Source organism: Candidatus Pantoea multigeneris, from assembly GCF_011752615.1.
In the GTDB taxonomy this organism is placed as follows: domain Bacteria; phylum Pseudomonadota; class Gammaproteobacteria; order Enterobacterales; family Enterobacteriaceae; genus Pantoea; species Pantoea multigeneris.
Genome location: NZ_VWXF01000016.1, coordinates 1 through 98,833, shown reverse-complemented (window position 1 = coordinate 98,833; position 98,833 = coordinate 1). Strand labels below are relative to the sequence as shown.

Below are 98,833 nucleotides of genomic sequence, written 5' to 3'. Positions count from 1 at the left end.
ATGGGCAGGGTGGTGACGGTGCCGCCGCCGATAATCACGTTGGGCGAGCCGGAGAGGATGGTGGCCCCGCAGTTGGTTTTGTCGCCGCTGCGCGCCAGCGGAAAGCCGTTGACGAAGACGTTCGAGGAGCCCTGGGCCACCTGCATGCAGGGGCCGTCCTGGCTGCAGGCGGCGCGGCTGAAGGTGGCAAGGGCGGCGGGTTTGCCGTTGATAAAGACGTTGTGGGAGCCGGTGAGCAGGGTGCCGCACTGGGTGAAGCTGCTTTCCCCGACCCCGGCGAGGGCATCGCGGGCGGTGGTCGCCAGCCAGCCGCTGAGGAAGCCTACGGCCACGCTAATCCCGATTAGCGCGATGCCCACGCCGAGGCAGGAGGTGGCGAGGCCTGCGACAAATAGGGCTTTGGCGGCATACGAGCCGGCGGCGGCCAGCAGGCCGCCCACTACGGTGCCGGCTATCATCCCGGCGAGGGCGTGAGAATGTCCTATCGGGTCGCCAACGCGCGCCGCTTCTCCCATGTGAATCTCCTTATTCAGCCGCTATTACGTGCTTCTGCGGGCGGTCCCGGAAGCAAAACGCGGCAAACCTTCACAAAATCCGGCCTGGCTGTCAACCGCACCAAAAGTGAGAATTATCTTAAAATCCAGTGGGATTGATGGCCGCTGTAATCAGGCCACAGCGATTAATCCCGGAAAGGGAAAAATAGCGACGGGATATGTCGCAAACCCGAGGAAGGGGGAGGGATATGGCAGAAAATAAAGACGTCAGGCGCTGTGTGGGGGTTTTGTGTTACTAGCGATGATTTGTGATCAGTGTCACTAAATAAACCCGCCGCTGGGTTTCCTGTCGCGCGGATATATCAGCCGGAAAGCTTAATTCTCAACGCGGAATGTCACAGCCGCAATCACCTCCCTGGCATAACAGAACGGCTGCTGATGTATTCCAGCATAAAGAGAAAGGTAATACCGGCGGAGAATTGATAAGAGTAATTTCTGACTATATTGCCGAACGCGAAAATATCGCCAAAATCCGGCTTAATTTGAATCCTAATGATAAAACTGTTTTATGGAAATCGTTGAATTTATACCCAGAATTTTCTTACTTAGTGGGATCGATATGCTATATTCCACGAAAATTCCTACTCCTGTTACTGGGCCTGGGTTATGAACAACTATGACGATTTGCAGCGTTTTAAGGAGAAAACGCAAACTCTGGATATCGCCTTCAAGGATATGTCTGGGCAATCGCAGGAAGCAGAACAGGGCCAGTGGTCTTTGCTGCGGCAATTGACGCCAGCGGAACAGCAGGTTCCGTTTGCCGGACAACGCATTGATGTGCCGCAACCACAGCCAATCAATATTGAAGCCTTCACGGTGGCCGCACAGCAGACCAGCTCAGTGCCGGTCTCTTCTGCCCGAGGTAATCTGCTGGAGAGCCTGGCGGCGACACTGCCGTCAGAGAGCGCGCAGCAACCCCCCGCAGCCGCTCGTTCACTGTTTCCACCACCGCAATCTGCCACACCGGCTCCAGTGGCTGCGCCTGTGCTCAGCGCCATGCCTTTAGCCGCTCCGTCCCAGCCGGTGCCTGTGGAAGCTCCGATTGCGGTGAGTGCGCCGCAACCCGCCATGACAACACCTAACACTGCGCGCGGTGCCTTGTTCCGTTCACGCGTCAGCGAGCCTGTAAGTCTGTCCAAAGAGACATTATTAAAACCGTTACTGGAGAAGATAGCGCTATGCCATTAGTTTGTGTGTGCTCGCCAAAAGGTGGGGTAGGGAAGACCACAGTGGCGGCCAATCTGGCCTGGAGCCTGGCCCGCGCGGGCAGCAAAGTACTGGCGATAGACTTCGACGTGCAGAACGCATTGCGTCTGCATTTCGGCGTGCCGCTCAGTGACGGGCGCGGTTTCGTCGCGCGTTCAGAAGAGCACAGTGACTGGAGCCAGTCGATCCTGACCACCGGCGGCAACATCTTTGTGCTGCCGTATGGTGATGTGACGGAAGAGCAGCGCGAGCGTTTTGAAGATCGCCTGGCGCGTGACCCACACTTCTTGCAGCGTGGCCTGGATACCGTATTACGCTATCCGGGACTGGTGATTATTGCTGACTTCCCGCCAGGCCCAGGTCCGGCCATTAAAGCCATTAGCGCGCTGGCGGATATGCATCTGGTGGTGATGCTAGCGGATACCGCTTCCGTCTCACTGCTGCCGCAAATTGAAAATAACCGCATGATCGGTCAGCCGCTGAATAATAAACACGGTCACTATTTTGTCCTGAACCAAAGTGATAACCGTCGCAATATTAATCGTGACGTGACCGCCTTTATGCAGCAGCGCCTGGGCGAGCAATTAGTGGGTGTTATTAATCGCGATGAAAGCGTCGGCGAAGCCAATGCGTCGCAGCAGTCCGTTTATGATTTTAGCCCGGCCTCCGCTGCCGCGTTTGATATTGAGCTGATCAGTAAGCGCATTGCCAGTTTATTAAACGTCACCGTAGGCAATGGCGAAGTTCAGGCACCTATTCGCACCAATCACTATTAACTAACCAAGAATCCGTCGGCTTTATATCGAAGCACGACATATAAAACGTTACGCCTGCGTGACGAACAGCAGCCAGATTGATTCTGGCTGATCGGTTAACCGCGTTTTTTCAGGGTGAACTATGAATAAAATCGGGTTTTACTTGCTCCTGCTGGTGTTAGCACCGGTAGCGGCGGTAATCGTTATTACGCCGATGGATAGCCAGAAACAATATATTTTTGGCCTGATTAGCATTGCGATGATGTTTGCGATGAATTTCAGCAAAAGCCGCCAAATATCCGTGGTGATGGTGATGCTTTCGGCGCTGATGTCAACGCGCTACATCTGGTGGCGTACCACGGAAACGCTGCACTTTAATTCAGAAATTGAAGCCATTCTGGGTATTGCACTCTATATAGCCGAACTGTATGTCTGGGTGATCCTCATCCTCGGCTTCTTGCAAACCACCTGGCCTTTGAAGCGCACCATCGAACCGCTGCCGGATGATGTCAGCCTGTGGCCCACGGTCGATGTGTATGTGCCCAGCTATAATGAAAGCCTGGATGTGGTACGTGATACCGTGCTGGCGGCGCAATGTATTGACTACCCGCGCGACAAGCTAAAAATCTATCTGCTGGATGATGGCAAACGCAGCGAGTTTGCGGTGTTCGCGGCGGATGTGGGCGTAGGCTACATCACGCGAGATGATAACCGCCACGCGAAAGCCGGTAATCTTAACCACGCCATGAGCATCACCAAGGGTGAGCTGATCTGCGTGTTTGACTGCGACCACGTTGCCACCCGCACCTTCCTGCAAGCCACCGTCGGGCCGTTCCTGAAAGATCCGAAACTGGCGCTGATGCAGACGCCGCACTACTTCTACTCTCCCGATCCGTTTGAACGTAACCTGCGCGCTGCGCGCAGCATTCCCAATGAAGGTGCCCTGTTCTATGGCCCGGTGCAGCAGGGGAATGATAACTGGAATGCCACCTTCTTCTGCGGCTCCTGTGCGGTGATTCGCCGTACGGCGCTGGAAGAAGTGGGCGGCTTTGCCACCGAAACCGTGACCGAAGATGCGCATACTGCGCTGAAAATGCAGCGCCGGGGCTGGGGTTCGGCGTTTCTCGCGATTCCACTGGCGGCCGGTCTGGCGACTGAGCGTCTGGGGCTGCACGTGATCCAGCGTACCCGCTGGGCGCGAGGCATGACGCAGATTTTCCGCGTTGATAACCCGCTGCTAGGCCGCGGATTGACCTGGCAGCAGCGCCTTTGTTACCTCAACGCCATGCTGCACTTCCAGTTTGGCCTGCCGCGCGTCATCTTCCTGGTGGCCCCGCTGGCTTACTTGCTGTTTAACCTCAACATTATTCACTCCTCGGCCTCGTTGATCTTCGCCTATGTGCTGCCGCACCTGGTGATGTCGGTGGGGGTTAACTCGCGGATGAATGGCCGTTTCCGTTACACCTTCTGTGGTGAAATCTACGAAACGGTGATGTGCTTCCACCTGGTGATCCCCACTTTCCTTACCATGCTGTCGCCGAAGCACGGCAAATTCAACGTGACCGATAAGGGCGGATTGCTCGATCAGGGCTTCTTTGATTTCCACATCGTGCGTCCACATGTGATTGTGGCGGTGTTGCTCACCATCGGCATCGTTGCCGGGGTAGTGCGTGCGGTGGCCCATGACTATTTTGGCGTCGACCCCTACGTTATTGCACTCAACGTCGGCTGGGCCTTGTTCAGCCTGATCATTCTGATGGCGGCGATTGCCGTTGCGCGTGAAACCAAACAGGTGCGTAAAACCATCCGTATTGATGTGCAGATTCCGGCGATTATTCACTACGCCAGCGGCATCAGTTCACGCACGCAAACCTGCAACCTCTCCATGGGCGGCGCGCAGTTGGATGCGCCAGACAGCCGTCATTTGCAGGATGAAATCGAAGAGATCGATCTGTTGCTGCACTCTGGCACCATCACCATTCCGGTGAGTAAAATCTCCGCCGATGAGCAGACCATTCGTCTGAGCTTTAAAGCGATTCCCCTGGCGCGCCGCCGTGAGCTGGTGCGTGTGGTGCTGGCCCGTGCGGATGCCTGGATCCAGCCGCAATACAAACAGGATAACCCGCTGGTTTCCTTAGGAACGCTGGTCCGTACCGTGTTCGAGCTGTTCTGGTTGACCTGGAAAGATCGCCGTACCAAACGCAAAAATGTGACCAAAGAGGATGGCGTGGCATGAAGAAAATGACCCGAACGCTGCTGGTCACTTCGCTGTCCGCAGCGCTGTTCCTCTCACCGGCGTGGGCGGATAGCCCGCCCGATCAGCAACTTGAGCAAGCCGCCGCATCGCTGCCGTGGCAGCCGGGCGCACAACCGGAAGCGGATGTGCCGCCCCCGGTCACGCTAAATCAGCCGATCAGCAGTGAAATTACCGTGGGCCAGATGGGGCAGACCCAGGGCATTACGCTGGCCGGTAGCCAACTGCAATCCGGTATTGTTTTTACCCTGCCGGGTGATGAGGTGATCACCAATGCGCACCTGAGCCTGACGCTTCGCGTCTCGCCTGCATTGGCGGCGCACAACACCTCGCTGCAACTGATGCTGAATGGTCAACCCTTAGGCACCTTGCCGCTGGGTTCCAGTGACAGCGATACCAACAGCTATCAGCTGGATATTCCTGCGGCGATGGTGGTGGCCAGTAATAACCTCAGCTTCAAAGTGAACGATGCCGACAAGCTGGTGTGTGAAAAAGACAGTGCGCAGTACCAGGTCACTATCCTGCCTTCCAGTGCGTTGAGCATGGAAGGGCAGCAGTTGAATATTGGCACCGATCTGCGCAATTTCCCGCGTCCATTCCTTGACCCGCAGCGAATGACAGCCGCCAGCGTCACCATCGGTTTTGGCGATAAGCTGTCGCCGGATGCGGTAAGCGCTGCCGCGCTGGTGGCCTCCTGGCTGGGCATTCAGAGTGATTACCGGGGCATTCGTTTCCCGGTGGTGCAGGGACAGTTGCCCGAGAAAAACGGCATTCTGTTTGGGCATCCGGGGGAGAAAATTGGCAACCTGACCTTCCCGCAGCAGGAAGGGCCGGTGTTGCAGTTGGTGGATAACCCCAACAACCCGGTCTACAAACTGCTGCTGGTCAGTGGCCGTGATGATAGCCAGTTACGTCAGGCCGCCTGGCGCCTGACCAGCCGTCCAATTAGCAGCGAAGGCAGCCAGTTGGCCGTGCAGCCACAGCCCATCGCTTTCCGTAAACCTTATGATGCGCCGCGTTGGATTAACACCAACCGTCCGGTGCGTCTGAGCGAACTGCTGCGTAAAGATCAAAGCCTGACCAGTAACGGCATCTGGCATGAACCGCTGCGCGTTAACTTCCGCGCCGCACCGGATCTGTTCCTGTGGGATGGCGACGCCGTGCCGGTGAATCTGCACTATCGCTTCCCGACGGAAAACTGGATCGACGAAGACCACTCCTATCTCAACGTGATGCTCAACGGCACTTTCCTGCGCAACCTGACGGTGAATAAAGTCGGTCTGCTCGAGAGCGCATGGCATCGGCTGGGGGGTGATGCTCGCCAGGAGCGTTATGAGCTGAAGCTCGATCCGTACCTGATCTATGGCGACAACCAGCTAGGGCTCTATTTCAACATCAAACCGCGTGCGGATGCGCCGTGCGGTGTGTTGATGAACAACAACATTAAAAGCCGGATTGAGGATGACTCATGGATTGACCTGAGCCATACCCGTCACTTCAGCATGTTGCCAAACCTCTCCTATTTTGTCGGTGCGTCTTTCCCGTTCACGCGGCTGGCGGACTTCGGTCAGACCGTGCTGCTGCTGCCGGAAAAACCGACGCTGGCGGAGATCGGCACCGTGCTTGATCTGGCTGCGCGTGCCGGTAACTCCACCGGTGCCGCGTTGACGCAAAATCAGGTGCTGTTTGGCCTACCGAAGGGGGGAACGAACCTCGCTCGCCTGCAACGCAGCGATGTGCTGGCAGTGAGCACCACCAGTAACAGCGCCTTTAACCAGGCGATGCTGCAATCGTCGCCGTTTGAAACCAGTGGCACCACGCTGGGGGTAAAAGAGCCGGGCACGCTGGATCGCCTGCGCAGTTGGCTAACCGGTGACTGGTCGCGTCAGCAATTAGATGCCGATCGCTACTTCTCCTCCAATGAGGCGTGGCGCGGGTTTATCAGCTATCGCTCCCCGTGGAACCCGGATCGCCTGGTGGTGATGACGGTGGCAACCAGTGACGAGCAGCTAGAGCGGTTGCACAACGACTTAAGCTCTGCACGCATTAATGCCGGTATTCGTGGCGATGCCGCAGTGATCACCGATGAAAATGGCATTCGCAGCTTCCGCGTGGGGCCACAGTTCCCGAGCGGTGAACTGCCGTGGTACATGCTGGTGGTGTGGTATGCCAACCAGCATTCCGTGCTGTTGGCGCTGGCGGCATTGATCGTCTCCGCACTGGTCGGTGGCAGTACTTTCGCCCTGTTACGTCGCCATGCACGGCGTCGTTTGCACGGCAATGATGATAGCAACAGCGGCAGGAAGTAAGGGTAACACCATGAAAAAAAGACAATTAAGTGCCGGCATTCGTCATGCTCTGCTGCTGGGAGGAGCGCTGGCGTTTACCCAACCGCTATGGGCAGCGGAGAGCAACAATCCTGCGTTGCAGGCGCTGTTCGATCAGGCGGCGTACTGGCACCAGAAAGCCCATGACGATCTGGCGAAAGCCGCACTGCAAAAAGTGTTGATGGTGGATGCCAATAACGTCCAGGCGCTCTACCTGCTGGCGCTCTACTCGGCGCAGGGCGGAGATAACGTCGCCGCGACGCAGTGGCGCACGCGTTTAAGCGAGGTTTCACCTGGTGACCCGCGTTTAACCGATCTGGATAACGCGCGTCAGCTACAAACCATTCCCCAGGCGCAGTTGGCGCTGGCGCGCCAGCAGGCCCGCAGCGGGAATACCGCCGCTGCACTGCAAAGCTGGCGCAATACCTTTAGCGGCAATACGCCTCCGCCGAGTGTGGCGGCTGAATATTATCTGACGATGGCGGGCGATCGCACCCTGCTACCGCAGGCGGTGGAAGCCCTGCGTCAGTTCTCGGCGCAAAATCCGCAGGATAGCAATGCACGTCTGGCGCTGGGCAAAGCTCTGACCTACCAGGAGTCGACCCGCCGTGAAGGCATTGAGCTACTGGCGGGGATGGCGGATGGCAGCCCGGATGCTGACCGTTCGCTGCGCCAGGCGCTGCTGTGGTTGGGGCCGCAATCTTCAGACGCGGCGCTGTATCAAAACTTCCAGCAGCGTCACCCGGAAGACAGCGCGGTGATGGACTATTACCGTAAAAACGTGGGCGGGGCGGAAAAAGGGGCGGGCTTTAACGCGCTGAACAGCGGCAACACTCGCGCGGCGGAAAGCAACTTTGAGAACGTGCTCCAGGCGAACCCGCAGGATGCTGATGCGTTGGCCGGTCTGGGCTATGTCGCTCAGCGCGATGGCCGCTATGCGGAAGCCGCAGACTACCTGCAACGTGCCGCGCAGTTGGGCGGCGCTTCCGGGCCAGAAAGACAAAAACAGGCGGATGATGCGCGCTTCTATGGCCAGCTTGCCAGCGCGCAGCAGGCGCTAAAAAGCGGGAACACCGCTCAGGCACTGGCGCTGAGTGAGCCACTGACTAAGGCGGAAGGCGAGCAGGGCGTGGCGGCACAGCTGTTCCGCGCCGATGCGCTGCGTCGTAGCAATCAGCTCGATCAGGCCGAGCAAACCTATCGCACGCTGCTGCAAAATAATCCGGATAACCGCAGCGCTAAAGAGGGGCTGTTCTACGTGCTGCGCCAGCAAAATCGTGGCGCGGAAGCGAATGCTTTACTCTCCTCGCTGCCGGAAAGCGTGCGTCAAAGCATGGCCCCGCGTGGCGATAGCAGCGACCCGATTCGCGCTAATGCGAAGCGCCAACTGGCGGCAGGCAATAGCGCTGCCGCAATCGCCACCTTGCAACAGGGGCTACAGCGCTACCCGAATGATGGCTGGATGCGCCTCGATCTAGCGCGTATCTACCGCGCCCAGGGCAATACCGATCTCGCCGCCAACGTAATGGCGCCAGCGATGCGTCAGGGTGCCAGTAGCAATGAGCTGTATGCAGGCGCGCTGAACGCCAGCGAGAGCGGCGCATGGCAGCAGGCCAGCATGTTGTTGTCGCGCATCCCACCACGCGCGCGCAGTAACGATATGCGTCAGTTAGCGCAACGGGTTAACTTCAACCTGCAAATGGCGACCGCCGATCAGTATCTGGCCCAGGGTTCCAACGCGGCAGCAGCCAACACCTTGCGCGCACTGGCACAAACGCCGCCAACCAATCCGGCAGATGCCGGGAACCTGGCACAAAAACTGGCTCAGGCAGGGGATCTCACCAGCGCCGTGGCCGTGGTACGCGGCAATATGCAGCGTGGCGTGCAGGGCAACGCCGGGGATTATGCCGCGCAGGTGGCGGTGCTTAATCAGGCGGGTTTGACCAGCGAAGCGCAGAATTTCCTCAGCAATCCTGAGTTGCAGGCACGCAGCACCTCGACGCAGCTGGCCGGGATTCGTAATGGTTACCTGATCAATGAAGTTGATACGCTGCGTGAACAGAAACAGTACGCCGCCGCCTATGACAAGCTGATTGGCGCACTGCAACACGATCCGCAAAACCGCGATCTGATGTTTGCGATGGCGCGGCTGTATCAGTCCGGCAAGATGAACAAGGAAGCCGGGGTGGTTTACAACTACCTGATGACGCAGGACACACCCACTCAGGATGCACGCGTGGGCGCAATCAACGTTGCGCTGGCGGGCGGCAATGTTGAGGGGGCCAATAGCCTGGCGCGTGACCTGCACAATGACAACTCGCCGGATCGCCTGTTGCTTCTGGCGCGCGTTGCCGAGGCCAATGGCGAACATGCGCAGGCTATGGGCTATCTGCGCACGGCACGCGGCCGTTTAATTGGCCTACAAGGTGCGCAGACCGGTTCGGTGCCTACCGTAGGTGGCATGACGCTGGCGGATAATCCGTTTATTAACCGCAGCACCTCACCCGTGGGGCGTACGCCATCGGCTTATGGTGCAGTGATGCCGTGGCAGCAGTCGCCTTCTGGTCAAGACACTCCCGATGCTGTAGCCAGCAATACACCAGTTTCACAGCAGAGTCAGACCCTGCATCAGATCGACACCATGATGGACGATCTGCGTGATAAAACCGGCACCTGGGTGCAGGGCGAAATGCAGATTCGTGGGCGTGATGGTGAGTCCGGTTTGAGCAAGCTGACGGAAGCCAAAGCCCCGCTCACCTTCTCTACCGTGCCGTTTAAAGATGCGCGCTTCTCCTTCACCATGACGCCGGTTTCGCTTACCGCAGGCAGTGCCGCAGGCGATGCATGGCGTCGTTTTGGCACCAACGCGCTGGAACAGGGCAAGGTGGTGGCCGCGGGTGATGCGACCCTTGATGATGTGCCCAGCTCTTCAACCGATTCGCAGTCCGCTTCTGGCGTAGAGCTGAATCTTGCGTTGCAGGGCGACAGCTACAAAATCGACCTCGGCAGCACCCCACTGGGCCAGGATCTCTCTACGCTGGTGGGCGGAATTCAGTGGTCGCCGAAGCTGACTGACTTCCTGACGCTGATCCTCACCGGCGAGCGCCGTGCGGTGACCGACAGCCTGCTCTCCTATGTCGGTACCGAAGATAAAACCACCGGTAAGAAGTGGGGGCGCGTCACTAAAAACGGCGGCAATGCGCTGCTGAGCTATGACAACGGGGATGCCGGTTTCTATGTTGGCGGGGGCGCTTATAGCTACATCGGTGAGAACGTCGCCAGCAACAACGAGATTCAGGGGCTGGCGGGCGCTTACGTGCGTCCGTTCCATGACGACGATCGTGAGCTGAAGGTGGGGATGAGCCTCTCCTGGATGGACTACTCGAAAAACCTCAGCTATTTCAGCTACGGTCAGGGCGGCTACTTCAGCCCGCAAAACTATGCTTCCGTCTCCTTCCCGGTGGATTTCACGCGCAAATTTGACGACTTGCAGGTGAACATTGGCGGCTCGGTGGGCTATCAGTCTTACAGCCAGGATCGCAGTGCCTACTTCCCGAACGATCCTTCGTTGCAGTCGCAGATGGCGACACTGGCGGCGGCGGGTGACGTGAAAAGTGCCTACTACACTGGCGACAGTAAAAGCGGCATTGGCTACAACCTGCACGCCGGGGCAGATTATAAAATTAACCGCGATTTAAGCATCGGGGGTCAGTTAGGTTACGACACCTTCGGTGATTACAACGAGAGCACAGCACATCTGTGGTTCCGCTATATGTTCGGAGACAATTAATGAGTGAACAACCGGGCTGGTTTGACCTGGTCAGCGTGATGATTGATGGCATGATTGCCAATGCTGGCGAGCAGGAAGCGGGTGATTTCCTGCATGAAATGGGCGTAACCCTGGCCGCGCGCTATCCTTTGCCGGAGGCGCGCACGGTGCAGGATCTCGAACGTGAGATTAACCTGCTGCTGGCGCGTTTTGGCTGGGGCTTTGCCCAGCTACAGCCGCAAAGCAATGCGTTGCTGCTGCAACATCACGCGCTGCCTGCGGGTGGAACAGAGCAGTGGCGTAATGCCATGGCCGCTGTGCTTGCTGGCCTGTACGCGGGCTGGTTACAGGCGCAGGGAGGAAGCGAGGCAGTCCCGCTGATGCTGGAACTGAATGACGGCAGTACGCTGCATTTTCGTTATCAATAGGATGTCTGAATGAGACTAAAGCCGTGGTGGCTCCGCGTGGTGTTATGTTGCGTGGTGTGGGTAGTGAGTGCGCAAGCGATGGCCGATGGCTGGAGCAGTTACAAAAGCCGTTTTCTTACCCCGGACGGGCGGATTATCGATACCGCTAACAACAACGTCAGCCACACGGAAGGGCAGGGTTACGGGATGCTGCTGGCGGTTGCGTACAACGATCGCGCCACTTTTCAGCAGCTCTGGACGTGGACCCGCACTCATCTGCGTAATCCACAGAATGACCTGTTCTACTGGCGCTACACCCCCAACGTCACCAATCCGGTGGCGGATAAGAATGATGCCAGCGATGGCGATGTGTTGATCGCCTGGGCATTGCAGCGGGCGGCGCAAAAGTGGCAGGTTAGCGACTATCAGCAGGCTTCCGATCAGATCCAAAAGGCGATTGTGAAGCAGACGGTGATTGAGTTTGCTGGGCGCACGGTGATGCTGCCAGCGGCGCAAGGGTTTAATAAAACCAGCTATATTGTGCTCAATCCGTCCTATTTCCTGTTTGCGGCCTGGGAAGATTTTGCCCGGCACAGCCATTTGCAGGTGTGGACCCGGCTGATTGATGACGGGATGAGCCTGCTGGATGCGATGCATTTCGGCAACACCGCACTTCCGCTGGACTGGGTAGCCTTGAATGCCGATGGTTCAGTGGCCCCGGCGCTGGGCTATCCACCGCGCTTTAGCTACGATGCGATTCGTATTCCGCTCAATGTCTGGTGGTACGATCCGCAAAGCCTGCGACTGGTGCCGTTCCAGCAGGTGTGGCAGCGTTATGGCCGCCTCAGCACGCCCGCCTGGTTTGATGTGTTAGCCAATACGTCAGCCCCGTACAATATGGATGGCGGTTTGCTGGCAATACGCGACCTGACGCTGAATGCCAGCGATAACCTCGGTGATACCTTGTCCGCAAACCAAAACTACTTTTCTGCCAGCCTGCAACTGTTGGTTTATCTGGCCCGACAGGCACATGCGTCTGATTCTTAATCTGCACTGCCCGGCATTTTGGCCGGGCAAAGTCGGTAAAAAAAACGGTTTCAGGGATATACTTAGCAAGACTTTTCCTGTCTGATAGCTGACCCGGAAGCTGGAGAATATTTTGCGTGTAAATCGCTCCTTAACGATAAAGCAGATGGCGGTGGTTTCTGCTATTGCGCTGATCACCATCTCAATTTTTATCGTCGTACAGCTCTTTCATTTTGTGCAGCAGCGCAGGATTGATTACGCCCAGCAGATGGAAAATATCGCCCATACGGTACGTCAGCCACTGTCTGAAGCAGTCTTGAAGGCGGATATTCCCCAGGCCGAACATATTCTTAACTCCCTTAAGCCCGCAGGCATTCTTTCGCGCGCTGATGTGGTGCTACCCACGGCTTTCCAGGCGCTGCACGCTGATTTTTCACCGGAAAAACCGGTGCCACAGCTGGTCTCTCGCCTGTTTGAACTGCCGGTGCAAATTACGCTGCCGCTTTACTCTGTAGAACACACCGGCCTGCCGAAACCGCTGGCCTATCTGGTGCTACAGGCGGATTCCACCCGGGTCTATCAGTTTATCCTGAGCACGCTCTCCACCATGATCACCACCTATCTGCTCCTGGCACTGGTGCTGTCGGTGGCGATCAGCTGGTGCATCAATCGGCTGATGGTGCATCCGCTGCGGGACATCGCCAGAGAGTTGCAGGAGCTGCCTCCGCAGGCGATTCTGGCGCACAAGCTGACGCTGCCGCCGGGGCACCGTGACGATGAGCTGGGCATGTTGATTCGCAGCTATAACCGCAATCAGCAGGTGGTGGAATCGGTCCATGACGAGATGAGCCGCCTGACCACCCACTACCCGGTGACCGACTTGCCTAACCGGGCGCTGTTCCTGGCGCTGCTCGATCAGTATCACCAGCAAAGCCGTCGTGACTTTGGCTTGATGGTGATTCGCATTGAAACGCTGCTGGAAGCCAATGGCGTGGTGAGCAACGACCAACGCGAAACACTGACGTTGACACTGGCGGAAAAAATTCGTTCGCAGCTTGATGGACACACGCTGTTGGCGCAGACCAGCCCCAGTGATTTCGTTCTGCTGATGAAACGCGCGAATACCCCGTTCCGCGCCATGCGTCTGGCAAGAAGCCTGATGATTCGCCTGAATCAGCCCGTGGCGTTGCAGCAATTGCAGCTGCGGCCAAACGTCAGTATCGGCTTAGGGTTGAACAATGGGCCTGATGTGGCCGCCAGCGAACTCTTACGGCGTGCCACTTCCGCCATGATGTCTGCCCGTCATCAGGGGAAAAATCAGGTGCTGTTCTTCGATCCGGCATTAACGGAGAAAGCCCAGAAGCGGCTGACCCAGGAGCACGACATTTTACAGGGTCTGCATGACGACCACTTCCGGCTCTACCTTCAGCCACAGATTGATATGCGCACGGGCGAGCTGGTAGGCGCTGAAGCCTTACTGCGCATGCGCCAGCCCGATGGCAGCTATGGCCTGTCAGAAGAGTTTATTGCCAGCGCCGAAGAGATCGGGGTGATCTCCGCCATTGGGCGCTGGGTGTTTGAAGAGTCCTGCCGGATTCTGGCGGGGTGGCAGAAGCAGGGCATTACGCTGCCACTCAGCGTCAACATTTCGGCGGTGCAGCTACGTGACAACAGCATGGTGGCGCATCTACAAGGATTATTACAACAGCACCGTATTCAGCCGGGCAGTTTTGTGCTGGAAGTGACAGAAACCGCCAAAATTGGAGATACCGCTCAGGCGCTCTCGCTGCTGCGCAGCCTGCAACAGTCAGGTGTGATGGTCGCGTTGGACGATTTTGGTATCGGCTATTCAAACCTTAATTATCTGCAACACTTTAAGTCTCTGCCGGTCGACAAACTTAAGATGGATCGAAGTTTCGTTGCCGAGCTTCCCGAGGATGACACCATGCTGAGGGTGGTGGTCGCGATTGCTGAAATCCTTCAGCTTGAGATCATTGCCGAAGGTGTGGAGACCCACGAACAGCGTGACTGGCTTCTGGCGCGCGGGGTGCGCGTGGCGCAGGGGTATCTCTATTCTGAGGCATTACCGCTGGATCGCTTCAATCCCGAATGGCTGGATAACCGTTTCCGCCCTAAAAAGTCACCTTAGTTACTGATTAGCTTAGATAAATTTGTAAATAATGCTTGTGCTGAAGCGAGTCAGCTCATACTCTGGTCTTTCCCTCTCACTAAGTGGGTGTAACCAGGTATTAATTTTATCTGATAAGTGTTATGACTTGGTTACCAATAATATCCTGGATATTCGGTGCCACCTGATATGCGTGCCCGATGTTCATCTTTTTTCTGACGTGGGCGTCGTGATATGAAAAGTTCGTTGTTTAAAAGTCTCTATTTTCAGGTGATCGTCGCCATCCTTATCGGTGTACTGCTCGGCCATTATTACCCCGATCTCGCTACTCAAATGAAACCGCTGGGCGATGGCTTCGTCAAACTGATTAAAATGATCATTGCCCCGGTGATTTTCTGTACGGTGGTGACCGGTATTGCTGGCATGGAGAGCATGAAGGCGGTAGGCCGCACCGGAGCGGTGGCGCTGCTCTACTTTGAAGTGGTCAGTACTATTGCGCTGATCATTGGTCTGGTGGTGGTAAACGTTCTGCAGCCAGGTGCAGGCATGAACGTAGACCCGGCAACGCTGGATGCCAAAGCGGTCGCTATGTACGCTCAGCAGGCCGAACAGCAGGGTGTGGTTGCCTTCCTGTTGGATGTGATCCCGAACAGCGTCATCGGTGCTTTTGCCAGCGGTAACATCCTGCAAGTGCTGTTGTTTGCTGTGCTGTTTGGTTTCTCACTGCACCGTATTGGCAATGCTGGCACCATCATGTTTAACGTGATTGAGAGTTTTTCTCGCGTTATTTTCGGCATCATCAACATGGTTATGCGCCTTGCGCCACTGGGTGCATTCGGTGCGATGGCGTTCACCATTGGTAAGTATGGCGTAGGTTCTCTGGTCCAGCTCGGCCAGCTGATCGTCTGCTTCTATATTACCTGTGTGCTGTTTGTGGTGGTGGTGTTGGGGCTGATTGCCCGTGCTGCGGGCTTCAATATCTTCCGCTTTATTGCCTACATTAAAGAAGAGTTATTGATTGTATTAGGCACCTCCTCTTCGGAGTCTGCGTTGCCACGTATGCTGGATAAGATGGAACGTCTGGGTTGTAAGAAATCGGTGGTGGGGTTAGTTATCCCAACCGGTTACTCCTTTAACCTGGATGGCACCTCTATCTACCTGACGATGGCGGCGGTGTTTATTGCACAGGCGACCAACGCCCACATGGACATCATGCATCAGATTACTCTGCTGGTGGTGTTGCTGCTCTCCTCAAAAGGCGCAGCCGGGGTAACCGGAAGTGGCTTTATCGTGCTGGCAGCCACGCTTTCTGCGGTGGGGCATTTGCCGGTCGCGGGCCTGGCGCTGATTCTGGGTATCGATCGCTTTATGTCTGAAGCGCGTGCTCTGACCAACCTGGTGGGTAACGGCGTTGCGACCGTTGTGGTAGCTAAATGGGTCGGTCAGTTGGATGAAAAGCAGCTGAACGACACGCTGACCCATAAAAATAAGCAAAATTCTTTGTCATAAACGAAAAATTAATCGATAAAACCCATTAATTGCCGTGAAATGCCCGCTGTCACTTGCCCTGACAGCGGGCATTTGCATAATAAACCCCTCGATTTTTTTTGATGTTTTTTCACTTTGTTGCGTGACATCCTGGCTGCGCTGTGGTCAAAGACTCTGTGACTAGCTGCGTTTATGGCTGGCAGCGGAGGATACGTGCCAGTGATGACAACTTTTTATTGCTTTGAGTAGGGGTTCACATGCAGGGCACCAGAATGCGGCTTTTGGTTGGTGGGGTAGTGCTGGCTGTAACCAGCTTTGGTCTTCAGGCAGAAACGCTCCAACCCGATCCCGCGTGGCAGCAAGGGAAACTGGAAAACGGCCTCAACTGGCAGTTACTGACAACGCCGCAACGTCCTAGCGATCGTGTCGAAGTGCGCATGGTGGTGAATACCGGCTCGCTGATGGAAAGCTCCCAGCAAACCGGCTTTAGCCATCTGTTAAGCCGCATGGCGATGGTGCATAACGGCGCGCTCGATCCCAATGAGCAGCGCGCACTCTGGCAGCAGGCGATGAATCCGGTGCGGGCACTGCCCCCGGTCATCACCTCTTATGATTACACGCAGTACAACCTCAGCCTGCCCAATAACCGCCCAGAGTTACTCAAGGAAGCCTTGAAGTGGCTGGCTGCGACCGCAGGTGGCATGACCATCAATGAGCAGGTGGTCAATACGGCCCTCAGCGCTTCAGACGCTACCGTGACTTCGCCTGCCAATACCCAGGATATCTGGTGGCGCTATCGCCTGAAAGGCTCGGCGCTATTAGCACATGACCCGGCTACGGCACCGCGCGCGCCGGTCGATTTAACCCAACTGACGCAGTTCTACCAGCAGTGGTACACCCCAGACGCGATCACGCTTTACGTGGTGGGAAATGTGGATAACCGCAGCCTGGCGGAGCAAATCACCAAGGTGTTCTCTCCGCTCCAGGGCAAACGGACGACACCATCGCCGATGCCGACGCTGTCACCGCTGCCACAACAGCCGGTGAACCTGGTGGCTGATACCCGCGCACAGGATCGTCTGGCCATTGTGTGGGATGCCGCCTGGCAGCCGATTCGCGATTCGCAAAACCTGCAACACTACTGGCAGGGTGATTTAGCGCGTGAAGCGCTGTTCTGGCACCTGCAACGTGCCCTGGGCGATAGCAAAGCGCAGGGAGCACAGCTTGGGTTTGACTGCCGAGTGTTATACCAGCGTGCGCAGTGTGCGATTAATCTCGACAGCCGCAATGATGCGCTGGAACACAACCTGAAGCTGGTGGCAGATGAGCTGGCGCATGTGCGTGACAATGGTCTGCCACAGGATGAGTTTGATGCGCTGATGGCGCAAAAACTGCTGGAACTGAACAAGCTGTTTGCCACCTACGCCCGCACGGATACCGATGTTCTGGTCGGTCAACGCTTACGCTCGCAGCAAAATGGCGTGGTGGATATTGCGCCTGAGCAGTATCAAAAGCTGCGCCAGGCGTTCCTGGCTAGCCTGACGCGTGACCAACTGAATCAGGAACTGCATCAGCAATTGACCCAACCCTTGACGCTGATCCTGACTCAGCCACAGGGTGAAGCTGAAATCAACGTGCAGCTGCTTCAGGCCGACTGGAACAAGGTTATGGCGCCCCCTGTCGTAGCAGAAAGCAGCAGCGATGCACCAACGGCTGCACCCGCCGCCGCCGTTAACTGATCTCCCCTTGCGCGATGCACTCTGTATCGCGCTTTCTCTCCTGCTATCACTGACCCGGTTCTGTCTTGCTGACAAAACCGGTCATAAAGTTATCTGTAAAAACGCCGATACCTTCCGCTGGACCGCCGATTCAGGCTCTCGCCACTAACCAGGAAAAGACCATGGTGATGAAGGATTTTAGTCTCCGGCAACCCTCGTCAAATGACGATATACCACCGCAGGGCAGCGCGCGTTACTGGCAGCAATGCCAGCGGCTCTATACTTTCCAGCCGATATATCAGGTATCTGGCAAGCTGTTAGCCATTGAGCTATTAACGGCAGTCACCCATCCTGCCGCACCGGAGCAGCGTCTCTCTCCTGAGCACTATTTTGGCGCTTTAGAGATTGGCCAGCGGCTCGATGTCGTGTTTGATCAGCTGTCACAACTGGCGCAGTGGGGCGCTTTCTTCCGGGGCGGCGAGGTGGTGGCATCGGTCAACATTGACGGGCCAACCCTGATGGCGATTCAGGGGCATATGGCTATTCGCCGTTTGATTGCCCGGCTGCCGTGGGTACGTTTCGAATTGACCGAGCACCATGTGTTGCCACAGGAAGAGATGGTGGCGCAGATGCCGGAACTCGGCCCGCTGTGGCTGGATGACTTTGGCTCAGGCATGGCTAACTTCTCCGCCCTGACGGAGCTGAAATATGACTACATCAAGCTGTCGCGTGAGCTTTTCATCCTGCTGCGCAAGACTGAAGAGGGACGTAACCTGTTTTCTATGCTCCTGGCGCTGATCAACCGTTATTGCAATGGCGTGATTGTTGAAGGGGTCGAAACGGAAGAAGAGTGGCAGATGGTACGTGCTTCACCCGCGATGGCGGCACAGGGTTATTTCTTCTCACGACCGGTTCCGTTCTCGGAGTTAACCCGGCTAGCGATGCAGCTCCCCTGACCATTGCCGCTCTCTCGTCTATCTTTAAACAGACAGAACAAGGCGAGGAGAGGTGCAATGTCGCGGACGAGGAAGATTTTCAGCTGGATCATCGGGATTTTTTTGTTGCTGGTTGTGGTGATTGTGGTTTTCATCGCCACATTTGACTGGAATCGCCTGAAGCCAACCATCAACCAAAAAGTCTCCGCTGAGCTAAATCGCCAGTTTGCCATTCGCGGCGATCTCGGCGTTGCCTGGGAACGTCACCGTGATGAACCTGGCTGGCGTCAGTGGGTGCCGTGGCCGCATGTTCATGCGGAAGATATTGTGCTCGGTAATCCACCGGAGATTGGCGAGGTGACGATGGTGCATCTGGAACGTGTCGATGCCACGCTTGCGCCACTGGCACTGCTGCATAAGCAGGTCTATTTACCCTGGATCAAGCTGCAACAGCCGGATGCGCGTCTGATTCAAACCGCAGATAAAAAAAATAACTGGACCTTCACCCTTGCCAGCAGCGGCGATGCTAAGGCGTCTGCACCTTCTGCATGGAGTTTCCGTCTGGATAATATTCTGTTCGACCAGGGTGTTATTCGCTATCGCGATGCAATCAACAAAGCGGATGTGACGGTAAAAGTAAATCCGCTTGGGAAACCCGTGCCTTATGCCCAGGTTGCCGGAGGGGACGATCAGCAAAAGGGCGCGGGTGATTTCGTGTTTGGCTGGCAGGCTCAGGGGCGCTACAACAACCAGCCGCTGAGCGGCAGCGGTAAAATTGGCGGAATGCTGTCGTTACGCAGCCAGACTACGCCATTCCCGGTGCAGGCCGATGTGCGCAATGGCACCACCCGTGTGCAGTTGAGCGGTGGGGTGCAAGACCCGTTGAATCTCGGCGGTTTGAATGTCCGCCTCCGTTTCTCCGGTGATACGCTGGCAAACCTGTATGGCTTAACCGGCGTATTGCTGCCTGATACTCCGCCTTACGAAACCGATGGGCACCTGATCGCCAAATTTACCGGCAAAAATGGCCCGGTATTCCAGTACCAGAAATTTAACGGCCATATTGGTGACAGCGATATTCACGGCTCATTGACCTACAGCCAGGTAAAACCGCGCCCCACGCTCACCGGTGAACTGAGTTCGCAACAGTTACGTATGGCTGACCTTGGTCCACTGATCGGGGTTAACTCCGGCAAAGGGAGCGAAAAAACCGAGCAGGCCAAGGCGCAGCGTGGCGAGAGAAGTACTCAACCCGCAGACCGCGTCTTGCCGCATGATAAGTTTGATACCAAAAGCTGGCAGGTGATGGATGCGGATGTGAAGTTCAGCGGCAAGCGCATTGAACACAGCAATTCGCTGCCGTTAAGCGATCTTTATACCCATTTACAGCTAAAAAATGGCGATTTACGCCTCGACCCGCTGCGCTTTGGTATGGCAGGTGGGACGTTAAACAGCACGATTCATCTGGAGGGTGATCGTAGCCCAATGCGTGGACAGGCGGAATTGCACGTGCGCAAACTGCAACTGCGTCAGCTATTCCCTGATGTGCAGGCAATGCAAAAAAGCCTTGGGCAGATCAACGGAGATGCCAGCCTGAGCGGCAACGGTAACTCCGTTGCTGACCTGCTTGGCACCAGTAACGGCAGCATGAAACTGCTGATGAACGACGGCCTGATCAGCCGCAGCCTGATGGAAATTGCCGGGCTAAATGTCGGTAACTATCTGGTGGGGAAACTGTTTGGGGATGATGAGGTACGGATTAACTGCGCAGCCACCGATGTGAAACTGCAAAACGGGCTGGCAACGCCAAACCTGTTTGTGTTCGACACGGAAAATGCCGTGATTAACATCAGCGGCACTGCCAACTTCGCCAGCGAACGGCTCGATCTCTCCATCGATCCAGAGAGCAAAGGCATTCGTATTGTCACCCTGCGTTCGCCACTCTATGTGCGTGGCACGTTTAAAAATCCGGATGCGGGGGTGAAAGCTGGGCCACTGATTGCCCGTGGTGCGGCGGCTGTGGCGTTGGGTGCGGTAGTCGCACCGGCTGCCGCCCTGCTCGCGCTGATCTCTCCTAGCGACAGTGACGACAACCAGTGCAGCAAGATACTGCAACAGATGAAAAGCCAGCGCTAATCAGTTGCGGTACAGCACCTTGATGATGTGATAACCAAAGGCGGTTTTCACCGGTCCAAATGGCGTGATTAACGGACAGGTGAAGACCGCTTTATCAAACGCTGGCACCATTTGTCCCTGACGGAACTCACCCAGATCGCCGCCGTTGCGGCCTGAAGGGCAGGTAGAGTGCTTTTTGGCTAATTCCTGGAAGTTAGCCCCTTTTGCCAACTGTGCTAACAGGTCGTTAGCCTGTGCTTCCTCTTTCACCAGGATGTGTAAAGCCGCTGCGGTTTTCGCCATGATAAATCTCTCTCGTGTATACTGAGCCGCTATTATCCCACTCCTTTCCCCGATTATTGAGCGATTTCTGTTATGCGTTTAAACCCAGGCCAACAGCGTGCCGTTGAATTTGTTACCGGGCCATGTCTGGTGCTGGCTGGAGCCGGTTCCGGCAAGACACGCGTAATCACCAATAAAATCGCCCATCTGATCCGGGAGTGCGGCTATCAGGCGCGTCATATTGCGGCCGTGACCTTTACCAACAAAGCGTCGCGCGAGATGAAAGAGCGTGTGGCGCAGACGCTGGGACGTAAAGAGGCGCGTGGCCTGCTGATCTCCACCTTCCACACCCTGGGTCTGGAGATCATCAAGCGTGAAACCGCCGCGCTGGGGATGAAATCTAACTTTTCCCTGTTTGACGATCAGGACCAGCTTGGCCTGCTCAAAGAGCTGACCAAAACCTGGCTGGAAGAAGATAAGACGCTGCTACAGCAGCTGATTTCCACCATCTCCAACTGGAAAAATGACCTGATCGATCCGCCGGGCGCTGCGGCGCTGGCACGTTCCGAACGGGATAATATTTTTGCGCACTGCTACGCGCTGTACGACCAGCATCTGAAAGCCTGTAACGTGCTGGATTTCGACGATCTGATCCTGCTGCCCACGCTGCTGCTGCAACGTAATGAAGCGGTGCGTGAACGCTGGCAACAGCGTATTCGCTACCTGTTAGTGGATGAATATCAGGACACCAACACCAGCCAGTATGAGTTAGTAAAGCTCCTGGTGGGCAGCCGCGCGCGTTTTACCGTGGTAGGCGATGATGACCAGTCGATCTACTCATGGCGCGGTGCGCGACCGCAAAACCTGGTGTTATTGCAGCAGGATTTTCCCGCGCTGGAAGTGGTGAAACTGGAACAGAATTACCGCTCTTCCCAGCGTATTCTGAAAGCGGCCAATATCCTTATTGCCAATAATCCGCACGTGTTTGAGAAACGGCTGTTCTCCGAGCTGGGCCTGGGGAACGAGCTGAAAGTGATCACCGCGAACAATGAAGATCATGAAGCGGAGCGCGTCACCGGCGAGCTGATTGCCCACCACTTCATGAACAAAACCCAGTACAAGGATTACGCGATTCTCTATCGCGGCAACCACCAGTCGCGGGTGTTCGAAAAGCTGCTGATGCAGAACCGCATTCCTTATCGTATCTCTGGCGGGACGTCGTTCTTCTCCCGCCCGGAGATTAAAGATCTGCTGGCCTATCTGCGCGTTCTGACTAACCCCGATGATGACAGTGCCTTTTTGCGTATTGTGAATACGCCACGGCGTGAAATCGGCCCGGCAACGCTGCAAAAGCTGGGAGAGTGGGCCAACCTGCGCAACAAAAGTTTGTTTAACAGCAGCTTTGATGTGGGACTGGGACAAACCCTGACCGGACGTGGACTGGAACACCTGCAGCGTTTCACGCACTGGATGCAGGAAGTGATGCAACTGGCGGAACGCGAGCCGGTGAGCGCGGTGCGCGATCTGATTCGCGGGATTGATTACGAAAGCTGGCTGTATGAAACCTCAACCAGCACCAAAGCGGCCGAAATGCGCATGAAAAACGTCAATCTGCTGTTCCAGTGGATGACGGAGATGCTGGAAGGCAGCGATCTGGAAGAGCCGATGACGCTGACTCAGGTGGTCACGCGCTTTACGCTGCGCGACATGATGGAACGTGGCGAGAGTGACGAAGATATGGATCAGGTCCAGCTGATGACGCTGCATGCCTCCAAGGGGCTGGAGTTCCCTTACGTCTATCTGGTGGGGATGGAAGAGGGGCTGCTGCCACACCAAAGCAGTATTGATGAGAACAATATTGAAGAAGAGCGGCGTCTGGCTTATGTGGGCATTACCCGCGCGCAGAAAGAGCTGACGTTTACGCTGTGCCGCGAGCGTCGACAATATGGCGAGCTGATTCGCCCTGAGCCAAGCCGCTTCCTGATGGAGCTGCCACAGGATGATGTGAGCTGGGAAACGGAACGCAAAGTGGTGAGCGCTGAGGAGCGCATGAAAACCGGCCAGAGCCGGGTTGCCGGCCTCCGTGCGATGCTGGATAAAGCCAAAAAAAGCTGATCTGTCAGCGCGCCTGATTAACCGTGGCCTTTTCCTGAAATAAACCGTAATGCAAATTTACGCCAGGCTGATATTTGTAATTACGGGCAGGGAAAGGCGCGGCATCCTGATGATTTAATTCACTAAAATTTATGTCTTTTTCTCACGCCGCCAGTGAAAAAACAGCGGTGCGCCAAGTTGTCGAAAAAAGCCGCATTGTAATTAATAATCATTCGCAATAGAGTGCATCTCCTCTGTTTTAGCACTTTCACCACGGAAGGCGATTCCAATGATTAGGCAGATGTTCAAGCTCTCACTGTTGAGTTCTCTGGTTGCGGGCAGCCTCGCAATACCCGCTGTTCAGGCGGCGGATTCCAGCCAGAAACCCACGACGAAGCAGCCAGAAAAGCCGCAAACCCAGCAGCCCATGGCGCTGTCAGATAAGAAGAGCAGCAGTGATAACACGCTGTTAGTCACCGCTCGTGAGCAAACCTTACAGGCTCCCGGCGTTTCCATCATCGACAGCGAAGCGATAAAAAAGCATCCGATTCAGCGCGATGTGGCGGAGATTATTCGCACCATGCCCGGCGTGAACCTGACCGGCAACTCCAGCAGCGGGCAGCGTGGCAATAATCGTCAGATTGATATTCGCGGCATGGGACCGGAAAACACCTTGATTCTGGTGGATGGCATGCCTGTTAGCAGCCGTAACTCCGTGCGATATGGCTGGCGTGGCGAGCGTGATACCCGTGGTGACAGCAACTGGGTGCCGCCAGAAATGATTGACCGCATTGAAGTGATCCGTGGACCGGCAGCGGCGCTGTACGGTAACGGAGCGATGGGCGGCGTCGTGAATATCATCACCAAGCCCACCACCCAGGCGTGGCACGGTAATTTTAACAGCTACTACAATGTGCCGGAGCATAAGCAGGAAGGGGCAACCAAGCGCTATAACGCCAGTATTGGTGGTGCCTTAACCGATAATCTCACTATGCGGATTTACGGCAACTGGAGTAAAACCCAGGCCGACGGACAAAATATTAATGACGGCCATTCAGCTGAGCGCACCGGTAAATATGCCGGTATGGTGCCAGCCGGACGAGAGGGCGTGATTAATAAAAATATTAACAGCGTGCTGCGCTGGGAATTTCTGCCGCGCCAGGCGCTGGAGCTGGATGCCGGATATAGCCGCCAGGGCAACCTGTATGCCGGAGATACGCAAAATACCAACAGCAGCACGTTAGTCAAAGAGAACTACGGTAAAGAAACCAATATTATTTATCGCCAGACGCTGTCGTTGAAATATACCGGTGCATGGGATAACGGCGTTACCACCAATAATTACATCCAGTTTGAAAAAACCCGCAACACGCGCCTGAACGAAGGCTTGTCTGGCGGCCTGGAGGGCTTATTCAGCAGCACGGATGAAGGGTTCTCCACCATCGTGCTGAATGACACCAACCTGCATTCAGACGTGAATATTCCGCTGGATTTTGGTGTTAATCAGACGCTGACCTTCGGGGCGGAGATGAATCATCAGTCGATGAAGGATCCCGCCTCCAATACGGTGACCACCACCTCTGATGTGCCAGGCGCGGCCAGTAGCGATCGCAGTAAATACAGTTCAGCAGACATCTACGGCTTCTATACCGAAGATAATATGGATCTGACCGATACCACGCGTCTGACGCCGGGGCTGCGCTTCAACTATCAGACCCTGTCCGGCAGCAACTGGAGCCCGGCGCTGAATCTTTCTCAGGATCTGGGCAGTGACTTCACGCTGAAGCTCGGAATTGCTCGAGCGTGGAAAGCGCCTAACCTCTATCAGACTAACCCCAATTACCTGCTCTACAGCAGCGGTAACGGCTGCTATGACACCGGCAGCAGCTGCTATCTGCAAGGGAATAAGGATCTGAAAGCGGAGACCAGCGTTAACAAAGAGATCGGTATTGAGTACAACCATGCAGGCGTACAGGCTGGCCTGACCTGGTATCGCAATGACTACCGCAACAAGATTTCGGCGGGTACCTCCTCTGTGTACGACAACGGCACCTCCAACGTGTATCAGTGGACCAATGTGCCAAAAGCGGTGATTCAGGGGCTGGAAGGGACGTTTAATTTCCCTCTCAGCGACAGCCTGACGATGAACAACAACTTTACCTACATCATTGATGATGAGAACAAAAGCACCGGGGATTACCTGACGCTGATCCCGAAATTTACCATCAATTCAACGCTCGACTGGCAGGCGACAGAGGCGCTGGCGGTGCAGGGCACCATGACCTGGTATGGTAAGCAGAGGGCTAATCGCTATGAGGCCAGCGGCGCGAAAACCTCCGGCAGTGAAACCTGGGCAGTGCAGCCTTATGCGGTGTTTGGCGTCAGTGCGGTGTACAGCATTAACAAGGATGTGGATCTGACCGCAGGGATTGATAACCTGTTAGACGAGCGCCACTTCCGTGAAGGCAACTCGTTGACCTCCGGCTCCAGCGGGACTTATGCCTACGGCGCTGGTGCGCGTACCTATAATGAGTCGGGCCGCACGTATTATATGGAACTGGGTCTGCATTTCTGATTGATCGAAAGCAGGCAACAGGCTGTAGGGAGACGCTCTCCCCGCAGCCTGTTTTGCGTTCTGAACCGCAGCACTATCAGGGAGAATAAGGCAGTGAGAGAGAGGTTATTCCGCAGTAAGACCCTGCGCCTGGCGCTACAGCTGAGTGTATTTACCGCTTCACTTTTCGCGACGGGTAGCAGTTTTGCCCGGCCGGATATGACCCCGCTGGGGCCCAATATCGCAGACAAAGGCTCTGCGTTTTACCATTTCACTGTGAACACCTTTGACTCCGTAGACGGTCAGCGCCACTACAAAGTCTGGACCGCGATCCCGGACAAACCCGCGCCAGCGGCAGGCTATCCCCTGTTGTATATGCTGGATGGCAATGCCGTGATGGATCGCCTTTCCGATAGTCTCCTGCAAAAGCTGTCCCAACAAAATCCGCCGGTATTGGTGGTGGTGGGGTATCAGACCGATGAGCCTTTTGCCCTGAGCGCGCGTGCCTATGATGATACGCCGCCCGTCAATATGGCTGGCAGCCTGTGCCAACAGCAGGCGACGCGTGGAAGGCCCTGCGGTGGCGGTCTGATTTTCCGTCAGCTGTTAGAGCAGACCATTGCGCCGCAGGCGGAAAAAGGGCTGAAGATTGACAGCCATCAGCGCGGGATCTGGGGACATTCGCTGGGTGGCCTGTATGTGCTGGATAGCTGGCGCAGCTCCAGTCTGTTTAATCGCTACTATGCGACGAGCCCGTCCCTGAACCGTGATTACATCGGGATGCTGGATGAGATGACGCAAATTGATCCGCATAAAGTGTGCCATAAGCAGCTGATCTTTATGGAAGGTAGCCCGATTCCAGGCAAGAACAAAGCGGGTGCGGTGGCGGATGCCGTCAGCCGGGTACATGCCACCCTACCGGCGTTGCGCAGCCGTGGCCTGGCCGTGGCAGACTGGTCGTTCCCTGAGTTGAACCATGGCGAGATGTTTAACGCCGGTTTCCAGCGTGCGCTGTTTGATATGGCAGCACCGGACAAAACGTTGCCTGCGGCAAACTGCCCGCCTTAAGGGATAAAAGGCGTGGCACCGGTTGCGCCACGCCTTTTCCATCAGATTATACCGCTAGCGTTGCGGCATCTTTATCAGCACCTGCGCCGTTGCTGTCCCGCCATAACCTGGCATACAGGCCGTTGGCTTGCAGCAATTCATCATGCGTACCGTATTCACTGATCTGGCCACGATCCAGCACCGCAATCGCATCGCAGCGGCAGGCGGTGGTGAGTCGGTGTGCCACGACCAGCGCAGTACGCCCGTGCTGATGGGCTCCGGTAATCAATGAATTCAGCACCGTCTCTTCGGAGGCGCGATCCAGCCGCGAGGTGGCTTCGTCGAGCAGCATCACGTGTGCGTTTGCCAACTGCGCCCGCGCCAGAGCCAGTAACTGACGCTTACCGGCAGGTAAGTCGGCACCGCCATTGTTGACCGGCGTCGAGAAACCTTGCGGCAAGGCGCGCACCGTATCCAGTAACCCCGCCTGACGTGCGGCATTCTCTACCTCCGCGTTGCTGCTTTCTGGCCGCGCATAGCGAATGTTGCCGGCGATATCACCGCTGAACAACGCGACTTCCTGCTCTACCAGCCCAATTTGGGCCCGGTAATCTGCCAGCGGCAGATCGCTAATGGCACGCTCGCCAATGCGAATCTTGCCCTCGGTCAGGGGATAGAGACCAGAAAGGAGCTTGATCAGGGTGGATTTCCCCGCGCCGCTGCGCCCGACAATCGCCACGACCGAACCGGCAGGTATCGACAGATTCAGCTGATTCAGTGCGGGCTCGTTGCTGCCGGGATAGTGATAGCTAATCTGCTCCAGTGTCAGCCCGCCTTGCAGAACGTGACTGCGAGCCTGCGGCGCAGGATCAAGGTTCTCTGTGCCTGGCGTTGCCAACAGCTCATCAATATGACGGGCACTGGCTGAGGCCTGCTGGTAGGAGTCCACAATACCCGAGAGCGTTTGCACCGGACCGTAAAACTGCCCCAACAGCAGGAAGAAGGCGGCCAGCACACCTGCGGTCATCTGCCCTTCGGCAACACGAGAGGCGCCAACCAGCAGCACCACTGCGTAAGCGGCTTCGGTACAGAAGGTGAGGAAGGGGAAGTAAACCGCGAGATACTTCTGTGCTTTCACCCGCGTAGCGCGGAAACGATCGGACAGGGTGCGCAGTTTTGCTGCTTCTGCCCCTTGTTGTCCGTGCGACTGCACCACGCGCAGACCAGAGACTTTTTCCTGTAGTGTGCTGTTAACTTTGCCGATTTCTACTCGTGCCTGTGCATACGCCGGTGAACTAAGGCGACGGTAGATCAGCGTCGCGATGATCACTACCGGGATGCCACCCAGCGCCACCAGCGCCAGCACCGGGTCGAGCCAGAACATCGCGACGGCAATCGCCACCATGGTGATCAGGCTGGTGGCAGTACCGGCAAGGCCATTCTGTAAAAAACGCGCCAGCGCGTCGACATCCACCGTCATGCGGGTCAGGCGGCTATCGACATTTTTCTCATGGTAAGGCAAACCAAGGCGCAGTAACTGGCCGAAGCTGCGCAAACGAACCGTGTGTTGCACGCTTTCGGCGGCGCGGGTTGACACCACGGTTTGCAGCGAATAGCAGCACCAACTGACAACCATCAGACCCAGTGCCAGCGCGGCACAGCTGATGATAGTGGTGAGATCGCCCGCAGAGACGCCACTGTCGATGCCCCGTTTCAGCAGCAGCAGAACGCCAACGCTGGAAGCGGAATCCAGGGCGATGAGCAGCGCAGCGACGATGAACATCCAGCTCACCGGCCGGAGCAGTGACGCAACGCGGCGGCCTTTACCTGCCAGCGCAGCCTGCACTGCCGGTTCAGGCACTTCGCTCATGCGATCGCGGAAGCCCGCTGCTGCGGGTGCCGTCTTCTCCTGCGCGGGTTGGGTTGACGCCGTCGGCCACAGGTCGATAACGCTCTCCTGCGGCTTTTCGAGGAATTCGCCGCTGCCTGACATCAGGGCGCGGAATGTCGGACAGCGCTGTTCCAGCTCCGCCTGGCTGCCGATATCCACAATGCGCCCCTGTTCCAGTACCACAATTTTACTGGCCAGTTGCAGGGTTGAACGGCGGCGGGCAATCACCAGTAGCATGTGCTGCTCATCGGCATAGCGCCCCAGTGCCGCGTTGATTTCGGACTCGGTGCCAGCATCGACGGCGGAAGTGGTGTCATCCAGAATCAGCAGGTTAGGGGCAGTTAACAGCGCTCGCGCCAGGGCGATACGCTGACGCTGCCCGCCGGAAAGATTACTGGCGCGCTCTGTCAGTGGCGTTTTAAACCCTTTCGGCAAGGCCGAGATAAACCCCGTTGCGCCCGCGGCATCTGCCGCGGCCTGAATACTCTGTTCGGTGGCTTCGGGATGGCCATAGGCGATATTCTCTGCCACGGTCCCTGCAAACAGGAAGGTATCCTCAAAGACCACACCCACGCGACGGCGCAGGGCATCTAAACGCAGATCGGCCAGATTTTGCTGGCCCTGGTTGGTATCCAACAGCAAGCGTCCGCTGGTGGGATCATAGAAACGTGCCAGCAGCATCAACAGGGTAGATTTACCCGAACCAGAGGCACCCACCACGGCGAGCGTTTCGCCCGCCTGGATGGAGAACGAGATATCCTGCAAGACCTCTTTTTTTCCGCCGCTGTAGTGGAAGCCTACCTGCTCCAGCGTCAGGCCGGTGACCTGACCGGCGACAGTTTGCGTGCCATCCTGCATTTGCGGTTGGGTATCGATCAGGGTGAAAACCCGTTCCACCGAAGCGCGGGTGCGTTGCACAATCACCAGATAGGAAGCCAGTACGCGGGTTGGGCCGGTCAGCATGGCGAGGAAGCTGGCAAAGGCCACAAAGGTGCCGAGATCGATGCGCCCGTTCATGACGGACCAGCCGCCAAAGCTTAACAGGACGATCTGGCCCAGTATCGGCAGTGCCAGCATGGTTGCACCTGGCATCGCTTGCGAAATTGCGGCACCGATGCGCACGCGCACAATGCGACGTGACTGGCGATCGAGCCATTTCAACTCGCGCAGTTCCGCCACGCAGGATTTCACAATGGAGATCTGTTGCAGTACCTCGCGCATGTGTTCGGTCATCTGCGCCAGATTGTCTGAGGCCTGGCCCATCTGGGCAAAGACCCGGCGGCGGGCATGCAGCGCGGTATAGGCCAGTGCGGCGAGCACGGCAATCACGATCACCGTCATAGAAGGTGACATCCACAGCATGACACCGAGGCCAACAACATAATAGGTCAGTACCGCCAGCGGGACCGGGCTCATCTGCATCATGATATGCATCTGTTGCAGATCGCTGTTGGTCCGTGAGATCACCTGGCCGGTGCGCAGGGCATCCTGGCCGGCACCGTCGAGGTTTTGAATACTGTCAAAGGCGCGGCCACGCAGGGTGTGCTGCACCCAGAGCGACAGCTCTCCGGCATAGCCGCGACGCACATAGTTGCCGATAAAATCGAACAGGGCGATGAGCAACAAGCCCGCCGCCAGCCACGGGAGTTGAGCCGGATTACCGGCCATTGCATCGTTAACTGCCTGGCGTGTCAGGAGCGGTGTTAAGGCGGCGAAAAGAATCGTCGAGACGGAAGCCAGCACCACAATCAGGCTTAACTTCTTTCGTTCCCAGCAAACGCCAGCCAGGCGAACCATCCAGGAGCGCGTAGGCGGTTGAGATTGAGCAGTGGGCATTAAGCCTCCTTTTCTGCAAGCAAACGATGCCTGCTAAGTCGCAGGCATCAAGTTAAAAAGGTGAGGCGCAGGCGGGCGGTGAGTTCCTTTCCCGCTACAGCGCTGCGCAATCACGGGTCTTACTTCACCAGGGCAACCAACTGTTCGGCGACTTTGGCGGGCGTAGCCTGTGCCGCCATTTCTGCTGCTACCTGCTGTGAGGAGATGCGCAGCGCGTCGCTACTCAGGAAGCTGTTGATCAAATCACTGGTTAATCCCTGCTCTCCCGGCACGATACCGCAGCCGCGATCAACCACCGCCTGAGCATTCACCGGGCGGTCTGCACCCTGGCCAAAGACGATCTGAGGAATGCCAGCATGCAGCGCCGTTAGCGTATTGCCCGCCCCGCCGTGATGGATAAAGCCATCTGCGCCGTTCAGGAAGGCACCCATAGGGATCCAATCCACCAGCCGCACATTGGTGGGCAGGTTTCTCAGTTCCGCTCGTGCATTGGCATTAAGGTGCAGGATGATTTCGGCATCCACTTCGTGCGCCGAATCCATGACCCAGGAGATCAGGTCCAGCCCGTCTACCATGGGTTTGACGGTACCGAGGCTTACCAGCAGGCGCTTTTGTCCCGGCGTCCGGTCCCACCATTTTTCCCATACGGCACCGCCGTTGTAGGGCACGTACTGCATCGGGATAATCGGCTCGCCGTCATTTTCCGTGATGCTCATGCTGGGGGGCGTTACATCAATCCACGCCAGATCGCGCGGTGTTTCCGTCACGCCATGGCGTGCATAGGCCTCGGAGAGGGATTTGGTTACCCCTTTCACGTGCCAGGGTTTATGGGCAAAACCCACGGTTTGCATCACGACGGGAATGTTGTATTTCGCCGCAATCAGGGGACCAACCACACCCAATGGCGGATAGACGATGAGATCGGGCTTCCACTCACCGGCAAAATCCATCAGCCGGTCAGCCATCTCCTCACTAAAAAAGGAGAAATTGCCCATTTTAGTCCCGACGTTTTTTTCCTTACGAAGGTTTTCGCGACGGCGATAGTCCGCTTCTGAGTCGAAGCCGGGTGCCGCATCAAACGTGACCAGGCCCGCTTCAGCCGCTTTTTGGGCGAACTTTCCGGCGCTGGCAATAACCACTTCATGCCCGTTGGCGCGAAAGCCTTGGGCGAGGGAGAGCACAGGGTACAACAGACCATAAAGGGGTGGGCCTACAAACAGAATACGCATGAGAAAATCCCTCTCCTGCCATAAGTGATGAAACCCCCTGTTCCAGACGAATAAGGGATCCCCTGTCGGGCGACCATATGGAGCTTATCGGTGCTGTATCCTCTGTAAGGTGCTGGGATATTGTATTCAGAACCTGATCGCCGTTATTAACGTAAGCTATTTATTCCATTGTCAGATGTGCGCAACAAATATAAAAGACAGTACTTCCCTGTGAATGATGTGTGCTACACATCCGCCAGGAAATAACGGTACAAATTATATTGTTATATATTTTAGGAATTTCCTCAGGTTATACGCTGTAGAGAGTGAATATCTACATGCCACCCTTTTTGCATGAATAATCCTGTGATATAGCGCATCCCTTCTGTTACAGGAACAGAAGTTTACGATGGATATAGTTACGGTAAAGAATAACTCACACTCTTAGTATTTCAGCACGCAGCAGTGCTGCGATTAACCTGAAAGGAAATCGAATGAGAGTTATATGCCTGAAGCCCGGCATTGAGCTTCGATAAATACGCTAGCACAGGAAATGATGAGGTGTAAAATATATATTAATAGTTGTAATGTAACATTTGTAAATTAACCCATGTAATTACTCTGGTTACTCAGTAGTGCTATTTTTTTTGTGGTTTTTATCATTTCTGGAATTATTTGAATTTCTGATATAGGTTATTATCCATTGATTAAATCATTGCAGAAATAACCCTGTTTATATTATGGATTGCCAGAAATGAGAAACGCGCCACTTTTATCTTCCCACGATGCCACCGCACGCATTTGTCAGCAACTGGCCGCGCGAAGCGTAAACGACGTTGCTCAGTTTTGGCAGGATGTCGCGCGGGTGGACGTGCCGTTAATCGCCCCTAACGGCCCCTCAGAGGAGGTACGTGAAGTCACATTTCTCTGGCGATCCGCAGCGTCGCTACAAGGGGTTTATGTTTTTTTAAATCGCATCACCGACAAACAGCAAGTGGCCAAGGGCATGATGTCGCAGATCCCCGGCAGCGATATCTGGACGCTGACGCTGCATCTCCCGGCAACCTATCGTGGCACTTATACCCTGACAGAGATCCCGCTCGACACGCCATCAGACGTGATTGCCCAGTTGGGTGGGCGGCATACGCCGTTTGTCGGTCAGTTTGATCCCCTGAATAAACGGGCGCATATCAACGTACGGGGTCAGGCGCAGGAGTCTATTCTGGCGCTGGATCGCGCACCGGAGCAGGCTGAATGGCACGATGCACCGAATGCCCATCGCGGCATGTTGGTGACCTCCTGGCAGCAGGTGGCTGGAAAACAGCGGCGCGTGCGCCTGTATCTACCGGATGTCGCCAGTTCAACCCCGTTGGGGTTGCTGGTGCTGACCGACAGTGAAAAATGGATTGACCACGTGGGCGTGCTGGGGGCGCTGGATAGCGCGTACGACAGTGGCCGTATCGGCGCTACAGCCGTGCTGGGGATTGATAATCTGGATGATAGCGATCGTGCCACCTTACTCGGTGGCGATCCTGCTTTGGTACGGGAGCTTGCGCAGCGTCTGATACCCCAGGTGTGGGCCGATCATCCCGATCGACTCTGGGCAGGGCGCAGTAAAACGATCCTTGCGGGACAGAGCCTCGGTGGTGTCACTGCGCTGTTGGCCGCCCTGTATGCGCCAGAGGTGTTTGGTTGTGTGCTCAGCCACTCTCCTTCACTGTGGTGGACGCCAGACAAGGGGCGGCGACCGCTGATGTTCAGCGAGAAAGACGCGTCATGGGTGAGCGAACATGTGCTGGCGAGGGTGCCACAGACGGTGCGAGTCCAGCTGTGCGTAGGATCACTGGAAGGCGTGATGGTGCCACATGTTGAGCAACTCTATCAACGGCTGCAAGCGGCAGGCGTAGAGAGTGATTTGACGATTTACACCGGCGGGCATGATTTTGCCTGGTGGCGCGGCGCACTGTTGGACGGGCTGGCAGCGTTAGAAAAGCCGCTTTAAGCCCGACCACAGTTCACTTTACTGCGACGGTTCAGGAAATGGTCAGTAACCAGTGTACATAGGACTGGTAGTGGCTCTCCTGATCCAGCAGCTCTGCCCGCAGCGGATGTGCTTCCAGCCAGCCAGCCGGTAATGTGACGTGTAGCGTTTCATCATCGGCGTTGAGGCGAACGGCGGGTAGCGTATCGTCGCGACGGCGGCTGGAGAAAATAATCGCCAGTCGAAGTAGACGGCACAAACGTTCTGCCTGACGTGGCGGCAACGCATTTTGCTGAGTGAGTAGCGCCAGGTCGATATTGCCGCTTTGGTTTTGCAGCAGACAGGCGAGCAGTTTTTTCTGTGCGGGAGTAAAACCAGGCAAATCGAGATAGCGAATCAGATAGGCAGCGTGCTGAGGGGCTTGACGGAAATCAACGCTCAGGCCAATTTCGTGCAACATACAGGCGCTGAGGAGCAGATCCCGACATCGACGATCCAGCTTCCACGGCGTGCTCACCTGGCGGAAAAAGCTCTCTGCCAATTGGTGAACGCGTGAAGCTTGCTCGCTATCAATGCTGAAACGGCGCTGGACGTTGGCTAACGTACGGCTACGGATATCGCGATCGATAGGGAGATGCAACATGCCGTAAACCAGCCCTTCCCGCAGGGCTCCACCGGCGAGCGTCATGCTTTCGATGTTCAGCTCCTGGAAAATAGCGATCAGAATCGACAGCCCGCTCGGGAACACCAGCGCACGCTCTAATGTCAGCCCTTCAATTTCCAGCTCTTCCAGTTTGCCGCATTGAATCGCCCGTTGCTTCAGCTGTTGCAGCTTACTCAACGTAATGCGTTCGTCCATGCCCTGTGCAACCATGATCTCTTGCAGTGCCTGGACGGTGCCGGATGCACCCACGCACACATCCCAGTGCTGCTCACGCAAGCGCGAGACGACCGGGGCAATCATTGCCCGTGCGGCCTCTTCAGCCTGAGCAAAATTCTCTTTTGCCAGATGGCGATCGCTAAAGTAGCGCTCCAGCCAGGTGACACAGCCCATGGAAAGGCTAAACAGCACCGAGGCGTGGGCACCATCTCCCGTTGCCAGTTCTGTACTGCCTCCGCCGATATCCACCACCAGGCGTTTATCGGAACCGCCGGTTGTGTGGGCTACGCCCTGATAAATCAGGCGAGCTTCTTCCTCACCGCTGATGACGTTAATGTCACAGCCAAGAATTTCTCGTGCGGCACTGAGGAAGGTTTCGGCGTTGGTTGCCAGCCGCAGTGTGGCGGTTGCCACCACGCGAATCTGTTCGGGGGGAATATCTTGTAACTGCTCAGAAAACAGCCGTAAACATTGCCAGCCGCGCGCCATTGCTTCCGCAGAGAGCTGACTACTCTTATCCAGACCGGCCGCCAGGCGAACTTTACGTTTAATTCGCGCGACAGTCTGGATACTTCCGGACACTTCGCGCACCACCAACATATGAAAGCTGTTTGAGCCTAAATCAATCGCAGCATAAAGTGACGATGCGCTTAGCATAGTAGAGTTAACTCGGGCGTTTACGGTTATTGTTGCGCGGAGCTCCGCGACGGTTCGCGTTATTACCACTACGGCGTGGGCCGTTAGAGCGGTTACGCGTCAGGCGTTTCGGTGGCGGCAGATCGCTCATCAGGGCATCACTGTTGTACTTGCTCACCGGAATGCTGTGCCCGATATACTCTTCAATGGCTGGCAGATTCAGCGCGTACTCTTCACACGCAAGGCTGATTGAGTGACCACTTGCCCCGGCGCGGCCGGTACGTCCGATACGGTGAACGTAATCTTCACGGTCATCCGGCAGGTCGTAGTTGAAGACGTGTGTTACCGCAGGAATATGCAGACCACGTGCCGCGACATCGGTTGCGACCAGAATATCGACATCACCTTTGGTGAAGTCATCAAGAATGCGCAGACGTTTCTTCTGAGCGACGTCCCCGGTCAGTAACCCGACGCGGTGACCATCAGCGGCCAAGTGGCCCCAGATATCTTCACAGCGGTGTTTGGTGTTAGCGAACACGATTGCGCGATCGGGCCACTCTTCTTCCAACAGGGTCTGTAACAGACGCATTTTCTCTTCATTGGAAGGGTAGAACAGCTCTTCTTTGATGCGGTGGCCGGTTTTTTGCTCAGGTTCCACTTCCACATACTCGGCGTTGTTCATGTGCTCGAACGCCAGTTCGCGTACACGCCAGGAGAGGGTGGCAGAGAACAACATGCTGAGACGCTGCGTTGCCGGAGGCATGCGGCGGAACAACCAACGGATATCTTTAATAAAGCCGAGATCGAACATGCGATCGGCTTCATCTAATACGATGACCTGAATGGCACCGAGGTTGATGTGATTCTGTTTGGCGTAATCAATCAGACGTCCGGTGGTGCCCACCAGAATATCTACGCCACTTTCGAGCACTTTAAGCTGTTTGTCATAGCCATCGCCACCATAAGCGAGGCCGAGTTTCAGTCCGGTAGCTTGCGCCAGCGGTTCTGCATCAGCATGGATCTGCACCGCCAGTTCGCGGGTTGGAGCCATAATTAAAGCGCGTGGCTGATTCACCTGACGCCCTTCAGGCGCAGGATGAGAGAGAAGATGATGAAACGTTGACGTCAAAAACGCCATCGTTTTCCCGGTACCGGTTTGCGCCTGACCCGCAACGTCACGCGCAGCAAGCGTGATTGGCAGTGCTAACGCCTGAATAGGCGTACAGTTATGAAATCCTTTTTTATCAAGGGCTTCCACTACTTTTGCGTGCAGGGCGAAGTCGGAAAACTTCTGTTCGGTTAAGTGTGTTTTGCTCATAGTGTGGTAGAATATCAGCTTAGTATCGCTTTACGAAAGCGTATCCAATGAAATAAAGTCAAGCAACGTTGGTAAAATTTACGCCAATTCGCCAGGCATAATCTTGTGGAGTTAAACATGAGCAGCGATAAAATTGTTCACCTGTCCGATGACCGCTTCGAAGCCGAAGTTCTGAAAGCTGAAGGTGTAACACTGGTCGACTTCTGGGCTGAGTGGTGTGGTCCTTGCAAAATGATCGCCCCTATCCTTGATGAAGTTGCTGAAGAGTACGAAGGTAAGCTTTCTGTTACTAAGCTGAACATCGATGAGAACCCGGCAACTGCACCTAAGTACGGCATCCGTGGTATTCCTACCCTGCTGCTGTTCAAAGGCGGTGAAGTCATCGCAACTAAAGTTGGCGCCCTGTCTAAAGGCCAGCTGAAAGATTTCCTGAACGCCAACCTGGCTTAATCTGCCGGGCTAACGTCTGGTGATAGCGATTTTTTTCGCCATCACTAGACGTTCCTACTATAGCGTGCTAAGTTACTTTTACTGCCATACGCACTTACCTGTAGTTAGCATCTAAAGCATTCCTTTGTTAAACCGGACAACGCGAAAGATACGTGACGTGTTTGACAATCTGACGGTTAGCATCTTTATAGGCACACCGTTTCTATCGTCTCTTCGGTTCCAGTCGCTTACGTCTGACGATGTTCGTCGAGAAGACCAGAAACAGCGCCATTAACAGGCATGGATTTCGCGCCATACCATTCCACGAAAAACATTTCGAGAATTACCCCGAGTTTAAGAACCCATCACTATGAATCTTACCGAATTAAAGAACACGCCGGTTTCTGAGCTGATTACCCTCGGCGAAAATATGGGGCTGGAAAACCAGGCGCGTATGCGCAAGCAGGATATTATTTTCTCAATCCTGAAGCAGCATGCGAAAAGTGGCGAAGACATCTTCGGTGATGGTGTGCTGGAGATACTACAGGACGGTTTTGGCTTCCTCCGTTCTGGAGACAGCTCTTACCTCGCCGGTCCTGATGATATCTACGTTTCTCCTAGCCAAATCCGCCGTTTTAACCTCCGCACTGGTGACACCATCTCTGGTAAAATCCGCCCGCCAAAAGAAGGTGAGCGTTATTTTGCCCTGCTGAAGGTTAATGAAGTCAACTACGACAAGCCGGAAAACTCGCGCAATAAAATTCTGTTTGAAAACCTGACGCCACTGCATGCAAATAATCGTATGCGTATGGAGCGCGGGAACGGTTCAACAGAAGATCTGACCGCTCGCGTACTGGATCTGGCAGCGCCAATTGGTCGTGGTCAGCGTGGTCTGATCGTGGCCCCGCCAAAAGCGGGTAAAACCATGCTGCTGCAAAACATTGCGCAGAGCATTGCCTATAACTACCCAGACTGCGTACTGATGGTACTGCTGATTGACGAACGTCCGGAAGAAGTGACCGAGATGCAGCGTCTGGTGAAAGGCGAAGTTATCGCATCTACTTTCGATGAGCCTGCGTCTCGCCACGTTCAGGTTGCAGAAATGGTGATTGAGAAGGCTAAGCGCCTGGTTGAGCATAAGAAAGACGTTATCATCCTGCTCGACTCCATCACCCGTCTGGCGCGTGCCTACAACACCGTAGTGCCTGCCTCTGGTAAGGTTCTGACCGGTGGTGTTGATGCTAACGCCCTGCACCGTCCAAAACGCTTCTTCGGTGCTGCACGTAACGTAGAAGAGGGTGGCAGCCTGACCATTATCGCCACCGCGCTGGTTGATACGGGTTCGAAAATGGATGAAGTGATTTACGAAGAATTTAAAGGTACAGGTAACATGGAACTGCACCTGTCTCGTAAAATCGCCGAAAAACGTGTCTTCCCGGCTATCGACTACAACCGCTCTGGTACCCGTAAAGAAGAGCTGTTGACCTCCCAGGAAGAGCTGCAGAAGATGTGGATCCTGCGCAAAATCATCCATCCAATGGGTGAAATCGACGCGATGGAGTTCCTCATCAATAAGTTGGCGATGACCAAAACCAACGACGACTTCTTCGATATGATGAAGCGTTCCTGATTCGGAATTAACTCAGCACATGCTCTGAGTGTAAATCTGACAGTAAATTGACTTAACGCCACGTCTTAACGTGGCGTTTTTCATTGGTGGACTATAGGATTAACGCTGACAGGAGAATTTATAAAGACTGTAACAGAATAGGGTGAAAAATAAGCAATTGATCCCCTCTGGCGCAGAATTCGGACTCTGGATAAGCGGCAAGCTGCCGGACTTTGCCTATTATTATCCATAATCAGAGCTGAGAGCGTTTAATGTGAATTTACTCACGATGAGTACTGAATTGGGCTTAACGTTCCTTTTTTCGTTAGTGTTTCTGTTTTTTGCCCGCAAAGCTGCCAAAAAAATTGGGCTTGTTGATACCCCCAACTCGCGTAAGCGACATAATGGGGCTATTCCGCTTGTCGGCGGCATCTCGGTCTATGCCGGGATCTGTTTCACATTTGCGTTTACCAACTACTACATTCCCCACGTCACGCTCTACCTGATTTGCTCCGGGCTGCTGGTGCTGGTGGGTGCGCTGGACGACCGCTTTGATATCAGCGTAAAAATTCGCGCTGTGGCGCAGGCGGTGGTAGCCATTGCGATGATGGTCGGGGCGAAACTCTATCTGCTAAGCCTCGGCTTTATCATCGGCCCGGTGGAATTGATCGTCGGGCCTTTTGGCTACGCCTTGACGCTGTTTGCCGTTTGGGCGGCGATCAACGCCTTCAATATGGTGGATGGGATTGATGGCCTGCTGGGTGGACTCTCTTCCGTTACTTTTGCGGCCATGGGCATTATTCTCTACTTCGATGGGCAGTACAGCCTGGCAATGTGGTGCTTTGCCATGATCGCCGCCACAATTCCCTACATTTTGCTTAATCTTGGTTTCCTGGGACGTCGCTATAAAGTGTTTATGGGCGATGCAGGCAGCACCATGATTGGCTTCACCATTATCTGGATCTTGCTGGAGACAACACAGGGGCTAAGCCACCCGATTACACCAGTGACGGCGTTGTGGTTGATTGCCATTCCGTTAATGGACATGGTCGCCATCATGTATCGCCGCTTGCGTAAGGGCATGAGTCCGTTTTCCGCCGATCGGCAGCATATTCACCACCTTATTATGCGCGCGGGCTTTACCTCTCGTCAGGCGTTTGTCCTGATCACCGTAGCAGCAGCGCTGTTGGCGGGGATCGGTGTGCTGGGTGAGTACCTCGCGTTTATTCCGGAATGGGTGATGCTGGTGCTGTTTTTGGGTGCCTTCATGCTGTACGGCTATTGCATCAAGCACGCATGGCGCGTTGCTCGTCTCATCCGTCGTCTTAAACGACGCCTGAATCATGCCAATGGTATGAAGAAAAAATTACCCTAAAAATTCCTGAAAAGGATGAAGTGATGACCTCTGTGGATGTAGAAAACGAACTGGATATTCGTGGCTTGTGCTGTGCACTGTGGCGCGGAAAATTATGGATTGTGGCGTTGGCAGTGCTGTTTGCTTTTGTCGCCTGGAGTGCGACGCTGTTTATGAAACAGGCATGGAGTACGACGGCGACAACCGATCGTCCCACGGTAAATATGTTAGGTAATTACTATGGGCAGCAGCAGTTCCTGAATAATCTGGATGCACGCAGCAATACGTTAAGCCTGAGCACACCTGCTCCGACTATCATGGATGAGGTGTATCAGGAGTTCATTACCCAGCTTGCTTCGTGGGATACACGGCGTGATTTCTGGTTGCAGACCGACTACTACAAAAGCCGTAAGTCGGGCAATAACCACAAAGATGCGGCACTGCTGAATGAGTTAATCAGCAACATTATCTACACGCCAGCCGATGCGGCACATAACACGCGGGATAACATCAAGCTGGTGGCGGAGTCTGCAACCGACGCGAATAACCTGCTGCGACAGTATATTGCCTGGTCCAGCGAGCGGGCGGCTCGTCATCTGAATGATGAGCTAAACGGTGCGTGGCAAGCCAGAAGTGCGCTGTTGCAGTCGCAGGTGGAACGCCAGGATCGCGTAGCCCAGGCGGTATTTCAGCGGCGGGAACATCTGCTTGAACAGGCCGTAAAAATTGCCAGTCAGCAGGGGATCCGCGAAAACCGTAGCGGAACAGCACAGCTGAGTGATGATGACCTGTTCATGCTGGGTGAACCGGCTCTGCGGGCACAGCTTGAAGCGTTGCAGGCCAGTGGGCCTGATTACGATATCTCTTATGATCAGAACCGGGCGATGCTGGCTTCACTTCAGGCCGGTTCAGGACTGGATAAACTGTTCCAGACCTATCGCTACTTGCGCACCCCCGAAGAGCCGGTGACCAGAGACAGTCCTCGCACCCTGTTTATGGCTATTTTATGGGGCGTTGTGGGTGCTCTGATCGGGTCTGGCGTTGCGCTGGCGCGCCGCGCGCGTTTTGTTTCCACCCCTCGTCGTTAAGAGAGCGCATGTGAAAGTTCTGACCGTTTTTGGAACCCGACCAGAAGCCATCAAAATGGCCCCTCTGGTGAAAGCGCTGGCGCAGGATGCTGCGTTCGAATCGCGTTTATGTGTCACTGCGCAGCATCGCGAAATGCTCGATCAGGTATTACGCCTTTTCGAGCTTCAGCCAGACTACGACCTGAATATTATGCGTCCCGAACAGGGGCTGACAGAAATTACCTGTCGCATCCTGCAGGGGATGAAAACCGTGTTTGCCGAATTTCGCCCTGACGTGGTGTTAGTTCATGGCGACACCACGACCACACTGGCCGCGAGCCTGGCCGCATTTTATCACCAGATCCCGGTGGGACACGTCGAGGCCGGACTGCGCACGGGTGATTTGGCTTCACCGTGGCCGGAAGAGGGCAACCGTCGGCTGACGGGAAATCTTGCCCGATTCCATTTTGCACCTACCACTCGCTCGCGCCAGAATCTGCTTAATGAAAACATTCCCGCCAGCCAGATCGAGGTAACGGGCAATACGGTGATTGACGCGCTGCTATGGGTGCGTGACCGGGTATTAAATGACAGCGAGCTGAATAACCAACTCAGCGCACGCTACCCGTTCCTCGATGCGCAGAAAAAATTGATTCTGGTGACGGGCCATCGTCGCGAAAGCTTTGGCGGTGGCTTTGAGCGTATCTGCACGGCGCTGGCGCAGATTGCGCGGCAGCATCCGCAGGCGCAAATCGTCTATCCGGTGCATCTTAACCCCAACGTTAGCGAGCCCGTGAACCGCATTCTGAGCGGCATCGACAATATCATCCTGATCGAACCCCAGGAGTATCTGCCGTTTGTCTGGTTAATGAACCGCGCCTGGATCATCCTGACCGATTCTGGCGGTATTCAGGAAGAGGCGCCTTCGCTGGGTAAACCGGTGTTGGTGATGCGCGATACCACGGAACGGCCTGAAGCCGTCGATGCCGGAACGGTGCGCCTTGTAGGTACGGATATTGAAAAAATCGTAAATGAAGTCAGTACATTACTGACGGATGAAGCGATGTGGCAGGCCATGAGCCATGCCCACAATCCTTATGGCGACGGCAGCGCCTGCGCAAAGATTTTACATGCACTGAAAACGTCTGGATTACAACATGACCTTTAACACCATCTCCGTTATCGGACTGGGTTACATTGGGCTGCCTACCGCAGCCATTTTTGCCTCTCAAGGGAAACGCGTTGTTGGCGTTGATGTTAATGCCCACGCAGTAGAAACCATTAATCGCGGCGACATTCATATCGTCGAACCGGAACTGGATGCGGTAGTGAAAACCGCAGTGCAGCAAGGTTTGCTGCGAGCCACCTTAACGCCGGAAGCGGCAGACGCGTTTTTGATCGCGGTGCCGACGCCATTTATGGCCGACCACCAGCCCGATTTGCGCTACGTTAAAGCCGCCGCCGAGTCGATTGCGCCAGTGCTCAAAGCCGGTGATTTAGTGATCCTGGAATCCACTTCTCCAGTGGGTTCGACTGAGCAGATGGTGACGTGGCTGGCTGCTGCGCGCCCGGATCTGCGTTTTCCACAGCAGGGTGAGCAGCCCGATATCTTTATCGCCTACTGCCCTGAACGGGTATTGCCTGGGCAGATCATGCTCGAGCTGGTGAAAAACGATCGGGTGATTGGCGGCATGACGCCAGAGTGCTCGGCACGTGCCAGTGCGCTGTACCGTATTTTCCTGCAAGGTGAGTGCGTGGAAACCAATGCGCGCACCGCTGAAATGTGCAAACTGACCGAAAACAGCTTCCGCGACGTCAACATCGCTTTTGCCAACGAACTGTCACTGATTTGCGCAGAGCAAGACATTAACGTGTGGGAGCTGATTGCGCTGGCCAATCGCCATCCGCGCGTTAACATTCTCCAACCGGGTCCCGGCGTGGGCGGTCACTGCATTGCGGTTGATCCGTGGTTTATCGTGGCACAAAACCCACAACAGGCACGCCTCATCCGCACCGCGCGTGAAGTCAACGATGCCAAACCCCACTGGGTGCTGGACCAGGTGAAAAAAACCGTGGCGGATTGCCTGGCGCAGAGCAACAAACGCGCCAGTGAAGTCACTATTGCCTGCTTCGGTTTAGCTTTTAAGCCCAATATTGACGACCTCCGTGAAAGCCCGGCGATGGAAGTGGCGCAACTGATTGCCGAGTGGCATCAGGGCAGCAACTGGGTAGTAGAACCGCACATTAGCCAGCTCCCCGCTGCACTGACTACCAGCCAACTGGTGGGTACGCAGCAGGCGCTGGAACAGGCCGATATCCTGGTAATGTTGGTAGATCATCAGGCGTTTCGCGCCATTGATGGCGGCCAGCTAGTGCAACAATGGATTGTTGACACTAAAGGAGTCTGGCGATGAAGCAATTTTTAATCACGGGTGGCGCGGGGTTCATTGGCTCCGCATTGGTACGCTATCTGATTAACCACACGGAACATCGCGTGGTGGTGGTAGATAAACTCACCTATGCTGGCAATCTCAGTTCGCTGAGCAGCGTCAGTGCGAATCCACGCTTTGCCTTTGAGCAGGTGGATATCTGCGATCGCGCTGAGTTAGATCGCGTGCTCCAGCACTATCAGCCCGATTGTTTGATGCACCTGGCGGCAGAGAGCCATGTCGATCGCTCGATTGACGGGCCCGTGGCGTTTATTGAAACCAATATTCTCGGTACTTTTCATCTGCTCGAAGCCACGCGCCATTACTGGAGCCAGCTCGCAGAAGCACGTAAAAGTGCATTTATTTTCCACCATATTTCCACCGATGAAGTGTTTGGCGATCTGCATGACGAGCAGAGTTTCTTCACCGAAACCACCCCTTATGCCCCCAGCAGCCCCTATTCGGCATCGAAAGCCGGCAGCGATCACCTGGTGCGAGCCTGGCTGCGTACTTACGGCTTACCCACCATCATCACCAACTGTTCAAACAACTACGGACCGTACCATTTCCCGGAAAAGTTGATCCCTCTGACCATTATTAATGCGTTGGCGGGTAAGCCATTGCCGGTGTATGGCAACGGACAGCAAATCCGTGACTGGCTGTTTGTGGAAGACCACGCCCGGGCGCTGTACTGCGTGGTGAGCAGCGGAAAAGTGGGGGAGACCTATAATATTGGTGGGCACAATGAACGACGCAATCTGGACGTCGTTGAAACGCTGTGCGACTTGCTGGACGAACTGGCTGAAGATCGTCGCCCTGTTGGCATCGCCAGCTACCGTGAGTTGATCACCTTTGTGACTGACCGACCCGGCCACGATCAGCGCTATGCCATTGATGCCAGCAAAATTGAGCGTGAGCTTGGCTGGACGCCCGCAGAGACCTTCGAAAGCGGTATGCGCAGCACGGTGAGCTGGTTCCTCAACCATGAAAGCTGGTGGCGTAATATTCTGGATGGCAGCTATCGCGCTGAGCGCCTCGGCCTCGCTGCCCGTCAGTAAGGAGTTTTCATGAAAGGTATTATCCTTGCAGGCGGCAGTGGCACGCGACTGCATCCGATCACCCGTGCCATCTCCAAGCAGCTGTTGCCGGTGTACGACAAGCCGATGATCTATTATCCGCTGTCGGTGCTGATGCTGGCCGGCATTCGCGATATTTTGCTGATCACCACGCCGCAGGATCGCAGTGACTTTGAGCGTCTGCTGGGCGACGGTAGCGAATTTGGTGTGCGCCTGAGCTATGCCGAACAACCCAGCCCAGACGGGCTGGCGCAGGCATTTATCATTGGTGAATCTTTTATTGGCGACGATAGCTGCTGCCTGGTGCTGGGCGATAACCTCTATTTTGGCCAGGGGTTTAGTCCAAAACTCAAAAAAGTAGCGGCCCGCACCCAGGGGGCTACCGTATTTGGCTATCAGGTGATGGACCCCGAACGATTTGGCGTGGTGGAGTTTGATGATGACTTCAATGCGATCTCAATAGAAGAGAAACCCACTAAGCCTCGTTCACGCTGGGCCGTAACCGGGCTCTATTTCTATGATAATCGGGTGGTGGAGTTCGCTAAACAGGTCAAACCTTCGGAGCGGGGCGAGCTGGAGATCACTGCGATTAACCAGATGTATCTTGAGCGCGGCGAACTGGCGGTGGAACTGCTGGGGCGCGGCTTTGCCTGGCTTGACACTGGCACCCATGACAGCCTGATAGAGGCGAGCATGTTTGTGCAGACGGTAGAGAATCGCCAGGGGTTCAAAATTGCCTGTCTGGAAGAGATTGCCTGGCGCAATGGCTGGTTGAGTGACGATCAGCTACGTGCGGCGGGAGAAGCGCTAATCAAAACTGGCTACGGTCAGTATCTGTTGGATCTGTTGCATGTCCGTCCACGTCAATATTAATCCCCTTCACTGGGAACAGGACTTTTTTGGCCTGAGCAGTGCCCGTCTGGATCTGGATGGCGAGATGCCGCTGGCCGAAGCGCTGGCAGCGCCCTATGCGCTATTGCAGGTTAAAGTCCCTGCCGATCGCAGCACAACCCTTGATGTACTCAGTCAACATGGCTTTCAACTGGTGGAAGGGGAAGCGGATTTTTGCCTGACCATCGCGGCGACAGAACGGCAGAGTGGCATTCGTATCGCGCGTGAAAGCCAGATTCCGCTGCTGCGTAGCGCGGCGGCAGAGGTCTTCAGCCAGAGCCGTTTTCGTGCGCCGTGGTTCAGCGCCGATGCCAGCAGCCGTTTTTATGCCCAGTGGGTGGAAAATGCCGTGCGTGGCACCTTTGATCATCAATGTCTGCTGGCGAGTGATGAGCAGGGCAATCTGCTGGGATTTGCCTCGCTCCGTGAACAGTCCGGTGAGGGTCGAATCGGTTTACTGGCCGTGATGCCTGATGCACGCGGTAATGGTTTGGGTGAACGCTTACTGTTGGCTGCGGCGGACTGGTGCCGGGTCAGACGATTATCGCACTTGCGTGTTGCGACACAGCTCAGCAACCTCGCGGCAATGCGCCTTTATTCACGCAGTGGGGCGAGGCTGGAAAGCACCGCCTACTGGCTCTACAGGAAAAATCATGATTCCATTTAATGCGCCACCCGTTGTCGGTAGCGAAAGCGAATATATGCAGTCAGCCATGGCGAGCGGCAAGCTGTGTGGTGACGGTGGCTTTACTCGTCGCTGTCAGCAGTGGCTTGAACATCGCTGTGGCAGCAAGAAAGTATTGCTGACGCCATCCTGCACCGCGTCGTTAGAGATGGCCGCAATCCTGATCAATATTCAGCCCGGCGATGAAGTGATCATGCCGAGCTACACCTTTGTTTCCACCGCCAATGCGTTTGTTCTAAGGGGTGCGACCATCGTCTTTGTGGACGTTCGTCCGGATACGCTCAATATTGATGAAACCCTGATTGAAGCCGCGATTACCGAAAAAACGCGCGCGATTGTCCCTGTTCACTATGCGGGCGTGGCCTGTGAAATGGACACCATCCTGGCATTGGCGGACAAGTACAACCTGTTTGTGATTGAAGATGCCGCTCAGGGGGTGATGTCGCGCTATAAAGGCCGTCCTCTTGGCACCCTGGGCCATATTGGCTGCTTTAGCTTCCATGAAACCAAAAACTACACGGCTGGAGGGGAAGGCGGCGCAACCTTGATTAATGACGCTAGCCTGATTGAACGCGCAGAGATCATCCGCGAGAAAGGGACCAACCGCAGCCAGTTCTTCCGTGGTCAGGTGGATAAATATACCTGGCGTGATATTGGCTCCAGCTACCTGATGGCCGATTTACAAGCGGCCTACCTCTGGGCACAGCTGGAAGTGGCGGACCGTATCAATCAGCAGCGACTGCGTTTGTGGCAGCGTTACTATGATGCGCTGCAACCGCTGGCGGCCGAGGGGCGGATCACGCTGCCGGTGGTGCCAGACGGGTGCGACCATAATGCGCATATGTTCTACATTAAGCTGCGCGACCAGGCAGACCGTCAGGCGTTAATCAACTGGATGAAAGAGGCGGAGATCCTCGCGGTGTTCCACTATATTCCGCTGCATTCGTCACCCGCAGGGCTGGAGTTTGGCCGCCTGCACGGCGAAGACCGCTTCACGACCGTAGAGAGCGAGCGTCTGCTGCGGTTGCCGCTGTTTTATAACCTGTCAGACAATAATCAGACCACGGTGATTAACTCGTTGCTGAGTTTCTTTTCCTGATGTCGCTGGCGAAAGCCTCGGTGTGGACGGCGGCCTCCACACTGGTAAAGATTGTTGCAGGCCTGGTGGTCGTCAAGCTGTTGGCCGTCAGTTTTGGCCCGGAAGGGGTAGGGCAGGCGGGTAACTTTCGCCAGCTCGTGACCGTGTTGGGCGTGCTGGCCGGCGCGGGTATCTTTAATGGCGTTACCGCGAGCGTAGCGCAGTACCAACAGCAACCGGAGCAGCTGCGTACGTTAACGGGAACGGCATCGGCGATGGTGTTGGGTTTCTCGACGCTGCTGGCGCTGGTGTTTATTCTCGCCGCAGGCCCGATAAGCCAGGCGTTGTTTGGTCATGATGGCTACCAACAGGTGATTCGCATTCTGGCGTTTCTGCAACTGGGCATTGCCTGGGCCAACCTGACGTTAGCGTTAATTAAAGGCTTCCGCGATGCTCGCGGTAACGCTCTGGCGCTGATTGTCGGCAGCCTTATCGGCGTATTGGGGTATCTGCTCTGCTGGTGGCTGGGCGGCTACGCTGGCGCTCTGGTAGGGCTGGCACTGGTGCCTGCGCTACTGGCGATCCCTGCCATGCTGCTGCTTAAACGTCGTGTTCCGTTGCCACTGTCCTGGTTGAAACCCTGCTGGCACAGCGGCATGGCACGTAGCCTGGCAAAATATACGCTGATGGCGTTAATCACCTCCGCGACAATACCGCTGGCATGGATGATGATGCGAAACTTGCTGGCGGCTCACGCTGGCTGGGCGCAGGTGGGCTTGTGGCAAGCGGTGACCAGCATCTCGGATGCCTATCTGCAATTTATCACGGCGACCTTTAGCGTCTGGCTTCTGCCTACGCTGGCACGGCTACAACATAAACGGGATATCGCGGTAGAGATTGGCCGGGCACTGCGCTTTGTTATTCCTGCGGTAGCGGCAGCCAGCCTTTTAGTCTGGCTCCTGCGTGATGTGGCTATCTGGCTGCTATTTTCAGACCGTTTTACCGCCATGCGTGACCTGTTCGTCTGGCAGTTAAGCGGTGATGTGTTTAAAGTAGCAGCCTATGTTTTCGGTTATCTGGTGATTGCAAAAGCCTCTTTGCGCTTTTATTTGCTCACTGAGATCAGCCAGTTTGCGCTGTTGACCGGTTTTTCACGCTGGTTGATTCCATTGCATGGCGCTACGGGGGCTGCTCAGGCCTACATGGCGACCTATATCTGCTACTTTGCCCTTTGTTGCGGCACTTTTGCCCTCTATTGCCGAAAAAAATGACTGTAATTCATGTTTTAGGGGCTGATATTCCCCACCATAACCAGACTGTATTGCGCTTCTTTAATGATGTGCTTAGTGAAGCTCAGCCGAGTGCTGCGCCACGCCGCTTTATGGTGGTGAGCCGCGAGCCGCAGAGCCTGTTAAGCTTCCCAGCGCTGGATATCGAAATTTTCGCCAGTAAAAAAGACCTGGCACAGACGTTGGTTGCGCGTGCCCGCGATCGCCAACAGCGTTTCTTCTGCCACGGTCAGTTTAATCCCTGGATTTGGCTGGCGCTGCTGAGTGGCAAGATTCAGCGTGGGCAGCTGTTGTGGCACGTTTGGGGAGCCGATCTGTATGAAGATTCGCGCAGCCTGAAGTTCCGCCTGTTTTATCTGCTACGTCGCCGCGCTCAGGGCCGTGTTGCGCATGTTTTTGCCACCCAAGGCGATCGGCTCTATTACCAACAGCGACATCCAAAGGTGGCGACGTCACTGCTCTATTTCCCGACGAAAATGCCTGCGGTCGCCCCACAGACGCAGGCCCCACAGGGGCCGCTGACCATTCTGTTAGGGAACTCTGGCGATGCCAGTAACCGACATATTGCCGGGCTGGAGGCCATTCATGCCCAGTTTGGCAGTGAGGTAAAGGTTGAAGTCCCGCTTGGCTACCCGCCAAATAATCACGCGTATGTTGAGGAAGTTGCGGCGGCTGCACAGCGCCTGTTCCCACAGGGTCAGGTTAACCTGCTGCGTGACAAGCTGGCCTTTGATGACTATCTGCAGCTGCTGGCGCGCTGTCAGTTGGGTTATTTCATGTTTGAACGCCAGCAGGGTATTGGCACGCTATGCCTGCTGATTCAGGCGCATATTCCGTTCGTACTCCAGCGCAAAAACCCCTTCTGGCATGACCTTGCGGCGCAGAATCTGCCGCTGCTGTTCAGTGATGAAGCCTTAACACCCGCGCGTATTGCCGAAGCTCAGCAACAGTTGGCGTTGTGCGATCAGCAGCAGATTGCGTTTTTTGCCCCAGGCTATCTTGCGGGTTGGCGTCATGTTTTAGCGTTGTGTGAAGGAGAATCATCATGAGCCTGATGCAGTTTAGTGGCCTGTTGGTGGTTTACCTGCTCTCGCTGGGGTTCATTCTGACCCTGACCTGGCGTGAATTTAAACGGGTACGTTTTAACTTCCACCTGTTTTTCACCCTGTTGTTTCTGTTGACCTTTTACTTTGGCTTCCCGCTTACCAGCGTGCTGGTGTTCCGTTTCAACGTCAACGTTGTCCCTGCGGTGAATCTGCTTGAGGCGTTACTGGGTGCAACGGCGTTCTATGCCATCTATTACGTCAGCTATAAAGTCCGGCTCCGGCCTGCGGTGGCGGCCCCCCCTCGTCCGTGGTTGCAGATGAATCGCGTAGAGACTCACCTGACCTGTGTGCTGCTGGCATTAGTGGCTATTGGCACGGTAACGGTCTTCTTTATGCATAACGGACTTCTGCTGTTCCGCCTCACGGCATACAACCAAATCTTCTCCAGCGAAGTCTCTGGTGTGGCGCTGAAACGCTTTTTCTACTTCTTTATCCCCGCCATGCTGGTGGTTTACTTCCTGAAGCCAACCTGGAAGAACTGGCTGATGTTCCTGGCGGTCACTGTTGCCTTCGGCCTGCTAACGTATGCACTGGTGGGCGGTACGCGTGCCAATATCATCATCGCTTTTGCGCTGTTTTTGTTTATTGGGATTACCCGAGGCTGGATCACGCTGTGGATGCTGCTGTTTGCAGGCGTGATGGCGGTAGGCGGCATGTTCTGGCTGGCGCTACGGCGCTACAACCTGGACGTGATGGGGGAAGAGGCGGTTTATACTTTCCTCTATCTGACGCGTGACACCTTCTCGCCGTGGGAGAATCTTGGCCTTCTGCTGGAGAATTATCATAAAATTCACTTCCAGGGCATCGCCCCGATGTGGCGGGATTTTTACGTCTTCATTCCCAGCTGGCTATGGCATGACCGGCCTTCAACGGTGTTGAACACGGCGAACTATTTCACCTGGGATGTGCTGGATAATCACTCTGGCCTGGCCATCTCACCGACCTTATTAGGTTCACTGGTGGTGATGGGCGGCGTGTTTGCGATTCCACTGGGTGCCGTTTTTGTCGGGATGATAATGAAAGGCTTTGATGCGCTGTATCAGCGCGGTCGTGAAGAGAGCAACCGCTACAGCGGGGCCATTCTGCAAAGTTTTTGCTTTGGTGCGGTGTTTAATATGATCGTGCTGGCGCGTGAGGGACTGGATGCCTTTGGCTCGCGAGTGGTGTTTTTTGCCGTGATCTTCGGGGCTTGTGTGTTGGTGGCTAAGCTACTTTACTGGCTGCTGGACTATGCGGGTGTCATTCGTGTGCGAGCAACGGCGATAACTCTGCCCGTCGCCAGCGCGGCAACTCATGAAAAAAATGGATAACCATGACGACCTCTTTTGAAAAGCCACGCTTTAGCATTCGTGGCGTGGCGTTGTACGGCTTTAAAAGTACCGCGGCTTTTCTGGATTTTCTGCTGCCTGGGGAGCAGGTACGCAGTGGCACTCTGGTGGCGATTAACGCTGAAAAGGTGCTGACCGCTGAGCGAGACAGTGAAGTGAAAGAGCTGCTGGATCACGCGGAGTTTAAGTATCCCGATGGCATCAGCATTGTGCGCTCTATTCGCAAAAAGTATCCCGAGGCGCAAATTGCCCGCATAGCCGGCGCGGATTTATGGGAAGCGCTGATGGCAAGGGCAGGAGAGCGCGGTATTCCGGTGTTTCTGATTGGCGGCAAGCCTGTGGTGCTGGATGCCACATGCGACAAACTCCGTCAGCAGTGGGGCGTTAATATTGTCGGCACGCAGGATGGCTACTTTGCCGCTGAAGAGCGCGAAGCCCTGTTTGCTCGCATTGCTGCCAGTGGCGCGCAGATTGTTACGGTTGCGCTGGGCTCACCGCGTCAGGAGCTGCTGATGCGTGATTGCCGGCAGTATGCACCCGATGCGCTGTATATGGGCGTGGGCGGTACGTACGATGCTTTTACTGGCCATGTGAAGCGCGCACCGAAAATCTGGCAGAAAATGGGGCTGGAGTGGCTCTACCGTCTGATTCAGCAACCCAGTCGCTGGCGCAGGCAGATAAAGTTGCTGAAATATCTTGGCTACCATTTGCGTGGCGAACTGTGATTTTGCCGCTTATTTCAGCAATCACGGCCGCTAACGGTGGGTTTGTGTACGGTTTCGCGACGAAGTGCGCAAACTCTGAGCATACGCGATTTTTTTATAAAAAAGCACTGGACAGGATCGCCCCGAGTCCTTAGTATGCACATCCGCAACGGCGCTACGCGCCCGTAGCTCAGCTGGATAGAGCGCTGCCCTCCGGAGGCAGAGGTCTCAGGTTCGAATCCTGTCGGGCGCGCCATTAACTTGGGCGCATGAGCTTCGGTGGTAAGATTTACCGCGTTAGGCAGTGATTAGTAAGCAGTAATGTTTACGCACCAGAATTATGGTGGCTATAGCTCAGTTGGTAGAGCCCTGGATTGTGATTCCAGTTGTCGTGGGTTCGAGTCCCATTAGCCACCCCAAATTTTGCTGGACATGCGATGGTGGCGGAATTGGTAGACGCGCTAGCTTCAGGTGTTAGTGTTCTTACGGACGTGAGGGTTCAAGTCCCTCCCTTCGCACCAGGCAAAATTAAGTAGTACAGGGTAAAAAATCGGCGAGTAGCGCAGCTTGGTAGCGCAACTGGTTTGGGACCAGTGGGTCGGAGGTTCGAATCCTCTCTCGCCGACCAATTCGAAGAACCTGCTTGAAAAAGCAGGTTTTTTTTCGTCTGTCATAAACCCACCGCCGACAGTGTCGCTTTATTCTTTTGTGGATGTCGCTATCTGGTGACGTTTAACGCATTGATAAATAACATCCTTACCTTTCTTTGCACCGTTTGTCGTTAACCGGCGACACCTGAGCCTGTGCGTTGCAAACACAGTGCCAAACATCTTTTCTTTATATACTTGATAAGTAAGTAAAAAATTCATTTTCTGCCATTCTGGCACGGCTTGTGCAATACTTAGCGTGTAGATGCTCATTCTATTTTTTATGTCAGCTTCGGCGACATAAGCCCAGGAATGATGCAGAGCCCTATTGGGTGCCTGTTGTCCGGTTTGTCTGTATCGCTTCGGCCTTACAGCAGTAAGGGACAATACGTTGAGTCGGGCACCTTTCGGTTGTCAAACCGACCTGATCCTTACACCTGCCTCGGCAGGTGTTTTTTTTATCCTGAATTCCGCTGTAATGCTGTAAATCAAGCCGTGTCCTGCTGCGATAATAGTCTGTGGTCTATATCTTTCCGATAGTCTAAAATCTATCAGGATAATGCGACGTGTGGACGATTGAAGTAACGGATAACTTCTCCAACTGGTTTGATCAGCAGGATAATGAGATACAGCTAGATGTGATTGCCGCGTTGACGCTACTTGAGCAGGATGGGCCAAACCTGTCTCGGCCTCATGTATATACGCTCTATGGTTCTGCACTGACCAATTTGAAAGAACTGAGAGTACAGAGCAAAGGTAGGCCAGTGCGTTGCTTTTTTGTGTTTGATCCCCGTCGATGTGCAATCGTGCTGTGTGCAGGGAATAAGACGGGTAAGCAAGAAAAAATTTTCTACCGGAGAATGATCAAAACGGCAGAGCAGGGGTATTTCCGACATCTTCAATCTTTGAGTAGGGGGAAAAAATGAAAACATTAAACGATCTTCGTGCAACGCTTACCCCTGATGAACAGCGGCAGGTGAGTGATAAAGTCGCTCAAATGCGGCTAGACACCCAGCTGTTTAAGCTGCGTGAAGCGATGGAAAAGACCCAGCGTGAGCAGGCAACAGCAATGGGTATTGCCCAGCCCTCCGTAGCCGCGATTGAAGCCCGAGGGGAAGATTTAAAAATTGCCACTCTGAAACGATATGTAGAGGCGCTGGGAGGAGAATTGACGCTGGCAGTGAATATGCCCGGAGGGCGGCGGATTGATTTTACTTTATGATGTAAAAAAGCCGGGCTGTAGACCCGGCTTTCACGTTTCTGAAGCTTCATAGCTTTCCAAACCTGCTTCGGCAGGTGTTTTTTTGCCTGTGCAAAGATCGTTTTTTATCCAGAATGACAATGGGCATAATTTGCACTACTCTATGTGAGACAAAGTCACACACAGGAGCATTTATGCCATTATCCAGACTCCGACAACAGGGTGGTGCTGTTGTACTAACCATACCCGGTGAAATCATTGCCAGCATGGGCTGGCGTATCGGAACGGAACTTGATGTTTCCGCTTCAGGTGAAGGTGTAAGCATCACACCTCTTCACAGGACCGCCAGAGGCCGCAAAACGGTTAGTGAGCTGCTGGCAGGCATCGATAGTGAAGAGATTATACTTCTGAATCAGGAGTTAAGTGATGAGCTATCTTCGGAGCCGACAGGTAGAGAGGATATTTGATGGTTTCAAGGAGGATTCCTCAAAAGGGCGAAATCTGGCACGTTAATGGCGATCCGGTATCAGGAAAAGAATTTAAAGGCCCTCATTACTATTTGGTGATTTCTGTACGAGAACTGGTGGCTGCATTGGGTACGGCTGTTTGTATTCCGGTCACGAGTGGAGGCCAGGCTGCACGCTCGGCGGCTGTTACCGTTTATATAGATGGAAGCAGCACAGATACAGGAAAGGTCACAGGTGTTGCCCTGTGTTATCAGCTCAGCTCTCTGGATTTGCCTGCCAGAAATGCCAGTTTCAGCGCAAAAGTAGAACCCCATGTCATGGATGAAATATTGGCAAAAATTGTGGATTTAATCGATCCACAATAAAAAAGCCGGGCCGACCTGAATGATCGACCCGGCTTTTAACTGTCTTGAGATTTACTGCCCTGGATTATTCTTCAGCGTCAGCAACAATCCTTCACGACGCATGGTTGCCGCGTCTTCCGGGCGGCGCAGATGATCGTAAACATCGGCCAGCCAGGCGTAGTCAAACGCATCAGGACGCTGTGCCAGCGCCTGCTTAAACGCTTCTGCCGCCGGTTCCCATTCACCGTGACGCATCAGTAACTGGCCCAGGGTGCTGTGCAGCAATGGCGTGGCACCGTGTTGTTTAATCTGCTGACGCAGGGCTTTTTCCAGCGCCGCAGTATTGCCGCTTTGAATGCGGGGCATCAGTAACACCAGACGGTCGTCGTAATGTTTTTTCAGCCCTTCCAGCAGAATGCTTTGTGCAGTATCTGCATCATCGCACTCAATCAGATGTTCAGCCATTGCGACCTGGAGTGTCGTTTCCTGGCGCGTTTTGCGGCTCTGATTCTGCCACCAACGCTTCAGGCCTTCGCTACCCTGATCGGCCATTGCCTGGCTCATTAAGCCCAGCCATGCCTGCTGTTGCAGTGCCAGACGATGATCTTCTGTGGCGACCTGCACTTTTTCCATCGCCGGAAGAATATCGATCAACGCACTCCAGGCACCGGTTCTGACATAGGCTTGTTCTGCCAGGCGCAGGACTTCAGGATGGCGCGGAGCGACTTCCAGCAGGCGATCGATGGTATGGCGCGCCGCATGATCTTCATTACGTGCCAACTGGATACGTGCGCGAGTGATCGCGACCGGGATAGTGTCATTGTCAGACAGCTCGGCGGCACGCGCCAGATGCTGATTCGCCCGTGTTTCATCACCACGCTGTTGTGCCGCTTCGGCCGCCAACAGGTAATTAGCCACTGGCACATCAGCATGATCAGCATCGCGTGATAGCAGCTTTTCTACCTGTTTGTAGTCACCTTCCGCCAGCTTCATCAACGCACTTTGCGTTTGACGCTGGGCACGACGGCGCTTACGTCCGCTGAACCAGCCGCGCGTGCGCTTTCCGGTCATAAACAGGCGGCGAAGTAGCCATTCAACGCCAAGGATGATCAACAGTGCCACAATCAGGATGATCGACAGGCCGGTGACGGTGGTTTCAATGTTCCAGTTGTCGGTCTGGATCAGCACGTAGCCCTGGTGACCGGCAATCATCGGTCCCACCACGATACCGGCGATGAGTAACACAAACAGGATTAGCACTTTTAACATGCTTAACCTCCCTGCTGATGTGGCGCGACAGAGGGCTGTGCCATCAGGCTACGCACGCGTGTCTGCATCAGTTTATCGAGCAGTGGCTGGCTGGTCAGACTCTCTGGCAGATCCATATTGATGCTCTGCTGGCTAAGATCGTCCAACTGGTTCAGGAAGGCTTTGGTGGCCGCATCGTTAGTATCGTACCAGGCGCGAACCCAGGTAGAAACCGCATCGATCGACTGCTTATAAACTTCATTCTGGTGGCGTGGTACCGCTTGTGCGGCAATCAGCAGACGCGAGCGGATATTTTCCCGCAAATAGATGTCCTGGTTAGGGGCCAGCAGTGGTTGCGCGGTGGTATCGCGGCGACGGATGGTAATGAAGTCATCCATAAAGTTGTGCCAGCTTTTAACCAGGTTTTGTCGCCATTCACGCAGGGAGCTGGAGAGTTCCCCGCTGTCGTTGTCCATCGGCGAATCATCACTGTCGTTGTCAGCGAGACGCAGGTTATCCACGCCATTGGACAGCTGATTCAGACGCAAAATAATGCCGTCATAGTCGACCTGACTGATGGCAGAAAGCGTGCTGATATCTTCCGTCAGTGCGCGACGTACGTTCATCACGCTAGGGTCGTTCATATCTGCGAGGCTGTCATCCGCACTTTTTAGCAGGGCGGCGGCGGTAGTGACATCCTGATCGCTCCACAGCTTGCGTCCGGCCAGTTTCACCAGGTAGTCAGCCTGAGAAATAAGCCAGGTGTTCACATCATTACCGGAAATCATCGCAACCCGCTGGCGTAAATCATCCAGGGCTTTCGCGGTGGCTTCCTGTTGGCTACGAGCCTGCTGTAGCGCAGTGTTAGCGCTATTGAGCTGCTGTGCCAGCTGCTGATTTTCACGGTTATTTTGTTGCTGCAACGCGCTGAGTTGATCGCTCAGCTGTTGATTAACCTGTGCCTGCAAATCGGCCTGCTGTTTCCCATGCAGATATAAACCGGTTCCCAGCGCCAGTGCGATAACAATCGCAACTGCGCCCAGCACCAGACCACCATTTTTCTTCTGGTGGGTCTGCGGGTTCTGAGCAGATGAGAGGCTTTTTTCCGCTGGGGTGGTCTCTTCAACCATGGCGGAGGAGTCTTTGTGTTCCGTCATTGTGGCACATCCCATTGTTAAGTTCAGCGTAACGCGCGCAGCAGCGCATCGTTATCGGCACCATCGGCTACCGTAATATTCTGCCAGCCCAAACCGGCTGCCAGCGTAGCCAAACGTTCACTGACGACCAGTAGCCGACAGTGTAATAACCATTCCTCACGGTCAACGGTGGGGAACAGTGAATACAGCTGTTGTAACATTTCGCCGCTGCTCACGACCAGAGTATCAATACCCCGGTTACGCCAGCGGTGGCCTTCAAATGCACCGTCATACTGCTTTGCCCGACGTTGGTAACACTCAATAAAGCTGACATTAGCCCCCCGTTCGCGCAGGGTATCTGCAATCAGGGTTCTGCCACCGTTGCCCCGTAGCAGTAAAGCCCGCTTACCGGCTACGTTGTGCAAGCGGCCAAGTCGCACCAGCTCTTCACTGGTCTCTTCTGCCTGAGGGTATTCAACCGGTAAATTACTGACGGTGTGGAATGCCAGAGCGGTGCTGCGCCCAATGGCATAATAGTCGGGAATGGTCGGCCATGCCGCCCCGGCGTGCTGCATTGCGGGGTGGGCATGAAAGATAACCTGCTGTGAAAGCAAGAAAACCAGATCGCCTGGCTTTAGCGCTTGTAGCTGTTGTGCTAAATGGGGGAGATCGCCGCCCGGTGCGAATTCAATCAGCGGCAGTGACCACGCCAGTTTACCCGCCGCTTGCAGACGGGTAACCAGTTGGCTGGCAGCCGGCTCTGGGCGGGTCACCAGAATGGTCATGCAGGCGGTTGCCCTTGATAGACCTCGCGCAGGATCTCGCGTGCACCATTATTTAGCAGCTCTTCCGCCAGTGAGATGCCCATCTGCTCAGCCTGCTGGCGTGTGCCGCGACGTTCACCACTGATCATCTTGCTACCATCCGGAGAGCCAACCAGCCCGCGCAGCCACAGTTCTTCACCATGCAATTCTGCGAAGCTGCCAATCGGCACCTGACATCCGCCTTCGAGACGGGTATTCATGGCACGTTCCGCACGGACGCAGACCGCGGTGTCTTCATGATTCAGCGCCTGAAGCAGATTAATCAGCTCGGCATCATCCAGACGGCACTCAATGCCGACGGCACCCTGGCCCACAGCGGGCAAAGAGATATCACTTGGAAGTGCCTGACGAATGCGTGCTTCTAAGCCGAGGCGGATCAATCCGGCAGAGGCCAGAATAATGGCATCATATTCGCCCGCATCGAGTTTCCCCAGACGCGTTCCTACGTTACCACGCAGCGAACGAATAATAAGGTCCGGGCGACGTGCGCTCAACTGGCACTGACGACGCAGGCTGGAGGTACCCACCACTGCGCCTTGCGGCAGCTCGTCAATGGAAGCGTACTGATTAGAAACAAAGGCATCACGTGGATCTTCACGCTGGCAGATCGTGACTAAGCCCAGTCCTTCCGGGAATTCGACGGGAACGTCTTTCATGGAGTGCACGGCTAAATCGGCACGTCCTTCCAGCATTGCCACCTCAAGCTCTTTGACAAACAGGCCTTTGCCACCGACTTTAGCCAGTGGTGTATCCAGGATCACATCCCCTTTGGTGACCATTGGCACCAGTTCAACGCGCAGCCCCGGCCAGGCGGCCATCAGGCGCTGTTGGACATATTGTGCTTGCCACAGCGCAAGAGGACTTTGCCTTGTAGCAATTCTGAAAATTTTGTCTAACATTCTGTTAACCATTTTGATCGTTCATCGATTATCCTATCATCGATAGGGGAATGCTGTCAGTTTCAAAGGACTGAAATGGGTCTGACCCTCGATTCCTTTTGGTAGATTAAGGTGGCTGAAGGGGTTAGTCTGAAAAGCACGGAATGCCAGACAGAACGTGCTAAAATGTTAAGTAGCGCAACTTTCTTTACGGTCAATCTCTCAAGTGTTAGATTGATCACGTTTTCATCAGCCGCATAATTTAACTACACCAAGGCTGAGAATGAAAACACGGTGCTTACACAATCCGGACAATCAGGCGAAACGTCTTGTACCTCTACATTGAGACACTGAAACAGAGACTGGATGCAATCAACCAGCTGCGCGTAGACCGCGCACTGGCTGCTATGGGGCCTGCTTTCCGGCACGTCTTCACTCTGCTGCCAACCCTGTTACATCATCATCATCCGTTAATGCCGGGCTACCTCGAAGGTAGTGTTCCCCATGGCATCAGCTTCTATACGCCCGATGAAAATCAGCAGCAGCTTCTGGCTGAGCTCATCGATGGCGACGATCTGCACGTTGTTCCCCCTGCCAAGGGCGAAATGCCGATTACCGGCATTTACTCCATGGGCAGTACCTCATCCGTGGGGCAAAACAGTGTCTCTGACCTCGATATCTGGGTCTGCCACCAGTCATGGCTGGATAACGAAGAGCGCATGAACCTGCGGCGTAAATGTACGCTGCTGGAAAAATGGTGCCTGTCGTTGGGCATGGAAGTCAGCTTCTTCCTGATCGATGAGAACCGCTTCCGCCACAATGAAAGTGGTAGCCTTGGTGGAGAAGATTGCGGATCAACCCAACATATCCTGCTGTTAGATGAATTCTACCGTACGGCAGTGCGTATGGCGGGTAAGCGTATTCTGTGGAACATGGTGCCGAATGAAGAGGAGCACCACTACGATGACTACGTCATGTCATTGTATGCACAGGGTGTGTTAACACCGAACGAATGGCTGGATTTAGGCGGGCTGGGCACGCTCTCCGCAGAAGAGTATTTCGGTGCCAGCCTGTGGCAGCTGTATAAAAGCATTGATTCACCGTACAAAGCGGTGTTGAAAACCTTGCTGCTGGAAGCGTACAGCTGGGAATACCCCAACACCCAACTGTTGGCGATGGACATTAAACAGCGCCTGCACGATGGCGAAATTGTCTCGTTCGGTCTCGATCCTTATTGCATGATGCTGGAACGCGTGACGCGCTATCTCACCAGCATTGATGATCAACCGCGCCTCGATCTGATTCGCCGCTGTTTCTATCTTAAAGTGTGCGAAAAGCTTTCCCATGAACAGCACCACGACCGCACCGCATGGCGGCGTGAAATCCTCGCCCAGTTGGTTAAATCCTGGGGTTGGGATAGCGAAAAGCTGGCGATTCTCGATAATCGCGCCGAGTGGAAAATCGAACGGGTACGCGAAGCGCACAATGAGCTGCTCGATGCGATGATGCAGAGCTATCGCAATCTGATCCGTTTTGCCCGTCGCAACAATTTAAGCGTCAGCGCTAGCCCGCAGGATATTGGCGTGCTGACGCGTAAACTGTACGCCGCATTCGAAGCGCTGCCCGGCAAGGTCACGCTGGTGAATCCACAGATATCGCCTGACCTGTCAGAGCCGAATCTGACCTTTATTCATGTCCCTGCTGGACGAGCAAATCGTGCTGGCTGGTATCTGTATAATCAGGCACCGGATATGGATTCCATCATTAGCCATCAGCCGCTGGAATATAACCGTTACCTCAACAAACTGGTGGCCTGGGCCTGGTTCAATGGCCTGCTGACGGACAAAACCCGTTTGCACATCAAAGGCAACGAGGTATGCGATTTGGCGCGCTTGCAGGAGTTGGTGCACGATGTCTCGCATCACTTCCCGCTGCGAGTGCCTGCGCCAACGCCAAAAGCGCTGTATAGCCCATGTGAAATCCGGCACTTATCGATTATCGTCAATCTTGAATATGATCCGACGGCGGCTTTCCGCAATCAGGTGGTGCATTTTGATTTCCGCAAGCTGGATGTGTTTAGCTTCGGTCAACAACAGCAATGCCTGATTGGCAGTATCGACCTGCTGTATCGCAACTCGTGGAATGAGGTGCGTACGCTGCATTTCAGCGGTGAGCAGGCGATGATTGAGGCGTTAAAAACCATTCTGGGCAAGATGCATCAGGATGCTGCGCCACCGGATACCGTTGAAGTGTTCTGCTACAGCCAGCACCTACGCGGATTAATTCGTACTCGTGTACAGCAACTGGTGTCTGAGTGCGTTGAACTGCGTCTCTCCAGTACTCGTCAGGAACCAGGACGCTTTAAAGCCTTACGCGTGGCTGGCGAAACCTGGGGCCTGTTCTTTGAACGGATGAGCGTCTCGGTGCAAAAGTTGGAAAATGCCGTGGAGTTCTATGGCGCCATCTCCAATAACAAGCTGCATGGGCTGTCGATAAAAGTCGAATCCAATCAAACGCCGCTGCCGCCGGTGGTTAACGGCTATGCCAGTGAAGGGATCATCCAGTTCTTCTTCGAAGATACCAGTGACGATCGCGGTTTCAATATCTACATCCTTGATGAAGCCAATCGGGTTGAGGTCTATCACCATTGTGAAGGCAGCAAAGAAGAGCTGGTGCGTGACGTCAGTCGCTTCTACTCCTCTTCGCACGATCGTTTCACCTATGGCTCCAGCTTCATTAACTTCAATCTTCCGCAGTTCTATCAAATTGTGCAGGTTGCAGAGCGTTATCAGGTGATTCCGTTCCGCAGCCAGACGCTGACCCAACTTTGCGCCGCTCAGCCCGAAAAAGAGCAGGCAGATTTTCTGCCACGTTTTCAGATGCACTGAGTTGTGCGCCACTCGCTGAAATCAGGGGGAATTCCTGTTGCTTTTCCGGGTTCAACTGCGATGATAAGCAGCAGGTTAAGGACAAAAAGAGCAATCAGCATGAAGAGAGTAGTTAGCCTGTTGGGTATGGCGCTAGCGCTAGCGAGCCTGGTCGGTTGTGGACTGAAAGGGCCGCTTTACTTCCCCACTGAACAAACGGATCAGCACAACAAAGCGGTAGCCCACACCCCCGACCAAACGGTAAACGATATGGTCGGCGGCAAGTCTGGCGTTCAGGCGAAGTAATCAGTAATGGTATACCCGGCGGAGCAGAAAATGCAGTTCTCGAAAATGCACGGCCTCGGTAACGACTTCATGGTCGTCGATGCGGTGACGCAAAACGTCTTTTTTTCACCCGAATTGATTCGTCGCCTTTCCGATCGGCATCTGGGCGTCGGGTTTGATCAGCTGTTAATCGTAGAACCGCCTTACGATCCGGAACTCGATTTTCACTACCGTATTTTCAACGCTGATGGCAGCGAAGTGGCGCAGTGTGGTAACGGTGCCCGTTGTTTCGCTCGCTTTGTGCGTCTGAAAGGGCTGACCAACAAAAACGATATTCGCGTAAGTACCCAAACGGGCCGCATGGTGCTCAGCGTCACGAAAGATGAGCTGGTGCGGGTCAATATGGGGGAACCGAACTTTGAACCGCAACAGGTGCCTTTCCGCGCCAATAAAGCGGAAAACCTCTATCTGCTGCGCGTTGCGGAACAAACGGTGATGTTCGGAGCCGTGTCGATGGGCAATCCACACTGCGTGATTCAGGTGGATAGCGTCGCGACGGCGGCGGTGGAAACCCTTGGCCCGGTGCTGGAAAGCCATGAGCGCTTCCCGGAACGCGTCAACGTGGGCTTTATGGAAGTGGTGAATCCTGAACACATCCGTCTGCGCGTCTATGAACGTGGAGCCGGAGAAACCCAGGCCTGTGGCAGCGGTGCGTGTGCAGCTGTGGCCTGTGGTATCCAACAAGGATTGCTGGCGAGCAAAGTACAGGTGGATCTCCCTGGCGGTACTTTGCACATCGCCTGGAATGGCACGGGACAGCCGCTGTATATGACAGGGCCCGCCACTCACGTTTATGACGGATTTATTCATCTATGAAAAATGTAGAAGAACAGGCGGAGAGCGCATTACTGCTAAACGACAGCGCCGTAAGTGATTTTTTACGGCAAAATCCTGACTTCTTCATTCGTAATGCCCGTCAGGTTGAGCAGATGATGGTGCCGCATCCGGTGCGCGGCAGCGTTTCACTGGTGGAATGGCATATGGCGCGCCAGCGTAATCATATTCAGCGCCTGGAAGAAGAGATTACCCTGCTGATGGAGCAAGCCACCGCTAACCATCAGCTGTTTGAACGGTTACTGATTTTGCAAGGCCACCTGGCATCGGCGGACTCCCTGCAGGATATGCTAAACCGCTTGCAGCGCTGGGCGCGAGAGCTGGGTCTGGCGGGTGCCAACATTCGTCTGTTCAATGAACAATGGGCGCTGGGGGCACCGTCTGACTTTGTGCAGCTTGGGCTATCACGCCAGGCATTTGAACCCCTGCGCATCCAACGCTTTGGTCAACAGCAGCACTATCTTGGGCCACTGAACGGCCCGGAACTGCTGCTGTTGCTGCCGCAGGCAAAGGCGGTGGGTTCGGTCGCAATGTCCTTACTCGGCCAGGAAGGCGATCTGGGCGTGTTGATATTTAGCAGCCGCGATAATCATCATTACCAGCCGGGTATGGGGACGATGTTGCTGCAGCATCTCGCGCATATGTTACCAGAACTGCTGTCACGCTGGATTACTCGTCTATGAGTGCGCCATTGCAGGAGGCAGTTGAAGGCTTTCTGCGCTACATCAAAGTAGAGCGGCAGCTCAGCCCGCTAACGCACAGCAATTATGCCCGGCAGCTAGCGGTGCTGACGCAAATGGCAGAAGAGATGCAGCTGACTGAGTGGCAGCAACTTGATTTAGTGCATGTCCGCAGTATGGTGGCGCGCAGCCGCCGGGCGGGATTACAACCTTCCAGCCTGGCCTTACGGCTGTCAGCACTCCGAAGCTTTCTTGACTGGCAGGTTAACCAGGGCTTGTTAAGTGCCAATCCGGCACGCGGCGTCAGCACCCCTCGCAGTGCGCGGCATCTGCCAAAAAATATGGATGTCGACGAAGTTAACCAACTGTTGGAGATCGACGCTACCGATCCTCTGGCTGTGCGCGATCGCACGATGCTGGAAGTGATGTATGGCGGTGGTCTACGTCTTTCTGAACTGGTTAATATCGACTGCCGCCATCTGGATCTCGATGTAGGTGAAGTCTGGGTGACGGGAAAAGGCAGTAAAGATCGCCGGGTGCCGATAGGTAAAACCGCAGTGCACTGGGTCGAACAGTGGCTTTCCCATCGCGCATTGCTGGCTGCCGAAGATGATGCGTTGTTCCTCTCCAGCCGAGGTAAACGTATTTCACTGCGCAATGTGCAGAAGCGTTTTGCCGAGTGGGGGATCAAACAGGGCGTCAGTAGCCACGTGCATCCGCATAAGCTACGTCACTCTTTTGCTACCCATGTACTCGAATCCAGTGGTGATTTGCGCGCCGTGCAGGAACTGCTGGGTCACGCCAGTCTCTCTACCACACAAATTTATACCCATCTCGATTTCCAGCATCTGGCATCGGTCTATGACAATGCTCATCCCCGGGCTAAACGAGGCAAAAAAGAATGAAGTTTTACCGCGCGTTGCGTCCTATCAAAGCCATGACTTTTGATTTTGACGACACCCTGTATGACAACCTGCCGGTGATTCGTAAAACCACCATTGAATCTCACGCTGCGCTGCAAGCAGCGCATCCGGCATTACGGGATTTTACGCAGCAGCAGTATCAGCAACTGCGTGATACTTTGCTGATTAGCGAGCCCGAAATTTACCACGATGTGACTGAATGGCGGCGTCGTGCCGTTGAGTTAGCGATGCGGAATGTGGGGATGTCCGCCGCAGAAGCCACCGCTGGCGCTGCGGAAGTGATGCGCGTGTTTGCCCACTGGCGGAGCCAGGTAGACATGCCGCAGGAGACACATGACACATTGACGCTGTTAGCCCAGCACATCCCGCTGGTCGCGATCACCAACGGCAATGCGCAGGCGGACAAACTCGGTATTGACCATCATTTTGAATTTGTTTTGCGTGCCGGTCCTGATGGGCGCTCTAAGCCGTGGAATGATATGTTCCATCTTGCCGCGAGCCGACTGAATATCGCTCCCGAGAATATCCTGCATGTGGGTGATGACCTCACCACCGATGTGGCGGGTGCAGTACGCTGTGGCTTACAGGCCTGTTGGATCAACCTGTGTGAAGGCAATCTGATGAAAATCAAAGATGCTCGTCTGCTGCCACATGTGGAAATTTCTCAGCTCTCCTCGCTGACCTCGCTGCTCCCATCTGCTCGCTGAGGCGGGCTTCTGGCCTTATCACCTGTCACTTGCAGTTCGACAGGTGTATAATGGCTGTAAATTTATCCAGTTATTAATGCTCTCTTGTGTGAACGGTGCTTATGGACGTTTCTGATCTGCTTAACGGCTTAAATGATAAACAGCGTGATGCGGTTGCCGCGCCTCGCAGCAACCTGTTGGTGCTGGCGGGTGCAGGCAGTGGTAAAACCCGCGTGCTGGTACATCGTATTGCCTGGCTGTTGTCGGTAGAGAACTGCTCGCCTTATTCGATTATGGCGGTGACGTTTACCAACAAAGCGGCAGCAGAAATGCGCCATCGTATCGATCAACTGATTGGCAGCGGCGGTGGCGGGATGTGGATTGGTACCTTCCACGGCCTTGCTCACCGTCTTCTCCGTGCACACCATCTTGATGCTGGCCTTCCACAGGACTTCCAGATCCTCGACAGCGACGATCAGTTACGCCTGTTAAAGCGGCTGATCAAAGCCATGAACCTCGATGAGAAGCAGTGGCCCGCGCGCCAGGGCATGTGGTACATCAACGGCAAGAAAGATGAAGGGCTGCGACCTAAACACATTGAGAGCTACGGCAATCCCGTTGAGCAGACCTGGCTGAAGATTTATCAGGCCTATCAGGAAGCGTGCGATCGCGCGGGGCTGGTCGATTTTGCGGAGTTGCTGCTGCGTGCTCATGAGCTGTGGCTGAACAAACCGCATATTCTCAATCACTATCGCGAACGCTTTACCAACATCCTGGTGGATGAGTTCCAGGACACCAACAACATTCAGTATGCCTGGATCCGCATGTTAGCGGGCGATAGCGGGAAAGTGATTATCGTTGGCGATGACGACCAGTCCATTTATGGCTGGCGCGGTGCTCAGGTGGAGAACATTCAGCGCTTCCTGAAAGATTTCCCCGGCGCGGAGACTATCCGCCTGGAACAGAACTACCGTTCAACGAAGAATATCCTTCAGGCGGCTAACGTCCTCATCGCTAACAACAACGGTCGTCTCGGGAAAGAGCTCTGGACCGAAGACAGCGCGGGCGAACCGATTTCAATCTACTGCGCCTTTAATGAGCTGGATGAAGCCCGTTTCGTGGTCAATCGCATTAAAGTCTGGCTGGAAAATGGTAATGCGCTCCAGGATTGCGCCATTCTTTATCGCAGCAACGCCCAGTCGCGCGTGCTGGAAGAGGCGCTGATTCAAAGCAATATGCCGTACCGTATTTATGGCGGCATGCGCTTCTTCGAACGCCAGGAAATCAAAGATGCCCTGGCCTATCTGCGCCTGATGGCGAACCGTAACGATGATGCGGCTTATGAGCGCGTGGTCAATACGCCAACGCGCGGTGTTGGCGATCGTACGCTGGATGTAGTACGCCAGACCGCGCGGGAAAAACAGCTGACGCTGTGGCAAGCCACGCGTGAGCTGCTGCGAGACCGCGTACTGGCGGGTCGGGCAGCTTCGGCATTACAGCGCTTCTGCGAGCTGGTGGATTCACTGGCCACAGAGACAGCGGAACTGCCGCTGCACGTGCAGACTGACCGCGTGATTAAAGATTCCGGCCTGTGGCTGATGTACGAACAAGAAAAAGGCGAGAAAGGTCAGGCACGCATTGAAAACCTGGAGGAGTTGGTGACGGCAACCCGCCAGTTCAGCTATCAGGATGAAGATGAAGACCTGATGCCACTCCAGGCATTTCTTTCCCATGCGGCGCTGGAAGCCGGTGAAGGTCAGGCCGACAAATGGCAGGATGCGGTGCAGTTGATGACGCTGCACTCGGCGAAAGGGCTGGAATTCAGCCAGGTCTTCATTGTTGGCATGGAAGAGGGAATGTTCCCTAGCCAGATGTCGCTGGATGAGGGTGGGCGTCTGGAAGAAGAGCGTCGCCTCGCGTATGTGGGTGTTACCCGTGCGATGCAAAAGCTGACGCTGACATATGCCGAAACGCGCCGTCTTTATGGTAAGGAAGTGTATCACCGGCCTTCCCGTTTTATCGCTGAGTTACCTGAAGAGTGTGTGGAAGAAGTGCGGTTGCGTGCCAGCGTTAGCCGCCCGGTTAGCCCCCAGCGCATGGGGGCTCCAGTGACGCAAAACGACAGCGGTTTTGCGCTCGGGCAGCGCGTTCGCCACGCGAAATTTGGCGAAGGCACCATTATCAACCTTGAAGGCAGCGGCGAGCACAGCCGGTTGCAGGTGGCATTTCAGGGGCAGGGTATCAAGTGGTTGGTAGCGGCGTATGCGCGTCTGGAGGCTGTGTAAGCAATAAGCGCCTGACTTGACGACTTTTTCGTCTCAGCGTAACATGCGCCCACTATTATCATGAGAGGACAATGCCTTGGACACGCCCAGTCGATGCTGGCTCAACCCCCTGTTTATCAGGAATAACTTCTAAGGCTACCTCCTAAGCTGGTAGCCTTAGCGGTTATCAGCGACCCTTCTGCACTATCTCGTCGCGTGAGTCAGCACTGATCATGCCCTGCACGTCGTGTTCAGGTATCTGCTGTGCCTGCTAATCGTTAGCAGTGTATCAGCCTCGTCCCCCTTAGTCTGTCATGGGGTGTATTGCTATGCTGAGCGCTTTTAAACTGGATCAAAGTCGCCTTACCCGCCTTGAGCTGGAAGACGAAAACGACAAACTCACTAACTCCATTTGGGTCGATCTGATCGAACCTGAAGAGGCCGAACGTCAGCGCGTACATAACGAGCTGGGTCAGAGCCTTGCGACGCGCCCAGAGCTGGAAGATATCGAAGCATCGGCACGTTTCTTTGAAGATGAAGATGGTTTGCACATCCACTCATTCTTCTTCTATGAAGATGCTGAAGACCACGCGGGCAACGCCACTGTCGCGTTCACCGTGCGTGAAGGGCGGCTCTATACCTTACGTGAGCGTGAACTGCCTGCATTCCGCCTCTACCGTATGCGCGCCCGCAATCAGACGCTGATGGATGGAAATCCATTTGAACTGCTGCTGGACCTGTTTGAAACCAAAATCGAACAGCTGGCGGATGAGATTGAAAACATCTATAGCGCACTGGAAAAACTCAGCCGCGTCATCATGGAAGGCCAGCAGGGCGAAGACTATGACGAAGCGCTGTCGCGCCTGGCGGAGATGGAAGATATCGGCTGGAAAGTACGTCTGTGTCTGATGGATACCCAGCGTGCATTGAACTTCCTGGTGCGTAAAGCGCGCCTGCCGGGTAACCAGTTGGAACAGGCCCGCGAAGTCCTGCGCGATATCGAATCTCTGCTGCCGCACAATGAATCGTTGTTCCAGAAGGTGAACTTCCTGATGCAGGCGGCGATGGGCTTTATCAACATCGAACAGAACCGCATCATCAAAATCTTCTCGGTGGTGTCGGTGGTGTTCCTGCCACCAACGCTGGTGGCTTCCAGCTATGGGATGAACTTCGAGTTGATGCCTGAGCTGAAATGGAGCTTTGGTTATCCCTGGGCCATCGGCTTGATGATCCTGGCGGGTCTGGCCCCTTACCTGTACTTCAAACGACGTAACTGGCTGTAATCAATCGCAGGGGCCGTCTCCGGCCCCTGGAACTGGCACCTTCCGCTGAAACTGCGTACTCTGTTACCTCCCTGTTTTAATAAAATTTGCTGAATCATGGATCATCTCTCTTTGCGGGCTCAGTGGGCTATTCTGCTGATCGCCTCGCTGCTGTTGGGAATGCTGTTGCTGGTTTTTCAGGTACCTGCCGCTCTGCTACTGGGTCCGATGATTGTCGGTGTGGTGATGGGGTTGACCGGTGCCAGGGTGCGTATCGATAAGCGTTTCTTCGTACTGGCTCAGGCCGTTCTTGGCTGTATGATCGCGCAAAGCCTCTCTCCTTCTATCCTCACTCCTTTACTCAACGACTGGCCGGTTGTGGTTGCGGTGCTGATTTTGACGCTCGCTGCCAGTGCGCTGTCCGGCTTTATGCTGGTGCGCTTTAGCCATTTACCAGGCGCTACCGGTGCCTGGGGATCTTCTCCTGGAGGTGCCTCGGCGATGGTTGCGATGGCAGGGGATTTTGGTGCCGATGTGCGGCTGGTTGCTTTTATGCAGTATCTGCGTGTGCTGTTTGTCGCGACGGCTGCCGCGATGGTGGCGCGTATTGGTTTGGGGAACAACGCGCAAAATGCCACGCTGGAGTGGTTTCCCGCACTACACAGCGGACTGCTGCTGACCTTTGTTGTGATGGCCGCTGGCGTATGGCTGGCTCCACGCCTGCGCATTCCTTCAGGCGCACTGTTGTTACCGGCTTTTATCGGGGCCGCCCTTCATAGCAGCGGTGTGGCGACCTTACAGGTCCCGGAGTGGTTGCTGGCGGTGGCTTATTCACTGATTGGCTGGAGTGTTGGGCTGCGCTTTACCCGGCCCGTCTTCTTGCTGGCGCTGCGTACGTTGCCGCAAATGGTGGTCTCGATTATTGGCTTGATGCTGCTGTGCGGTGGGTTGGCTTGGGTGCTGACGAAGGTTCTGCATGTGGACATTATGACCGCCTATCTCGCTACCAGCCCCGGTGGATTGGATACGGTAGCCATTATTGCCGCAGGAAGTCGGGTGGATATAGCCTTTGTCATGGCTATGCAGACGCTCCGTTTGTTCACCATTTTGCTGACTGGCCCGGCGTTAGCGCGTTACCTTTCGCGTTTTGCCCGGCCAGAAACCAGCCAATCGGGTTAACCAATCAGATAAGTGGCGGTCGCCGTGGCAATATAGTCGCCTTGTTGGTTATGCAATTCGACGCGAGCCACCGCCACTTTATTCCCGGCGCGCAGTAGGGTACTGCTGGCAATGAACTTCTCGCCACGCCCAGGGCGCAGATAATCCACACGCATATCAATGGTGCCCATGCGGGAGAGGCGCTGGCGTAGCTCCTCTTCCGTAATGGTCGGCTGACGCGTCAATGCATGGCTAACGCAGACGACGCCAGCCGCCACATCCAGAACCGCCGCAATTACCCCGCCGTGCAAAATATGCTGCGCAGCATTCCCTACCAGCATGTCTTTGTTGTTAAAGCTCAGTTCGGCGAAATCTGCTTCGTGCTTTTCCAGCACCAGCCCCAACGCTTGATTAAACGGCATATGGTAAACAAACATCTCGCCGATATAGCGTCGCGCCTCTTCCTGTGTCATCGGTGTTGCCATTATTTCTGATCCTGAAAGCTTTCGCCGCACATGGCGGTATGTAAATGTGCTGTCTATTTTAAAAGGGCCGCGAGGCGCTTTCCACTTTCGGAACAGCGCCCTGCTCGGGAATGTGGTTTATCGCTAAAATTGCCTTTTACATTTGTTGCGCTTTTTTAATCAGCAGGGCTCTATGGAGAACACTATGCGAATGCATCGCAGTTTGCTGGCAACGGTTTTATTGCTTCCTACTCTGGCACGGGCAGAAGTCGCCACAACCAAAGACGTACACGATCAACCTGAAGTACCCGGCAGTATCATCGCTAACTTGCTGGAAAAGCACGATAATCCCTTTGTACTGTATCCGTATGAGAGCAACTATGTGCTCTATACCTACACCAGTGACATGAACAAAGAAGCGATTTCTTCCTACAACTGGGCTGATAAAGCGAAGAAAGATGAGGTAAAATTCCAGCTCAGTCTGGCGTTTCCACTCTGGCGCGGTATTCTGGGCGACAACTCCGTACTGGCTGCATCGTATACGCAGCAATCCTGGTGGCAGTTGTCGAACCACAAAGAGTCTTCACCGTTCCGTGAAACCAACTACGAACCGCAGCTCTTCCTCGGTTGGGCAACGGATTACTCGCTGGGAGGCTGGACATTACGCGATGTTGAAGTGGGCTTTAACCACCAGTCCAACGGGCGCAGCGATCCCACCTCACGCAGCTGGAACCGCGTTTATGCCCGCCTGATGGCGGAAAACGGCAATTTTCTCGCAGAGATCAAGCCGTGGTATCGCATCCCTGAGAGTGCCAGCAATGACGACAACCCGGATATCACCAAATACATGGGATATTACCGGCTGAAATTTGGTTACCGCGTAGGTGAGAGCATCTTCAGCCTGCAGGGCAATTACAACTGGAACAGTGGATTTGGTGGCGCACAGCTTGGCTGGAGCTACCCGATTTCGCAGCATGTCCGTTTCTACACGCAGTTGTTTAGCGGTTATGGTGAGTCATTAATTGACTACAACCACCGTCAGACGCGCATTGGTGTGGGTGTCATGCTCAACGATCTGTTCTGATGCACAGATAAACACAGGATTACAGTGGCAACATCGGCAGTTATAAATCAGGAAACGCTGGCACAGCAGGTGTTACAAGAAACCTTTGGCTATCAGCAGTTTCGTCCCGGTCAGCAGGAGATTATTCACACTGCGCTGGAAGGACGTGATTGTCTGGTTGTGATGCCGACCGGCGGCGGTAAGTCGCTGTGTTATCAGATCCCAGCGCTGGTGCGCGAAGGGTTGACGCTGGTGGTTTCCCCGCTGATTTCATTGATGAAAGATCAGGTTGATCAGCTGCTGGCGAACGGTGTTGCCGCTGCCTGTCTGAACTCGACATTATCGCGTGAACAACAACAGGCGGTCTATTCCGCCTGCCGTCAGGGGCAGATTAAGCTGCTCTACATTGCCCCTGAACGCCTGATGATGGACAACTTCCTCGATACGCTGGAAGGCTGGCAACCGGCGATGCTGGCCGTGGATGAAGCCCACTGTATTTCGCAATGGGGACATGATTTCCGGCCTGAATATGGCGCGTTGGGTCAGTTACGCCAGCGGTTCCCGGCATTACCGGTAATGGCGCTGACAGCGACGGCGGATGAAACCACCCGTAACGACATTGTCAGCCTGTTGAACATGGATGATCCGCTGATTCAGATCAGCAGCTTCGATCGCCCAAATATTCGCTACACGTTGGTGGAGAAGTTTAAACCCACCGATCAACTGTTGCGCTACGTTCAGGACCAGCGGGGCAAAAGCGGCATTATTTACTGCAATAGCCGGGCGAAGGTTGAAGATATGGCAGCCCGTTTGCAGAGCCGTGGGCTGAGTGTTGGCGCGTACCATGCCGGTATTGACGCGGCGCAGCGTGGTTATGTGCAGGAAGCATTCCAGCGGGATGACCTGCAAATTGTGGTCGCCACCGTGGCGTTTGGTATGGGGATCAACAAGCCGAACGTCCGCTTCGTGGTTCACTTTGATATTCCGCGCAATATTGAATCCTATTATCAGGAGACCGGTCGTGCCGGGCGAGACGGGTTGCCCGCAGAGGCAATGATGCTCTATGACCCGGCAGATATGGCCTGGCTGCGTAAATGTCTCGAAGAGAAACTGCCTGGCCCGTTACAGGACATTGAGCGCCATAAGCTGAACGCCATGGGTGCGTTTGCTGAGGCGCAAACCTGTCGTCGTCTGGTACTGCTTAACTACTTTGGTGAAGGGCGCCAGCAGGCTTGCGGTAACTGCGATATTTGCCTCGATCCCCCTAAGCGTTACGATGGTTTGATGGAGGCGCAGAAGGCGCTATCGACCATCTATCGCGTAGGCCAGCGCTTCGGTATGGGCTATGTGGTTGAAGTTCTGCGAGGTGCGAATAATCAGCGTATCCGCGAGCTGGAGCACGACAAGCTGCCCGTGTATGGCCTTGGTCGCGATCAGAGCCATGAACACTGGGTAAGTGTGCTGCGTCAGTTGATTCACCTTGGGTTCGTTACGCAAAATATTGCCATGCATTCGGCACTACAGCTGACGGAATCGGCGCGTCCGGTACTGCGTGGCGAAGTCCCGTTGATGCTGGCGGTACCCCGGTTGATCACCGCCAAGCTCAAAAGCAGCAGTTCGCCAAAAATCTACGGCGGTAATTACGATCGTAAGCTGTTTGCCAAACTGCGTAAGCTGCGCAAAGCCATTGCCGACGAAGGCAACATTCCCCCTTACGTGGTGTTTAACGATGCCACCCTGATTGAAATGGCCGAACAGATGCCCGTGACCGCCTCAGAGATGCTGGGTGTGAACGGCGTCGGTCAGCGTAAACTGGAGCGCTTCGGTACGCCGTTTTTAGTCATGATCAAAGAACATTTGATAGAAGAAGAGTAGAGGTCGTTCAGCATGATGATGTTATTCGCTACCGTGGCGCTGGTGCACTTTGTTGCATTGATGAGTCCAGGTCCGGATTTCTTTTTTGTTTCGCAAACTGCGGCCAGTCGCTCACGCAAAGAAGCAATGATGGGCGTGTTGGGGATCAGCCTTGGGATTGTGGTGTGGGCAGGTCTGGCGTTAATGGGACTGCAATTAATCCTGCAAAAAATGGCGTGGCTCCATCAGATAATCATGGTGGGCGGCGGGCTTTATCTGTTGTGGATGGGCTGGCAACTGCTCTGTTCAGCCCGTGCTCGTCATCGTCAGCCTGCTGAACACCAGGCTGAGCCAGAGGTTGTGCTGCCGAAAACAGGCCGGAGCTTTATGAAAGGCTTCCTGACCAATATCTCTAATCCAAAAGCGATTATCTACTTCGGCAGTGTGTTCTCACTGTTTGTGGGTAATGACGTTGGCGCTGCGGCACGTTGGGGCTTGTTCGTGTTAATTATCGTGGAGACCTTCGCCTGGTTTACCCTGGTGGCCGCGATTTTTGCGCTACCCTATTTCCGCAATAAGTATCAGAAAATGGCGAAGTGGATCGACGGCGTAGCCGGGACGTTGTTTGCCGGTTTTGGCATCCATCTGATCATTTCACGCTGATGGCAGAGGCAAGGTGAGAGGTGTTGCTCCCACCTTGCCCTGAAAGAAGTGATATTCAGGCAATCTTCCGCGCACAGGCCAGCAGAGCCCCAACGCCCATAAACATACCGCCGAAAATACGGTTAAGCAGTTTCATCTGCTTCGGTCCTTTAATCCACGCTGCAATACGGGTCGCCAGGGTGGCGTAACCAATCATCACCACGATATCAACCGCGACAGTGGTCGTGCCAAGTACCAGATACTGGATCGCCTGTGGCTGATGTGGCTGGATAAACTGCGGGAACAGTGCCGCGAGAAACACAATGCTTTTCGGGTTGGTGAGATTGACCAGCACCGCACGCTTATACAGCTTACGCCGTGGCATGGCTTTGGCGACCGCACTTAAATCTATCGCACCCGCTGAGCGCCACTGCTGAATGCCCAGCCACACCAGATAGAGCGCGCCTGCATATTTCAGGATCTCAAATGCCAGCAGTGACTTTGAAAACAGCGCCCCCAGGCCGATGCCGACCAGCACAATATGGAGCGCCAGTCCTGTTTGTAATCCGGCAATCGAGGCTACTGCGCCGCGATAGCCATGGCTAATGCCGGTGCTCATGGTGTTAATCGCGCCGGAGCCGGGCGAAAGGCTAAGAATGGTTGTGGTTAACAGATAGGCTAGCCACCATTCGATGGTCATGGGTGATGCTCCCTGTATGGGCGGAAATGTGACACAATACGCCAGAAACATGGGCTGCGCTACGGGGGAACTCTGGCAGCTTAAACTCTTTTTTTTGGCCGTTGGTCAGGGGGATGGATGCATCGACATAAAGCGAGCTGGCTAACGCGTGAGCGTGCCTTTTCTGCGTTCGCTACCGGCCCGCTGCTCGATTTTTGGCGTACCCGAGAAGAACGGGAATTTACCGGGGTGGGTAACCTCACGTTGCGCTATGTGCGCTTCACCGCCCCGAAACATAAACGTGTCATCCTGATTGTTCCTGGGCGCATAGAGAGCTACGTCAAATACCCTGAACTGGCTTACGATCTGTTCCACTGTGGGTATGATGTGGTGATCCTGGATCACCGTGGGCAGGGGCGATCGGATCGGCTACTGGAAGATCCCCATCGCGGCCATGTGATGGAGTTTTCTCACTATGTGGATGATCTTGAGACGCTCTATTTACAAGAGATTGTCACCGGCCATTATCAACAGCGTTACGCGTTGGCCCACTCGATGGGCGGCGCGATTTTAACCCTGTTTTTGGCGCGCCAGCCGCAGGCATTCCACGCAGCGGCCCTGATCGCACCGATGTTCGGTATCGCGTTGCCACTGCCGACGTTTCTGGCTACGCGTATCCTGGACTGGGCAGAAAAGCGCCCGGCCATGCGCGATGCCTACGCCATGGGCACCGGTCGCTGGCGCGCGAATCCCTTTGGTGAGAACCATCTCACGCACAGCGTTGAGCGTTACCGGCGCAATGTCCGTTTCTATTCAGACGATCCGGCACTGCGTGTGGGTGGCCCAACGTATCATTGGGTGCGCGAAGGAGTTCATGCCGGGAAGAGTATTATCAGCCAGGCAGAGCAGATCACCACGCCGATGCTGCTGTTGCAGTCCAGTGAGGACGAAGTGGTGGATAACCGGGCGCAGGATCTCTTCTGTGACCTGATGCGTGAAGCGGGCCACCCCTGTGAGGGAGGTAAGCCACGCGTGATTAAAGGCGCGTACCATGAGATTCTGTTTGAAAAGGACGCCATGCGCGCTGAAGCACTGCACGCGGTGACTGACTTTTTCCAGCGTCACCGCTGAGTCGTCCGCACTTGCGCGGACGGATATTTTTACCGATACCCGAGGTTTTTCATGTATCAGATTGTCGCCTCCGACCTGGATGGCACACTGCTCTCTCCCGAACACCGTCTTACCCCGTATGCACGTGAAACGTTGCAACAGCTGGTAGCGCGAGACATTCACTTTATCTTTGCCACCGGGCGTCACCATATTGATGTGGGTCAGATGCGCGACAAACTCGGCATCCCGGCCTACATGATCACCTCTAATGGTGCTCGCGTACACAACGCGCAAGGCGAACTGGTGTTTAGCCATAATCTGGATGCAGATATCGCCTTGGATCTCTTTGCTTTGCACTACCACAGTGCGGACATTCTGACCCATGTTTACCGCGATGATGAGTGGTTCATGAGCCGCTGCCGCCCGGAAGAGCAGGACTATTTCCGTGAATCTGATTTCAACTATCAGGTGTACCAGCCGGGCATGCTGCCGACTGATGGCATCAGCAAAGTATTCTTCACCAGCGATAACCATGAAAGCTTGATTCCACTGGAGCAGGCGATTGAAGCTCGTTGGGGCGATCGTGTGAATGTCAGCTTCTCACTGCCAACTTGCCTGGAAGTAATGGCGGGCGGGGTGTCAAAAGGGCATGCGCTTGAGGCTGTTGCCAAGAAGCTTAACTACACGCTGGCAGATTGCATCGCTTTTGGTGATGGGATGAACGATGTGGAAATGCTCAATATGGCGGGCAAAGGCTGCATTATGCGTAATGCGCATCAACGCCTGAAAGACACACTGCCTGCGCTTGAAGTGATTGGTAGCAATGCCGAAGATGCGGTTCCGCATACGCTGCGTAAGCTCTTCCTGGCGTGATGTGCGCTGAGCGCCTCATAGAAACGAGGCGCAAAAGGCGAATCAGTGTGCTTTTTTTACCGGTGCGCCCTGAGCTGGGCGCAGCGTCAAGGTCAGGCCTTTGAGGAAGTTACGTAAAATCTGATCGCCGCATTCGCGGTAGTTTTTATGGTCAGGTTTACGGAAGATGGCACCAATTTCCCCCTGAGAAACCGTAAAGTTGGCTTTTTTCAGGATGTCCGGAATGTCGGTGGTTTTCAGTTCAAAGGCGATACGCAATCTTTTCATAAACAGATTGTTATTCATTCTGCGCTCGATGCTCAGCGCCGGACCTTCTTCACTCTTCCCACGACGTTCATAGATCAGACCATTGAGGAAATAGCCCATTAACACGTCTGGGCAAGGGCGAAACGCTGCGTCGTCCTCTTTCTTTAACCATGCTTCGACATCGGACTGCGGGACTTCACAGTTGGCCAGCGCAAAGATCGCCACCATTTTCGCATCGCTGAGGTTTAACATATAGCGCACGCTGCGCAGCACATCGTTGTTGATCATGGTGAGTCTTTCTCGTGGTCTGAATCTGGTCGGGCATTATAGACAAAACTGACGCCAAGGGCGCGGCTATTATCGCGCCAGCGGTGTACCGGGTAATGCGGCATCACGCACAAACGGTAAATGTTCACAGGCGTGCTGGCGGGCGAAGCGGGTGATTGCCTCAATCACCGGCTGGCGCTGTTCTCCGTCACGCACGGCGGCATACAGGCGGCTCCACAGCCCTTCACCCAGGGTTTTCGTGACCACCAGTCCCTGTTTCTCAAAACTCTCGACGACCCAGTGTGGCAGCGCGGCAATCCCCATGCGAGCCGAAACCATTTGAATCAGTAGCAGGGTATTATCCACATTTTTAAGCGCCGGGCTGATACCTGCGGGCTGGAGGAAATGACGCCACACATCCAGGCGCTGGCGCTGAACCGGGTAAATCATCAACACTTCATCGGCTAAATCTTCCGGGGTAATCACGTCTTTTTGTGCCAGCGGATGGTCAGGAGCCAATACCAGGCGCACTTCGAAATCAAACATTGGCGTGTAGTGGAGACCACTGCGCGGCAGGATATCGGAAGTCAGTACAATATCCAGCTCGCCCTGTTGCAGCGCGGGCTGGGGATCAAACGTCACGCCGGATTTGAAATCCACCACCACTTGCGGCCAGCTGAGGCGGAAATTATTCAGCGCTGGCGTCAGCCACTGAATACAGCTGTGACACTCAATGGCAATGCGCAGCGTGGTCTGGTGCGGCTCATGACAGGCCTGAAGTGCCTGCTGAATCTGCGGCAGGATCTGCTCAGCTAGCTGCAACAAAATCTCGCCCTGCTGGGTAAAACGCAGCGGCTGGCTTTTACGCACAAACAGGCGAAAGCCCAGACGCTGTTCCAGATCGCTGAACTGGTGAGAGAGGGCTGATTGAGTCTGGTGCAGCTGTGCGGCGGCGGCAGCCAGAGAGCCAGTATTTCGCAGTGCCTGCAGCGTTCGCAGATGCTTGAGTTCGATCATGAGGGTCCTTCACATGCAGAGTGAACATTTTGCGCTTGAGGAGCATACAGTACGCGCAGATTATAGCGGTGTAAACATCTGGACGTCTAAACCATGCCTGGATAGCACACCGCGTTCCCTGTCAGGCCGCTTAAGAGATAATTTTAAGCCAGATGTGGTGTCTCGGCGAAGGCCGAAAATCATTGGATAGGGGACAGGGGGGCAATCCGCGAGGTGAGATCGTCTGATACGTTGGGTAAATCTTGGGGCGCAATGCGCCCCCTTTTTTATGCTACGCCGTACTGTTTAAACCATGCCAGCATACGCTGCCAGCCATCCTGCGCCGATTCAGCGTGATAGCTTGGACGGTAGTCGGCATTGAAAGCGTGACCGGCATCGGGATAGACCACTATCTCCGCTTTAGCATTAGCCGCGTGGAGTGCCTGGCGCATCAGTTCCACACCTTCGAGTGGAATGCCATCGTCCTGGCCGCCGTACAGACCCAGTACCGGTGCGTTTAAATCAACCGCCACATCGATGGGGTGTTTTTGCTGTTTCAGGGTTTTATCGCCCACCAGCCGTCCATACCAGGCGACTGCGGCTTTCAATTGAGGGTTGTGCGCGGCATAGAGCCAGCTAATACGGCCTCCCCAGCAGAAGCCGGTGATCGCCAGACGGCGAATATCGCCACCGTGTTTTGCTGCCCAGTTCGCAACGTGGTCGAGATCCGACAACACCTGGCTATCAGGCACTTTGCTGACCAGCTCTTTAAGCAGCGTAGGGATATCAGCGTACTCGCCTGGATCACCTTCGCGGAAATAGAGCTCAGGGGCAACGGCCAGATAGCCTTCCAGCGCCAGGCGGCGGCACAGATCGCGAATGTGTTCATGCACGCCGAAAATCTCCTGCACCACCATGACAACCGGCAGCGGACCTGCGGCATCTTTCGGTTTGGCAAAGTAAGCTGGCATGTTTTCACCCTGGCTTGCGACCGAGGTTTCACCAGCCTGAATAGCCTCACTGGTGGTGGTAATGGTGGTTGCGGCGATGGGGTGAACGGCGGGAGCAAAGCCACCCGGCGCAGATTTCTGTGCCATATTATCTTCGGTTTTCATGATGTTCTCCGTGCGAGCAAAGGCGAAGTCAGGTAACTATAGCCTGGCCTGTTTGGTCGGTGGCCAGGTCGGGTACAGCGTTTGTAGAGTAAGGTGCATACTTCTCTTTATCATCGCCAGACTCTATTCACAGCGCAGCTTGTGGCAAAATCAGCAACATGGCGATTGAAATGTGATTCAGATCTCATTTCAATGTATACGTCTGATATGTTTCACTACTTATGGCGATATTAGTCACATTTTACTGCGTTGTGCTGACGTAGAGTGGCGCACATCTTTTCCCGTTATCAGGAGTCCGTTATGGCCCAGTCCGATGTATTTCATTTAGGCATTACCCGCGCCGATCTGCAGGGCGCAACGCTGGCGATTGTGCCCGGCGATCCTGAGCGCGTGAAAAAAATTGCAGCGCTGATGGATGAACCCGAGCATCTTGCTTCTCACCGCGAATTCACCACCTGGCGCGCTAAGCTGGATGGTAAACCGGTGGTGGTCTGTTCAACGGGCATTGGTGGCCCATCGACCTCCATCGCGGTGGAGGAGTTGGCGCAGCTGGGCGTACGTACTTTCTTGCGCGTGGGCACCACGGGTGCCATCCAGCCGGGAATCAACGTGGGTGATGTGCTGGTAACGACCGCCGCTGTTCGCCTTGATGGTGCGAGCCTGCACTTCGCGCCAATGGAGTTCCCCGCTGTTGCTGATTTCACCTGTACCACGGCATTAGTGGCCGCTGCACAGGCAAGCGGCGCGGCAACACACATTGGTGTTACCGCCTCTTCTGACACTTTCTATCCTGGCCAGGAACGTTACGACACCTTCTCCGGTCGCGTGGTGAATCGCTTCCAGGGTTCAATGAAAGAGTGGCAGCAGATGGGCGTCCTTAACTATGAGATGGAATCTGCTACGCTGTTAACCATGTGCGCCAGCCAGGGGCTGCGTGCCGGGATGGTGGCGGGAGTGATCGTCAATCGCACCCAGAAAGAGATCCCTGATGCTGTCACCATGAAACAAACGGAAAGTGCTGCGGTGAGCATTGTGGTCGAGGCCGCGCGTCGCCTGTTGTGATGCGTATTAAAGCCTGACGCACCGTGCCCGCTTTGACGGAGACCGACCATGCGTTCAGGCTTTACCTCTCGCCCTGCGGCGAATCCCCGCGATCTGCAAGCGCGTGTGGAGCAGTCCGCTGCCCGTTTTCGCCATGCGATGGCGCAGGAAGATTACCCCACCGCCCTGAAAAGCTGTGAAGAGGTGCTGCGCGTAATGCCGCACCAGATGCAGGTGCTGAGTGATTATGCACTGTGTCAGATGCGTCTTGGTCAGTATCCCAAAGCCTATAAAACCTATCTGAAAATCTTGCAGGCTCCCCCCGCTCAGCAGGCGCAGGCGTCAGAAACCTGGCGTGATGGTCTGGCGGAAGTCTGTGGCTGGTTACAAAAGCCTGAAGAGGTGCGACGTTACGGCCTTGCAGCACTGCAACACGCCGATGACCGTTTTCGAGGTGGCCCGCGTGTCGCCTTTCCCTCCGCGCAGCCCGCCCCATTTGATGCCACTCGTCCGCAGCAAAACATCATCGCCTTCAGCCTGTATGGCGGTCAGCCTCGTTACTGTGAGACGTTGATTCGTAACGTGGAAGTGGCACCCGATCTGTTTCCTGGCTGGCGCTGCCGCGTTTATCTGGATGATTCGGTTCCCGACCATGTCTGGCAGCGCTTACAGTTGCCTCACGTGGAGCTCGTGGATATGTCGCAGGAAAAGCACATTTTCCCGACGCTGTGGCGTTTTCTGGTGCTGGATGATGCCAGCGTGCAACGCTTTATCGTTCGCGACGCAGATTCATTGCTCTCTGAGCGTGAAGCGGCGGCAGTGAACGCCTGGCTGGCTTCTCCTTTCTGGTTCCATCACATGCGCGACTACTTTACGCACACGGAGTTGCTGCTGGCCGGCATGTGGGGAGGATGCAATGGCGTATTCCAGCAGGTTGAGCAGTCGATGAGAGATTTCATTACTCAGTACGCTGGCAGTGCGCGTTACACCGACCAGTATTTTCTCAAGCAAGCACTCTGGCCCACCGTGCGGGAGAGCCTCCTGAGCCACGATGAGCTCTTTGGCTTTCATCAGGCACAGCCCTGGCCCCAGCATGCCCCCATCCGCTGGCAGACTGACCGTTTTCACGTTGGCAGCAATGCGGGCTTTGCCAGCATGACGGGGCCGGTGGCGAGTGAAGGCGATCAGCAGCAGGTGGAGCTGAGCTGGCAGGGGAGAAGTTGGGTGTATGCCGCACGGGTAAAACAAAATCAATGGCATCTGCCGCTGCCGTTTTTCCTGATAGATGCCTGGAAAGCCGGCGAGCTCACCGTAAGAACACTTTGATTAGCAAAGATTTATCTGGACATTCATACAGTGCCACTCTACCTTTTTTCTCAGCGCAGCAAGCGGTAGGGGAAGCAGAATGGACAGTCAGATAATGATCGGTGCCTGCCTGGCATTAGCCGGAGCAGGCATTGGTTGGATCATCGCACAGTTGCGGTCCAGCCATCAGGCGAGCAGCTTTAACGCGGAACAGCGGATTCTGGAAGAGGCGCAACAGCGTCTGGCCGCCGAAATAGCGCAATTGCAGCAGCAGTTGGCGCAGCGTGAGCAGGAACGTATTCAGCTCCACGGTAGCCTGAGCGCAACCCAGGAACGGCTGCAACAGCTTGACTACTGGCGCACGGAAGCGGATCAGCTGAATCGCGAATTGCGCAATCAGCTGGATGTAAACCGGGCTCAGGAAGCGGAACTGCGTGAAGTGACTATCCGCCTGGAAGAGACGCGCTTTGCCGCCGAAGAGAAACAGCGCCTGCTGACCAACAGCGAGCAGCGTTTGACCGCCCAGTTTGAAAACCTCGCCAATCGTATCTTCGAAAACAATGGCCGCCGGGTTGATGAGCAGAATCGTCAAAGCCTGCATGGTCTGATTACGCCACTGCGTGAGCAACTCGAGGGCTTCCGCCGCCAGGTCAACGATAGCTTTGGTCAGGAAGCGCGTGAGCGTCATACGCTTACCCATGAAATCAAACAGCTACAACAACTCAACGCCACCATGGCGCAGGAAGCGCTGAACCTGACCCGCGCCTTGAAAGGGGATAACAAAATCCAGGGAAACTGGGGTGAAGTGGTGCTGAGCCGGGTGCTGGAAGCTTCTGGCCTGCGTGAGGGCTACGAGTACGAAACACAAGTCAGTATTCAAACCGAACAGCAGGGCCGTTTGCAGCCCGATGTGATTGTGCGGCTGCCGCAGGGCAAGGATGTGGTGGTGGATGCCAAAATGACGCTGGTCGCCTGGGAACGCTACTTCAACGCCAATGATGAAGCGACGCGGGAGTTAGCGATTCAGGAACACGTTGCCGCCATGCGCAGTCATATCCGCCTGTTAGGGCGCAAAGATTATCAACAATTACCCGGTTTACGCTCGCTGGATTATGTGTTGATGTTCATCCCGCTAGAGCCCGCATTCCTGTTAGCGATAGATCGCCAGCCAGAATTAATCAGTGAAGCCTTGCAACAGAACATCATGCTGGTCAGCCCGACGACCCTGCTGGTGGCGCTACGCACCATCAACAACCTGTGGCGTTATGAACACCAGAGCCGTAATGCCCAGCGCATCGCCGATCGCGCAGCAAAACTGTATGACAAGATGCGTCTGTTTGTTGATGACATGGGCGGCATTGGCAGTAACCTCGAAAAAGCCCAGCAGAGCTATCAGCAGGCGATGAAAAAACTGGCCGAAGGGCGTGGCAATATCATCGCTCAGACCGAAGCGTTTCGCAGTCTGGGGGTTGAGGTGAAACGGCCCATTAATCCGCAATGGGTGGAGCAGGCGCAGCCAGATGAAGAAATACCCGATGAGGATGAGACCGATCCCCCGTCAGCATCGGTCAGGCGCCTGCATGAATAGCATGGCTTAGCATGCCTGAGCCCCACCACTCTGTGGTACACTTTGGAAAGTATTGATTGTGGAGCAGGTAAAAACCGATGGCAGATGAATCTCAGCAGGAAACCACGCATTTTGGCTTTCAGACCGTTGCCAAAAACGAGAAAGAGGGAAAAGTCGCGGAAGTCTTTCACTCCGTAGCGGCAAAATATGACCTGATGAACGACTTGATGTCGTTCGGCGTCCATCGCGTCTGGAAGCGTTTCACCATCGATAGCAGCGGCGTACGCCGTGGCCAACGCGTATTAGATCTGGCCGGTGGCACTGGCGACCTGACGGCGAAATTCTCGCGTCTGGTCGGTGAAACGGGTCAGGTGGTTCTGGCGGATATCAACAGTTCGATGCTGAAAATGGGCCGCGAAAAGCTGCGCAATCTCGGCGTCGTGGGCAACGTAAACTACGTTCAGGCGAATGCCGAAGCCCTGCCGTTCCCGGATAATTACTTTGACTGCATCACCATCTCTTTTGGTCTGCGTAACGTGACCGAGAAAGAGAAAGCGTTGGCATCAATGTTCCGCGTACTGAAGCCAGGCGGGCGTCTGTTGGTACTGGAGTTCTCTAAACCGGTACTGGAGCCGCTGAGCAAAGCTTACGATGCTTACTCCTTCCATATTCTGCCGCGCATTGGTCAACTGGTCGCGCAGGATGCTGAGAGCTATCGCTATCTGGCTGAATCCATCCGTATGCATCCCGATCAGGAGACCCTGAAGGCGATGATGAACGATGTCGGCTTTGAAAATACCACCTACTTCAACATGACCGGCGGCATTGTAGCGCTGCATCGTGGATTCAAATTCTGATCAATGATGGTGAATACGCTAACTCCTCTGATAACTGCCGGTCTGGAGACCGCACTAAACCGGGTTCTCTATCGCGATCGTAGCCTGAAAGCCGCACGCCAGCGGCTGGCAGGCAAGGTACTGACGTTGCGACTGAGTGAGCTGTCCCATCCACTGGTGCTGGTGTTTAGCGAGCAGCAGTTGGATGTGCTGAGTGACTGGCAGGACAGCAGTGACTGCACGGTGATAACCCATCTGCGTTCGTTGAGTAAACTGCGCGATCGTCAGCAGCTAACCGCTCTGATTCGCAGCGGTGAGCTGGAAGTGGAGGGCGATCTTCAGGTGGTACAGCAGTTCTCTGCGCTGATCGACCTGGCAGAGTTAGATCCTGCTGAATACCTCTCTCCGTGGATTGGCGATGTTGCCGCATTTGGCCTGAGCCAGTTTGCCCGTAAAGCGTTTGGCTTTGCGCAGCTTGAGCTGACCCGCCGCCAGAACCATGTCGCGGAGGTGTTGACGGAAGAGTGGCGCATGGCGCCGGCAGCACTGGAGCTAGCGTGGTTTGCTGAAGAAGTAGACTCGATAGACCGCGAACTAGAAGCGTTACAAACGCGACTGGCGCAGTTGGAGGCGAAATGACGTTCGGTGAACTACGCCGCTTATACTTTATCATTCGAATTTTTCTGACCTACGGACTGGATGAACTGATCCCCAAAATGCGCATCACGCTGCCGCTGCGGCTGTGGCGGCGCTGTATTTTCTGGATCCCGAATCGCCATGCCGATAAAACTGTGGGGGTGCGCCTGCGCCTGGCCATGGAGCAGCTTGGTCCGGTCTGGATTAAGTTCGGCCAGATGCTCTCTACCCGACGCGATCTGTTCCCACCTGCCGTCGCTGATGAGCTGGCTGTCTTACAGGATCGCGTAGCGCCATTCGACGGCGCGAAAGCCAAAGCGCAAATTGAGCGTGCGATTGGCGGTCCGGTAGAAACCTGGTTTGACGAGTTTGATATTAATCCGCTGGCTTCTGCCTCGATTGCGCAAGTCCACACCGCCACGCTGAAAGAAAATGGCGCGAAGGTGGTGATCAAAGTGATCCGCCCGGACATTCTGCCGGTGATCAAAGCCGACATGAAGCTGATCTACCGCCTGGCGCGCTGGGTGCCACGTCTGCTGCCTGACGGGCGTCGCTTGCGTCCGGTGGAAGTGGTGCGAGACTACGAAAAAACCCTGCTGGACGAACTGAATCTGCTGCGTGAAGCGGCGAATGCCATCCAGCTACGGCGTAATTTTGAACGTAGCCAGATGCTCTACGTACCCGAAATCTATTCTGACTACTGTAGCGAATCGATGCTGGTCATGGAGCGCATTTACGGCATTCCGATTTCTGACATCGCCACACTTGAGCAGCACGGCGTCAATATGAAGCTATTGGCCGAACGTGGTGTGCAGGTGTTCTTTACTCAGGTGTTCCGTGACAGCTTTTTCCATGCAGATATGCACCCAGGAAATATCTTTGTCAGCTATGATCATCCAGAAGACCCACAATATATTGGCATTGACTGCGGTATCGTTGGCTCGCTGAATAAAGAAGATAAACGCTATTTGGCGGAGAACTTCATTGCCTTCTTTAATCGTGATTATCGCAAGGTGGCTGAGCTGCACGTTGACTCGGGCTGGGTACCGCCAGATACCAACGTAGAAGATTTTGAATTCGCGATTCGTACCGTCTGTGAACCGATTTTCGAGAAGCCACTGGCGGAAATTTCGTTTGGGCATGTCTTGCTGAATCTGTTTAATACCGCGCGCCGGTTCAACATGGAAGTACAGCCACAGCTGGTGCTGTTGCAGAAAACCTTGTTGTACATCGAAGGGATTGGCCGTCAGCTTTATCCTCAGCTGGATCTGTGGAAAACGGCAAAACCGTTCCTTGAAGACTGGATCAAAGATCAGATTGGCTTACCTGCCATTTGGCGAGCAGTAAAAGACAAAGCGCCATTCTGGGCGGAAAAACTGCCCGAGTTGCCAGAACTGTTTTATGAGAGCATGCGTCATCACAAGATGCTCAAACACAGCGTAGATAAGCTGGCCGGAGAGATGCAGGAGCAACGGACGCGTCAACATCAGTCGCGCTACCTGTTCGGAATTGGCGCTACACTGGTGTTAAGTGGTGTTGCGGTGCTGTTACGCAATCCTGAGTGGAATATGACGTCAGCGTTACTGATTGCGGCTGGCGCTGTAAGCTGGATAATAGGCTGGCGGCGGACAAACTAATTGTCAGGTCGGGCTAAACCACGTAATGTCGCAGGTTCAGGCCCGTCTGCTGGGCCGCTGACACGACGTTCAGCATTGTATTTACTAGATTATTAGAGGCCATACTATGGGTGGTATCAGCATCGGCAAGTTGTTAATCGTTGCCGTAATTATTGTCCTTATTTTCGGTACCAAAAAATTCCGCACACTGGGCGCGGATCTCGGCGCTTCGCTGAAAGGCTTTAAAAAAGCCATGAGCGATGACGACAAGAAAGAAGAACCAGCGCAGCAGGACGCAGATTTCGCGACCAAAACGCTGCCGGAACAACAGCAAACCGCGGCTAAGAAAGAAGAAGCCAGGAACGACAAGCAGGTGTAAACCGTGTTCGATATTGGGTTCAGTGAACTGCTGCTGGTGTTTGTGATTGGGCTGATTGTGCTTGGTCCACAGCGTTTACCAATAGCAGTAAAAACCGTTGTTGGCTGGATCAGAGCCATGCGCTCGTTGGCCGCAAATGTGCAAAATGAACTTGCGCAGGAGCTGAAACTGCAAGAATTGCAGGACAGCCTGAAAAAAGTGGAAGAAGCGAGCCGTGGCACGCTTTCACCGGAGCTGAAAGAGTCGATGGATGAGCTGCGTAAAACCGCAGATTCTATGCGTCGCTCTGTGCAGCAGAGCATTGATCTGGAAAAAACCGAAGATGAAGCGAATACCATTCATTCGCCTCAGACGCCGGTACAGGATCAGCCCCCGGCTACGCCTCAGGTGTCCGCTACGCATGCTCATACAGAAAGTGTCAGCCCAGCAGCTGCCGAGCATCAGGCCAGTGCGCCTGCGCAAGCGCCTGCTGAGGTGAAACCCGTTCAGCCCGCGCCCGGCGGGGAAACTCCCCAGGCTGTTGCCGTAAAAGACGAAAAATAACCATGGCCGTTGAAGATACCCAACCGCTGATCAGCCATCTGATTGAGCTGCGTAAGCGCCTGCTGAACTGCATCATCGCGGTTTTTGTCATTTTTCTGGCATTGGTTTACTTTGCCAATGACATTTACCACGCCGTGGCCGCACCGCTGATTAGCCATATGCCACACGGTGCCAGCATGATCGCCACCGATGTTGCATCACCGTTTTTTACCCCGATTAAGCTGACCATTATTGCCTCGGTGTTTCTCGCCGTTCCGGTCATTCTTTATCAGGTTTGGGCATTTGTTGCGCCAGCGCTGTATCGCCATGAACGTAAGTTGGTGATGCCACTGCTGTTCTCCAGTACTTTCCTGTTCTACCTCGGTGTGGCGTTTGCTTACTTCATCGTCTTCCCGCTGGCGTTTGGTTTCTTTGCTAAAACTGCTCCAGAGGGTGTGCAGATGGCCACCGACATTTCGAAATACCTCGATTTCGTCATGACCATTTTCATGGCCTTCGGTGTGGCGTTTGAAGTGCCAATCGCGATTGTGCTGCTGTGCTGGACCGGGATTACGACACCTGAAGATTTGCGCAAAAAACGACCGTATATTCTGGTCGGTGCGTTTATTGTTGCGATGTTGCTCACACCACCAGACGTTTTCTCGCAAACTTTGCTCGCTATTCCGATGTACTGCCTGTTTGAGATAGGGGTATTCTTTTCCCGCTATTACGTGGGTAAAGGACGTAAGGATCAGGATAGTGAGGCGGACGACGAGCAAGAAGACGACGAAACGCCAGCAGCCTGAGTCCTTTCGGTCGCATATCCCGCTAGCCGGCGGGATCATTAATTCATCAACCGCCCGTTTTCGGGCGGTTTGCATTTCTGGAAGAGCTTATGTTTGATATCGGTGTAAACCTGACCAGCACGCAATTCGCGAAAGATCGTGAACAGGTAGTGAAACGCGCGCGCGCAGCGGGCGTCACCGGGATGCTGATTACCGGCACCAATGCTCTGGAGAGCCAGCAAGCACAGCGCCTGGCACAGAGTCATCCTGATTATTGTTGGTCTACAGCAGGGGTTCATCCCCACCATGCCAGCGAGTGGTCGGCAGAAACGGGGAATACGCTACGCCGCCTGGCGGCGAGTAAAGAGGTGGTCGCGATTGGCGAATGTGGACTCGATTTTAATCGCAACCTCTCCGCTCACGATCAACAAGAGTATGCTTTCGAGGCGCAGTTAGCGCTGGCTGCAGAACTGAATCTACCGGTGTTTTTACACTGTCGCGAAGCACACGAGCGCTTTCTTGCAGTGTTAACGCCGTGGCTCCCTAAATTACCTGGCGCAGTGGTGCACTGTTTTACCGGCACGCGCCCGGAGCTGGAAGCGTGCCTGGCGGCAGGACTGTCAGTGGGGATTACTGGCTGGGTGTGCGATGAACGGCGTGGGCTGGAACTGCGTGAGCTGCTACCGCTGATTCCGGCAGATAAGCTGATGCTGGAAACCGATGCACCATACCTGTTGCCACGAGACATGCATCCTCGGCCAACTTCACGACGCAATGAACCCTGCTTCCTGCCACACATTGTGCAGCAGGTCGCAGGGTGGCGTGGCGAAGAGGCCGAGGCTTTAGCACAGCAGGTAGATCAAAACGTGCGAAGCTTATTTAGCCTGACCTAGGCTTTGCGGAACAGGCGATTATCGATGCTGCGCGCCACCTGCTTATTAAGCAGATTCAGCAGCAGCATCGAGCGTGCTTCACCATCCGGCTCAGCGAAGATGGCACGCAGGCCTTCAAACGTCCCGTCTGTGATGACCACTTCATCGCCGATTTGTGGCGTTTCCGGATCAAACAGCAGAGTAGGTGCTTCATTTTGCAATGCACAAATGACTTCAGCGGGCACGGTAGCGGGCAGAGATCCGAAGCGGACAAAGTGACTGACGCCACGGGTGGCGCTAATCGTTGTGGTGTGAATTGCTTCCGGATCGAACTCCACAAACATGTAGTTGGGGAAAAGCGGCTCACTCAAAGTGGTACGCTTCCCGCGCACGATTTTTTCCAGAGCAATCATTGGGCTAATGCAGTTCACATCTTGCCGCTCGAGATGCTCTTTAGCGCGAATTAACTGACCGCGCTTACAGTAGAGTAAGTACCAGGATTCCATATTTGCTCCCAACGAATGGACGCATAAGAATATCAAACCTACTCACAGAGTTATAGCGCATCCCTGACGGGAAAGTGGCGCAATTTGTGAAAATTCCTGCTAAATCCCAACCGGCACCACATAAACCTCAACACCCAGACATAAACCTCCTTATAATGACCGATTGACCCTGGCAAAAAAGTTAACCCGGCATGAAATATCAGGATTTACGCGACTTCTTAGCCCTGCTTGAGCAGCGTGGCGAATTAAAACGTATTACCCAGACTATCGATCCTCATCTCGAAATGACCGAGATTGCCGATCGTACTTTGCGTGCGGGCGGACCGGCATTGTTGTTTGAGAATCCAAAAGGCTACGACATGCCGGTGCTGTGCAACCTGTTTGGCACGCCAAAGCGGGTAGCGATGGGAATGGGACAGGAAGAGGTGAGTGCGCTGCGCGAAGTGGGCGAGTTATTGGCCTTCCTGAAAGAGCCGGAGCCACCCAAAGGCTTCCGCGACCTGTTTGATAAAGTACCGCGCTTCAAGCAGGTACTGAACATGCCGACGAAACGCCTGCGAAATGCGCCTTGCCAGGAGATCGTTTATAGCGGTGATGACGTCGATTTGACGCGTATCCCGGTGATGAAGTGTTGGCCTGGCGATGCGGCCCCACTGATTACCTGGGGCTTAACGGTCTCACGAGGTCCGCACAAAGAGCGGCAAAATCTCGGTATTTATCGCCAACAGGTGATCGGCAAAAATCGTCTGATCATGCGCTGGTTGTCGCATCGTGGCGGCGCGCTGGATTATCAAGAGTGGTGTAAGGCGCATCCGGGAGAGCGTTTTCCGGTAGCTGTTGCACTGGGTGCTGATCCGGCCACCATTCTGGGCGCTGTGACCCCGGTGCCTGATTCCCTGTCAGAATATGCCTTTGCCGGTTTATTACGCGGTAATAAAACCGAAGTCGTTAAATGTATCAGTAACGATTTGGAAGTCCCGGCCAGCGCTGAAATTGTGCTGGAAGGCTATATTGAACCGGGCGATATGGCACCAGAAGGGCCCTATGGCGACCACACGGGATACTATAATGAAGTGGATAGTTTCCCGGTATTTACGGTAACGCACATCACCCAGCGTAATAAACCTATCTACCATTCAACTTATACTGGTCGTCCGCCAGATGAACCGGCGGTGCTGGGCGTAGCGCTGAATGAAGTACTGGTGCCCATTCTGATTAAGCAGTTCCCGGAAATTGTTGATTTCTACCTGCCGCCTGAAGGGTGTTCCTATCGGATGGCCGTGGTCACCATGAAGAAGCAGTACGCGGGGCACGCGAAGCGCGTGATGTTTGGCGTCTGGTCGTTCTTACGTCAGTTCATGTACACCAAATTTGTCATCGTCTGTGATGATGACGTTAATGCCCGCGACTGGAATGATGTGATCTGGGCGATCACCACCCGTATGGATCCGGCGCGCGATACCGTACTGGTTGAAAACACGCCTATCGACTACCTCGATTTCGCCTCACCCGTTTCGGGACTGGGTTCCAAAATGGGGATGGATGCCACCAATAAGTGGCCTGGCGAAACGGATCGTGAGTGGGGAACCCCGATCGTAAAAGATCCGGCGGTCACCGCCCGTATTGATGCTATCTGGGATGATTTAGGCATCTTCGATGCACCGCTGCAACGCTGAGTGGTGCTAATTACATACACACAACACTCTGACAGAGAGAGCGTATGGCTATTCTGAACTGTAAAGTCACATCAGTGGATATGATTACCGATACGGTGTTTCGGGTACGCATGGTGCCGGAAGCAGAATTTACCTTTCGCGCGGGCCAGTATCTGATGGTGGTCATGGATGAACAGGATAAACGCCCTTTCTCTCTGGCCTCAACGCCACATGAGAAAGAGATCATTGAATTGCATATCGGCGCTTCCGATCACAACCTGTATGCAATGGCGGTGATGGATCGTATTCGCGCCGATCGTCAGATCACGGTTGATCTGCCACATGGCGAAGCGTGGTTGCGTGAAGAGAGCGATCGCCCGGTGATCCTGATTGCCGGTGGCACCGGTTTCTCCTATGCCCGTTCAATCTTGCTGAGTGCGCTGTCACAACAGCCTAATCGTGATATTGCGATTTACTGGGGTGGGCGCGAGCTGCGGCACTTGTATGACCTGGATGAGCTGTATGCGTTGGCAGTCAAACATCCTAACCTAAAAGTCGTGCCGGTGGTTGAGCAACCAGAGGACAACTGGCAGGGGCGCAGCGGCACAGTGTTGACGGCGGTGATGCAGGATTACGGCACATTGAGTGAATACGATATCTATGTTGCCGGGCGTTTTGAGATGGCCAAGATTGCACGCGATCGCTTCTGTGCTGAGCGCGGTGCATTGCAAGATCACATCTATGGTGATGCTTTCGCGTTTATCTGAAGTCCACTAACCGCCCCAATGGGGCGGTTAGTGTCTCTGGCTACACCCGCTCAAAAACGGTAGCAATACCCTGACCTAGCCCAATACACATAGAAGCCAGGCCAAACTGAGCATCCCGCTGTTGCATGATGTTCAGCAGCGTTGTTGAGATGCGCGCGCCCGAACACCCTAAGGGGTGGCCCAGCGCAATTGCACCACCGTTCAGATTAACCTTCTCATCCAGCTGATCTGTCAGACCTAAATCCTTGATACAAGGCAGTGTTTGCGCGGCAAAAGCTTCATTCAGTTCAAATATGTCAATATCTGCTACCGTCAGTCCGGCGCGTTTTAACGCCAGCTTGCTAGCAGGGACGGGACCGTAGCCCATAATAGAAGGATCACACCCCACCACGGCCATACTGCGAATATAGGCGCGAGGGGTTAGCCCCAGCTCACGCGCTTTGCTTTCACTCATAATCAGCAGTCCAGCCGCGCCATCCGAAAGGGCGGAAGAGCTGCCTGCCGTCACGCTGCCGTGTACCGGATCGAACGCGGGCCGCAAAGCAGCAAGGCCTTCCAGACTCGCATCCGCGCGAATCACCTCATCCCAGTCGTAGCGCTGTAGTACGCCATCAGCATCATGGCCATAGGTAGGCACGATCTCATGCCTGAAATCACCGCGTTGGGTTGCTTGCCAGGCACGTTGATGAGAGCGCAAGGCAAAAGCATCCTGCTGTTCGCGACTGATATGGTGCATTCGCGCCAGCATTTCAGCGGTTAATCCCATCATCCCGGCAGCTTTCGCCACGCTACGGCCCAGTCCGGGATGAAAATCAACGCCGTAGCTCATGGGAACATGCCCCATATGCTCCACGCCCCCGATCAGGCAGATCTGTGCATCGCCGGTCATGATGGTACGTGCAGCGTCGTGCAATGCCTGCATCGATGAACCACAGAGCCGGTTGACGGTGGTGGCTGGCACCCGATGCGGAATTTCAGCCAGCAAGGCCGCATTACGGGCAATATTGAAACCCTGCTCCAGGGTTTGTTGTACGCAGCCCCAGACAATGTCATCCAGGGTGGCGGCCTCGACGGCAGGATTACGTTGCAACAGCGCCCGCATCACCTGCGCAGAGAGGTCTTCGGCACGGACATGGCGATAAGCGCCACCTTTCGAGCGTCCCATTGGGGTACGGACGGCATCCACAACCACGACTTTTTCCATTATTCCCCCTCAGCGCTGTTCAGTGCAGATTCGTTAACCGGAGCCACTGGCGGATACCAGCTTTGATGCTGGTGGGCTTTCTGTACCAGTAAATCAGGCAAGACATACAACGGCCCCAAAGAGAGATAGCGCCGCGCCTGGTCGATGACGTTGCTGGTGCCGAGCGTATCCAGGTAGTGGAAGACACCGCCCCGGAACGGCGGGAAGCCCAGCCCATACACCAGTGCCATATCCGCTTCAGCGGCGGAGGCAATGATCTTCTCTTCCAGGCAACGCACCACTTCGGCAATCATCGGTAGCATCATGCGGTTGAGGATCTCTTCATCGCTGAAGTCACGGCGTGGAGAACAGACCGTTGCCAATAGTTCATCGACACTGGCATCGTTGACCTTCTTCGCCTTGCCTTGTTTATCCTGCTCCCAGAGCCAGAAACCACGGCCATTTTTCTGTCCAAAGCGCTGGGCCGCGAACAGCACATCGATTGCATCACGGTAATCTTTCTTCATGCGGGAGGGGAAACCTTCCGCCATCACCGCCTGAGCATGATGCGCAGTATCAAGACCGACCACATCCAGTAACCACGCTGGTCCCATCGGCCAGCCAAACTGTTTCTCCATCACCCGGTCTACCTGGCGGAAATCCGCGCCATCCCGTAGCAACAGGCTAAAAGCAGCAAAGTAGGGGAACAGCACCCGGTTCACAAAAAATCCGGGGCAGTCGTTTACGACGATAGGGTTTTTTCCCATGGCGTTGGCCCAGGCGACCACCCGGTCAATCGTGGCTTCGGCGGTCAGTTCGCCTCTCACCACCTCGACTAAGGGCATACGTGGAACCGGATTAAAGAAATGCATACCGCAGAAGTTCTCTGGGCGCTGCAAAGCCTGTGCAAGCTGTGAAATCGGAATGGTAGAAGTATTCGACGCTAGCACGGCTTCTGGATGCAGTTGCCGCTCGGTTTCTGCTAATACCTGAGCTTTAATTTGGGGATTCTCGACCACCGCTTCAACGACGATATCGAGCTTATCAAACCCGCTGTAGTCCAGCGTTGGCTGGATGCTGGCAATAATGGTGGTGAATTTTTCATGGCTGATTTTGCCGCGTTCTAGCTGCTTACTCAGCAGCTTACCGGCCTCTTTCATGCCAAGACTCAGCGCCTGTGGGGAAATATCTTTCATCTTTGCTGGCACGCCTTTCCAGGCTGACTGGTAAGCGATACCGCCACCCATAATACCGGCCCCGAGAACCGCGGCCTGTTTAGGGATGGCGCTGTTGGCAGCGCGTTTTTTTGCCAGGCTTTTCACATATTGATCGTTCAGGAAGATGCCAACCAGCGCCCGAGCCTGAACTGACTGTGCCAGCGGTACAAAGGCGGCAGCTTCCAGCTTCAGCGCATCATTACGATCCAGAGCGGCTGCGGCTTCGATGGTTTTCACTGCTGTGACGGGCGCAGGGTAGTGCTTACCGGCGGTTTGCATCACCATGGCTTTGGCGGTAGTGAAGCTCATTGCTGCTTCAATCGGGCTCAGGCGCAGTGGCGCTAATTTCGGTGCGCGGCGCGCGCGCCAGTCGCCTTGCTGGATGGTCGCTTGCATCATACGCAGGGCAGCGGCGGCCAGTTTGTCAGTGGCAACCACGGCATCTACCAGGCCTAAACTCAGAGCGGTTGCCGCATCCACATCTTTACCAGCAGCTATAATTTCCAGGGCGCTATCAGCACCAAGTAATCGGGGAAGACGAACGCTGCCGCCAAAGCCGGGCATAATCCCGAGTTTAGTTTCAGGCAATCCAATACGGGCATCGGGGGTTGCGACGCGGAGGTCAGTAGCAAGAATGCACTCGCACCCGCCGCCTAGCGCATAACCGTTAATGGCGGACAGCGTTGGAACAGGTAAATCTTCCAGGCGATTAAAAATATGGTTGGCAAACGCCAGCCAGGTCGTCAGTTTTTCTTCTGGTGCGGCAAACAGCGACAGAAACTCGTTGATATCAGCACCCACGATAAAGGCGGGTTTGTCTGAACTCAGGATAACACCACGTAGATCGGGTTGTTGTTCCAGCACACTAATGGCTTCGCCAAGACTGGCTACCGTTCGCGTATCCAGTTTATTGACAGAACCGGGCGCGGCAAATACCAGCCCGGCGATGCCATCGTCGAGCCAGTGAAGATAAAGGGATTCGCCTTGATAAAGCATGTGCATCTCCTGCATCGGCAAAAGGGATCTGGTCATACCAGATGATCAGGAGTGTGGAAGTGAGGTGAATATTTTGCAAACAGCCAACTGCTGAATTGCAGGCTGGATCACAATGGCGTAATAACGGCAAGCCGCTGTGGCTGTGCTACACTGCGGCCACTTTTCCCGTCACTGGAGAATCGCAATGGACTCCCTAAAAACGCTCTATCGTGGGCATATCGCCACATTACAACAGCGCGCCCAACAAGTGCTGGCTCGCTTTAAGCTGGATGCAATGTTGATTCACTCCGGCGAACTGCAGAACGTGTTTCTTGACGATCATGCTTATCCTTTTAAGGTTAACCCGCAGTTTAAAGCCTGGGTACCAGTGACGCAGGTTCCCAATTGCTGGCTATGGATTGATGGCGTAAACAAACCACGGTTGTGGTTTTACTCGCCAGTAGATTACTGGCATGTGGTTGAGCCCTTACCAGACAGCTTCTGGACCGAAGACGTTGACGTCATCGGGCTGAAAAAAGCCGAAGAGATTAACCAGCTACTGCCAGCGCAGCGCGACAATGTGGCGTATATCGGGCCGGTAGTGGAACGAGCGCGGCAGTTGGGTATTCACAGTGAGCGTATCAATCCACAAGGGGTGATCGACTTCCTGCATTACCATCGCAGCATCAAGACTGACTATGAGTTGGCTTGTATGCGTAAAGCGCAAAAAATTGCCGTAGCGGGGCACCGTGCAGCGAAAGAGGCTTTTGTCTCGGGGTTGAGTGAGTTTGATATCAATCAGGCGTATCTGACTGCCACTGGCCACCGTGATACCGATGTGCCGTATGGCAACATTATTGCGCTGAACGAGCATGCTGCGGTGCTGCACTATACTCAGCTTGATCATGAGCCACCGGCTAAACGCCACAGTTTCCTGATTGATGCCGGGGCGGAATACCTTGGCTATGCAGCTGACTTAACGCGCAGCTATGCGGCAAAAAGTCACTCACTCTACGCCAGCCTGGTTGAAGCCCTCAACCGTGAAGAGCTGGCGCTGATCGCCACGATGAAGGCGGGTGTGCGCTACACCGAATATCATCAACAGATGCATCAGCGTATTGCGAAATTGCTGCTGAAGTTTGATTTGGTGCAGGGCATCAGTGAAGAAGCTTTGGTGGCTGAAAACCTCACTGGGCCATTTATGCCTCACGGTGTTGGTCATCCACTCGGGTTGCAAGTTCATGATGTCGCGGGCTTTATGCAAGATGAGCAAGGCACACATCTCGCTGCGCCGTCCCAGTATCCTTATCTACGCTGCACGCGTGTGTTGGAACCGGGCATGGTTCTGACCATTGAGCCGGGCTTCTATGTGATCGATTCACTGTTGGCACCGCTGCGTAATGGTCAATACCGTCAGCACTTTGACTGGCAGGCGATAGATGCCCTCAAGCCGTATGGTGGCGTGCGTATAGAAGATAATGTGGTGATCCATAGCAGCCGTATCGAAAATATGACCCGTGATCTGCACCTCGCCTGATGGAAGCTTATGATATTCCCGCTGATGCGCTGAGCATCAGCGAAGAGACCATCAAGAAAAGTCGCTTCATTACCCTGCTGGCGCACACCGAAGGTAGTGAAGCGGCCCGAGCCTTTGTTCAGCAGGTAAGACGTGAGCATCCTGATGCGCGTCATCATTGTTGGGCATGGGTGGCGGGTTCACCCTCGGATTCTCAGCAGCTAGGGTTTTCAGATGATGGTGAGCCTTCCGGAACGGCAGGAAAACCCATGCTGGCGCAGCTCATCGGAGCTGGGATTGGCGAGATAACGGTGGTAGTGGTGCGCTACTATGGCGGTATCATGCTGGGCACAGGTGGTTTAGTCAAAGCGTATGGCGGTGGCGTGCAACAGGGATTAAAGCAATTATCCCGCAGGCGAAAAGTGCCGATGCAGCCGTTTATTCTCGAGTGTGACTATGCCTTGCATGGTGATATCGAGCGATTGCTGCAGCGCCACGCCGGGAAAATCATCGAAACACACTATTTGGATCACATTACTTTGCAGCTTGCGCTGCCTTTTGGTCAGTCTGAAGCGTTTCAACGCGATCTCACTGATATCAGCCGTGGCACGCTTGAGCTGCGTGCAGCGGATAAATAACTTTGTTTAAGGAAATGGCTTCATGCACTTTCGTGCCATAACTCGCATCGTAGGATTGTTGGTGATCCTGTTCTCGGTGACGATGATTGTCCCCGGCCTGGTGGCGTTGATTTATCGAGATGGTGCCGGGCGTGCATTCAGCCAGACTTTCCTTTGGGCACTGGTGATTGGTTCATTGCTTTGGTGGCCTAACCGTAAACAGAAGACCGAGCTAAAGCCGCGCGAAGGTTTTCTTATCGTGGTGCTGTTCTGGACGGTGCTGGGTAGCGTAGGGGCACTCCCGTTTATTTTTGCTGAAAAGCCGCACCTTTCCGTGACGGATGCCTTTTTTGAGTCCTTTTCTGGCCTGACAACAACCGGCGCGACCACGCTTGTAGGACTAGATTCGCTGCCTAAAGCGATTCTGTTCTATCGCCAAATGCTTCAGTGGCTAGGAGGGATGGGGATCATCGTGCTGGCTGTGGCCATCCTGCCGATTTTAGGGGTGGGTGGTATGCAGCTTTATCGTGCTGAGATGCCTGGCCCCCTCAAAGATAATAAAATGCGGCCGCGCATCGCGGAAACGGCGAAAACGCTATGGCTTATCTACGTGCTGCTTACGGTGGCCTGTGCTGTTGCCTTATGGCTGGCGGGGATGCCGCTGTTTGATGCTATCGGCCACAGCTTCTCTACTATCGCTATCGGCGGCTTCTCTACGCATGATGCGAGTATCGGCTACTTTAACAGTGCCACCATCAATACGATTGTTGCGGTGTTCCTGCTGATTTCCGGTTGCAACTATGGTTTGCATTTCTCTCTGTTAAGCGGGCGCAGTTTGCGAGTTTACTGGCGAGATCCCGAATTCCGTATGTTTATCGGCGTACAGTTGACGTTAGTCATCATCTGCACCCTGGTACTGTGGTTCCATAATGTGTACAGCAGTAGCTGGCAAACGCTCAATCAGGCCTTTTTCCAGGTGGTATCAATGGCGACAACCGCCGGATTCACCACGGATAGTATTGCGCGCTGGCCTCTCTTCTTGCCGGTATTGCTGCTCTGTTCTGCCTTTATTGGAGGCTGTGCCGGTTCAACCGGAGGCGGACTAAAGGTCATCCGTATCCTTTTACTGTGGAAACAGGGTTCACGCGAGCTGAAGCGCCTGGTGCACCCTAATGCGGTTTACTCCATCAAACTGGGTAACCGTGCTTTGCCAGAACGGATACTTGAAGCCGTGTGGGGATTCTTCTCTGCCTATGCATTGGTGTTCCTTATTAGCATGCTGGCAATTATCGCGACGGGCGTGGATGATTTTTCCGCTTTTGCTGCGGTAGCTGCGACGCTGAACAACCTTGGGCCTGGGCTGGGTGTCGTGGCTGATAACTTTACCTCTATGAATGACGTCGCCAAGTGGATTCTGATTTCCACCATGTTATTTGGCCGTCTTGAGGTGTTTACTTTACTGGTGCTCTTCACGCCGACCTTCTGGCGTGAGTAGCAACAACGCGAGCTATATATGAAAGCACTGATTCTTTATTCAAGCCGTGATGGGCAAACGCAAAAGATAGCTAAAGCGATTGCTGAGGCAATGGCCCCGCAGCAAGCGAGTGATGTTTTGGACCTCAACCGCCCGAATACCATTAAGTGGGCTGATTATGATCGCGTGTTGATTGGCGCATCTATTCGTTATGGGCATTTCCAGCCAGCATTACCAAAGTTTGTGCAGCAGCATCTTCCTGAACTGCAAAAACGTATCAGTGGTTTCTATTCTGTGAATCTCACCGCACGTAAAGCGGAGAAGTCCACACCGCAGACTAACGCCTATACCAATAAGTTCTTATCTCAGTCGCCCTGGCAGCCGGATTGCTGCGCAGTATTCGCCGGGGCTTTACGTTATCCGCAATATCGTTGGTTTGACCGCGTGATGATTCAATTAATTATGCGTATGACGGGGGGAGAAACGGATGCAAGCAAGGAAGTTGAGTATACAAACTGGGATCAGGTGCGTCGTTTCGCCCTGGAATTCGCCTGTTTACCAGGCAAAATGTCGTAAAATAAGCCTGATTGACTGAAATTAGCGCGAACAGTAAAAAAGATCGAAAAAAGGGGTTGTGCAAAAAATCCGGATCCCTATAATGCGCAACCACTGAGACGGCAAGGCGGAAACGCAAACGGCTCAGCAGGGAATGAAGTGATTCATCCCGCCAGAGAAAAATACTGAAAAAAGTGTTTGACTCTGAAGGAGGAAAGCGTAATATACGCCACCTCGCAACAGCAAGCTAACGCGCTGATTGCACCGCTCTTTAACAATTTA

General features: G+C 54.7%; 83 protein-coding genes and 4 tRNA genes. 69 read left to right on the top strand and 18 right to left on the bottom strand.

The annotated features are described in order from the left end of the window. Positions 1 to 515: PAAR domain-containing protein (locus F3J40_RS23725; protein WP_205297503.1), on the bottom strand; the 515-nt coding region annotated here is incomplete at its 3' end. Positions 516 to 1,160: 645 nt separating this feature from the next. On the opposite strand from F3J40_RS23725, the gene bcsO reads away from it, so the two are divergent. From bcsO to F3J40_RS23665, 12 genes are all read left to right on the top strand, one after another. Then, positions 1,161 to 1,742, top strand: a complete 582-nt coding sequence (bcsO, locus tag F3J40_RS23720; RefSeq protein WP_167018550.1) for a cellulose biosynthesis protein BcsO — start codon at positions 1,161 to 1,163, stop codon at positions 1,740 to 1,742. Beyond that, positions 1,733 to 2,536 (top strand): cellulose biosynthesis protein BcsQ, encoded by an 804-nt coding sequence (bcsQ, locus tag F3J40_RS23715; protein WP_167018548.1) that lies wholly within the window; start codon positions 1,733 to 1,735, stop codon positions 2,534 to 2,536. The genes bcsO and bcsQ overlap by 10 nt, the downstream gene beginning before the upstream one ends. Before the next feature lie 121 nt (positions 2,537 to 2,657). Then, positions 2,658 to 4,751, top strand: coding sequence for a UDP-forming cellulose synthase catalytic subunit (bcsA, locus tag F3J40_RS23710; protein WP_167018546.1), 2,094 nt, complete (start codon positions 2,658 to 2,660; stop codon positions 4,749 to 4,751). Beyond that, positions 4,748 to 7,078, top strand: a complete 2,331-nt coding sequence (gene bcsB, locus F3J40_RS23705) for a cellulose biosynthesis cyclic di-GMP-binding regulatory protein BcsB (RefSeq protein WP_167018544.1) — start codon at positions 4,748 to 4,750, stop codon at positions 7,076 to 7,078. Before bcsA ends, bcsB begins: the two co-directional genes overlap by 4 nt. A gap of 10 nt (positions 7,079 to 7,088) precedes the next feature. Continuing rightward, positions 7,089 to 10,886: a cellulose biosynthesis protein BcsC gene (locus F3J40_RS23700; protein WP_167018541.1), complete on the top strand. Its 3,798-nt coding sequence runs from the start codon at positions 7,089 to 7,091 to the stop codon at positions 10,884 to 10,886. Then, positions 10,886 to 11,293, top strand: coding sequence for a cellulose biosynthesis protein BcsD (gene bcsD / locus F3J40_RS23695; RefSeq protein ID WP_167018539.1), 408 nt, complete (start codon positions 10,886 to 10,888; stop codon positions 11,291 to 11,293). Before F3J40_RS23700 ends, bcsD begins: the two co-directional genes overlap by 1 nt. Positions 11,294 to 11,302: 9 nt before the next feature. After that, positions 11,303 to 12,319 carry a family 8 glycosyl hydrolase gene (locus F3J40_RS23690; protein ID WP_026042371.1) on the top strand — a complete coding sequence of 339 codons (1,017 nt, stop codon included), beginning with the start codon at positions 11,303 to 11,305 and terminating at the stop codon, positions 12,317 to 12,319. A 112-nt stretch (positions 12,320 to 12,431) separates the two neighbouring features. Then, positions 12,432 to 14,447, top strand: coding sequence for a biofilm formation regulator HmsP (gene hmsP / locus F3J40_RS23685; protein WP_205297502.1), 2,016 nt, complete (start codon positions 12,432 to 12,434; stop codon positions 14,445 to 14,447). A gap of 213 nt (positions 14,448 to 14,660) precedes the next feature. Continuing rightward, positions 14,661 to 15,935 (top strand): dicarboxylate/amino acid:cation symporter, encoded by a 1,275-nt coding sequence (locus tag F3J40_RS23680; protein WP_167018537.1) that lies wholly within the window; start codon positions 14,661 to 14,663, stop codon positions 15,933 to 15,935. A gap of 236 nt (positions 15,936 to 16,171) precedes the next feature. Then, positions 16,172 to 17,653: a M16 family metallopeptidase gene (locus F3J40_RS23675; RefSeq protein WP_167018535.1), complete on the top strand. Its 1,482-nt coding sequence runs from the start codon at positions 16,172 to 16,174 to the stop codon at positions 17,651 to 17,653. 161 nt (positions 17,654 to 17,814) lie between these two features. Then, positions 17,815 to 18,588 carry a cyclic-guanylate-specific phosphodiesterase gene (gene pdeH / locus F3J40_RS23670; RefSeq protein ID WP_167018533.1) on the top strand — a complete coding sequence of 258 codons (774 nt, stop codon included), beginning with the start codon at positions 17,815 to 17,817 and terminating at the stop codon, positions 18,586 to 18,588. 57 nt (positions 18,589 to 18,645) lie between these two features. Continuing rightward, on the top strand, positions 18,646 to 20,703 hold the full coding sequence (locus F3J40_RS23665) for an AsmA family protein (RefSeq protein ID WP_167018531.1): 2,058 nt from the start codon (positions 18,646 to 18,648) through the stop codon (positions 20,701 to 20,703). Here F3J40_RS23665 and ppiC read toward each other — a convergent pair whose 3' ends face one another. Beyond that, complete coding sequence (ppiC, locus tag F3J40_RS23660) at positions 20,704 to 20,985, bottom strand: peptidylprolyl isomerase PpiC (RefSeq protein WP_017345707.1); 282 nt, start codon at positions 20,983 to 20,985, stop codon at positions 20,704 to 20,706. It lies immediately after the preceding gene. 72 nt (positions 20,986 to 21,057) lie between these two features. Between ppiC and rep the strand changes: the two genes are divergently transcribed. The 3 genes from rep to F3J40_RS23645 all read left to right on the top strand — a co-directional run bounded on the left by rep (position 21,058) and on the right by F3J40_RS23645 (position 26,680). Further along, positions 21,058 to 23,079 carry a DNA helicase Rep gene (gene rep, locus F3J40_RS23655; protein ID WP_017345708.1) on the top strand — a complete coding sequence of 674 codons (2,022 nt, stop codon included), beginning with the start codon at positions 21,058 to 21,060 and terminating at the stop codon, positions 23,077 to 23,079. Between the two features lie 268 nt (positions 23,080 to 23,347). Continuing rightward, positions 23,348 to 25,633, top strand: a complete 2,286-nt coding sequence (locus F3J40_RS23650; protein WP_167018529.1) for a TonB-dependent siderophore receptor — start codon at positions 23,348 to 23,350, stop codon at positions 25,631 to 25,633. 93 nt (positions 25,634 to 25,726) lie between these two features. Next, positions 25,727 to 26,680: an alpha/beta hydrolase gene (locus F3J40_RS23645; RefSeq protein WP_369410969.1), complete on the top strand. Its 954-nt coding sequence runs from the start codon at positions 25,727 to 25,729 to the stop codon at positions 26,678 to 26,680. A 46-nt stretch (positions 26,681 to 26,726) separates the two neighbouring features. On the opposite strand, the gene iroC is transcribed toward F3J40_RS23645, so the two are convergent. Both iroC and F3J40_RS23635 read right to left on the bottom strand, forming a co-directional pair. After that, a complete protein-coding gene (gene iroC / locus F3J40_RS23640; RefSeq protein WP_167018527.1) occupies positions 26,727 to 30,386 on the bottom strand; it encodes a salmochelin/enterobactin export ABC transporter IroC in 3,660 nt (1,219 codons plus the stop codon). A gap of 119 nt (positions 30,387 to 30,505) precedes the next feature. Continuing rightward, a complete protein-coding gene (locus F3J40_RS23635; protein WP_167018525.1) occupies positions 30,506 to 31,615 on the bottom strand; it encodes a glycosyltransferase in 1,110 nt (369 codons plus the stop codon). A 733-nt stretch (positions 31,616 to 32,348) separates the two neighbouring features. Here F3J40_RS23635 and F3J40_RS23630 point away from each other — a divergent pair. Then, complete coding sequence (locus F3J40_RS23630) at positions 32,349 to 33,596, top strand: alpha/beta hydrolase-fold protein (RefSeq protein ID WP_167018523.1); 1,248 nt, start codon at positions 32,349 to 32,351, stop codon at positions 33,594 to 33,596. A 31-nt stretch (positions 33,597 to 33,627) separates the two neighbouring features. Here the strand turns inward: F3J40_RS23630 and gppA are convergent, their stop codons facing one another. Together gppA and rhlB are read right to left on the bottom strand one after the other, a co-directional pair. Further along, complete coding sequence (gppA, locus tag F3J40_RS23625) at positions 33,628 to 35,112, bottom strand: guanosine-5'-triphosphate,3'-diphosphate diphosphatase (protein WP_026042375.1); 1,485 nt, start codon at positions 35,110 to 35,112, stop codon at positions 33,628 to 33,630. Positions 35,113 to 35,119: 7 nt separating this feature from the next. After that, positions 35,120 to 36,409, bottom strand: coding sequence for an ATP-dependent RNA helicase RhlB (rhlB, locus tag F3J40_RS23620; RefSeq protein ID WP_017345715.1), 1,290 nt, complete (start codon positions 36,407 to 36,409; stop codon positions 35,120 to 35,122). Between the two features lie 117 nt (positions 36,410 to 36,526). Here rhlB and trxA point away from each other — a divergent pair, with 117 nt between their 5' ends. From trxA to F3J40_RS23510, 22 genes are all read left to right on the top strand, one after another. Then, positions 36,527 to 36,859: a thioredoxin TrxA gene (gene trxA / locus F3J40_RS23615; protein WP_167018521.1), complete on the top strand. Its 333-nt coding sequence runs from the start codon at positions 36,527 to 36,529 to the stop codon at positions 36,857 to 36,859. A gap of 349 nt (positions 36,860 to 37,208) precedes the next feature. Further along, on the top strand, positions 37,209 to 38,468 hold the full coding sequence (gene rho, locus F3J40_RS23610) for a transcription termination factor Rho (protein ID WP_017345717.1): 1,260 nt from the start codon (positions 37,209 to 37,211) through the stop codon (positions 38,466 to 38,468). Positions 38,469 to 38,736: 268 nt separating this feature from the next. Next, entirely contained in the window at positions 38,737 to 39,822 is a 1,086-nt protein-coding gene (gene wecA / locus F3J40_RS23605) for a UDP-N-acetylglucosamine--undecaprenyl-phosphate N-acetylglucosaminephosphotransferase (RefSeq protein ID WP_017345718.1), read from the top strand. Positions 39,823 to 39,845: 23 nt separating this feature from the next. Next, complete coding sequence (gene wzzE / locus F3J40_RS23600; protein WP_167018519.1) at positions 39,846 to 40,889, top strand: ECA polysaccharide chain length modulation protein; 1,044 nt, start codon at positions 39,846 to 39,848, stop codon at positions 40,887 to 40,889. Positions 40,890 to 40,899: 10 nt separating this feature from the next. Continuing rightward, positions 40,900 to 42,036: a non-hydrolyzing UDP-N-acetylglucosamine 2-epimerase gene (gene wecB / locus F3J40_RS23595; RefSeq protein ID WP_167018517.1), complete on the top strand. Its 1,137-nt coding sequence runs from the start codon at positions 40,900 to 40,902 to the stop codon at positions 42,034 to 42,036. Continuing rightward, positions 42,026 to 43,282 (top strand): UDP-N-acetyl-D-mannosamine dehydrogenase, encoded by a 1,257-nt coding sequence (gene wecC, locus F3J40_RS23590; protein ID WP_167018515.1) that lies wholly within the window; start codon positions 42,026 to 42,028, stop codon positions 43,280 to 43,282. Before wecB ends, wecC begins: the two co-directional genes overlap by 11 nt. Then, positions 43,279 to 44,355: a dTDP-glucose 4,6-dehydratase gene (gene rfbB, locus F3J40_RS23585; RefSeq protein ID WP_167018513.1), complete on the top strand. Its 1,077-nt coding sequence runs from the start codon at positions 43,279 to 43,281 to the stop codon at positions 44,353 to 44,355. The genes wecC and rfbB overlap by 4 nt, the downstream gene beginning before the upstream one ends. A 9-nt stretch (positions 44,356 to 44,364) precedes the next feature. Then, complete coding sequence (rfbA, locus tag F3J40_RS23580) at positions 44,365 to 45,246, top strand: glucose-1-phosphate thymidylyltransferase RfbA (protein ID WP_167018510.1); 882 nt, start codon at positions 44,365 to 44,367, stop codon at positions 45,244 to 45,246. After that, positions 45,224 to 45,931, top strand: a complete 708-nt coding sequence (rffC, locus tag F3J40_RS23575; protein ID WP_167018509.1) for a dTDP-4-amino-4,6-dideoxy-D-galactose acyltransferase — start codon at positions 45,224 to 45,226, stop codon at positions 45,929 to 45,931. The genes rfbA and rffC overlap by 23 nt, the downstream gene beginning before the upstream one ends. Next, positions 45,918 to 47,048: a dTDP-4-amino-4,6-dideoxygalactose transaminase gene (gene rffA / locus F3J40_RS23570; RefSeq protein ID WP_167018507.1), complete on the top strand. Its 1,131-nt coding sequence runs from the start codon at positions 45,918 to 45,920 to the stop codon at positions 47,046 to 47,048. Before rffC ends, rffA begins: the two co-directional genes overlap by 14 nt. Next, positions 47,048 to 48,298 (top strand): lipid III flippase WzxE, encoded by a 1,251-nt coding sequence (gene wzxE, locus F3J40_RS23565; protein ID WP_167018505.1) that lies wholly within the window; start codon positions 47,048 to 47,050, stop codon positions 48,296 to 48,298. Before rffA ends, wzxE begins: the two co-directional genes overlap by 1 nt. Beyond that, a complete protein-coding gene (gene wecF / locus F3J40_RS23560) occupies positions 48,295 to 49,365 on the top strand; it encodes a TDP-N-acetylfucosamine:lipid II N-acetylfucosaminyltransferase (RefSeq protein ID WP_167018503.1) in 1,071 nt (356 codons plus the stop codon). Before wzxE ends, wecF begins: the two co-directional genes overlap by 4 nt. Further along, a complete protein-coding gene (gene wzyE / locus F3J40_RS23555) occupies positions 49,362 to 50,732 on the top strand; it encodes an ECA oligosaccharide polymerase (RefSeq protein WP_167018501.1) in 1,371 nt (456 codons plus the stop codon). Before wecF ends, wzyE begins: the two co-directional genes overlap by 4 nt. A 2-nt stretch (positions 50,733 to 50,734) precedes the next feature. Beyond that, on the top strand, positions 50,735 to 51,475 hold the full coding sequence (gene wecG, locus F3J40_RS23550; protein ID WP_167018499.1) for a lipopolysaccharide N-acetylmannosaminouronosyltransferase: 741 nt from the start codon (positions 50,735 to 50,737) through the stop codon (positions 51,473 to 51,475). A 158-nt stretch (positions 51,476 to 51,633) separates the two neighbouring features. Beyond that, positions 51,634 to 51,710 (top strand) — tRNA-Arg (locus F3J40_RS23545). Between the two features lie 87 nt (positions 51,711 to 51,797). Further along, positions 51,798 to 51,873: transfer RNA gene (locus tag F3J40_RS23540), tRNA-His, on the top strand. A 15-nt stretch (positions 51,874 to 51,888) separates the two neighbouring features. Further along, a tRNA-Leu gene (locus tag F3J40_RS23535) sits at positions 51,889 to 51,975 on the top strand. Between the two features lie 30 nt (positions 51,976 to 52,005). Next, positions 52,006 to 52,082: transfer RNA gene (locus F3J40_RS23530), tRNA-Pro, on the top strand. Positions 52,083 to 52,667: 585 nt separating this feature from the next. Next, positions 52,668 to 53,027, top strand: a complete 360-nt coding sequence (locus tag F3J40_RS23525; RefSeq protein ID WP_167018497.1) for a type II toxin-antitoxin system RelE/ParE family toxin — start codon at positions 52,668 to 52,670, stop codon at positions 53,025 to 53,027. Next, positions 53,024 to 53,323 (top strand): helix-turn-helix domain-containing protein, encoded by a 300-nt coding sequence (locus F3J40_RS23520; protein WP_167018495.1) that lies wholly within the window; start codon positions 53,024 to 53,026, stop codon positions 53,321 to 53,323. The genes F3J40_RS23525 and F3J40_RS23520 overlap by 4 nt, the downstream gene beginning before the upstream one ends. A 173-nt stretch (positions 53,324 to 53,496) precedes the next feature. After that, on the top strand, positions 53,497 to 53,769 hold the full coding sequence (locus F3J40_RS23515; RefSeq protein ID WP_167018493.1) for an AbrB/MazE/SpoVT family DNA-binding domain-containing protein: 273 nt from the start codon (positions 53,497 to 53,499) through the stop codon (positions 53,767 to 53,769). Next, complete coding sequence (locus F3J40_RS23510) at positions 53,769 to 54,134, top strand: type II toxin-antitoxin system PemK/MazF family toxin (protein WP_167018490.1); 366 nt, start codon at positions 53,769 to 53,771, stop codon at positions 54,132 to 54,134. Before F3J40_RS23515 ends, F3J40_RS23510 begins: the two co-directional genes overlap by 1 nt. 51 nt (positions 54,135 to 54,185) lie before the next feature. Here F3J40_RS23510 and hemY read toward each other — a convergent pair whose 3' ends face one another. Genes hemY through hemC form a run of 4 tightly spaced genes read right to left on the bottom strand, consistent with a single transcriptional unit; the run spans position 54,186 to position 58,220 of the window. Then, a complete protein-coding gene (hemY, locus tag F3J40_RS23505) occupies positions 54,186 to 55,382 on the bottom strand; it encodes a protoheme IX biogenesis protein HemY (RefSeq protein WP_167018488.1) in 1,197 nt (398 codons plus the stop codon). A 2-nt stretch (positions 55,383 to 55,384) separates the two neighbouring features. Continuing rightward, entirely contained in the window at positions 55,385 to 56,518 is a 1,134-nt protein-coding gene (gene hemX, locus F3J40_RS23500; RefSeq protein ID WP_167018486.1) for a uroporphyrinogen-III C-methyltransferase, read from the bottom strand. Positions 56,519 to 56,541: 23 nt separating this feature from the next. Further along, complete coding sequence (gene hemD, locus F3J40_RS23495) at positions 56,542 to 57,282, bottom strand: uroporphyrinogen-III synthase (protein ID WP_167018485.1); 741 nt, start codon at positions 57,280 to 57,282, stop codon at positions 56,542 to 56,544. Continuing rightward, positions 57,279 to 58,220, bottom strand: a complete 942-nt coding sequence (hemC, locus tag F3J40_RS23490) for a hydroxymethylbilane synthase (protein WP_017345656.1) — start codon at positions 58,218 to 58,220, stop codon at positions 57,279 to 57,281. Before hemC ends, hemD begins: the two co-directional genes overlap by 4 nt. A 308-nt stretch (positions 58,221 to 58,528) precedes the next feature. On the opposite strand from hemC, the gene F3J40_RS23485 reads away from it, so the two are divergent. The 10 genes from F3J40_RS23485 (at position 58,529) to F3J40_RS23445 (ending at position 69,239) form a co-directional block, all read left to right on the top strand. Beyond that, a complete protein-coding gene (locus F3J40_RS23485; RefSeq protein WP_167018484.1) occupies positions 58,529 to 61,087 on the top strand; it encodes a class I adenylate cyclase in 2,559 nt (852 codons plus the stop codon). 99 nt (positions 61,088 to 61,186) lie between these two features. Continuing rightward, the gene (gene lptM, locus F3J40_RS23480) at positions 61,187 to 61,372 is read left to right on the top strand and encodes an LPS translocon maturation chaperone LptM (RefSeq protein ID WP_167018483.1); all 186 of its coding nucleotides are present in this window, start codon (positions 61,187 to 61,189) and stop codon (positions 61,370 to 61,372) included. Positions 61,373 to 61,402: 30 nt separating this feature from the next. Further along, positions 61,403 to 62,227 carry a diaminopimelate epimerase gene (dapF, locus tag F3J40_RS23475; protein ID WP_026042366.1) on the top strand — a complete coding sequence of 275 codons (825 nt, stop codon included), beginning with the start codon at positions 61,403 to 61,405 and terminating at the stop codon, positions 62,225 to 62,227. Then, a complete protein-coding gene (locus F3J40_RS23470) occupies positions 62,224 to 62,928 on the top strand; it encodes a DUF484 domain-containing protein (RefSeq protein WP_017345660.1) in 705 nt (234 codons plus the stop codon). The genes dapF and F3J40_RS23470 overlap by 4 nt, the downstream gene beginning before the upstream one ends. Beyond that, positions 62,925 to 63,830 carry a tyrosine recombinase XerC gene (gene xerC, locus F3J40_RS23465; protein WP_017345661.1) on the top strand — a complete coding sequence of 302 codons (906 nt, stop codon included), beginning with the start codon at positions 62,925 to 62,927 and terminating at the stop codon, positions 63,828 to 63,830. The genes F3J40_RS23470 and xerC overlap by 4 nt, the downstream gene beginning before the upstream one ends. Continuing rightward, positions 63,827 to 64,555 (top strand): 5-amino-6-(5-phospho-D-ribitylamino)uracil phosphatase YigB, encoded by a 729-nt coding sequence (gene yigB, locus F3J40_RS23460; RefSeq protein ID WP_017345662.1) that lies wholly within the window; start codon positions 63,827 to 63,829, stop codon positions 64,553 to 64,555. The genes xerC and yigB overlap by 4 nt, the downstream gene beginning before the upstream one ends. Before the next feature lie 101 nt (positions 64,556 to 64,656). Continuing rightward, positions 64,657 to 66,819 carry a DNA helicase II gene (gene uvrD, locus F3J40_RS23455; RefSeq protein ID WP_017345663.1) on the top strand — a complete coding sequence of 721 codons (2,163 nt, stop codon included), beginning with the start codon at positions 64,657 to 64,659 and terminating at the stop codon, positions 66,817 to 66,819. A 76-nt stretch (positions 66,820 to 66,895) separates the two neighbouring features. After that, on the top strand, positions 66,896 to 66,952 hold the full coding sequence (ysgD, locus tag F3J40_RS25255; RefSeq protein WP_369410970.1) for a YsgD/CorL family protein: 57 nt from the start codon (positions 66,896 to 66,898) through the stop codon (positions 66,950 to 66,952). A 175-nt stretch (positions 66,953 to 67,127) separates the two neighbouring features. Next, the gene (corA, locus tag F3J40_RS23450; RefSeq protein ID WP_017345664.1) at positions 67,128 to 68,081 is read left to right on the top strand and encodes a magnesium/cobalt transporter CorA; all 954 of its coding nucleotides are present in this window, start codon (positions 67,128 to 67,130) and stop codon (positions 68,079 to 68,081) included. A 96-nt stretch (positions 68,082 to 68,177) separates the two neighbouring features. Then, entirely contained in the window at positions 68,178 to 69,239 is a 1,062-nt protein-coding gene (locus tag F3J40_RS23445) for an AbrB family transcriptional regulator (protein WP_167018482.1), read from the top strand. Here the strand turns inward: F3J40_RS23445 and F3J40_RS23440 are convergent. Continuing rightward, positions 69,236 to 69,691: a thioesterase family protein gene (locus F3J40_RS23440; protein WP_370659879.1), complete on the bottom strand. Its 456-nt coding sequence runs from the start codon at positions 69,689 to 69,691 to the stop codon at positions 69,236 to 69,238. The two genes, F3J40_RS23445 and F3J40_RS23440, sit on opposite strands and share 4 nt — an antisense overlap. A gap of 196 nt (positions 69,692 to 69,887) precedes the next feature. On the opposite strand from F3J40_RS23440, the gene pldA reads away from it, so the two are divergent. Genes pldA through rhtC form a run of 3 tightly spaced genes read left to right on the top strand, consistent with a single transcriptional unit; the run spans position 69,888 to position 73,262 of the window. Beyond that, entirely contained in the window at positions 69,888 to 70,766 is an 879-nt protein-coding gene (gene pldA, locus F3J40_RS23435; RefSeq protein ID WP_167018481.1) for a phospholipase A, read from the top strand. Between the two features lie 24 nt (positions 70,767 to 70,790). Then, on the top strand, positions 70,791 to 72,620 hold the full coding sequence (gene recQ, locus F3J40_RS23430; protein WP_167018480.1) for an ATP-dependent DNA helicase RecQ: 1,830 nt from the start codon (positions 70,791 to 70,793) through the stop codon (positions 72,618 to 72,620). Between the two features lie 12 nt (positions 72,621 to 72,632). After that, positions 72,633 to 73,262, top strand: coding sequence for a threonine export protein RhtC (rhtC, locus tag F3J40_RS23425; protein ID WP_167018479.1), 630 nt, complete (start codon positions 72,633 to 72,635; stop codon positions 73,260 to 73,262). Positions 73,263 to 73,317: 55 nt separating this feature from the next. Here the strand turns inward: rhtC and rhtB are convergent, their stop codons facing one another. After that, complete coding sequence (rhtB, locus tag F3J40_RS23420) at positions 73,318 to 73,941, bottom strand: homoserine/homoserine lactone efflux protein (protein WP_167018478.1); 624 nt, start codon at positions 73,939 to 73,941, stop codon at positions 73,318 to 73,320. 117 nt (positions 73,942 to 74,058) lie between these two features. Here rhtB and pldB point away from each other — a divergent pair, with 117 nt between their 5' ends. Next, entirely contained in the window at positions 74,059 to 75,051 is a 993-nt protein-coding gene (gene pldB, locus F3J40_RS23415) for a lysophospholipase L2 (protein ID WP_017345671.1), read from the top strand. 51 nt (positions 75,052 to 75,102) lie between these two features. After that, positions 75,103 to 75,903 carry a sugar/pyridoxal phosphate phosphatase YigL gene (gene yigL / locus F3J40_RS23410; protein ID WP_017345672.1) on the top strand — a complete coding sequence of 267 codons (801 nt, stop codon included), beginning with the start codon at positions 75,103 to 75,105 and terminating at the stop codon, positions 75,901 to 75,903. A 42-nt stretch (positions 75,904 to 75,945) separates the two neighbouring features. Here the strand turns inward: yigL and F3J40_RS23405 are convergent, their stop codons facing one another. The 3 genes from F3J40_RS23405 to F3J40_RS23395 form a co-directional block, all read right to left on the bottom strand. After that, a complete protein-coding gene (locus F3J40_RS23405; RefSeq protein ID WP_017345673.1) occupies positions 75,946 to 76,437 on the bottom strand; it encodes a YehS family protein in 492 nt (163 codons plus the stop codon). Between the two features lie 69 nt (positions 76,438 to 76,506). Beyond that, positions 76,507 to 77,433, bottom strand: coding sequence for an HTH-type transcriptional regulator MetR (metR, locus tag F3J40_RS23400; protein WP_167018477.1), 927 nt, complete (start codon positions 77,431 to 77,433; stop codon positions 76,507 to 76,509). A gap of 266 nt (positions 77,434 to 77,699) precedes the next feature. Next, positions 77,700 to 78,527, bottom strand: coding sequence for a dienelactone hydrolase family protein (locus tag F3J40_RS23395; protein ID WP_167018475.1), 828 nt, complete (start codon positions 78,525 to 78,527; stop codon positions 77,700 to 77,702). Positions 78,528 to 78,827: 300 nt separating this feature from the next. Here F3J40_RS23395 and udp point away from each other — a divergent pair, with 300 nt between their 5' ends. The 10 genes from udp to tatD all read left to right on the top strand — a co-directional run bounded on the left by udp (position 78,828) and on the right by tatD (position 88,107). Then, positions 78,828 to 79,589 (top strand): uridine phosphorylase, encoded by a 762-nt coding sequence (gene udp / locus F3J40_RS23390; RefSeq protein ID WP_017345676.1) that lies wholly within the window; start codon positions 78,828 to 78,830, stop codon positions 79,587 to 79,589. 48 nt (positions 79,590 to 79,637) lie between these two features. Then, positions 79,638 to 80,894, top strand: a complete 1,257-nt coding sequence (locus F3J40_RS23385; RefSeq protein ID WP_167018473.1) for a tetratricopeptide repeat protein — start codon at positions 79,638 to 79,640, stop codon at positions 80,892 to 80,894. A gap of 79 nt (positions 80,895 to 80,973) precedes the next feature. Then, positions 80,974 to 82,461 carry a DNA recombination protein RmuC gene (gene rmuC / locus F3J40_RS23380; protein ID WP_026042368.1) on the top strand — a complete coding sequence of 496 codons (1,488 nt, stop codon included), beginning with the start codon at positions 80,974 to 80,976 and terminating at the stop codon, positions 82,459 to 82,461. Between the two features lie 77 nt (positions 82,462 to 82,538). Beyond that, on the top strand, positions 82,539 to 83,297 hold the full coding sequence (gene ubiE / locus F3J40_RS23375; RefSeq protein WP_167018471.1) for a bifunctional demethylmenaquinone methyltransferase/2-methoxy-6-polyprenyl-1,4-benzoquinol methylase UbiE: 759 nt from the start codon (positions 82,539 to 82,541) through the stop codon (positions 83,295 to 83,297). A 6-nt stretch (positions 83,298 to 83,303) separates the two neighbouring features. After that, the gene (gene ubiJ / locus F3J40_RS23370) at positions 83,304 to 83,915 is read left to right on the top strand and encodes a ubiquinone biosynthesis protein UbiJ (protein WP_167018552.1); all 612 of its coding nucleotides are present in this window, start codon (positions 83,304 to 83,306) and stop codon (positions 83,913 to 83,915) included. Next, positions 83,912 to 85,549: a ubiquinone biosynthesis regulatory protein kinase UbiB gene (gene ubiB / locus F3J40_RS23365; protein WP_017345681.1), complete on the top strand. Its 1,638-nt coding sequence runs from the start codon at positions 83,912 to 83,914 to the stop codon at positions 85,547 to 85,549. The genes ubiJ and ubiB overlap by 4 nt, the downstream gene beginning before the upstream one ends. 106 nt (positions 85,550 to 85,655) lie before the next feature. Further along, positions 85,656 to 85,907, top strand: coding sequence for a Sec-independent protein translocase subunit TatA (gene tatA / locus F3J40_RS23360; RefSeq protein WP_017345682.1), 252 nt, complete (start codon positions 85,656 to 85,658; stop codon positions 85,905 to 85,907). A 3-nt stretch (positions 85,908 to 85,910) separates the two neighbouring features. Further along, positions 85,911 to 86,450, top strand: a complete 540-nt coding sequence (gene tatB, locus F3J40_RS23355) for a Sec-independent protein translocase protein TatB (RefSeq protein WP_167018469.1) — start codon at positions 85,911 to 85,913, stop codon at positions 86,448 to 86,450. Positions 86,451 to 86,452: 2 nt separating this feature from the next. Next, on the top strand, positions 86,453 to 87,235 hold the full coding sequence (gene tatC, locus F3J40_RS23350) for a Sec-independent protein translocase subunit TatC (protein WP_167018467.1): 783 nt from the start codon (positions 86,453 to 86,455) through the stop codon (positions 87,233 to 87,235). A gap of 89 nt (positions 87,236 to 87,324) precedes the next feature. After that, positions 87,325 to 88,107 carry a 3'-5' ssDNA/RNA exonuclease TatD gene (gene tatD / locus F3J40_RS23345; RefSeq protein WP_167018465.1) on the top strand — a complete coding sequence of 261 codons (783 nt, stop codon included), beginning with the start codon at positions 87,325 to 87,327 and terminating at the stop codon, positions 88,105 to 88,107. On the opposite strand, the gene rfaH is transcribed toward tatD, so the two are convergent. Further along, positions 88,104 to 88,592, bottom strand: coding sequence for a transcription/translation regulatory transformer protein RfaH (gene rfaH, locus F3J40_RS23340; protein WP_017345686.1), 489 nt, complete (start codon positions 88,590 to 88,592; stop codon positions 88,104 to 88,106). The genes tatD and rfaH overlap by 4 nt on opposite strands. Positions 88,593 to 88,783: 191 nt before the next feature. Here rfaH and ubiD point away from each other — a divergent pair, with 191 nt between their 5' ends. Both ubiD and fre read left to right on the top strand, forming a co-directional pair. Continuing rightward, the gene (gene ubiD, locus F3J40_RS23335; RefSeq protein WP_167018463.1) at positions 88,784 to 90,268 is read left to right on the top strand and encodes a 4-hydroxy-3-polyprenylbenzoate decarboxylase; all 1,485 of its coding nucleotides are present in this window, start codon (positions 88,784 to 88,786) and stop codon (positions 90,266 to 90,268) included. Positions 90,269 to 90,312: 44 nt separating this feature from the next. Continuing rightward, entirely contained in the window at positions 90,313 to 91,014 is a 702-nt protein-coding gene (gene fre / locus F3J40_RS23330; RefSeq protein WP_167018461.1) for an NAD(P)H-flavin reductase, read from the top strand. Between the two features lie 40 nt (positions 91,015 to 91,054). On the opposite strand, the gene fadA is transcribed toward fre, so the two are convergent. Together fadA and fadB are read right to left on the bottom strand one after the other, a co-directional pair. Beyond that, positions 91,055 to 92,218 (bottom strand): acetyl-CoA C-acyltransferase FadA, encoded by a 1,164-nt coding sequence (gene fadA / locus F3J40_RS23325; RefSeq protein ID WP_167018459.1) that lies wholly within the window; start codon positions 92,216 to 92,218, stop codon positions 91,055 to 91,057. Then, positions 92,218 to 94,410, bottom strand: a complete 2,193-nt coding sequence (gene fadB, locus F3J40_RS23320; RefSeq protein WP_167018457.1) for a fatty acid oxidation complex subunit alpha FadB — start codon at positions 94,408 to 94,410, stop codon at positions 92,218 to 92,220. Before fadB ends, fadA begins: the two co-directional genes overlap by 1 nt. Positions 94,411 to 94,594: 184 nt before the next feature. Here fadB and pepQ point away from each other — a divergent pair, with 184 nt between their 5' ends. From pepQ to hemG, 4 genes are read left to right on the top strand one after another with little or no spacing between them, the layout of a single operon-like run. Beyond that, positions 94,595 to 95,926 carry a Xaa-Pro dipeptidase gene (gene pepQ / locus F3J40_RS23315; RefSeq protein WP_167018455.1) on the top strand — a complete coding sequence of 444 codons (1,332 nt, stop codon included), beginning with the start codon at positions 94,595 to 94,597 and terminating at the stop codon, positions 95,924 to 95,926. Beyond that, a complete protein-coding gene (locus F3J40_RS23310) occupies positions 95,926 to 96,543 on the top strand; it encodes an IMPACT family protein (RefSeq protein WP_167018453.1) in 618 nt (205 codons plus the stop codon). The genes pepQ and F3J40_RS23310 overlap by 1 nt, the downstream gene beginning before the upstream one ends. A gap of 22 nt (positions 96,544 to 96,565) precedes the next feature. Then, positions 96,566 to 98,017 carry a Trk system potassium transporter TrkH gene (gene trkH, locus F3J40_RS23305; RefSeq protein ID WP_017345693.1) on the top strand — a complete coding sequence of 484 codons (1,452 nt, stop codon included), beginning with the start codon at positions 96,566 to 96,568 and terminating at the stop codon, positions 98,015 to 98,017. Positions 98,018 to 98,035: 18 nt separating this feature from the next. After that, positions 98,036 to 98,572 (top strand): menaquinone-dependent protoporphyrinogen IX dehydrogenase, encoded by a 537-nt coding sequence (gene hemG / locus F3J40_RS23300; protein ID WP_167018451.1) that lies wholly within the window; start codon positions 98,036 to 98,038, stop codon positions 98,570 to 98,572. Positions 98,573 to 98,833: the final 261 nt, after the last annotated feature.

Excerpts from the sequence above, each read along its gene's own strand:
- F3J40_RS23700 (WP_167018541.1), top strand. The coding sequence starts at position 7,089 with ATGAAAAAAAGACAATTAAGTGCCGGCATTCGTCATGCTCTGCTGCTG.
- bcsO (WP_167018550.1), top strand. The coding sequence starts at position 1,161 with ATGAACAACTATGACGATTTGCAGCGTTTTAAGGAGAAAACGCAAACT.
- F3J40_RS23470 (WP_017345660.1), top strand. The coding sequence starts at position 62,224 with ATGAAAAATGTAGAAGAACAGGCGGAGAGCGCATTACTGCTAAACGAC.
- bcsQ (WP_167018548.1), top strand. The coding sequence starts at position 1,733 with ATGCCATTAGTTTGTGTGTGCTCGCCAAAAGGTGGGGTAGGGAAGACC.
- pldA (WP_167018481.1), top strand. The coding sequence starts at position 69,888 with ATGCGAATGCATCGCAGTTTGCTGGCAACGGTTTTATTGCTTCCTACT.
- F3J40_RS23630 (WP_167018523.1), top strand. The coding sequence starts at position 32,349 with ATGAGAAACGCGCCACTTTTATCTTCCCACGATGCCACCGCACGCATT.
- F3J40_RS23650 (WP_167018529.1), top strand. The coding sequence starts at position 23,348 with ATGATTAGGCAGATGTTCAAGCTCTCACTGTTGAGTTCTCTGGTTGCG.
- bcsA (WP_167018546.1), top strand. The coding sequence starts at position 2,658 with ATGAATAAAATCGGGTTTTACTTGCTCCTGCTGGTGTTAGCACCGGTA.
- wecF (WP_167018503.1), top strand. The coding sequence starts at position 48,295 with ATGACTGTAATTCATGTTTTAGGGGCTGATATTCCCCACCATAACCAG.
- pepQ (WP_167018455.1), top strand. The coding sequence starts at position 94,595 with ATGGACTCCCTAAAAACGCTCTATCGTGGGCATATCGCCACATTACAA.
- wecA (WP_017345718.1), top strand. The coding sequence starts at position 38,737 with ATGAGTACTGAATTGGGCTTAACGTTCCTTTTTTCGTTAGTGTTTCTG.
- F3J40_RS23665 (WP_167018531.1), top strand. The coding sequence starts at position 18,646 with ATGTCGCGGACGAGGAAGATTTTCAGCTGGATCATCGGGATTTTTTTG.
- wzxE (WP_167018505.1), top strand. The coding sequence starts at position 47,048 with ATGTCGCTGGCGAAAGCCTCGGTGTGGACGGCGGCCTCCACACTGGTA.
- pdeH (WP_167018533.1), top strand. The coding sequence starts at position 17,815 with ATGGTGATGAAGGATTTTAGTCTCCGGCAACCCTCGTCAAATGACGAT.
- wzyE (WP_167018501.1), top strand. The coding sequence starts at position 49,362 with ATGAGCCTGATGCAGTTTAGTGGCCTGTTGGTGGTTTACCTGCTCTCG.
- gppA (WP_026042375.1), bottom strand. The coding sequence starts at position 35,112 with ATGCTAAGCGCATCGTCACTTTATGCTGCGATTGATTTAGGCTCAAAC.
- pldB (WP_017345671.1), top strand. The coding sequence starts at position 74,059 with ATGCATCGACATAAAGCGAGCTGGCTAACGCGTGAGCGTGCCTTTTCT.
- tatC (WP_167018467.1), top strand. The coding sequence starts at position 86,453 with ATGGCCGTTGAAGATACCCAACCGCTGATCAGCCATCTGATTGAGCTG.
- tatD (WP_167018465.1), top strand. The coding sequence starts at position 87,325 with ATGTTTGATATCGGTGTAAACCTGACCAGCACGCAATTCGCGAAAGAT.
- F3J40_RS23385 (WP_167018473.1), top strand. The coding sequence starts at position 79,638 with ATGCGTTCAGGCTTTACCTCTCGCCCTGCGGCGAATCCCCGCGATCTG.
- F3J40_RS23515 (WP_167018493.1), top strand. The coding sequence starts at position 53,497 with ATGCCATTATCCAGACTCCGACAACAGGGTGGTGCTGTTGTACTAACC.
- lptM (WP_167018483.1), top strand. The coding sequence starts at position 61,187 with ATGAAGAGAGTAGTTAGCCTGTTGGGTATGGCGCTAGCGCTAGCGAGC.
- corA (WP_017345664.1), top strand. The coding sequence starts at position 67,128 with ATGCTGAGCGCTTTTAAACTGGATCAAAGTCGCCTTACCCGCCTTGAG.
- trxA (WP_167018521.1), top strand. The coding sequence starts at position 36,527 with ATGAGCAGCGATAAAATTGTTCACCTGTCCGATGACCGCTTCGAAGCC.
- ubiD (WP_167018463.1), top strand. The coding sequence starts at position 88,784 with ATGAAATATCAGGATTTACGCGACTTCTTAGCCCTGCTTGAGCAGCGT.
- ubiJ (WP_167018552.1), top strand. The coding sequence starts at position 83,304 with ATGGTGAATACGCTAACTCCTCTGATAACTGCCGGTCTGGAGACCGCA.
- hemX (WP_167018486.1), bottom strand. The coding sequence starts at position 56,518 with ATGACGGAACACAAAGACTCCTCCGCCATGGTTGAAGAGACCACCCCA.
- uvrD (WP_017345663.1), top strand. The coding sequence starts at position 64,657 with ATGGACGTTTCTGATCTGCTTAACGGCTTAAATGATAAACAGCGTGAT.
- F3J40_RS23635 (WP_167018525.1), bottom strand. The coding sequence starts at position 31,615 with ATGCGTATTCTGTTTGTAGGCCCACCCCTTTATGGTCTGTTGTACCCT.
- metR (WP_167018477.1), bottom strand. The coding sequence starts at position 77,433 with ATGATCGAACTCAAGCATCTGCGAACGCTGCAGGCACTGCGAAATACT.
- yigL (WP_017345672.1), top strand. The coding sequence starts at position 75,103 with ATGTATCAGATTGTCGCCTCCGACCTGGATGGCACACTGCTCTCTCCC.
- F3J40_RS23675 (WP_167018535.1), top strand. The coding sequence starts at position 16,172 with ATGCAGGGCACCAGAATGCGGCTTTTGGTTGGTGGGGTAGTGCTGGCT.
- tatA (WP_017345682.1), top strand. The coding sequence starts at position 85,656 with ATGGGTGGTATCAGCATCGGCAAGTTGTTAATCGTTGCCGTAATTATT.
- ubiB (WP_017345681.1), top strand. The coding sequence starts at position 83,912 with ATGACGTTCGGTGAACTACGCCGCTTATACTTTATCATTCGAATTTTT.
- wzzE (WP_167018519.1), top strand. The coding sequence starts at position 39,846 with ATGACCTCTGTGGATGTAGAAAACGAACTGGATATTCGTGGCTTGTGC.
- fadB (WP_167018457.1), bottom strand. The coding sequence starts at position 94,410 with ATGCTTTATCAAGGCGAATCCCTTTATCTTCACTGGCTCGACGATGGC.
- hemD (WP_167018485.1), bottom strand. The coding sequence starts at position 57,282 with ATGACCATTCTGGTGACCCGCCCAGAGCCGGCTGCCAGCCAACTGGTT.
- F3J40_RS23520 (WP_167018495.1), top strand. The coding sequence starts at position 53,024 with ATGAAAACATTAAACGATCTTCGTGCAACGCTTACCCCTGATGAACAG.
- rhlB (WP_017345715.1), bottom strand. The coding sequence starts at position 36,409 with ATGAGCAAAACACACTTAACCGAACAGAAGTTTTCCGACTTCGCCCTG.
- F3J40_RS23440 (WP_370659879.1), bottom strand. The coding sequence starts at position 69,691 with ATGACACAGGAAGAGGCGCGACGCTATATCGGCGAGATGTTTGTTTAC.
- F3J40_RS23680 (WP_167018537.1), top strand. The coding sequence starts at position 14,661 with ATGAAAAGTTCGTTGTTTAAAAGTCTCTATTTTCAGGTGATCGTCGCC.
- rffC (WP_167018509.1), top strand. The coding sequence starts at position 45,224 with ATGTCCGTCCACGTCAATATTAATCCCCTTCACTGGGAACAGGACTTT.
- xerC (WP_017345661.1), top strand. The coding sequence starts at position 62,925 with ATGAGTGCGCCATTGCAGGAGGCAGTTGAAGGCTTTCTGCGCTACATC.
- rmuC (WP_026042368.1), top strand. The coding sequence starts at position 80,974 with ATGGACAGTCAGATAATGATCGGTGCCTGCCTGGCATTAGCCGGAGCA.
- iroC (WP_167018527.1), bottom strand. The coding sequence starts at position 30,386 with ATGCCCACTGCTCAATCTCAACCGCCTACGCGCTCCTGGATGGTTCGC.
- rep (WP_017345708.1), top strand. The coding sequence starts at position 21,058 with ATGCGTTTAAACCCAGGCCAACAGCGTGCCGTTGAATTTGTTACCGGG.
- rhtB (WP_167018478.1), bottom strand. The coding sequence starts at position 73,941 with ATGACCATCGAATGGTGGCTAGCCTATCTGTTAACCACAACCATTCTT.
- F3J40_RS23310 (WP_167018453.1), top strand. The coding sequence starts at position 95,926 with ATGGAAGCTTATGATATTCCCGCTGATGCGCTGAGCATCAGCGAAGAG.
- ppiC (WP_017345707.1), bottom strand. The coding sequence starts at position 20,985 with ATGGCGAAAACCGCAGCGGCTTTACACATCCTGGTGAAAGAGGAAGCA.
- bcsB (WP_167018544.1), top strand. The coding sequence starts at position 4,748 with ATGAAGAAAATGACCCGAACGCTGCTGGTCACTTCGCTGTCCGCAGCG.
- dapF (WP_026042366.1), top strand. The coding sequence starts at position 61,403 with ATGCAGTTCTCGAAAATGCACGGCCTCGGTAACGACTTCATGGTCGTC.
- F3J40_RS23690 (WP_026042371.1), top strand. The coding sequence starts at position 11,303 with ATGAGACTAAAGCCGTGGTGGCTCCGCGTGGTGTTATGTTGCGTGGTG.
- yigB (WP_017345662.1), top strand. The coding sequence starts at position 63,827 with ATGAAGTTTTACCGCGCGTTGCGTCCTATCAAAGCCATGACTTTTGAT.
- rfbB (WP_167018513.1), top strand. The coding sequence starts at position 43,279 with ATGAAGCAATTTTTAATCACGGGTGGCGCGGGGTTCATTGGCTCCGCA.
- fre (WP_167018461.1), top strand. The coding sequence starts at position 90,313 with ATGGCTATTCTGAACTGTAAAGTCACATCAGTGGATATGATTACCGAT.
- rho (WP_017345717.1), top strand. The coding sequence starts at position 37,209 with ATGAATCTTACCGAATTAAAGAACACGCCGGTTTCTGAGCTGATTACC.
- wecC (WP_167018515.1), top strand. The coding sequence starts at position 42,026 with ATGACCTTTAACACCATCTCCGTTATCGGACTGGGTTACATTGGGCTG.
- hemY (WP_167018488.1), bottom strand. The coding sequence starts at position 55,382 with ATGTTAAAAGTGCTAATCCTGTTTGTGTTACTCATCGCCGGTATCGTG.
- rfaH (WP_017345686.1), bottom strand. The coding sequence starts at position 88,592 with ATGGAATCCTGGTACTTACTCTACTGTAAGCGCGGTCAGTTAATTCGC.
- wecG (WP_167018499.1), top strand. The coding sequence starts at position 50,735 with ATGACGACCTCTTTTGAAAAGCCACGCTTTAGCATTCGTGGCGTGGCG.
- udp (WP_017345676.1), top strand. The coding sequence starts at position 78,828 with ATGGCCCAGTCCGATGTATTTCATTTAGGCATTACCCGCGCCGATCTG.
- F3J40_RS23395 (WP_167018475.1), bottom strand. The coding sequence starts at position 78,527 with ATGAAAACCGAAGATAATATGGCACAGAAATCTGCGCCGGGTGGCTTT.
- ubiE (WP_167018471.1), top strand. The coding sequence starts at position 82,539 with ATGGCAGATGAATCTCAGCAGGAAACCACGCATTTTGGCTTTCAGACC.
- trkH (WP_017345693.1), top strand. The coding sequence starts at position 96,566 with ATGCACTTTCGTGCCATAACTCGCATCGTAGGATTGTTGGTGATCCTG.
- F3J40_RS23510 (WP_167018490.1), top strand. The coding sequence starts at position 53,769 with ATGGTTTCAAGGAGGATTCCTCAAAAGGGCGAAATCTGGCACGTTAAT.
- rfbA (WP_167018510.1), top strand. The coding sequence starts at position 44,365 with ATGAAAGGTATTATCCTTGCAGGCGGCAGTGGCACGCGACTGCATCCG.
- hemG (WP_167018451.1), top strand. The coding sequence starts at position 98,036 with ATGAAAGCACTGATTCTTTATTCAAGCCGTGATGGGCAAACGCAAAAG.
- rhtC (WP_167018479.1), top strand. The coding sequence starts at position 72,633 with ATGATGATGTTATTCGCTACCGTGGCGCTGGTGCACTTTGTTGCATTG.
- bcsD (WP_167018539.1), top strand. The coding sequence starts at position 10,886 with ATGAGTGAACAACCGGGCTGGTTTGACCTGGTCAGCGTGATGATTGAT.
- F3J40_RS23445 (WP_167018482.1), top strand. The coding sequence starts at position 68,178 with ATGGATCATCTCTCTTTGCGGGCTCAGTGGGCTATTCTGCTGATCGCC.
- hemC (WP_017345656.1), bottom strand. The coding sequence starts at position 58,220 with ATGTTAGACAAAATTTTCAGAATTGCTACAAGGCAAAGTCCTCTTGCG.
- F3J40_RS23405 (WP_017345673.1), bottom strand. The coding sequence starts at position 76,437 with ATGATCAACAACGATGTGCTGCGCAGCGTGCGCTATATGTTAAACCTC.
- rffA (WP_167018507.1), top strand. The coding sequence starts at position 45,918 with ATGATTCCATTTAATGCGCCACCCGTTGTCGGTAGCGAAAGCGAATAT.
- fadA (WP_167018459.1), bottom strand. The coding sequence starts at position 92,218 with ATGGAAAAAGTCGTGGTTGTGGATGCCGTCCGTACCCCAATGGGACGC.